This is a genomic window from Polyangium sp. y55x31 (genome assembly GCF_029946505.1).
Lineage (GTDB): Bacteria > Myxococcota_A > Polyangia > Polyangiales > Polyangiaceae > Polyangium.
The window spans coordinates 115343-230685 of the sequence record NZ_JARZHG010000003.1 but is presented as its reverse complement, the minus strand read 5'-3'; the positions used below and the strand labels follow the sequence as shown (position 1 = coordinate 230685).

At 67.4% G+C, this 115343-nt stretch carries 88 protein-coding genes and 1 pseudogene (2 of these 89 running past the window's edge); 33 read left to right on the top strand and 56 right to left on the bottom strand.

Annotated elements, in window-relative coordinates; translation table 11 throughout:
* Both QHF84_RS07275 and tssI (QHF84_RS07270) read right to left on the bottom strand, forming a co-directional pair.
* Nucleotides 1-266: the 5' portion of a PAAR domain-containing protein gene (locus QHF84_RS07275; protein WP_281312456.1), read on the bottom strand. It extends 97 nt beyond the left edge of the window; 266 of the gene's 363 nt are visible here — the first part of the coding sequence; it begins with the start codon at nt 264-266; the stop codon falls past the left edge of the window.
* A gap of 11 nt (nt 267-277) precedes the next feature.
* Nucleotides 278-2362: a type VI secretion system tip protein TssI/VgrG gene (gene tssI / locus QHF84_RS07270; protein ID WP_281312455.1), complete on the bottom strand. Its 2085-nt coding sequence runs from the start codon at nt 2360-2362 to the stop codon at nt 278-280.
* Nucleotides 2363-2654: 292 nt separating this feature from the next.
* Here tssI (QHF84_RS07270) and QHF84_RS07265 point away from each other — a divergent pair, with 292 nt between their 5' ends.
* Entirely contained in the window at nt 2655-4721 is a 2067-nt protein-coding gene (locus QHF84_RS07265; RefSeq protein ID WP_281312454.1) for a serine/threonine protein kinase, read from the top strand.
* 36 nt (nt 4722-4757) lie between these two features.
* On the opposite strand, the gene QHF84_RS07260 is transcribed toward QHF84_RS07265, so the two are convergent.
* From QHF84_RS07260 to QHF84_RS07235, 6 genes are all read right to left on the bottom strand, one after another.
* Nucleotides 4758-5225, bottom strand: coding sequence for a M50 family metallopeptidase (locus tag QHF84_RS07260; protein ID WP_281312453.1), 468 nt, complete (start codon nt 5223-5225; stop codon nt 4758-4760).
* 294 nt (nt 5226-5519) lie between these two features.
* On the bottom strand, nt 5520-5936 hold the full coding sequence (locus tag QHF84_RS07255; RefSeq protein ID WP_281312452.1) for a hypothetical protein: 417 nt from the start codon (nt 5934-5936) through the stop codon (nt 5520-5522).
* A 246-nt stretch (nt 5937-6182) separates the two neighbouring features.
* Nucleotides 6183-12803: an FG-GAP-like repeat-containing protein gene (locus QHF84_RS07250; RefSeq protein ID WP_281312451.1), complete on the bottom strand. Its 6621-nt coding sequence runs from the start codon at nt 12801-12803 to the stop codon at nt 6183-6185.
* A gap of 119 nt (nt 12804-12922) precedes the next feature.
* Nucleotides 12923-14545, bottom strand: a complete 1623-nt coding sequence (locus tag QHF84_RS07245) for a sigma 54-interacting transcriptional regulator (RefSeq protein ID WP_281312450.1) — start codon at nt 14543-14545, stop codon at nt 12923-12925.
* Nucleotides 14536-17283, bottom strand: coding sequence for a protein kinase (locus QHF84_RS07240; protein WP_281312449.1), 2748 nt, complete (start codon nt 17281-17283; stop codon nt 14536-14538). Before QHF84_RS07240 ends, QHF84_RS07245 begins: the two co-directional genes overlap by 10 nt.
* A gap of 261 nt (nt 17284-17544) precedes the next feature.
* Nucleotides 17545-17925 (bottom strand): helix-turn-helix domain-containing protein, encoded by a 381-nt coding sequence (locus tag QHF84_RS07235; protein ID WP_348652844.1) that lies wholly within the window; start codon nt 17923-17925, stop codon nt 17545-17547.
* 50 nt (nt 17926-17975) lie between these two features.
* On the opposite strand from QHF84_RS07235, the gene QHF84_RS07230 reads away from it, so the two are divergent.
* The 3 genes from QHF84_RS07230 to QHF84_RS07220 all read left to right on the top strand — a co-directional run bounded on the left by QHF84_RS07230 (nt 17976) and on the right by QHF84_RS07220 (nt 19452).
* A complete protein-coding gene (locus tag QHF84_RS07230; protein ID WP_281312447.1) occupies nt 17976-18320 on the top strand; it encodes a nuclear transport factor 2 family protein in 345 nt (114 codons plus the stop codon).
* Entirely contained in the window at nt 18317-19096 is a 780-nt protein-coding gene (locus tag QHF84_RS07225) for an SDR family oxidoreductase (RefSeq protein WP_281312446.1), read from the top strand. The genes QHF84_RS07230 and QHF84_RS07225 overlap by 4 nt, the downstream gene beginning before the upstream one ends.
* Before the next feature lie 143 nt (nt 19097-19239).
* A complete protein-coding gene (locus QHF84_RS07220) occupies nt 19240-19452 on the top strand; it encodes a transporter associated domain-containing protein (protein WP_281312788.1) in 213 nt (70 codons plus the stop codon).
* An 18-nt stretch (nt 19453-19470) separates the two neighbouring features.
* Here the strand turns inward: QHF84_RS07220 and QHF84_RS07215 are convergent, their stop codons facing one another.
* A complete protein-coding gene (locus QHF84_RS07215) occupies nt 19471-21636 on the bottom strand; it encodes a hypothetical protein (RefSeq protein WP_281312445.1) in 2166 nt (721 codons plus the stop codon).
* A gap of 314 nt (nt 21637-21950) precedes the next feature.
* Between QHF84_RS07215 and QHF84_RS07210 the strand changes: the two genes are divergently transcribed.
* The 9 genes from QHF84_RS07210 to QHF84_RS07170 all read left to right on the top strand — a co-directional run bounded on the left by QHF84_RS07210 (nt 21951) and on the right by QHF84_RS07170 (nt 34400).
* Nucleotides 21951-23471 carry an SBBP repeat-containing protein gene (locus tag QHF84_RS07210; protein WP_281312444.1) on the top strand — a complete coding sequence of 507 codons (1521 nt, stop codon included), beginning with the start codon at nt 21951-21953 and terminating at the stop codon, nt 23469-23471.
* Between the two features lie 118 nt (nt 23472-23589).
* Nucleotides 23590-24225, top strand: coding sequence for a glutathione S-transferase family protein (locus QHF84_RS07205; protein WP_281312443.1), 636 nt, complete (start codon nt 23590-23592; stop codon nt 24223-24225).
* Nucleotides 24226-24568: 343 nt separating this feature from the next.
* Nucleotides 24569-26521, top strand: coding sequence for a DUF2169 domain-containing protein (locus QHF84_RS07200; protein WP_281312442.1), 1953 nt, complete (start codon nt 24569-24571; stop codon nt 26519-26521).
* A gap of 182 nt (nt 26522-26703) precedes the next feature.
* The gene (gene tssI, locus QHF84_RS07195; protein ID WP_281312441.1) at nt 26704-29112 is read left to right on the top strand and encodes a type VI secretion system tip protein TssI/VgrG; all 2409 of its coding nucleotides are present in this window, start codon (nt 26704-26706) and stop codon (nt 29110-29112) included.
* 22 nt (nt 29113-29134) lie between these two features.
* Complete coding sequence (locus QHF84_RS07190; RefSeq protein ID WP_281312440.1) at nt 29135-31822, top strand: DUF2169 domain-containing protein; 2688 nt, start codon at nt 29135-29137, stop codon at nt 31820-31822.
* Nucleotides 31819-32862 (top strand): pentapeptide repeat-containing protein, encoded by a 1044-nt coding sequence (locus QHF84_RS07185; protein ID WP_281312439.1) that lies wholly within the window; start codon nt 31819-31821, stop codon nt 32860-32862. The genes QHF84_RS07190 and QHF84_RS07185 overlap by 4 nt, the downstream gene beginning before the upstream one ends.
* Before the next feature lie 30 nt (nt 32863-32892).
* Entirely contained in the window at nt 32893-33543 is a 651-nt protein-coding gene (locus tag QHF84_RS07180; protein WP_281312438.1) for a DUF3540 domain-containing protein, read from the top strand.
* 10 nt (nt 33544-33553) lie between these two features.
* Nucleotides 33554-33943, top strand: coding sequence for a DUF4150 domain-containing protein (locus QHF84_RS07175; protein ID WP_271916038.1), 390 nt, complete (start codon nt 33554-33556; stop codon nt 33941-33943).
* Between the two features lie 10 nt (nt 33944-33953).
* Nucleotides 33954-34400 (top strand): hypothetical protein, encoded by a 447-nt coding sequence (locus QHF84_RS07170; protein WP_281312437.1) that lies wholly within the window; start codon nt 33954-33956, stop codon nt 34398-34400.
* A 3-nt stretch (nt 34401-34403) separates the two neighbouring features.
* On the opposite strand, the gene QHF84_RS07165 is transcribed toward QHF84_RS07170, so the two are convergent.
* The 3 genes from QHF84_RS07165 to QHF84_RS07155 are packed head-to-tail and all read right to left on the bottom strand — an operon-like array spanning nt 34404 to nt 37694.
* The gene (locus tag QHF84_RS07165) at nt 34404-35357 is read right to left on the bottom strand and encodes an SUMF1/EgtB/PvdO family nonheme iron enzyme (protein ID WP_281312436.1); all 954 of its coding nucleotides are present in this window, start codon (nt 35355-35357) and stop codon (nt 34404-34406) included.
* Nucleotides 35357-36358, bottom strand: coding sequence for a PEGA domain-containing protein (locus tag QHF84_RS07160; protein WP_281312435.1), 1002 nt, complete (start codon nt 36356-36358; stop codon nt 35357-35359). The genes QHF84_RS07165 and QHF84_RS07160 overlap by 1 nt, the downstream gene beginning before the upstream one ends.
* Nucleotides 36336-37694: a serine/threonine-protein kinase gene (locus tag QHF84_RS07155; protein ID WP_281312434.1), complete on the bottom strand. Its 1359-nt coding sequence runs from the start codon at nt 37692-37694 to the stop codon at nt 36336-36338. Before QHF84_RS07155 ends, QHF84_RS07160 begins: the two co-directional genes overlap by 23 nt.
* Nucleotides 37695-38216: 522 nt before the next feature.
* Here QHF84_RS07155 and QHF84_RS07150 point away from each other — a divergent pair.
* The gene (locus QHF84_RS07150) at nt 38217-39059 is read left to right on the top strand and encodes a hypothetical protein (RefSeq protein ID WP_281312433.1); all 843 of its coding nucleotides are present in this window, start codon (nt 38217-38219) and stop codon (nt 39057-39059) included.
* A 71-nt stretch (nt 39060-39130) separates the two neighbouring features.
* Nucleotides 39131-39748: a hypothetical protein gene (locus QHF84_RS07145; protein ID WP_281312432.1), complete on the top strand. Its 618-nt coding sequence runs from the start codon at nt 39131-39133 to the stop codon at nt 39746-39748.
* A gap of 109 nt (nt 39749-39857) precedes the next feature.
* Here the strand turns inward: QHF84_RS07145 and QHF84_RS07140 are convergent, their stop codons facing one another.
* The 3 genes from QHF84_RS07140 to QHF84_RS07130 form a co-directional block, all read right to left on the bottom strand.
* Complete coding sequence (locus QHF84_RS07140) at nt 39858-41168, bottom strand: cytochrome P450 (protein ID WP_281312431.1); 1311 nt, start codon at nt 41166-41168, stop codon at nt 39858-39860.
* 174 nt (nt 41169-41342) lie between these two features.
* A complete protein-coding gene (locus tag QHF84_RS07135; RefSeq protein WP_281312430.1) occupies nt 41343-43280 on the bottom strand; it encodes a CocE/NonD family hydrolase in 1938 nt (645 codons plus the stop codon).
* Nucleotides 43281-43419: 139 nt separating this feature from the next.
* Complete coding sequence (locus QHF84_RS07130) at nt 43420-44916, bottom strand: monooxygenase (RefSeq protein WP_281312429.1); 1497 nt, start codon at nt 44914-44916, stop codon at nt 43420-43422.
* Between the two features lie 89 nt (nt 44917-45005).
* On the opposite strand from QHF84_RS07130, the gene QHF84_RS07125 reads away from it, so the two are divergent.
* On the top strand, nt 45006-45638 hold the full coding sequence (locus QHF84_RS07125; RefSeq protein ID WP_281312428.1) for a TetR/AcrR family transcriptional regulator C-terminal domain-containing protein: 633 nt from the start codon (nt 45006-45008) through the stop codon (nt 45636-45638).
* Nucleotides 45639-45696: 58 nt separating this feature from the next.
* Here QHF84_RS07125 and QHF84_RS07120 read toward each other — a convergent pair whose 3' ends face one another.
* Both QHF84_RS07120 and QHF84_RS07115 read right to left on the bottom strand, forming a co-directional pair.
* Entirely contained in the window at nt 45697-46971 is a 1275-nt protein-coding gene (locus QHF84_RS07120; RefSeq protein ID WP_281312427.1) for a sigma 54-interacting transcriptional regulator, read from the bottom strand.
* Between the two features lie 6 nt (nt 46972-46977).
* Nucleotides 46978-48708, bottom strand: a complete 1731-nt coding sequence (locus QHF84_RS07115; protein ID WP_281312426.1) for a serine/threonine-protein kinase — start codon at nt 48706-48708, stop codon at nt 46978-46980.
* Nucleotides 48709-48949: 241 nt separating this feature from the next.
* Here QHF84_RS07115 and QHF84_RS07110 point away from each other — a divergent pair, with 241 nt between their 5' ends.
* The 3 genes from QHF84_RS07110 (at nt 48950) to QHF84_RS07100 (ending at nt 52040) form a co-directional block, all read left to right on the top strand.
* On the top strand, nt 48950-49891 hold the full coding sequence (locus QHF84_RS07110) for a serine/threonine-protein kinase (protein ID WP_281312425.1): 942 nt from the start codon (nt 48950-48952) through the stop codon (nt 49889-49891).
* A gap of 167 nt (nt 49892-50058) precedes the next feature.
* Nucleotides 50059-50226: a hypothetical protein gene (locus QHF84_RS07105; RefSeq protein ID WP_170319984.1), complete on the top strand. Its 168-nt coding sequence runs from the start codon at nt 50059-50061 to the stop codon at nt 50224-50226.
* Nucleotides 50227-50309: 83 nt separating this feature from the next.
* Nucleotides 50310-52040 carry a serine/threonine protein kinase gene (locus QHF84_RS07100; protein ID WP_281312424.1) on the top strand — a complete coding sequence of 577 codons (1731 nt, stop codon included), beginning with the start codon at nt 50310-50312 and terminating at the stop codon, nt 52038-52040.
* Nucleotides 52041-52059: 19 nt separating this feature from the next.
* Here the strand turns inward: QHF84_RS07100 and QHF84_RS07095 are convergent, their stop codons facing one another.
* The 8 genes from QHF84_RS07095 to QHF84_RS07060 all read right to left on the bottom strand — a co-directional run bounded on the left by QHF84_RS07095 (nt 52060) and on the right by QHF84_RS07060 (nt 63298).
* Nucleotides 52060-52911 (bottom strand): viperin family antiviral radical SAM protein, encoded by an 852-nt coding sequence (locus QHF84_RS07095; RefSeq protein ID WP_281312423.1) that lies wholly within the window; start codon nt 52909-52911, stop codon nt 52060-52062.
* 1131 nt (nt 52912-54042) lie between these two features.
* Nucleotides 54043-55692, bottom strand: a complete 1650-nt coding sequence (locus QHF84_RS07090; RefSeq protein WP_281312422.1) for a hypothetical protein — start codon at nt 55690-55692, stop codon at nt 54043-54045.
* Nucleotides 55693-55735: 43 nt separating this feature from the next.
* Entirely contained in the window at nt 55736-57190 is a 1455-nt protein-coding gene (locus QHF84_RS07085) for an ATP-binding protein (RefSeq protein ID WP_281312421.1), read from the bottom strand.
* A gap of 379 nt (nt 57191-57569) precedes the next feature.
* Nucleotides 57570-57956: a hypothetical protein gene (locus QHF84_RS07080; RefSeq protein ID WP_281312420.1), complete on the bottom strand. Its 387-nt coding sequence runs from the start codon at nt 57954-57956 to the stop codon at nt 57570-57572.
* A gap of 494 nt (nt 57957-58450) precedes the next feature.
* Nucleotides 58451-59200, bottom strand: coding sequence for a hypothetical protein (locus QHF84_RS07075; RefSeq protein ID WP_281312419.1), 750 nt, complete (start codon nt 59198-59200; stop codon nt 58451-58453).
* 3 nt (nt 59201-59203) lie between these two features.
* The gene (locus tag QHF84_RS07070; protein ID WP_281312418.1) at nt 59204-59671 is read right to left on the bottom strand and encodes a MarR family winged helix-turn-helix transcriptional regulator; all 468 of its coding nucleotides are present in this window, start codon (nt 59669-59671) and stop codon (nt 59204-59206) included.
* A 91-nt stretch (nt 59672-59762) separates the two neighbouring features.
* Nucleotides 59763-62189: a DUF4215 domain-containing protein gene (locus tag QHF84_RS07065; protein ID WP_281312417.1), complete on the bottom strand. Its 2427-nt coding sequence runs from the start codon at nt 62187-62189 to the stop codon at nt 59763-59765.
* 65 nt (nt 62190-62254) lie between these two features.
* Nucleotides 62255-63298: a hypothetical protein gene (locus QHF84_RS07060; RefSeq protein ID WP_281312416.1), complete on the bottom strand. Its 1044-nt coding sequence runs from the start codon at nt 63296-63298 to the stop codon at nt 62255-62257.
* Nucleotides 63299-63359: 61 nt separating this feature from the next.
* On the opposite strand from QHF84_RS07060, the gene QHF84_RS07055 reads away from it, so the two are divergent.
* On the top strand, nt 63360-64952 hold the full coding sequence (locus QHF84_RS07055) for a serine/threonine-protein kinase (protein ID WP_281312415.1): 1593 nt from the start codon (nt 63360-63362) through the stop codon (nt 64950-64952).
* Between the two features lie 25 nt (nt 64953-64977).
* Here QHF84_RS07055 and QHF84_RS07050 read toward each other — a convergent pair whose 3' ends face one another.
* Entirely contained in the window at nt 64978-66405 is a 1428-nt protein-coding gene (locus QHF84_RS07050; RefSeq protein ID WP_281312414.1) for a sigma 54-interacting transcriptional regulator, read from the bottom strand.
* A gap of 242 nt (nt 66406-66647) precedes the next feature.
* On the opposite strand from QHF84_RS07050, the gene QHF84_RS07045 reads away from it, so the two are divergent.
* Nucleotides 66648-67427, top strand: coding sequence for a GDSL-type esterase/lipase family protein (locus tag QHF84_RS07045; protein ID WP_281312413.1), 780 nt, complete (start codon nt 66648-66650; stop codon nt 67425-67427).
* Nucleotides 67428-67621: 194 nt separating this feature from the next.
* Nucleotides 67622-68677, top strand: coding sequence for a hypothetical protein (locus tag QHF84_RS07040; protein ID WP_281312412.1), 1056 nt, complete (start codon nt 67622-67624; stop codon nt 68675-68677).
* A 176-nt stretch (nt 68678-68853) separates the two neighbouring features.
* On the opposite strand, the gene QHF84_RS07035 is transcribed toward QHF84_RS07040, so the two are convergent.
* The 3 genes from QHF84_RS07035 to QHF84_RS07025 all read right to left on the bottom strand — a co-directional run bounded on the left by QHF84_RS07035 (nt 68854) and on the right by QHF84_RS07025 (nt 70859).
* Complete coding sequence (locus tag QHF84_RS07035) at nt 68854-69297, bottom strand: hypothetical protein (protein WP_281312411.1); 444 nt, start codon at nt 69295-69297, stop codon at nt 68854-68856.
* 306 nt (nt 69298-69603) lie between these two features.
* On the bottom strand, nt 69604-70404 hold the full coding sequence (locus QHF84_RS07030; protein WP_281312410.1) for an isocitrate lyase/phosphoenolpyruvate mutase family protein: 801 nt from the start codon (nt 70402-70404) through the stop codon (nt 69604-69606).
* Nucleotides 70401-70859, bottom strand: a complete 459-nt coding sequence (locus QHF84_RS07025) for a carboxymuconolactone decarboxylase family protein (RefSeq protein ID WP_281312409.1) — start codon at nt 70857-70859, stop codon at nt 70401-70403. Before QHF84_RS07025 ends, QHF84_RS07030 begins: the two co-directional genes overlap by 4 nt.
* A 150-nt stretch (nt 70860-71009) precedes the next feature.
* On the opposite strand from QHF84_RS07025, the gene QHF84_RS07020 reads away from it, so the two are divergent.
* Nucleotides 71010-72479: a PLP-dependent aminotransferase family protein gene (locus tag QHF84_RS07020; protein WP_281312408.1), complete on the top strand. Its 1470-nt coding sequence runs from the start codon at nt 71010-71012 to the stop codon at nt 72477-72479.
* A gap of 30 nt (nt 72480-72509) precedes the next feature.
* Here QHF84_RS07020 and QHF84_RS07015 read toward each other — a convergent pair whose 3' ends face one another.
* Genes QHF84_RS07015 through QHF84_RS07005 form a run of 3 tightly spaced genes read right to left on the bottom strand, consistent with a single transcriptional unit; the run spans nt 72510 to nt 75695 of the window.
* Nucleotides 72510-73898: a hypothetical protein gene (locus tag QHF84_RS07015; protein ID WP_281312407.1), complete on the bottom strand. Its 1389-nt coding sequence runs from the start codon at nt 73896-73898 to the stop codon at nt 72510-72512.
* Nucleotides 73895-74668 carry a helix-turn-helix transcriptional regulator gene (locus tag QHF84_RS07010; RefSeq protein WP_281312406.1) on the bottom strand — a complete coding sequence of 258 codons (774 nt, stop codon included), beginning with the start codon at nt 74666-74668 and terminating at the stop codon, nt 73895-73897. Before QHF84_RS07010 ends, QHF84_RS07015 begins: the two co-directional genes overlap by 4 nt.
* Nucleotides 74669-74678: 10 nt before the next feature.
* Nucleotides 74679-75695, bottom strand: a complete 1017-nt coding sequence (locus QHF84_RS07005) for an aldo/keto reductase (RefSeq protein ID WP_281312405.1) — start codon at nt 75693-75695, stop codon at nt 74679-74681.
* Between the two features lie 203 nt (nt 75696-75898).
* On the opposite strand from QHF84_RS07005, the gene QHF84_RS07000 reads away from it, so the two are divergent.
* Entirely contained in the window at nt 75899-76657 is a 759-nt protein-coding gene (locus QHF84_RS07000) for an SDR family NAD(P)-dependent oxidoreductase (protein WP_348652850.1), read from the top strand.
* A 99-nt stretch (nt 76658-76756) separates the two neighbouring features.
* Here the strand turns inward: QHF84_RS07000 and QHF84_RS06995 are convergent, their stop codons facing one another.
* Nucleotides 76757-77323 carry a GNAT family protein gene (locus QHF84_RS06995; protein WP_281312403.1) on the bottom strand — a complete coding sequence of 189 codons (567 nt, stop codon included), beginning with the start codon at nt 77321-77323 and terminating at the stop codon, nt 76757-76759.
* A 334-nt stretch (nt 77324-77657) separates the two neighbouring features.
* On the opposite strand from QHF84_RS06995, the gene QHF84_RS06990 reads away from it, so the two are divergent.
* Nucleotides 77658-78299, top strand: coding sequence for a hypothetical protein (locus QHF84_RS06990; protein ID WP_281312402.1), 642 nt, complete (start codon nt 77658-77660; stop codon nt 78297-78299).
* 248 nt (nt 78300-78547) lie between these two features.
* Here QHF84_RS06990 and QHF84_RS06985 read toward each other — a convergent pair whose 3' ends face one another.
* Genes QHF84_RS06985 through QHF84_RS06930 form a run of 12 tightly spaced genes read right to left on the bottom strand, consistent with a single transcriptional unit; the run spans nt 78548 to nt 89972 of the window.
* The gene (locus QHF84_RS06985) at nt 78548-80398 is read right to left on the bottom strand and encodes a bifunctional acetyl-CoA hydrolase/transferase family protein/GNAT family N-acetyltransferase (protein ID WP_281312401.1); all 1851 of its coding nucleotides are present in this window, start codon (nt 80396-80398) and stop codon (nt 78548-78550) included.
* Between the two features lie 18 nt (nt 80399-80416).
* Nucleotides 80417-81478 carry a hydrogenase expression/formation protein HypE gene (gene hypE / locus QHF84_RS06980; protein ID WP_281312400.1) on the bottom strand — a complete coding sequence of 354 codons (1062 nt, stop codon included), beginning with the start codon at nt 81476-81478 and terminating at the stop codon, nt 80417-80419.
* Nucleotides 81475-82566 (bottom strand): hydrogenase formation protein HypD, encoded by a 1092-nt coding sequence (gene hypD, locus QHF84_RS06975; RefSeq protein ID WP_281312399.1) that lies wholly within the window; start codon nt 82564-82566, stop codon nt 81475-81477. The genes hypE and hypD overlap by 4 nt, the downstream gene beginning before the upstream one ends.
* Nucleotides 82563-82823: a HypC/HybG/HupF family hydrogenase formation chaperone gene (locus QHF84_RS06970; RefSeq protein WP_281312787.1), complete on the bottom strand. Its 261-nt coding sequence runs from the start codon at nt 82821-82823 to the stop codon at nt 82563-82565. Before QHF84_RS06970 ends, hypD begins: the two co-directional genes overlap by 4 nt.
* Nucleotides 82823-85108 carry a carbamoyltransferase HypF gene (hypF, locus tag QHF84_RS06965; RefSeq protein ID WP_281312398.1) on the bottom strand — a complete coding sequence of 762 codons (2286 nt, stop codon included), beginning with the start codon at nt 85106-85108 and terminating at the stop codon, nt 82823-82825. The genes QHF84_RS06970 and hypF overlap by 1 nt, the downstream gene beginning before the upstream one ends.
* Before the next feature lie 9 nt (nt 85109-85117).
* Entirely contained in the window at nt 85118-85459 is a 342-nt protein-coding gene (locus QHF84_RS06960; protein ID WP_281312397.1) for a hydrogenase/urease maturation nickel metallochaperone HypA, read from the bottom strand.
* Between the two features lie 23 nt (nt 85460-85482).
* Nucleotides 85483-85923 carry a hydrogenase maturation protease gene (locus tag QHF84_RS06955; RefSeq protein ID WP_281312396.1) on the bottom strand — a complete coding sequence of 147 codons (441 nt, stop codon included), beginning with the start codon at nt 85921-85923 and terminating at the stop codon, nt 85483-85485.
* A gap of 22 nt (nt 85924-85945) precedes the next feature.
* A complete protein-coding gene (locus tag QHF84_RS06950; protein WP_281312395.1) occupies nt 85946-87235 on the bottom strand; it encodes a Ni/Fe hydrogenase subunit alpha in 1290 nt (429 codons plus the stop codon).
* Nucleotides 87228-88043, bottom strand: a complete 816-nt coding sequence (locus tag QHF84_RS06945) for an oxidoreductase (RefSeq protein WP_281312394.1) — start codon at nt 88041-88043, stop codon at nt 87228-87230. Before QHF84_RS06945 ends, QHF84_RS06950 begins: the two co-directional genes overlap by 8 nt.
* Nucleotide 88044: 1 nt before the next feature.
* Nucleotides 88045-88884 (bottom strand): FAD/NAD(P)-binding protein, encoded by an 840-nt coding sequence (locus QHF84_RS06940; RefSeq protein ID WP_281312393.1) that lies wholly within the window; start codon nt 88882-88884, stop codon nt 88045-88047.
* The gene (locus QHF84_RS06935) at nt 88881-89348 is read right to left on the bottom strand and encodes a cyclic nucleotide-binding domain-containing protein (protein ID WP_281312392.1); all 468 of its coding nucleotides are present in this window, start codon (nt 89346-89348) and stop codon (nt 88881-88883) included. Before QHF84_RS06935 ends, QHF84_RS06940 begins: the two co-directional genes overlap by 4 nt.
* 9 nt (nt 89349-89357) lie before the next feature.
* Nucleotides 89358-89972, bottom strand: a complete 615-nt coding sequence (locus QHF84_RS06930) for a 4Fe-4S dicluster domain-containing protein (protein ID WP_281312391.1) — start codon at nt 89970-89972, stop codon at nt 89358-89360.
* Nucleotides 89973-90062: 90 nt separating this feature from the next.
* On the opposite strand from QHF84_RS06930, the gene QHF84_RS06925 reads away from it, so the two are divergent.
* Nucleotides 90063-90599: a hypothetical protein gene (locus QHF84_RS06925; protein WP_281312390.1), complete on the top strand. Its 537-nt coding sequence runs from the start codon at nt 90063-90065 to the stop codon at nt 90597-90599.
* A 59-nt stretch (nt 90600-90658) separates the two neighbouring features.
* A complete protein-coding gene (gene ppsA, locus QHF84_RS06920) occupies nt 90659-92935 on the top strand; it encodes a phosphoenolpyruvate synthase (protein ID WP_281312389.1) in 2277 nt (758 codons plus the stop codon).
* 25 nt (nt 92936-92960) lie between these two features.
* Here ppsA and QHF84_RS06915 read toward each other — a convergent pair whose 3' ends face one another.
* The 5 genes from QHF84_RS06915 to QHF84_RS06895 all read right to left on the bottom strand — a co-directional run bounded on the left by QHF84_RS06915 (nt 92961) and on the right by QHF84_RS06895 (nt 96872).
* Nucleotides 92961-93620, bottom strand: a complete 660-nt coding sequence (locus QHF84_RS06915) for a hypothetical protein (protein WP_281312388.1) — start codon at nt 93618-93620, stop codon at nt 92961-92963.
* 107 nt (nt 93621-93727) lie between these two features.
* Complete coding sequence (locus tag QHF84_RS06910) at nt 93728-94087, bottom strand: hypothetical protein (protein WP_281312387.1); 360 nt, start codon at nt 94085-94087, stop codon at nt 93728-93730.
* A gap of 47 nt (nt 94088-94134) precedes the next feature.
* Nucleotides 94135-94917, bottom strand: a complete 783-nt coding sequence (locus QHF84_RS06905; RefSeq protein ID WP_281312386.1) for an amino acid ABC transporter ATP-binding protein — start codon at nt 94915-94917, stop codon at nt 94135-94137.
* Nucleotides 94914-95912, bottom strand: a complete 999-nt coding sequence (locus QHF84_RS06900; RefSeq protein ID WP_281312385.1) for an amino acid ABC transporter permease — start codon at nt 95910-95912, stop codon at nt 94914-94916. The genes QHF84_RS06905 and QHF84_RS06900 overlap by 4 nt, the downstream gene beginning before the upstream one ends.
* Nucleotides 95913-95993: 81 nt before the next feature.
* Nucleotides 95994-96872 (bottom strand): transporter substrate-binding domain-containing protein, encoded by an 879-nt coding sequence (locus tag QHF84_RS06895; protein ID WP_281312384.1) that lies wholly within the window; start codon nt 96870-96872, stop codon nt 95994-95996.
* A gap of 228 nt (nt 96873-97100) precedes the next feature.
* On the opposite strand from QHF84_RS06895, the gene gcvPA reads away from it, so the two are divergent.
* The 5 genes and pseudogenes from gcvPA (at nt 97101) to prdB (ending at nt 104107) form a co-directional block, all read left to right on the top strand.
* Entirely contained in the window at nt 97101-98468 is a 1368-nt protein-coding gene (gene gcvPA / locus QHF84_RS06890; RefSeq protein WP_281312383.1) for an aminomethyl-transferring glycine dehydrogenase subunit GcvPA, read from the top strand.
* Nucleotides 98465-99979 carry an aminomethyl-transferring glycine dehydrogenase subunit GcvPB gene (gene gcvPB / locus QHF84_RS06885; protein WP_281312382.1) on the top strand — a complete coding sequence of 505 codons (1515 nt, stop codon included), beginning with the start codon at nt 98465-98467 and terminating at the stop codon, nt 99977-99979. Before gcvPA ends, gcvPB begins: the two co-directional genes overlap by 4 nt.
* A gap of 282 nt (nt 99980-100261) precedes the next feature.
* Nucleotides 100262-101617: an APC family permease gene (locus tag QHF84_RS06880; RefSeq protein ID WP_281312786.1), complete on the top strand. Its 1356-nt coding sequence runs from the start codon at nt 100262-100264 to the stop codon at nt 101615-101617.
* 177 nt (nt 101618-101794) lie between these two features.
* Nucleotides 101795-103369 (top strand): annotated as a pseudogene (gene prdA / locus QHF84_RS06875) (D-proline reductase (dithiol) proprotein PrdA); the annotation flags it as partial.
* A gap of 12 nt (nt 103370-103381) precedes the next feature.
* The gene (gene prdB / locus QHF84_RS06870; RefSeq protein WP_281312785.1) at nt 103382-104107 is read left to right on the top strand and encodes a D-proline reductase (dithiol) protein PrdB; all 726 of its coding nucleotides are present in this window, start codon (nt 103382-103384) and stop codon (nt 104105-104107) included.
* Between the two features lie 41 nt (nt 104108-104148).
* On the opposite strand, the gene QHF84_RS06865 is transcribed toward prdB, so the two are convergent.
* From QHF84_RS06865 to QHF84_RS06855, 3 genes are all read right to left on the bottom strand, one after another.
* Nucleotides 104149-105162: a proline racemase family protein gene (locus QHF84_RS06865; protein ID WP_281312381.1), complete on the bottom strand. Its 1014-nt coding sequence runs from the start codon at nt 105160-105162 to the stop codon at nt 104149-104151.
* 113 nt (nt 105163-105275) lie between these two features.
* Nucleotides 105276-106406: a YbdK family carboxylate-amine ligase gene (locus QHF84_RS06860; protein ID WP_281312380.1), complete on the bottom strand. Its 1131-nt coding sequence runs from the start codon at nt 106404-106406 to the stop codon at nt 105276-105278.
* Nucleotides 106403-107611, bottom strand: coding sequence for a M20 family metallopeptidase (locus QHF84_RS06855; RefSeq protein WP_281312379.1), 1209 nt, complete (start codon nt 107609-107611; stop codon nt 106403-106405). Before QHF84_RS06855 ends, QHF84_RS06860 begins: the two co-directional genes overlap by 4 nt.
* 194 nt (nt 107612-107805) lie before the next feature.
* Here QHF84_RS06855 and QHF84_RS06850 point away from each other — a divergent pair, with 194 nt between their 5' ends.
* Entirely contained in the window at nt 107806-109530 is a 1725-nt protein-coding gene (locus QHF84_RS06850) for a pyridoxal-dependent decarboxylase (RefSeq protein WP_281312378.1), read from the top strand.
* Nucleotides 109531-109560: 30 nt separating this feature from the next.
* On the opposite strand, the gene QHF84_RS06845 is transcribed toward QHF84_RS06850, so the two are convergent.
* The 3 genes from QHF84_RS06845 to QHF84_RS06835 all read right to left on the bottom strand — a co-directional run.
* Nucleotides 109561-110316, bottom strand: coding sequence for a hypothetical protein (locus QHF84_RS06845; protein WP_281312377.1), 756 nt, complete (start codon nt 110314-110316; stop codon nt 109561-109563).
* 163 nt (nt 110317-110479) lie between these two features.
* Nucleotides 110480-113557 (bottom strand): kelch repeat-containing protein, encoded by a 3078-nt coding sequence (locus tag QHF84_RS06840; protein ID WP_281312376.1) that lies wholly within the window; start codon nt 113555-113557, stop codon nt 110480-110482.
* Between the two features lie 2 nt (nt 113558-113559).
* On the bottom strand, nt 113560-115343 hold the 3' portion of the coding sequence (locus QHF84_RS06835; RefSeq protein ID WP_281312375.1) for a hypothetical protein. Its footprint extends 2512 nt past the window's final position; the window shows 1784 of its 4296 coding nt (coding positions 2513-4296); the start codon falls outside the window, past its right edge; its stop codon occupies nt 113560-113562.

Genomic DNA, 115343 nt, shown 5'->3' with positions numbered 1-115343 from the left:
TGCGGATTCGACCCGATCAGCACCGTCGGACAACCCGAAACGATCCGTCCGCCGTGACTCGTCGGATCCCCCCGCCGCGCCGCGTCCTTGTACCCGATGATCACCGTCGGTTCGCCCATCACGATGAACGCGCCGCAAGCCTCCAGGTCCCCGACGCGCGCCTGCCACTGGTACCCGACGACAACCGTCTCCTCTCCCGTCACGATCACGTTCGGTGGGTGCAGCGGGCACGTATGTCGATCTAGAATCCTCGCAGCCGGCGGCATCGCTCCTCCTCCTACTGCCCGATCAGCGTCACGCTGACGTCATCCACCTCGGCCTCGATCGCCTCTTCCGGCTCATCCGGGCTCGACCCCTTCCCACTCCCCGGCGACCCACCGCTGTTGATTCGCACCTGCCTTCCGCGAATCGTCACCCCGCTCTGATCAATCCGCACGAACCCGCCCGGCCCCTTGATCGTCAGGTCCTTCCCCGCCTCGATGACAATGGCCGTTCCCGCCGCGACGTGGATCTCCTCGTTGACCCCGATCGCATAGTTCTTCCCGACGAGCTCGTGCCGGTCGCCCTTCACCGTCAGCGATTGTTTCCCCTCGATCCGCTGATTGCGCTTCCCGTACACCCGCAGATGCGAATCCCCCTCGATTCGCTCTCGCTTGTTCTGCTTGACGACGATGTCCTGATCCTTGCCGACGTACACCTTCAGGAACCCGAGCGTCTTTTCATACTCGTCGTTCTTCACGAGCTTCTGCCGGTCGCGCCCGATCGTGATCGTCTCGTCGTTCTTCACCAGCCTGCGCCGATTCTTCTGCGCCTGCTCGTACACGAGTTCCTGGCCCTTGAGATCCTCGAACATGATCTCGTTGAATCCGTCCGAGCCGAGCGACGAATCGCTCTTCCACGTGCTGCGCGTCTTGTGCTCCGGCAGCTTGTACGGCACCGCCTGCTTCGCATTGTAGACGCGGCCCACGATGATCGGTTGGTCCGGGTCACCCTCCAGGAAACCCACCATCACCTCCTGCCCAATCCGCGGGATCACGATCATTCCATAACCCGTCCCGGCCCATCCCTGGCTCACGCGAATCCAGCAGGAGCTGTTGTCGTCATTCTTCCCCTCGCGATCCCAGGGGAATTGCACGCGTACCCGGCCAAACTCGTCCGTGTGGATCTCCTGGCCCTTCGGCCCCACGACCCGCGCGCTCTGCACGCCCTCGACGCGCGGCTTCGGCGTCCGCTGCGGCGGCCTGTAGGGCGCGTCCGTGAAGACCGCTTGTCCGGACATGCTCCACTCGCCCTCCGGCGTCCCCTCCACCGAAAACTCCGTCACGAGGAGCTTCGTCGACTCCGTGATGTCCGCGTGCGGATGCCGGTCGATCGAGAAGACCTGCCCCGGCCAGAGATCGATCGTATTCGTATCAAACGACACGACGCGCCTATCCACCCGGGTCCCGCCGAGCATCCGCGTTGCGCGCCCCTTGCCGAACCCTTGATCGTACCGCGCGACCCCCTTGTCGTCCGCGGCCGGCGTCCCGCCGCCCTTGCCACCTTCGACCAGGAATGCCCCGGGCTCGTAATGGTACTGCTCGTACTTCGCCTCCTGCCCCTTGGCCTTCGGCGCCTCGCCGAAAAGCTCGAACGACGGGTTGCGAAAGTCGTAGTCGCGAATCGTGTGCGCCCCGGGGCGTACCCCGTAGGACAAACGGATCCCCGACACGAACTCCTTCTCGGCCTCCTGGTTCGGGTTGTCCACGTACGGCAGAGCCCCGCCGGGCCGCGGCGTGTTCGATTCGAGCTTGTCGGAGAGCGTCAGCTTCGAGCCTTTCGCGTCGTCGTCCGGGAACGTGAAGCCGATTCCTGCTTCTTCGAGCAAACGGCTGAAGAACGCGAAATCACTCTCGCCGTACTGCGCCTTGTACTCGAGCTTCGGGTACTTGCCGCGATCGATCTCCCAGACCTTTTCGATACCCCAGTCATCGAGGAGTTCGTCGACGATGTCCGGGATCGAGAGGTGCTGAAAGATGCGGTAGTTCCGCCGCTGCGTGAGCATCCAGAGGTCGGGCACGATGCGCAGCGAATAGGTCGACAGCTCCTTCGCGCCCGACGCAGGCTGCACCGCCTGCACCTGCTCGATAGAGCTCACGATGCCCGTCCAGAGTCGCGCGCCGCCGAGCCGCGCGAAGAGCCATCCGCTCACGACCCGCAAGGACGCCGGCTGCCCGATGATCGCCTCGAGGTCGATGCTCGGGCTCTCGGACCGCGCCCATACGGAGACCGTGAACAGCCCCGACACCGACTCGTGCACCGAGAAGCGCCGCACCGACAGCGAGCTCTCTCCGCAGGCAAACGTCAACTCCAAGACCGGCATGCGCGCGACACCTCGTGTTCACCCTACCAACCTCAGGGTTTGCCCGTAAACACTCTCGTGTGCCCCGGAACAAACCTTAGTAACTTCCGCTGGTTAGTACGCTCCCACCCAACGCCAACCCTGAATCCACCATCCCCACCAACCAACCACGCCAAATGTCAACATGTAACCACACTCCCCACACATCCCTCATGACCAAGCCACCCCTCAATCCCGCTCCCATGTCAATCCCACCTACGTAGTACGCGTACCTGTTTCCCCCACCAAACCACCCGCTGTACACTCCCGCCTCATGGCATCCACGGGAGCCCCCGCAGCCCCTGGCGACGTCGTCGCAGGCCGGTACCGCGTCGAGTCGTGGCTCGGGCAGGGCAACATGGCCGCGGTGTATCGCGCGACGCACCTCGGCACCGGCCAAACGTGCGCGCTCAAGCTCGTGCTCCCGCAGCTCATCGACCGCGACGAGATTCGCGACCTGTTCGTCCAGGAGGCGCGCGTCGGCGCCCGGGTCGGGAAAAACCCCCACATCGTCGACGTGTTCGATGCCGGGATCGATCCGCAGCGCGGCGTGCCGTTCCTCGCCATGGAACTGCTCGAAGGCGACACGCTCGACAGGTACGTCAAGCAGCGCGGGCCCGTTCCGCCGGGCCTCATGCGGATCCTCTTCGTCCAGCTCGCAGATGCGCTCGGACAAGCCCACGCGGCGGGCGTCGTTCACCGGGATCTCAAGCCCGGAAATCTGTTTCTCACGTACGACCGCAGAAGGAGCCCGCTGCTCAAGGTCGTCGATTTCGGCATCGCCAAGGTCCTCGAGGAGGGCATTCAAGGAACCGCCACGCAGGTCGGATCACCCGCGTACGCCGCCCCCGAGCAGCTCGGCGCCGGGATGAGGCCCATGGCCGCGAAGATGGGGATCACGATCGCGCACGGCATCACACCACAGACCGATGTCTGGGCCCTCGGCGTCATCGCGTACGAGCTCCTGCTCGGCGCGCCGCCCGGGCATCTGTGGACGGGCGGGGAGCGCGGCAGCCTCGCGGACATCATGATGGGCGTGGCCCTGCAGCCGACGCCGTCCGCGGTCGCTCGTGCGGGCGCCAAGGCGCATCTCTTCCCGCGTGGCTTCGACGAATGGCTGGGACGGTGCCTCCGGAAAAACGCCGTCGAGCGCTGGCCGAGCGTGGAAGACGCCGTGCGGGAGCTCGCCGAGCTGCTCGATAGCGGTTACGACGACGGAGAGACGCAGCAGATTCGTCCGCAAGCGTTGCTCGGTATCACGAAGAAACAAGCGGTGCGCACGATGCCCCTCCTGCCGAAACCGCCGTCCGTGCCGCCGCCGCCCGTGCAGACGGCCGTACTTGCTCCGGGGCTCTACAGCGTGCCCGAGCAGACGGCGCCCCTCCCGCCTCCCCAGAATCCTCGCGCCGCTGTTTTGCAGACCTTGCCTTTGCAGGCTGCACCCTCCGAGCTCCGCGTGCCGCCGCCTTCGCCCAGCGAGGCTCCGCTGCAGCTTGCCGCCCCCCGTGCGCCGCTGCCCTCGACCCCCGCGCGCGTCGGCCCCGAGCACCTCGCGCCCTCGACCCCGGCGCCGGACGCATCTGCATCGCAACCCTCCCTGACGTCAATCCCTCAATCAGCCGCCACGACCCACGGACTTTCGGCGACGAACCCGCCGACCACGCGGAGCGCTTCGAAAAAGGTGGGCGTCGTGCTCGGCGCCCTGGCGCTCTTCGGGGCCCTTGGCCTCGGGGCATTTATGCTCCTCCCCAAGACAGGAGGGCTCCGGATCGAGGTTACCGGCAGCGACCTCAGCAAGGCCGCCATTTACGTGGATGGCGTGGAGCGGTGCGGGACGACGCCCTGTGTCGTCGGCGACCTCGCGCCGGGAGACCGTATCGTCAAAGTATCCGCTCCCGGGAAAGCTGAAAAGGTCGTCTCCGCTAGCGTGTTGCGAGGGGAAGAAAAGCCCGTTCTCATTTCATTGGAGGCGGTCGCGCCGGAGCCCCCGACCCCTACGCCGCCCGTCGAGCGGCCGGTGCCGGAGGTCGTCGGTACGATCCCGGCGTCGGAGCCTGCAGAGCCCGCGCGAGCTCCGGGCCCCATGCCCACCGCGGCGCCTACGACCGGCGTGGCCAACGCCCAGGCAACGCAGGGGACCGGGACGCTCAACATCAACTCGATTCCGGTATCCAAGGCGGTGCTGGACGGGCGGCCGCTGGGCAGCACGCCAAAGGTTGGCTTGTCCGTGCCGGCAGGGACACACACGGTGACGTTCATCCATCCTGAAAAGGGGAAGCAGACCGTGAGCGTCACTGTGAAGGCGGGGGAGACGAAGACGGCCGCGGTGAAGTTCAAGTGAGGGTCGCGGATCGCCTCCTTGTCACGCAGGCACCGATCACCGAAACAGCCGCCAAGCTTCGGCCCCATCGAACGGCCGCACGGGGATCAGGTTCAGCGCGATCAACACCATGTTCGTCGTCGTGAGCGCCGTCGTGAGCTGCCCGGCGAAGCCCCACGAGGGCAGGAAGCTCGACCAGAGGGGCGCCGTGAGCAGCACGGCCAGTTGCGCGAGCACGCCGCCCCACGCGACGAGCGCGCGTTGCTTCATGGTCACGTCGCCGTGCCAATCGCAGACCCCGCCGAGCGCGTGGACGTCGACGGAGACGACATAGCCCCCGACTGCACGGGCGAGTAGCGCATGACCGAGTTCGTGTACGAGGACGAGGATCAGGAATCCGAGCCATGCGCCCGGCGCGAACTTGAACCCGCAGAGCACGAAGGCGCCGAGCGGCATGCTCCAGTGGATGCGGATGGGCGCCCGGCCGAAGTGGCCGATCACGAGGTAGCCGTCACGAATGCGCATTGTCGTCTCGGGGACGAGTGTCTTTCATGCAGCGAGACCGGTCAACCGGCCGCTGAAACGCATGAACTTGGCTCACAGCGGGTCGCATTGCCGGGGGAGATCCGGGGGCAGCCGGTGGAGCTCAGGACGACGAGGGCGAGCTTTGCGACGTGGTTGGAGGAGGCGGGGGTGGCGGAGGGCGTGAGGAAGCGGCTGATGGGGCATGCCGTGCGGGATGAGACGGAGAGGCATTCTACGGCGCGGGAGGTAGGGCCGTTTGCGAGGGCGGTGGCTGCGATTCCAATCGAGGCCTCGTCATGGCTCCGGTAGGAGACTCGGCGGCACCCGTGCGTCGCATCTGAATTGGTGCCCGCCGTGGCCATCCGGTACGATGCTCCACTCGCCGACGGCACGGGGATCCTCGCTGAACTTCTCGCGACGTCGCACACTGAGCGCCGCGAATGCATCCTTCATGCCCTGCGGCGCGATGGGATCACGGAGGAGATCCTGCACATGCGCGAGGTGCTCCGGGATGCCCCAGACCGACATGGCCATGACGTGCGCGTTCCAAACCGTGATCACGATTCGCAAGGCGTTCTCTGCTACTTCGATTGGCGGAGCGGGGCCGAGCTGCGAGAGCAGCGGTTCGCCGAAGTCGAGGATGGTCTCGGAAATCTTTCGGTCAGGAATGACAACGCCGTGGGTAGACGCCTTGCGCTTCCTTTGGGTCATGTCTCTCGACAACCGTCTTACCTCACCCGAAGCCCGAACACCAGGGCTTCGAGGACCTGAGCGTTTGTCCACGAGCGTGGCGGACCGCACACCGTTTGCCCCGGGATCGTGACGAGCCGGTTTTCTCTTGACAAGCCGTACTGGAGGGTAAAACCTTCGTGGACCCGCCAATGCGTGTTCGTCACGAATGATCTTTCCGAGGAAGGGCGCCGGGCGGCGACAGGAAGCCGCCCGGCGCTTCGGGGATTACCGCGCCTTCGGGAGCTGGAGCATCACGCTGCTCCCGGGCTCGACGAGGAATGACGTCGCGCTCGATCTCCAGGACTCCGCAATGCCGCCTGCGCCGCGCAGGCCGGTGTAGAGGAAGCCGGACCTCATCGTGTCACGAAGCTGGGCGACGGGATCGTAGGGCGCGGCCCCGATGCCGCTTCCTCGGCTCCACGAAAGCTCGAACGTCGCCGCTCCGGCTGCCGAATGCTGCGGGGCCTGCCCCGCTTTCGGGTCTGACCCGCCGCCGTCGGAGCCGCCGTTCAAGTGGCTCCAGGCGGCACGCGCGAACCCGGGGCCTGGGCTGGGGATGCCCCCTCCACCCGCATTCTCGCCGGTCATACCGAAGGCGACGTCGAGCCCCACGCCGAGGCCCACGTTGATGCCGAATTCCTCTCCGCTGCTCCCCTCGTCCGAGAGGAACTTCAGCCCCTCGTTCGTCGAGTTTTTGATGATGGATCCCGCCAACATGCCGCCGAAATTCTTCGGCATCGCCGCGCCCAGGAGCCCGCTCGCCGCTCCCGCGACGATGCCGACCCACGTCTTCCAGCTCTTCCAGTTCCACTTCGTGATGTCCCACGTCCCATTCACGGCCATCCCGCCCGTGATCGCGCCGACGATGGCGTCGCCGATGTCCTCGAGGAAATCGAGGAAGCTGTGCCCCGAAGGATCGACGTAAATGACCGGGTTGTTGCCGGCGTACGCGTACGGGTTCAGCGAGGCCGCGTGGGTCTCGGGCCCGCCGAAGAGGTACGTGTCGGCCGTGAGGAAGCGGCCCAGCGTCGGGTCGTAATAACGCGCGTTGGAGTAGTAGAGGCCGCTGTCCTTGTCCCACTCCTTGCCGGTGAATTTGGCGCGGAACATGTCCGTGCCCGGGCTCGCCGCGTCGATGAGCTCGCCGTAGGGCTTGTAATGGGCGCGGGCGACCTCCTGGCCGGCGGCGTTCGTGACCAGGCTCGACGAGCCGAGGTGATTGTGGTGGAAGTAATACGTGCCGCTCACCGGATTGCCGGCGCCGTTCGAGCCCGCGGTGAGGGCATCCTCGGTGGAATCGGTGGACTCGGTCGGCTCCGCCGGCTGGCCTCCGCAGGCGCCGAGCATGGACGCGAGCACCACCGGCACGGCGAGGGCGAAGATCGGGTGCCGACGCGCCCACGGGGTCGCCTCCGGGAGGAGGATCCTGCGGAGCCGCGCGAGCGGGCGTCCGAGGTGCTTTTGCGCGAGGGGCCGACGCGCGAGGCGCGCCAGCGCAAAAACGAGGGCGAGCGTGAGGGTCAGCGCGGCGGCGGTGCGCGCGTTTGGATCCATCGCCCAAAGGGAGACACGGTTCTGGGCATACCCGAGGAGCCCGGCCGCCGAGCCCTTGTCGTAGAGCGAGCCCATGCTGCCCTGCCCGCGCATCTCGAAGAGCGCCGTTTGCCCGGGGGGCACGGAGTTCGTGATGGATGCCACCCGGCCGGCAGGCGCGGTGATGTATTTGGTCTCGTGGCGCGAGCCGTCGGGGCGGAACATCACCTCGAAGTCTGGGGTCACGTAATGGGTCTTCGTCCCGTCGGCGTCGATCTTGACGACGCGCAGGCCCTCGAAGTCGTACTCGAATCGATTCACGACCACGCCGTTCGTGGTCACCGAGGTGAGGTGGTGCTCGCCGTCGTAGCCATACGACGTGGTGCCGCCGTTCTTCACCTGGCTCGTGCGGTCCCCCGTGCTGCTGTATCCGATCGGTTGACCGTCGTGGGAAACGACGCGGTGGCCCATGTAGCTCAGGAAGGAGCCCTCCTTGTAGACGAGGTTGCTGGCCGCATCGTATTGGTATTCGGCGACTCCATAGAGCCCCGCCGACTCGGCCCTCACGAGGTACCCGGCCGCGGAATAGGAGAACGTCTGGCTATGGGCCGGCGCGCGGACGTCGTTGATCCGCTGGATGCGGTTATCGTCGTCCCACGTGTATCCGTAGGAGAACAAGTACACGGAGTCCATGGCCAGCAGCCGCTGGCGCTCGTCGTACCAGTAGCGGGTCGTCCTTTGATTGCCGTAGACCTGGGTCCTGGGCTGGCCGGTCGCGAGGTAGTCGGCTTGCAAGAGGTGCCGGACTCCATCCATCGTGAGCGTGCTCAGGCGTCCGAGGCCGTCGTAGACCTCGTTCAGCACCTTGCCATCCGGATAGGTTTGGCTCGTGACGCGCCCGGCCGGATCATAGGTGCGGCTGACCGTGTACGTCGCGCCGTCGAGGGTGATGGCTCGGCTCGCCATGCGGCCGTCGGCCGTGTAGGAGAAAGCGTACCGCTGCGAGGGTGCGGTCTGCCCCGAGGGCGTGATGGTGACGCTCGTGAGCCGCCCGGGGCCGTAGGCGTACGCCGTCTGGTCGTAGGTGTAATCGACGGTCTGCTTCGAATGGACCCTCTTCTGCATCACGCGGCCGAGGCCGTCGTAGGTATACGAAATGATGCTCCCGTCCGAATCCACGGTCTGGGCGAGCTGGCCCGTCCCCGGGGTGTACGTCGCGGTAAGGTTGCCGCGGTCGGGTGAGGTCGTCGAGACGGTCCTTCCCACGCCGTCGTACGTGATTGTCTGGGTCGCCAAGAGGTCCGCGACGTGCGTCCGCCGGCCGAGGGCGTCATAGTGGAACCAGGTCTCCCGCCCGTCGGCGTCGCGCTGCTTCTTGACGCGGCCGCGTGCGTCGAGCCACTGGAAAGACGTCGCGCCGAGCCCGTCGGTGGTGGAGATGAGAATGGCACCGAAGTCCACGGACCGCGCGTAGGTGCGCTTGCCGCCGGGGCCGTCGACGCTCTTCGCGTGCCCAAAATCGTCGTAGGTCGTGACGGTGCCGGCCTTGGTGTAGCTGGGGTAGCCGGGCAGCGACTCGTACGTGACGCGGCCCTCCATGTCGAAGGTTCGATCGACGACGGGGGTCGGGCTCCCCTGGGTGTCGCTCGTGACCTCCTTGTAAACGCGGCCGAGGCCGTCGATGTATTCGTCGGTCACCTGGTACGAGGTGCCCTGCCAGTCATTGTATTTCCGTTTTCGTTGATAGGCCTTGCCGGCCGCGTCCTTGGCCCATGTGACGTCGAGCAGGAGCGCGAGCGCGCCGGTCGGCGAGGTGCTGCGGACGGCGACCTCGCGGCCGAGGCCATCGACCGTCACGGTGCGCGTGCCGCCGGCGGGATCGGTGGCGCCGACGCGTGTGCCGAAGCGCGGATCGAAGGCGAAGGAGCTGCCGAGCGAGAGGCCGCCGCCGCTGCGTGTCTCCGTGACGGGATACGTTTGATAGGCGCTGTCGTACCCGAGCGTGAGCACGGTCCCGTTGGGCTCGGTCCGGGTGACGGGATTGCCGAGCGCGTCGTACGTGAAGCTCGTCGTCTGCCAGGAATTGCCGCTCTCCCAGCGGGATACGGACAGGAGGCTCATGCGGGCCCCGTTGCCGTATTGGAACTTGGTGTGTTCGACCTTGCCGTCGCAGATGCAGTCGTAACCCGTCCACTGGCACCACGATCCAACCGTACGCTCGGCCGGATAGTCCAGGCGCCAATTCGTGATGCTGGACGTATCCTGGACGAACTGGATGCAAACGTCGAATTCGTCGTACTGGCTGCTCACGTGGCCGAGGTCGCGGACGAGGATGGCATTGCCGTAGGCGTCGTACTGGAGGTAGTCCTTCCCGGTGGTGACGACCCCGCCGGGAGCGGCGATTTCGCTCCTCTCGCTCGTCTTCCTGACGTTGTACACGGGGAGCTCCCAGGAATACGTGGTCCCGTGCGCGTAGGTGTAGGTCTGCTTTTCGTAGGCCCCGCCCGAGGCGCTCGCGACCTTCTGCGAGGTGAGGAGGCCGGTGTAGGGGAAGGCGGGGTTGTAGGTCCTCGTCGTCTTCGCCTGCGTCGAGAGCAACGTCTCCGTGATCGTGTCGAAGCCCAAAAACCCGCGCCCGTTCACATCCATGCTCGGGACGCCGTAGGTCACGTTGCGCACGGCAGAGCCGCCGCGGCCGTCGCCCTGGGTGTACTGGTCGACGACGAAAATGCCGGAGAGCTCGGCGCGTTTGCCCGGGCCGCTCGTCGGCGCGCCGGAGAGGATGGGCGCGTAATGGATGGCGACCGTGGCGCCGAGGCCGGTGGTGACGAGCGTCATCTGGTCGACGGGCCGAGGCTCGGCGGGCGCCGCGCTGCCGCGGCCGAAATACACGTCGAACGAGTTGCTGTTGTTCCCCCAGTCCTCGTCCCAGTCGCCGTGCTCCTGGCGGAGGAAGTCCGACTTGCCGTCCCCGTCGAAGTCGCCCGGGATGATGAATGCGCCGGGATCGTTCTTGAGCGCGATTTTATAATCGACGTCGAGCGGCGTGAGCGGCGTGATGATCCGGAACGTGCCGTCGCCGAGCGAGATGTAGACGTTGAAGGTGTTGTTGTCGTCGTCGTCCCAGCCGCCGTGCTCCTGGCGGAGGAAGTCCATCTTGCCATCCCCGTTGTAATCGAGCGGGATGAGGAAGGCGCCGGCGTTGTGCTTCAGGTCGTTCTGGTAGGCCCAACCCTGGGGCGTGACGATGTCGAAATTGCCGTCGCCCCGCGAGAAGTACACGTTGAAGGTGTTGTTCCCGTCGTTCTCCCAGGCGCCGTGCTCCTGGCGGAGGAAGTCGGTCTTGCCGTCGCCGTTGTAGTCGCCGGGGATGATGTGGGCGCCGTCGCCGGACCGGAGCTCGAACTGGTATCCCCAGCCCGTGGGCGTGGTGACGTTGAACGTGCCGTCGCCGTTCGAGAGGTAGACGTTGAAGTTGTTGGCGGCGTCGTTGCTCCAGCCGTTGATCTCCTGGCGAATGAAATCGGTCTTGCCGTCGCCATTGTAGTCGCCGGGGATGATGTTGGCGCCGAAGGTGCCGCTCAGCCACGCCTGGTAGATCTCGGCGTTCGGGTCCGGCGTCACCCCCTGGAACGGCACCCATTGCTGCGGGACGCCGTCGGGGCGGAGGATCTCGTAGCCGTTCCTGAACGGCCGCACGACCTCGAAGGTGCCGTCACCGTTCGAGAAGTAGACCTCGAAGTTGTTGGCGGTGTCGTTGGCCCAGCCGTTGATCTCCTGGCGGATGAAATCGGTCTTGCCGTCGCCGTCGTAATCCCCGGGGATGATGCGCGCGCCGTAGTTGGCGCTCAGCCACGTCTGGTAGACGACCCCCGGCGGGGTGATGAACTGGAAGGTGCCGTCGCCGTTGGAGAGATACACATTGAAGTTGTTGCTCTCGTCGTTGGCCCAGCCGTTTTGCTCCTGGCGAATGAAATCGGTCTTCCCGTCGCCATTGTAGTCGCCCGGGATGATGCGCGCGCCGTAGTTGGCGGTCAGCCACGTCTGGTAGATGTGCCCCGGCGGGGTGACGACCTGGAACGTGCCGTCTCCCCGGGAGAAATAGACATTGAAGTTGTTGCTCTCGTCGTTGCCCCAGCCGTTGTGCTCCTGGCGAATGAAATCCATCCTCCCGTCGCCGTTGTAATCGCCGGGGATGAGCACCGCGCCCGGGTCGTGGCGGAGCTCGGCTTGATACCACGGGTCGTTCGTCGGCATGACGACGGCGAAGTCCCCCGCCGCCTCGGCCTGCCACTGGAACGTGGTGGCCGGGAGGCAAACCCCGGCGGCGTCGCACTCGCTCAGACCCTGAAGCAGGCTGCGGCTCGTGGCAGGCGAGACCGCGTAGGAAAGTCGATATTGCCGCGCCGTCGAGGCGCTGTACGGGACGCCGACGGAGGTGGTGATGGTCGAGAGCCGGAGCTTCGTGTCGATACGCGTGCCGGCGAGGTAACGCGTGTTCCAGTCGCTGCGGGCCTCATACGTGAAGTGGACCCGGCGCTGGTGGAGCGAAGGGAGCGCGTCGTGGAGCGTATAAAGGATCTGCTGCGGATAGATCTGGCCGCTGTCCGCGAGGTAGCTGACCGTGTAGTAGGCGCCGTTCGGGCTCGTCATCCGCGAGAGGCCCCAGGAGCCGACCGTGCCGCCGGCGAGCATGAGCCGAGCGTCCGCCGTGCCGCCGAAGATTCGCTGGTTGCCGTGATTGTCGGTGACCTCGAATCGACACGGCCCCGTCCCGCACACGCCGAAGGAGCGGACGCGTTGGTAGCTGTCGACTTCGGTCTTGTACGTGGTCCCGTCGCCGCCGTCGTCGCCGCTCACGGCGATGAGGCGCTGGCCGTCGAGGCAGAAGCGATCGTCAGAGTTCCCGTTCACGCCCCCCGTACGCCCGTCCTGCGCGAGGGTCTGGGCGCAGCGGGTGACGGAGCCGAGGCCGGAGAGCGCGAAGTGCATGCCGAGAGGGCCGCTATCGCCCCAGCTACTGTAATCGATCGAGAGCTTGGGCTCGACGCCGGCCGCGCCGGGCGGCACCACGATGGGGATGGTGTACGAGGCGCCGCCGCGGGAATCGACGGAGAAGGTGCCGGGCGTCGAGCCAATGGGGACCGTGGTCGCCGTCGTGGTGACCGACGCCGTGGCCGTGACCGCATCGGCAGCCTCGTCGACGACGTCGCCCTCGTCGATCTCGACGTCGGCGTCGTAGCCGCCGCAGCCCGGCGCGAGGAGCGCAGGCAGCAGCGCGGAGAGGAGGAAAAGGGTGCGCGCGTGACTCATGCGCGCCGCCCTCAGCAGCGACCGTGCCGGAGCGCGCGCCGCGGTCGAAACCGCGTGCCGCCCTCGAGCCCCGAGGTTTTGACATGTCAAAGCGGCGCCGTTGACATGCCCGTCGCATGTCAAAGCCTCGGGTCGAGCCCGAGCTCCCGTAGCCTCCGCCGGAGCGCCTTCTCGGACACCTCCAGCCGCTCGACCATCCGCGCGACGTCGCCGCCGCAAGCGCGGTGGCAGCTCGTGATCTCCTCCACCGTCAGATCACCCGCCGTCCGGAAGCGCTTGCTGCGATCGATGAGCACGTAGATCGACGCGCGGGTGATCTGGAGCTGGTTCGCCGCGGCCACCAGATCCCAGCGACTCGCGCGGAGCGCAGCCTCGAGCTCGGCCTCGGTGATCTCCGACGGCTTGCGCCGCGACGAGAGCGGCTCGCTCGCAGCCGCAAGCACGCTCCCAGGCGCGGACGCCGCGCGCTCGGACACGTGCGCGGATGCGGGCTCGTTGAGGAGGCGCTCGACGGCGGGCCCGACCGTCATGCGATCCTGCCCGCGGGAGCCGAGCACGATCTGGTGCACCACATTACGTAACTGGCGCACATTGCCGGGCCAGTCGCCATCGACGAGGCGGGCCACGAGCGATGCGGAGAGCCAGGGCCGACCGTCGGGGGCGCGGGAGGTGAGGCGGTGCCCTTCGCCGATCGCTTCGAGCTCCTCGCGGAGGAAGCCGAGGAGCAGGCGGCCGATGTCGTCGCGGCGCTCGCGGAGCGGGGGCATCCGGATCTCGAGCGTCGCGAGGCGGTGGAGCAGCGGGGCGCGGAAGCTGCCGTCCCGGACCTTCGCCTCCAGGTCCGCGTCGGTGGCGGCGAGGATCCGCACGTCGACCTTGTGCACGCGCCCGGCGCCGACCACCTGCGCCTCGCCGCTCTCGATGGCGCGCAGGAGCATCACCTGCACGTCGGGCGGCGTTTCGCCGATCTCGTCGAGGAAGAGCGTGCCGCCGCGGGCCGCATTGAAGTACCCCTGCCGCTCCCGCACGGCGCCCGTGAAGGCGCCGCGCTCGACGCCGAAGAGCTCCGCGCTCGCGAGCGTGGGCGGGACGGCGGCGAGGTTCACCACCACGAAGGGCCCATCGCGCCGCGGGCCGGCCTGATGGATCGCGCGGGCCGCGAGATCCTTGCCCGTGCCCGTCTCGCCGCGGAGGAGCACCGGCCGATCCTGATCGGCCACGGCCCGGATCTCCCGCCGCACGAGGTGGATGCCGGGGCTGTCCCCGATGAGCCCGAGCGTCTCCTTTTCGGGCGTATCGCATACCTCGACGCGGTGGATCAGGAGCACGATCCGGCCGCCGAGCAAAAGGACGGCGCCCCGCCGCAGATCCTCGGCAGAGAGGTCGAGCGCGCCCTCCACGGTGCTCCCCCGATGGACCACGCTGGTGCGGCTCTCGACGACGCTCACGCGCACGCCGCCGCCCGGGAGCGGCGCGAGCCGGATCGGAGTGCGGCTCACGCACGCGTCCGCGAGCGGGCGCGCGGTGGGGCGGGTCGGGGGCGTGAACGGCGGCTCCTCGCGCGAAAGGACGACCTCCCGCCCGACGTTCAGCTTGGCCAGCACGGCGCGCTCGCCGATGCGCTCGACGTCGGGGTGACAGAGGATGCTGAGCATCACGGCCGTGACCGGGCCGGAGGCGACGTCGCGCGTGGTCGAGCCGTCGTAGGTCTGCCTGGTCGGATCGTCGGAGCCTATGGGCACGTCAGCGTTCCTTCGAGCTTGCGCGACCGCGCGCGGAACGTCATCCCCGATGGGATCGGGCGCGGCTTTTCCCCTCGGCCTCCGGGCGTGAAGCACATGACCGCGAAGTCCGCGGTGGCATCCCCCGTCTCGAGGTCGAAATCGAGGGAGGTCTGGGCGCCGTCGAGGTCCACGTTGCGGCCGCTCCCAAGGGCGTAGAGCGCCGTGTAGATCCCGCCCGGCCCGACGTCGAGGTGCTCCCCCGGCGGGAGGAGGCGCGGGATCACACGCGCCAGGGCCGGGCCGGTGACCTTCGCGTCGCCGAGCGCCGCGGTCGCGTACGCGAGCAGGTAGAAAGCGTCGTAGGGGGCGCTCGTCCAGCTCTCCGAAGAGAAGACCTCTCTGTAGTGCACGAGGTATTTCGTGGCCGCGGCGTTGTCGTCGGCGGTATCGACGAACAGCATCCGCCTGCGCAGCTCGGGGTGCGCCTGCAGGAAGTCGGGCAGGTCCGCGGGCCCCATCGCGCTCCCCCAGACGTAGCGCGGGCGGTGGCGCGCGCCGGCGGGCCAGGCCCGCTCGATGGCCGGGATCAATTCGGTCTTCGCGCCCCCCGAGACGACCACGTGCGGCTGGTAGGCGGCGATCTCGGCCGCGGCGCGCCCGAGGACGGCCGCGTCCCCGGAGTCGCCGACGTCGGGGAACGCGAACATTCGAAAGTCGCCGCCATTCTCGGTCACGCTCCGCCCGTTCCAGCGGAGCGTCGCGACGAGTCGATCGACCAAGCTCTGCCCCGAGGGATTGCCGAACCTGGGGAGGGCCACGCGGATCGGCGCGCCGGGCCCGAGCAGGCCAGGCGCGCGGCGTAGCTCGGGCTCCACCACCTCGGCGAGCACGTCGCGTATCGGCGGGGCTACCATGTCGCTGCTGATGGTCACCCGCCACACGAGGCGCGGCTCGCCGGGCGCGTGCGGGATGTCGCGCAACGTCGCGGCCGTGTTCGCGGCGAGCGCCAGCACGCCCTTCGGGAGGAAAAGCTCGCTCGCGAGGTCGAGCACCTCCTTGCTGCGCGCGAAGCCCAGGATGGCCGGGACGCGCACCTCGTTCACGAGATGCTCGGCGGCGCGGGTCGCGTTCGTCGCGTCGTCGCAGAGCACCACCGCGAGCGGACGCCGCGGCCCGCCGGGGCGCGCCGGGGGCAGGCCGCCGGTGGTCTCGGCGAAATCGCGGCGGGCGAGGTCCACGGCGTTCGCCGCGAGAGGACCAAACTCCGTCGGATCGGGCAAGCGGTAGGGGTACATCGCGCCAAACCAGATCGTCGACTCGTTCTCCACGTCGCCCGGCGAGGCGAGCACGCGGCAGTCCTCCGTCTCGAGCGCGACGCACACGCCGTCGTCCTTGCGGCACAGCGCGGGCTTGCCGCCGTTCGCTACGACGCACGCGCGGTGGTCGGCGCAGCCTGGCCGTGGGGCCGCGGCCACGGACGCGCTGGGAGCGCTCGGCTGCACGACGGGTGCCGGCCTCGAGATCCACGCGCCGACGAGCGTCGCGAGCGTCGCCATCGCCAGGAGGCCCACGGCGAGCCGTCGGCGCGTGTGGTCCGGACGTGCAGGCGGAAGCTCGTCCGGTGCAGGCGCATCCCCTGCGGTCGGGTGGATGGTGGGTGTGGCCGGCTCGATGGACATCGCCGGGGAATCGGGCGGTATCGTGTCCAGCGGCGTGGGCGCGAGGCTCGGCTGATCCAGGGTGGCCGCGCTCGGCTGATCCAGGGTGGCCACGCTCGAAGCCCCCTCCCCGTCCCGAGCTGGTCTGTCCGAGGCGGGCGGTTCCACCTCCGCAGGCGGCGCGAGCGCGGGCTCGATCGCGGCCGAGGAGATGGGCTCGCCGTACACGGCGGCGTGGGCCTGCTCGATCGCCTCCTGCATCCCACGCGCGTTTGGCCAGCGATCCTCGCGCGAGAAGCGGAGCGCGCGATCGACCACCGCCACGATCTCCGCGGGCACGTCCTTCGCGACGTCGGCGAGGGAGCGGGCGGGCTGCGTGGCCACGCGGACGATGCTCTCCTCCGCGGTCTCGGCTTCGTGCACGACGCGCCCGGTGAGGAGCGTGAACATCGTCGCGCCCGAGGCCCATACATCGGCGCGCCCGTCGACCTGCTCCCAGCGGCCGAGCGCCTGCTCCGGCGGCATGAACGCGGGCGTCCCCAGGCGCACGCCGGCCTGCGTGGCCATGCTCCCCGGCTCGTGGCGGAAACGCGCGATGCCGAAGTCGAGGACCTTGAGCGCGCCCGCCGTCGTGAGGAAGAGGTTCTCCGGCTTGATGTCGCGGTGGACGATGCCCTGGTCGTGGGCCGCCGCGAGCACGTCGAGGAGCTTGTGGCCCATCACGAGCACCTCGCGGCACGGCCGCGGGCCGAGGCGTCGCAGCCGCGCGCCGAGCGACTCGCCTTCGAGCATCTCCATCACGAGGAAGGCGGCCCCATCCTCCGCGACGTCGTCGTCGAGCACCTGCACCGCGCCCGGGTGCCCGACCGCGTTGGCGACGTAGCCCTCGCGCACGAAGCGGGCGCGCACGTCCTCGTGCACGGAGAGCTCGGGGTGCAGCACCTTGATGGCGACCCGGTGGCCGTTGCGGTGCACGCCGAGGTACACCGCGGCCATCCCGCCCACGCCGAGGACGCGCGCGATCCGGTACTTGCCGTCGAGGGTCGTGCCGACCCGGGCCGCGGCGCGCGCTTCGATCGGCGGGACGGGACGGGACATCGTGACCGCGACAATACCAGACGAGGCGTGGGACGCGCGACATGCGCCTCGTGCTCCGACACCTCCATCACGCGCCGCCCCGGGGGCCGCTGCTGTTCAGGCCCGAATGCTCGCCGGTTCACCACGGGTCACGGACGGCACGCACGATCCCGGCGGCGTGGCCGGGGGAGCGTTGGCCCCCACGTCACGGGCATGAGCGCTGCGTCGCCGGTCGCGGCATGGATCAATAGCTCGAAACTCGTAATCGCTCGCGTGCCACGGTTACTGGTTCCTCGGCGAGCGGCGCTGGCGCTTCGGCGTCGGGCGATTCTCGGCCCACGTGAGCAGCTCGTCGAGCGCGGGGCACAGCGACTGGCCCCAGTCGGTCAGGTGGTACTCGACCTTGGGCGGCACCTGCGCGTGGACGATGCGCGCGACGATGCCGTCCTGCTCGAGCTGCCGGAGCTGCTGGGTCAGCATTTTCTGCGAGATGCCCGGGATGGCACGCTCCAGGTCGGAGAACCGCTGCTTCTTTCCGCCAAACAGGTGGAAGAGAATGACCAGCTTCCAACGGCCCTCGAGCATCTGAATGGCGTCCTCGATGCCGCTGGCCGCTGACGCAGGCGTGTGATGGTCATGCTTACCCAAAGGTATGTACCCCACTATTTTGTGCGTTCTTGCGCAACGGAAGCCTACTCCTTAAAGAATGGGCCATGCAAACGAACTCCACGAGCTCTCTCGATCTGCCTGCGCCGATAGCGAGCTACTTCGCCAACGAGACGACCGACTCACAGGCCGTAGCCCGGTGTTTCACCGAGGACGCCCTCGTCGTGGACGAGCGACAAGAGCATCGCGGTCGTGCTGCCATCGCGGACTGGAACGCCGACGCCACAGCAAAGTTCTCGTTCACCACCGAGTTGCTCGCGGCCGAGACAGACGGCACGCGCGCCACGGTCCGCGCGAAGGTGACCGGCAACTTTCCGGGGAGCCCCATCGAGCTTCGCTTCCACTTCACCCTCGCGGGCGACCTGATCGCCCGGCTGGAGATCACGCCATGAGCTTCGACCTCGAACTTCAGAATCGCCGCGCGCTCGTCACGGGCGGCACCAAGGGCGTCGGCGCGGCGGTCGTGACCGCGCTTCGCGATGCAGGGGCCCGCGTCGTCGCTATCGCTCGCTCGGTGCCGAGCGACGCGGACGGTGTGCACTACGTCGCGGCTGACGCCACCACCGCAGAAGGCTGCGCGCTCGTCGCGCGTGAGGCGCTCGCGTACCTCGGCGGCGTCGACATCCTGGTGCACGTCCTCGGAGGCTCGAGCGCGCCTGCGGGCGGCTTCGCTGCGCTGGGGGAGGACGAGTGGAAAAAGGAGATCGACCTCAACCTGATGCCTGCCGTGCGACTCGACCGCGCGCTCTTGCCGTCAATGCTGGCGCAAGGGTCGGGCGTCATCGTGCACGTCACGTCGATTCAGCACGAACTGCCATTGCCCGAGTCGACCACCGCCTACGCGGCCGCGAAAGCAGCGCTCTCGACCTACAGCAAGGCGCTTTCGAAGGAAGTGAGTCCGAAGGGCATTCGCGTCGTGCGCGTGTCACCGGGCTGGGTGGAGACGGAGGCGTCCGTGCACCTCGCCGAGCGCCTCGCTGCCCAGGCAGGCACGGATTACGAGGGGGGCAAGAAGATCATCATGGACTCGCTCGGCGGCATCCCGCTGGGGCGACCTGCGAAGCCGCGCGAGGTGGCGGACCTCATCGCCTTCGTCGCGTCACCACGCGCGGGATCCATCACCGGCACGGAATACGTCATCGACGGCGGCACGGTGCCCACGGCGTGAGCGGCGAGCACGGATAGGGAATCGAGCAGCGACGTCGGACCTGAGGGGGCCGGCAGCATCCCGCAACAATCGCAGTGGAGGCGCTCCGCCCCTCGACGATCTGCTGTCGTCCGAAGGACAAGTGACGATTAGAACGTGTCGTTATTTGGAATCGCGAGCTCGGGCTCGATTTGCCGGTCGGCGACGCTTATTCGACGCTCGCGGGTCTCGTCCTGGATCTCGCGCGCAGCATCCCGGCGGTGGGGACGCAGCTCACGGCGCCGGATGGGACGACGATCGAGGTCGTCGAGGCCACGCCGAGGCACGTGAAGAGGGTGCGGATCAAGCTGCCCGTTTCCCCGAACGACGAGCGCTGACGAACGCCGTCTCTGCGCTCACCGGAGCACCTCCGCTCGAATGGGCCGATACGACATCGCCAGACGTCCGGCGCCGAGCTGCCCGCCTTCGTCACGCCCCCAGCACCACAGATGCTCGTCGTCCGTGAGCGCGCACGCGTGCTCGTATCCGACGCCGATTCGTGTCGCCGCCCGCGGCAAAGGTACCGTCTTCGCGGGTCCCGGGTCGTCCATGTCCCAGCAATGGACCTTTCCCGCGTGGATCGCGCAAAACATCTCGTCGGCGCCTGCAATCGCGTCCGCCTGGGGGAGCCCGTCGACCGCGACGGTCGAGGTCGGTCGGATCGTCGGCGTGCCCCGCTCGATGTTCGGCATGAAGCAGCGCGGCGCGCCGCCGGCCAGCGCGCAGAAGGTCGAACCGCCGCCGGCCAGGGCGGTCACGCCCGTGAGGCCCGCGATCTTCGTGACCTTCGGCGCCGGCGCTTGCTGGGCGAAATCCTCGTCGGCGTCGAAGCGATGATCGTGGAAACAGGCGACGTGGCGGTCGGCACCCTGGATCACGCACATCGAATCGGCCGAGGCCTCGATGGATATCGCACCCGAAATGCCCTGCACCTTTCGCCAGGTGTCGCCCTCGTAGCCGCCGGCCTCGCCGAGGTGAAACAGGCACCACGCGGCGCCGCCGACGAGCGCGCACACGTTGCCGATGCGATCGGTGGCGAAGTCCGTCGCTTTGCCACGCAACCTCGGGACCGCGTCGCTGTCCCACTTCGACACGATGGTGCAATGGCGAAAGTTTTCCCGGTCCTTGCAACGGTCGACCTTGTTGAAAAACCCGCAATGTACGTCGCCGTCCACGAGGAGCCCGCATACGGTGATTTGTCCGAGGTCCATGCCCAAGACCCGGTCCGGAAAGGTCGCGTTTTGCGGCCACGGTCCTGGGTCGTGGTCGCCGCCCCAGCAGGAAATGTCGCCGTCGGCGAGAATACACGTCTCGCCCGATCCACCCTGGATGTCCGTCGCGCCCTTGAAGAGCCCCGCGTCCACGGGCGTGTCCCGACCGAGAGGTTTGCCGTCGCCGAGCTCGCCCTCTCGATTGTGGCCCCAGCAAAACACGTCGCCGTCCGATTCGAGCGCGCAGGTATGATACTCGGAGACCGCGAGATCGACGGCGTCGCTCACGCCCACGACGGGCACGGCGCCGCCCACGAGCGGCGCGTCCGGATCGATGCCGGTCTCCCCGTAATAAGCATGTCCCCAGCAGGCCACGCGCCCGCTCGCGTCGATGGCGCAGACGCGCCCGCTCCCCGCCTGGACCCGCCGCGCGCCGCGCGCGAACGCAGGCATGTCGAGCTCGGAGAGGCGCCTTCCATGGAAATCGGTGCCCAGGCAGAGCGGCGCGCCGTTCGTCTCGAAGCAGGCGGTGCCCCGCGCGGCCGACACCCGCCGAAATGGCGCAGCGTCCGAGCCCTTTTTCGCGGTGACGGGCACCCACGTCGCCGCCGCGTCCTCCTGCCACGGGAGGTTTCCTTTGCATTGCGCCGCGCCGCCCTTCCGCGTGATGCATACGTAATCCTCTTCCGGAGCGATCGACGTGATGTCGTGGAGCCCGAGGCGAATCGCGGTGGTCTCGGAGGTCTTTCCTTCCTCGCCGAGCCATTTCGGCCTGCCCCAGCAGGCCGCGTCCCCGTCACGCAAGAGGGCGCAGCCCACGTCTCCCTGGACGACGATCGCCGTCGCGTCCGTGACGCCGGCGATGGGCCGCTCGCGGTTCGTGGTGGGATCGGTGTACACCCAGCCCCAGCAGGAGACGGCGCCCGCCTCGGTGAGCGCGCACGTGAATGAGGATCCAGCCGCGAGGTCGACGATACGCGCTCCGAGCGCGACGTCGGCGACGCGGGTGTTCCGGACCGACCCCGGGGCGAGCTGCTGCTGGTCGTTATGGCCGGCGCAACGGGCGACGCCCCCCGAGCCGAGCACGCAGGTGAAGCTGCCTCCCGTGACCACGCGGCGGACCAGATCGAGCTTGCCGGGTACGAAGGAGCCGGCCGGGGAGGGGGCGGCCGATGGGGCAGCGGCCATGGCGGTCGGCGCGAAACGTTTTGCGGTAAGCGCGGTCGACGGGGTTTTTCCGGATGCAGCAGGGCGGCTGCACGCGGCGAGCGCGAGGAGGAGCAGGGTCAGGCGGGGGCGGGAGAAACGCACGCGGCGACGGTAATCGGAAGGAGGAGGGTTGTCACGCCTTCGCGGGGGCGGAAGCGGGAGCGGAAGCCTCGGACCGCGCGGCTCTATCTTCTAAACCGCCCCCCGGGCGCACCGCGAGCCCATCCCTCCAGGCGTGACCGAGCTCCCTCAGGCCGCCACCACGTCAGAGCTGACACGTCAGCGGTCCCCCGCGCTCGATTGACGCGTCACCCACCCTCCGCGGCCGGACCCGCTCGGGCTTTTACCCGCCATCTCCACTTTCCGAGCGTTGGCCCGGGTCCTGCTAATGCGGCCTCCGACACCGGAGGCACACGATGAATACCGCGCATACCTTGGGCAAAGCGATGATGACGACGGGCCGATGGACGGCTGCGGGGCTCTGTTTGGCCTGCCTCGCGCCGGCGATGCTGGGTTGCGCGCCCGTGGACGAGATGGTCGTCGAGGCGTCGGAGGAGGTCGAGGTGAGCGGCGGCTCCGACGTGGTGAACGAAGAGGAGAACGTCGCCGAGGCGACGGAGGCGCTCACCTCGCTGGGTTTCTCGACGTTCGTCGGAGAAACGGAAGGCGTCGGGTACGGCAGGCCGGCGGTGGACCCGGCGGGGAACGTGTACATGGCGGGCGAATCGAACGGGGATATCTTCGTCGCCAAATACAGCGCCAGCGGCGCGCTCTTGTGGACGGCGGCATTCGGCGGCCCCGGCACGGAGTTTGTTCAGGATATGGTGGTGGACAACGCGGGATGCGTGTACGTGCTCTCGAAGACCTTTTCGTACGGCCCGACGCAGCGGATCCTCGTCGCGAAGCTCAATGCCGCGGGCAATGCGCTCGCCTACTACAGCCGGTTTGGCGGTAGCGGTGATGATGAGCCGTACGGAATCGCCGTGGATCCCGCTGGAAATGCTTACGTGACGGGCGAGACGCCTTCGAGCGATTTTCCTGTGACGCCCGGGGCCATGCAGAAAACCCGCCGCGGGGACACGGATGCATTCGTCACGAAGCTGAATGCGTCGGGCTCGAGCCTCGTGTACTCGACGTACCTCGGAGGGAGTGGCTCCGACGGCGCCACGGACATCGCCGTCGATGCGGCCGGTTATGCATACGTCGTCGGGAGAGCGGAGCCTCCGCCGAACGGCGTCGGGGTCCCCTTCCCGACGACGCCGGGCGCATATCAGACGACCTACGGTCACCCCGCGTATGGTTCGGATGTTTTCGTCACCGAGCTGATCCCGAGCGGGTCGGCGCCTTATTATTCCACCCTGATCGGAGGGAACTCGAGCGACGCCGGGTACGGAATCGCGGTGGACAGCGCTTACAATGCCTACGTGGTTGGGTTCTCGCAATCCACCAACTTCCCCACGACGCCGGGCGCGTTCCGCAGCGCCAAGAGCGGACCTGCCGATGAATGGGACGTATTCGTGACGAAGGTCAACGAGCCGGGCAGCGCCCTTTCGTACTCCACCTGGGTGGGGAGCGGCATGAATCCGGGGGGCCACGCGCCCTACATCGCCGTGAGCAAAAGCGGAAAGGCGTACGTCACGGGGATGACGGTCTCGACCAGCCTCCCGGTGACGGCGAATGCGCTCCAGAAGTCTTACCGCGGCGGCTGGATCGACGGATTCTTGATGGAGCTGAACGTTTCGGGCTCGGCGGCGCCGTACGTGACGTATCTGGGCGGAAGCGCCACCGATTATGTGTACGGCATCGCCAGCGATGGTTATGGAAGCGTCGTCGTGACGGGTTGGACGGACTCCGCGAACTTCCCCATCCACAACGCCGCGCAGCCGACCCTCTACTTCCCCGGGAACGGCTTCGTCACGAAGATCCTGGGCCCCTGACGCAGCTTTCGTGAACGCTTCGAGGTTGCATCGAAGCGGCGGTCGTGCGCAAGCTAGCGAAACGCCGAGAAATACCCCCGGCTGCGAAGGCCGCGCCGCTCAAAAGGGAGCCGACTTCATGACAGACATGCTCACGCTCTACGGGGCCCCCGGGTCCGGCGCGGTCGCGGTCGAGGCTGCGCTCACTTTGCTCGGTCTTCCGTACCGTCTGGTCGAAGGCGCCACCTGGGTGGAACCGCAGGCGCGCGAGCGCGTCGCGCCGGTCAACGCAATGCGCCAGCTGCCCACGCTGGTGTTCCCGAACGGCGAGGTGATGACCGAAAGCGCAGCGATCTTGATCGACCTGGCGGACCGGCATCCGGGGTGGCGCCTCGCGCCGACGATCGACGACCCGTCGCGCCGACAGTTTCTGCGCTGGATGGTCTTCGTGTCGTCAGCCATCTACTCGCTGCACTGGATCAAGCCGGACGTCACGCGCATCGGCGCCGAGCCAACACAGCGCGACGCGGTGGTGCATGCGGTGCACGAGCGCATCGCGTTCTGCTGGCAGCATATGGATTCGCAGTTGACACCCGGCCGCTACCTGCTCGGCGACACGCTGACGGTGCTGGACTTGTACGTGAACGTCGTGTCGCGCTTCGGCCCCTGGCGGCCTCGGTTCGAGCAGGAGGCGCCAAAGATGGCGCACGTGATGGCGCAGGTCGACAGCGACCCGCGGCTGCAGCCGCTGTGGGAGCGCCGCTTCGCAGAATGAGGCGCCGCCTCACTTGTGCGAAAACCGCGTCAGCTGGTCGATAGCTGCGTTGAAACGCTGGTGCCAGTATTCCTCATCGATAGGACGGCTGCGCGCAAATACGCTCTGAGAGCAGTGATAGGAGCTGATTCCGCATGAGGAGCGCGCTCGACGGGGCCTGACTCGGCGAACGGCTACCACGGGTCCGTCGCTGATGGCTCCGCATCCCGTGTTCCCTTCGGGGCACCCGCGTTGAAAATGCACGCCGTCGGTGTCACGACGAGGGTGGGCGAAAACTCACTTCATGCTGTCGTCCGAAAAGATCCGTTGTAGGGTCGAGGCCGCCGTGATAGGGCTTCGGGCCGTGCGTGAGAACGCGCCTGTCGCCGATGTGATCGCCCTGCCGGCGTCGGCCGCCGCTGCCATTGCGTGGCGCGTCGCAGGGCAGCTTCATCTCACCGTCATCGCCAAGGCCACGTTCGCCTTCGTGCCCGACGCTGATATGCAGCGGGCCGAGCCGCAGCCGATCCTGCGAACCGAAGTCCATCACGGCAACAACCCGAGCCGCAGCGTCCGTTTCACCACGGACGTGGCGCCGTATCTGGGCCGCGCCGATGTACTCTTCACGGGCCACGCCCATGCGCCCCCGGAGCGCGCCGCGCAGCCTTTGCCATTACGCCTCGCGGTCTTCGACGGCACGAGGCCCGTGCTCGACAAGCGGCTCGTGGCCCATGAAAAGGCGGGCTTTCAGCGCATGCCCGTCGTCTATGAGCGTGCGTGGAGCGGCGCGCTGGGGGAGGAAAATCCGCTCGGGATCGCGCAGGGCGCCGGCGAGGCAAGCATCACCTATCCGGGCGCACCGCTTCACCCTGCCGGCTTCGGCCCGATCGCGCGTGCCTGGCCTGCGCGCAAGCGGCTCCTCGGAGCCACGCCGCGCAAGGCGCTGGAGGGCGCGATCGCGGAGATCCCCGATGGCTTCGACTGGTCGTATTTCCAGGCGGCGCCCCCGGATCAGCGCACGATGTTCCTGCGCGGCGATGAGTGGATCGTGCTCGAAGGGCTCTCGCCCGCGCGGCCGCACATCGCCACGCGCTTGCCGGGGGCGCGCGGCGTCTCGAGGATTTTTGGGCTCTCCCCGTTCGGCGTGCCCGAGGGACATCCGCTCGATCTCGTGGCCGACACGCTCCGCATCGACGGTGACGAGCAGCGATGCACGCTCGTGTGCCGGCGCAGCTTCCCCGTCGCGGGCGAGGCGGCGCTCGCGGCCGCGCGTATCGTCTCCGGCATCGAGGTCGCGGGCGAGGCGCTCGTGTGGCCCGATCCGCGATGGATGGAGCAGGCCGCGGCTCCCGCATCACGCGTGACATCACCCGGCGAAGGTGGCGACGACGCCGTGACGGTGGTCCTCGGCAAGGGCGCGGAGACCGTGGTGCTCGCGGGCGACGAAGGAGCGTCGGCGACGCGGCCGATCCTGCCATTTTCGCGTGCTTCGGGTCGCGACGCGCCCCCCGCGCAGACCGGCACGGTGGCCTCGACGTTCGTGCTGCCGCCCGAGGACGGCGTCGTCACGGCGTCGCCGCTCCCCTTCGCGGATCCGGGCACGCAGGGCGCGCCGAGCAGAGGGCCCGCTGCGCCGATCGCGGGCGCTCCCTGGTCCGGTCAGAGCGCGCCGCGCATCGTGGCGCCCGCCTTCGACGCAGGGACGATGATGCTCGCCCCGGAGCCCGAAGAGGTCGCGCCGAGGGTCCCGCCCGCGCCGGCGCCAGTCGCCGCTCCCGCACCTCCGGCCACGCCGACGCCTCCGGCTGTGATGGCACCCCTCGTTTCGCCTGCGGCGGAGCCCCCTGCCCCACCGGCGCCTCCCGCGGCCACGGCACGAGCGACCACGCCTTCATCACACGATCGGATCGACCTCGAGCGTTGTGCCGCGATTGCGGCGGAGCTCGCCGAGCGTGCTGCGTCGCGCACCGAGGTCCTCGCCGGGCACGGGCTCACGGAAGAGAGCTGGCGCGCCGCGGAGCAACGCTGGAACGACGCAGTGGATCAGGAAGTCAAGCGTGGGGTGAAGGCGCTGCGCGATCGCTTCGACGCGGCGTACGTCGCTGCGTGGGAGGCCATCCGTGGCCCGCTCGACGTAAAAACCTACGCGACACTCGTCGTCGCCGACGAGCGCGGCGGCCTTTCCACGGCGCTCGATGCGCTCCGGATCCGGCGCACCGTGTGGACACGCGTGAAACGACGGTGGGAAAAGCGGATGGTCGATCCGGAGCTCGCCGCGCAGGTCAAAGAAGAGATCGCCCGGGTCCGGTCCGAGTGAAACGGCGCCTCGACGGTCTCGCTTCGGCGGCTCGGCGCGCACCGCTCGGCAGAGCCTCCTTCTTCGAGCAGGATTAGGGCGGCGAGACGCTGGTCATCACGTCTTTTATCTCGGGAGCCGGATCGCTATACTCCGCGCCCGAAGCGCCGGGGCCTCGGCGCCGCGATGAGAAAGATACACCCATGCGCGACCTCATCACCTTTTCGTCGAGCGGACTTCCTCGCCCTTCGCGTGTCGTCGGCTTCCGTGGCACCGAAGCCGTGTCGCGTCCCTATCGATTCGAGGTCTACCTGCAATTTCACAGCGACGACGGCGACATCGATTTCGCCGAAGCCGTGGGTGACCCGGCCAGCCTGGTGATTGATCGCGAGAGCGACGACATCCCGCCCTACGTGCTCGCCGGCGTGCTCGGCGACGTCGATCTCGTGCACGAGCATGGGGGCCGGGCCTTGGTGCGCGTCGTGCTCGTGCCCCGCTTCGCACGCCTCGCGCTCTCGCGGCACAGCCGGATCTTCACCAAGAAGAGCGCGCCCGACGCCATCCGGGCGGTCCTCGACGACAACGGCCTCGCCGGCAGCTACGAATTCCGCCTCACCCAGGGCTACGAGGTGGAGGAGCACATCGGTCAATATCGCGAGAGCGATTTCGATTTCGTCTCCCGCTGGCTGGAGCGCGAGGGTATTTATTATTTCTTCGAGCACAACGAGGGGGGCGAGAAGATCGTCTTCTGTGACGACAAGTCCTACCCCGCCGAGGGCATCGGCAAGCCGGTCCGTTATTTCCCCCAGACCGGCGAAGATCGCAGCGCCGGCGCCTCGTTCCGCTCTTTCTCCCTGAATCACGGATCCATGCCCGCCGAGGTCAAGCTCCGCGACTACGATTATGCGCGGCCGAAGCTCGACATCTCGGGGTCTGCGGCGGTCTCGGCCAAGGGGGCCGGGAAGGTCAGCCTCTATGGCGAGCGCTTCTTCTCTCCCGACACCGGGGCCCGCTTGGCCAAGATTCGATCCGAGGAGTTCCTCACCCGGAAATCGATCGCCCGGGCCACGGGTACGCGGATGCACCTCCGCGCCGGCTACACCTTCGATCTCGAGGAGCACCCCCGTCCCCGCTTCAACACCAAGTATCTGGCCATCGAGGTCCACCACCAGGGCAACCAGGCCGCCGGGGATGTGCACCTCAAGGAGATCATCGGCCTCGAGCACGACGACACCTATTACGTCGAAGTGGCGGCCATCCCGGCCAGCACCCAGTTCCGGCCCGAATCCCGGACGTCCTGGCCGCGGATCTACGGTTTCGAGAACGGCGTCGTCGACGGCGGCGGGGAGAGCGAATACGCCCAGATCGACGAGTACGGGCGTTACCTCGTGAAGTTCAACTTCGACGAGAACGACTCCCCGAGCGGCTCCGGATCCACCTACGTGCGGATGATGCAGCCCCACGGCGGGAGCATCGAGGGATTTCATTTTCCCCTCCGCAAGGGCACCGAGGTCGTCCTGAGCTTCCTCGGCGGAGATCCCGATCGACCGGTGATCTCCGGCGTGGTCCCCAACGTGCTCAACCCGAGCCCCGTGAGCAGCGGCAACCACACCAAAAACATCATCCAGACCGGCGGTAGAAACCGCCTGGAGCTCGAGGATCTGGCAGGATCGCAGCGGGTCACGCTCTCCACGCCTTATTCCAACAGCTACATCCGCATGGGCTCACCCAATGACGGCCACGAGTTCATCGCCAAGACCGACGACAACGGCCTCCTCGGCATCGGCAAGAACTTCGACACCAACGTGGGCCAGAACTGGAACATCACGGTCGCCGAGAACATGGAGGCCAAGGTCGAGGGCGACATCGAGATGACGGCCGTGGGCGACGCCAAGTGCGAGTCGGAGAACAAGGTCGAAATCGAGCACAGCAACAAGCTTTCGATCACCGGCGGCGCCACCATGGACATCAAGGGCGGGATCACGTCCGAGTTCTTTGGCGGCTGGAAGCAGGAGCTGCTCCTCGGGGCCAAGACCGAGCAGCTCATCGGCGTCAAGCAGGCCACGCACTTCGCCCTGGTGCACGAGGTCTTCCTGGGGGCGAAGATCGAATTCATCAAAGGCAAGAAGATCGAGACGCTCAAAGGCCCCAAGACCGAGACCCACATCGGCGACACCAAGTCGACGCATACCGGCAAGGAAACCTCGCTTCACACCGGCAACGCCAACTCGCGGCACATCGGCAACCTCGACGAGTTCCAGCAGGGCAACGCCAAGTCGGTCCTCCACGGCAATTTGCAGGAGACGCACCGCGGGAACGCCACCACCTCGCACTACGGCAACGCCAAGGATACCCACATCGGCAACCTCACCGAGACCCACCGCGGCAACCTCACGGCGACCAGCACCGGCTTCGTGCGCGAGACCCACAACGGCGCGGTGGTCTCGAAGATCAATGGGCAGGTCCTGGAGATCTTCAACGGCCCCTTTGCCGAGGTGAAGATCAAGGCCCTGGAGCGCCACGAGGCCAACGTGCGCCTCTCCAAGATGAGGACCGATATCCAGAACGAGGCCAATACCCTGCTCCGGACCGGGCGCTTCGTCGTCCTTTGATGTCCTTCGAGGTTCTCGAGCCATGCGTGTCGTCAAGCCCAGCCGCCTCTCGGTCCTGCAGCGCGTGTTCACCCTTCGTGGGAAGCACTATTTGAGCGTCGGCCTGCTCGCGTATTTCCCCCTGGAGGCCCCGGAGCTGCCCCTGCCGGAGGTGGCCCTGTGGCAAAAGGCGACGGAGGAGATGGGCAAGGGCGCGAGCGCCCCGCCCATCCTCGACGAGGGGATGCCCAAGCCCCGCGGCGAGGTTCTTCTTTATGGAAGCGCCTTTGCTCCCGGGGGGAAGCCAGGCCCGGCCGTCGCCGCGCGCCTCGTGCTGGGCCCCGCGGAAAAACCCCTGGTGGACAAGACCATTTACGTGGTCGGGGCCCGGCAGTGGCGGAATGGCGTGCCCACCGATCCCGAGCCGTTCGTGGAGATGGCCCTCTCCTGGGAGAATGCCTTTGGCGGAGCCGCATATCCGCAGAATCCTCGCGGGATGGGCCTCTCCCCGGTGGAGGAGAATGGCCGCTCGATGCACCGGCTTCCTCACCTCGAGGATCCCCGGCACTTGATGACCTCGCCCCGGGATCGGCCTCCGCCGGCCTGCTTCGGGGCCCTCGATCCGGCGCTCGAAGCCCGCATCGAAAAGCTCGGCACCTACGGTACGGCCTGGCTGGAGAAAGAGTTCCCCGGCTTTGCCAGCGACATCGATGTCGAGGCCTTTCAGGTGGCGCCCGCGGATCAGCGCCTCCGCGAGTACTTCCAGGGAGGCGAGGCCATTGCGCTCGAAAACCTCCACGGAAGGAAGACCCGCATGGAGAGCCGGGTCCCCTTGCTTCGCGCTCGTTGCTTCGTCTCCAGCGCCGAGACGGCCGAGACGGTGATCGCCGAAGGGGCCCTGCGCGAGGTGGCGACGCGCCTCGAAACCCTGATCCTCCTGCCCAACCTGGAGCGCGGAATCGCCGTCTTTCGTGGGGTCATCGAGGTCGGCGAGAACAACGCCGGCGACGTGGCGGTGCTCCTCGGCGCTTTGGAGAAAGCGGATACGCCGAAGCCCATCGAGCATTACCGCGAGGCCCTGGCCGCGCGCCTCGACGAGGAGAAGGGCGCGGTCAACGCGCTCCGCGATCGCGAGCTCTTGCCCCCGCCGGATCCGAGCGCGCCGCTCTTCGAGGAAGAGCTCGGCACCGACATGGACGATCTCCTCGATGACGAGGAGATCCTCGAAAAACGCGCCGAGCTGCGGGCGGAGCGTGATCTCGAACGAGCCCGCGACGAGCTGCGCGCCGCCGGGATCGACCCCGAGGTGGCGCTTCCCAAACGGCCCGTCGCGGCCGCTCGGCCGCCCACCTCGCTCGATGATCTGCCGGACTACATCGACCGCGCCGACGCCGAGGCCCGAGCCATGGAGAGCGAGGGCGAAGCCCGCGCCAAGGAGGCCGAGGCCAAGGCGCGCCGCGATTGCGCCGCGCAGGGCATCGACTTCGACGCCCTGGTCAAGCGATCGGAAAAGGAGGGCGGAGGCCCGCCCAAGTTCCGCGCCGAGGCCGAGCTCGCCCAGATGCGCGAGGTCGCCGGGGCGGCGCGCAAAGGCGGGGCGCCGATGCCGGATCTCGAAGCCAAGATCGCCGATCCCGCCTTCGCCGACGAGCTGCGGCAGATGGAGGCCTCGTCGCTCGAAGCCTACCGCGCCCACGCCCACCAGTGTCCGCCCGCCGCACAGCTCTCGGAGGCCGAGAAGATCGCGCTGCGGGCCGAGGTCGAGGCGGCGCTCGCCGCGGGCGAGTCGCTCGCCCGGCGTGATCTCACCGGCGCCGATCTCAAAGGCCTCAGCTTCGCCGAGGCGGATCTCCGCGAAGCCCTGCTCGAAGGCGCGGATCTCTCGGACTGCGACTTCACCGGCGCGGATCTCTCGGGCGCGGTCCTCACCCGCGCCAACGTGAAGGGCGCGCGCTTCGAGGACACCAAGCTGGTGGGTGCGAACCTCGGCCTCACCGAGGCCTCGGGCGTGCGCTTCGCCGGCGCCAATCTCCGCGATGCGGTCCTCTACAAGGCGCGCCTCGATGGAGCCCAGCTCGCCGGGGCCGATCTCACCGGCGCCGAGTTCTTCGAGACGCAGGTGTTCGGCGCCGACTTCACCGACGCCGACGCCCGCGAGGTGCAGTTTTTCGAGCTCGATCTCACCGAGGCCCGTTTCATCGGCGCCCAGCTCGGCGGGGCGACCTTCCTGCAATGCAAGGGAGCCCTCGCGAACTTCGACGGCGCCCACCTCGAAGGGACGAGCTTCCTCGATTTCGCCGGAGAAAAAGCCTCGTTCCGCGAAGCGCGGGCCCGCGGCGTGTGCATCATCGCCACCTCGGCGCTGCCGGGCGCGGATTTCTCGGAGGCCGATCTCGAAGAGGCCAACCTCAGCGGCGTGAACCTCGACGGCGCCAACTTCGAGAGAGCCCGGGCCGAGGGAGCGGACTTCAGCGAGGCCATGCTCCGCGGCGCGCGCCTCACGCAGGTCGCTGCCCGTGAGGCGCGCTTCGCCGAGGCCGATCTCAGCGACGCCGATCTCCGCGAGGCCAACCTCATGGAGGCCATCCTCGACAAGGCCAAGGTGCCGGGCGCGATCTTCGAGAAGGCCAACCTCTTCGGCGCGAGCCTCCTTCACACGATCGGCGATGACCGCACGAGCTTCGCCGGAGCCCTGGTGAATCAGGTCGTGTTCACGAGGAAAGAAGGATGATCCGCGACGAGCTCATCGCGGCCATCGCCGAGGGCGAGATGATCGCCGGAGCCGATCTCGCCGGCCTCGATCTCGCCGGCCTCGATCTCTCGGGTGTGGTCTTCGAGGGCGTGAACTTCCGGGGGGCGAAGCTTTCGGGCGCGAAGATCAGCGAGTCGATCTTCAACGCCTGCGATCTCGGCGGCGCCGATCTCACCGGGGTCAAGGCCCGCCACACCTCGTTCTACAAGTGCGCCATGCAGGCCGCGGCGCTCCCGGGCAGCGATCTCGTGGACGCCAAGTTCGTCGACTGCGATCTCACCCGGGCCTCCTTCGAGGGCGCGGATCTGAGCATCGCCACCGTGGTCAAGAGCCGCGCCGCCGAGTCGAGCTTCCGCAAGGCCAAGCTCGATCGCTTCGCGGTGGTCGACACCACGCTCGAAAAGGTCGCCCTCGACGAGGCCGAGCTCGAGCGCTGCTGCCTGATGGAGGCCGACCTCTCCAGCGCCAGCTTGCGCGGGGCCAGGATGCATCTCTCGGTGCTCAGCGGAGCCAAGCTCCGGGGGCAGGATCTCTCCGGGATGCACCTGTCCTTCACCATGCTCGACGAGGCCGACCTCAGCGGCTGCGATCTGCGTGGAGCCGAGCTCGTGCAGACCAACTTCAAGGGCGCAAAGCTCGCCTGCGCGAAGCTCGACGGCGCCAACGCCGAGCGGGCGATGTTCGCCGAGGCGCGGCTCGACGGCGCCTCGGCCAAGGGCCTCTTCGCCCGGCAGGCGGTCTTTCAGAAGGCGAGCCTCGAGGCCGCGAATTTCGCCGACGCCTGCCTCTACCAGGCCAATTTCCAGCGCGCCGCGTGCAAGCTCGCGAGCCTCCGCGGCGCCGATCTCAGCTACGCCGATTTCTCCCACGCCGGCGTGGAAGAAGCGGATCTGTCGCAGGCCAAGCTCTTCCGCGCCCGCTTTCACCAGACGCGCGACAAAGGAGCGGTGTTCACGAGCCGGGCCGGGATCCTCGGCGACGACGAGGAGCTCTTGGAAGCAGAGCGTTGGTCTCCTTGAGAGGCCTCTTGCGAGATACGGAGACGAGCGATGCGAGACAACTTGGCGAGACAGCGGACCGAGACCCTGGCCACCCAGGAGGTGGGCACGGTGACCGCGATCCTGGGCAAACGCCTCATGGTGCGCGTGGGCTCGGGCGAGTACGAGGCCCGGAGGGCGGTGAGCTGCCTGGTCGAGCCCGTGCTCGGGGACCTCGTGCTCCTCGCCCTCCACGACGAGGGCTGCCACGTGCTCGCGGTGCTGGAGCGCGAGGGCGGAGGGGCGACGCGGCTCGTGGCCGAGGGGGACCTGGAAATGAGCGCGCCCGCGGGCAAGGTGACGATCCACGCCCAGAGCGGCGTGTGCATGGCCACGCCCGGCGAGACCACGCTGGCCTCGGGCAAGGTGCGGGTCCACGCCCGGGAAGGGGCCCTGGCCGTGGAGGCCATGAGCTACCTCGGCGATCGGTTGGTCGCGAAGATCGATCACGTCAAGACCGTGGCCCGATCGGTGGAGTCGGTGGCCGATCGGTGGGTGTCGCGCGTGGCGCGGGCCTATCGCTTCATCGCCGAGTCGGAGCAGGTCCGGGCCCGGTATTACGAGGTCTCGGCCAAGGCTGCGGTGAACATCAAGTCGCAAACCACCCTGGTGACGAGCGGAGAGTTGACCAAGATCGACGGCGGTCAGGTCCACATCGGTTGAGGAGGAGCCCATGTTTGCCAACACCCAGCGCGGGGGCATGGCCTTCGCGATTCCCGACGTATGCCTCACGCCCCCGGGGCCCACGCCGATCCCCTATCCCAACTTCGCCGCCAACCCCATGGCGGTCTCGGCGGTCTACAAGGTCCTGTTCGTGTGCGCGCCGGCGCACAACATGCGCACCAAGGTGCCCATGACCAACGGGGACAACCCGGGCATCAACGGGGGCGTGCTCTCGCGCTCGGTGATGAGCACCTCGCGGCACGTGATGGGAGCCCGCAAGGTGCTCATCAAGGGCGCGCCGGTGACGCGATTGACGAGCCCCACCATGCAAAACCGCACCAACGCCCGGGGCATGACCATCGCTCCGAGCCAGACCAAGGTGCTGATCCTCGCGCCCTGACGACGCCCGCATGAAAGAGCACAACCGCCTCCGCCTCGAACGCCTCACCGCGCGCTACGCGCGGCGCATCGCCGAGGGGCGGACGCCGGACGAGGCCGATTTCCTCCGCAGCTTCGCGACCCTCCGCGACGATCTGCTCCGACCGATGATGGAGGAGTTCGCGGCCGAGCTCCGGCAGGCCGGGCACGACGCCCGGATCCTCCTCGATCAAGGACACGACACCCCGAGCATCGAGCTCGCCCTGGGCCTGCGCGGGGCCACGGGGAGCCGCAACGTGGTCGGCTTCTGCGTGATCCGCTGGAAAGGGTATCCGCTCCAGATCCTCGCCTATCTGGAGGTCAACCCGCCGCCCTTCGATCTCGAACGCTTCACCGACGCCGCGGCCATCGGGGCACCACGGGTGGAGCAGATCCTCATCGACGCCGTCGAGCACATCATCATGTGCAACGCGCCCTGATCCTCAGCGCGGCCGGCGAGCGCAGCGAAACCCGACCCAGCTCTTCGGACCCGCAGGGTCGTAGGCGATGCGAAGAAACGAGCTCAGGCTCGCCGCGTCGTTGTTCCAGTCGCCGCCGCGCGCCTCGCGGCCCCCGATCGTATTCGTCAGGTTCGCGCAATCGTCGCACTGGTCCGGGTACACGTCGTGGTAGTCCAGGGTCCACTCGCGCATGCTGCCGGCCAGGTCGGATTGTCCCCATTTCCCATCACCCGCGGGAGACCTGGAGCCGACATCCGAGATGTCGGCGAGCGTCGCGGTCGGACAGCCCTGATCCATCTCCGAGTAATTCGGGCAATACACCGCGTGGTCATCGTCGGGCGCGGCGCTCCCCCACGGGTAATTCGTCTCTTCGCTGCCGCGGGCCGCCGCGTAGTTCCACTCGGCCTCGGTCGGCAATCGACCGCCGTCCCACGCGCAAAAGGCGAACGCGACATACCAGTTGACGCAATTGATGGGCCTGTGTTCGCCGGCGCCGGGCTCGTCCGTCCAGGTCTGGTAGTATTCGTTGCACTTCAAAGAAGCGATGAGCTCGGCCTGGTTCGGCGGTAACGGCCATGAAGCGTCCCACCCGCTTCCCTCGATGATCGGATGAGCCCCCGCGCCCGCGGCAGGAAGATTCTCGGGATACTCGCTCACGAACCTTCGAAACCGCCCGACCGTCACCTCGAAGCGATCCAGCCGAAAGTCGCTCACGGAGGCCTGATACGACTTGTTCTGCTCCGGGTCGAGGCGCTCGTACGCGCCGCCCGTGACGAGCGAGTTCGCGCAGCATATCTCGTCGCCCTTGGGCCCGCACGTGGCCGCCAGATCCGCGCAGCTCGCGAGCGAGGAGCTCGGCACGACGTCGGCGATGCAACCGGCCGGCCCCATGGCCAGGGCGAGGGCGCACAGGAGAGACCCATTCGAAGCAGCCATCAGAATCTCCCGGAAATCGACGCTCCGGCGGAGCCGGGAGCGACCCAGGGCATCACCGCGACGCCCTGCCGCTCGGCCGGTCCTGAGCGAGGCGCTGTCGCGATCCCATAAACGGCGGCGCCAACCGCCAGGAGGCCTGCGCCGCCGAGCCCCACGGCGAGGCCAAAATCGAGGTTCTTGCGCCTGTTGTCGGCCTGGTAATCGTAACCCGAGGCGCAATACGTGCCATTGTAGCTCACGTCGCAGTTTTCATGCAGGGCGTCGATCGCGGCCAGGTCGTCGTAGACGAAATAGGCGCTGACGCCCACGAGCGCGAGCCCGGCGCCGCCGGCGATCCACGCCCAGATGGGGACACCGCTTTTGGGCGGCGGCGTCGTGTCGACCTCGAGCGTGATCTCGACAGTACTCGTCTTGCCTTCTTCGAGTGTCACAGAGGCCGTCCGAGGCTTGTGGCCCGGGGCCCGCGCGCGGACCTCGTGTTTGCCCGGATCGACGGGGAGCGCCTCCCCCCACGCGGCGCTCGGCAATTCCTTGCCGTCCCGCGAGACTTCGATTCCGGCGGGAGGCGCGGCGACGACGACCCGCAGCCTGGGCAGGCGCGGCTCCAGGTCCTTGATTCCCTGGTTTGCGATGTCGTCGAGCTCCCGCTTGCGCGCGTTGCCCACCGTCTCGCGATTTAATGTCCGCGCGCGGTGGTAGTCCTCCCACGCAGTGGCGAGCTTGCCGTCGTGCTCGTGGCATTTGGCGATGTTGAGCATCGTCCCGGCGGATGGGTTCAGCTCGAGCGCGGCCTCGAACTTGGGGCAGCCCGCTGCATAGTCCCCCTTCTTGACGAGGTCGCGGCCCGCGCGGAACAGCGCCTCTGCGGCCGCTGGATCCGATTTCACGGGCTCGGCGCGCGCTGGGGCCGCACCCGTGAGGATCGCCCAGGTCACCCATGCCACGGCTGGCCGGAAGCGTGCCCCGCGGCGCACGGCTTCACTGATGGTCGAGCGGATCATGGCCTGTCTTGGTCCCTTTTTTCGGCTGGACCGCGCCCTTGAGGGGCCTTCCGGGCGGCGCCGTTTCGCCCCCCGCCGTGGCGCTCGCGGACGCCGTTGCGCTCGCGGACGCCGTGCCGCTCGCGGACGCCGTGCCGCTCGCGGACGCCGTGCCGCTCGTGGTTCCGGCGGGGCTGGGCTCGGAAGACGCCGGACGTTTTCCTTCACTTTCCGAACTGGAAACAGGTGCGCTCGGGGCCGAGGAGCGCGACCACGCGAGCGCGCCGAGGCCGACGGCGAGGCTGGCAGCGAGAGCGATGCCGACCGCCACCGCGATCGTGCGCGGCTTGCTCGCCGGCGATTGCGCGACGCTGAGCCCCGAGGGCGAGAGCGTTCCGCCCGCCCCCGAAGCAGACGCCGGCGGGCTGACGACGGCTGCGATGGGCTCCGGCGGCGGGCCGGGCGCGTGATTCGGCGACGAGGTGCTCATCGGTGCGGGCACGTCGCCCCTCACCACCGCCGCGAACGCTTCGGCGAACTCGCCCGCGCTCTGGAATCGCTTGCCGACGTCGCGTGTCAGCGCGCGCTCGAAGAACCGGTCCACCTCGGGGCCGAGAGCGCCGTCGATGCTCGACGGGGCAGGGATCGGGTCCGTGCAGATCTCGACGAGCAGATCGCCGATCTCTTCGCCGGTGAACGGCAACCGGCCCGTCACGCAGCGGTAGGCGATCACGCCGAGCGACCACAGATCGCTGCGGGGATCGACCTCTTTCCCGCGCCGCACCTGCTCCGGGCTCATGTATTGCGGCGACCCGATCAGCGTGCCCGTCCTGGTTGCGTTTCCAGCGAGCACCGGACCGTTCGCCTTCGCGATGCCGAAGTCGAGGATCTTCACGAGCTCCTCCTCGTCGCCGTGGCGCGACAAGAAGAGGTTCGCGGGCTTCAGATCGCGGTGCACGAGCCCGAGCTCGTGCGCGCGGCGAAGGGCCTTGCAGACCTGCTCCACGATGTCCAGCGTGGCCGCGAGCGAGGGACGCCCGACGCGGACGAGCCGGTGCTCGAGGTCCTCGCCGTCGAGCAGCTCCATCACGATGTACGGGCAGTCGCCCTCCACGCCGTAGTCGTACACCTGCACGACGTTCGGGCTCTTGATGACCGCGGACGCCTGCGCCTCACGCTCGAAGCGCGCGCGCGCGTCGGCGGAGGCGGCGAGCGCGGGCGCCATGAGCTTGATGGCCACGCCGGTGCGGAGCTGGAGATGCTCCGCGAAGAAGACAGAGCCCATGCCGCCCTTCGCGAGCGGGCGACCGAGCCGGTATCGGCCGGCGATGATGCTGCCTTCTGTGAGAGCGCTCATGCACGTTCCGCCACGGCTCGCCGCCTGGGGGATACCCTAACAATAGCCGGAACCGTCTGCTCGTTCTAGCAACCGTTGATTTCCTGCTGCGTGCCCTGCTGCCGGTCCAACGCTGGATGCGTGGAGCGGTATCGAGGACCAGGAAACGCAAGGGATTTCGCGAATGTCAAGTACTTTTGTGCGCCCGCCCTGGCCCAGGCGGATCAGGTCGCCCGCTGCGCGAGCCCCCGAGTGCCCACAGGAGGCAGGCGGTCGACACGATGTTTCACTTGCCACCCGTGGTCGATGGTGTCGAAGAAAAACACGGATGTCAGCGTCGCCTGAGTGCTCGGAGATGGAAACATGAGCTCCGAGAGACCAGCGAGTGCCGCAGCGATGATGAACCAATGCCTCCACGCCCAGTGCATCACCGTGCGCGCGCAGCTCGGTGAAATGGTAGAGGCGCACGAAGCGAGCGTCATCGAGCGCGAGCAAGATGCCGCTTGCCCCCGATAGCATCAATTCGGTACACTCCGCGGCCTGATGGACACGGCAGCGAGTATCGCCGCAGAATATGCTCACCAGCTCGACGCGGCCGCCCTCCGCCGCGCGCGCATCTTGGTGAGAGGCACCGCGGAGCGCTTCAAGACGCTGGACGGCAGCACCAACTACATCCTCGCGTGCGCGAGCGAGGCCGCGCCGGACGTCGTGGCGGCGTCGGCCACGAACACGTTTCGCGCCTACTGCCGGGCGCTCTGGACCGAAGACTTTGCGCTTGAAAAGCGGTGGGCCGACCGCACCACCAACGACGCCATCGACGAGGCATTCACGAGGCTCGATCGCAGCGGTATCGTGGCGATGCAGAACGCCGGCGGAACCCAGGCGATGGGATGGGCCGAGGTCAACGCGCGCATCGCCTCGCTCGGGTCGAAGAAGAAAAAGGTGCTCGGCGCGGTCTTTTACCACGCCCAGGATGTCGAGCGCGGCGTCGAAGGCGAGGGCCTCCTTCTGACGTTCGGCGCGCTGGACGGGACGGACGAGAGCGCCTCCGCCGTCGCGAACGCCGTCCTCGACGCCCTGCGCGCCGAGGGGGTGGCCTGCGAGTGGAGCGGTGAAATCGACGCGCGCATTCGCATCGCGCCGTTCGCGTGGAAAAAGCGGAGATGGACGAAGGCTCCGGCGAGGCAGACTCCCGTGCCGTGGCGGACATTCGTGCATCCCGACGGGCGCGTGTGGTCGGTCGCGGGATTGAACAACCACGTCTGCGTCCGGATGAGAGACGTAGACGGCGACATCCTCGAGCGTCAGACGGCGTCGAAGGACATCGCGACCGACGTGGCTGCGCTGACCAACGAGCAGCTTGCGGAGGGCTTCACGCCAAACTGAATCCCTGCGCGACCCAGCACTTCCCTGGCACGGGCATTGCCAGCCCCTCCGCCATGAGGCGACGCTTTCCGATGCCTGCCGCGTTCGTCACGGCCGCCCTGGTCGCAGGTTCTGCGCACGCGAGTGCAGGAGATGCGCCATCCGCCACGAAGCCCCCGCCCAGTGCATTGCCAGCGGCCCCGAAAGAGGGCAAGTGGTACGGATGGCAAACGCTGATCGTCGGCGGCGCTTCGACGGCCTTTTTCTGGGGCGGGCTGGCCCTGGACGGCACCCCCGGCGTTTTGATGGCCCCCATCGGTCTGGCGGGTATGGCGCTCGGCGCCCCGATCATTCATTGGGCCCACGGATACGTGGGCAAAGGCTTCCGCTCGATGGGCCTCGACGTCGGAATGTTCATCGGAGGTGCCATCTTTGGAATTTTCGCCGTGAATCCGCTCCTGGTGCAGCTCGGAGTAGGCGAAAACCAGGTCGCAACCATGTTTCCCCCAACCTTCGCCTACAGCCTCGCCATCGGCACAGGGCTCGGATACCTCGGCGCCACCGCCATCGATGCAGCGGTGTTCTCCAGGGTGGAGGTCGAGGCCAAGCCGAGCGTGACGAAATCGAGCCTTCCGTTGCCCACGTCGCTAGCGATCATACCCGCAGTGGACCAGAATCGATTCGGGCTCTCGCTGGTCGGGCAATTTTGAGGACGTCACGCTCGGATCGGAATCGCCGCGCCCAGCGGGAATGGGGCGCTGCGGTGCGGGGGCTGACGACGTATACCGAGATGATACGTAGAATTCGCTGCGGCAGGAATCAACGGACGATCACGCGCACCGGAGAGCCGGGCAGACCCTGCAGCCCCATCCGCACCGGCTTCTTGGACACGAGTTCGAAGCTGTAGCGCCCGAGCAGCGTGCCCAGGACGAGCTTCATCTCGTACAGCGCAAAGGCGGCCCCGATGCAGCGCCGATTCCCGCCGCCAAACGGCAGGAATTCGAAGGGGGAATAGGTTCGCTCCAGGAATCGCTCGGGACGAAACACCTCCGACTCCGGAAATACCGCGGGATTGTGGTGGGCCCAGATGATTTGCGCGAACACACCTGAGCCGGCTGGCAAATCGTAGCCCGCGATCTGCATCGGCGTATTCAGCTTGCGTCCCACCCCCGGGCTGGGCGGGCGCAGGCGCAGCGTCTCGTTGCACACCGCTTCCAGATACGGCGCCTTGGCCAGCGCCTCGGGCTCCGGATCCGCGCCCAGCGCCGTCAGTTCGTCCTGCAGCCGGCGCAACACGGCTGGCGCGTGTCCGAGAAAATAGAGCACCCAGGTGAGCGCGGCCGCGGTCGTGGTGTGCCCCGCGAAGAGCAGGGTGTGTAGCTGCTCGAAGATCTGCTGGTCGTTGAGCGCCGTCCCGTCTTCCTGACGGGCTTCCAGGAGCAGACTCAGGATATCGGTGCGCTCGGCGGGCTCGGCGCGGCGGCGGGCGAGCTCCGGATCGAGGAAGTTGCGCAGGTCCTGGGCCGCGCGTTGCCTGCGCGCCCACGGGCCGAAGCCCCCGAATTCGCGGCGCAGCCAGGGAATTATGAGGGTGATGTTGAAGCCGAGTGAGAAGCTCTTGCGCAGCTCCTCGAGCAGCTTCTCCAGGCGCGCCACCTCCGCCGGTGCAGTGACTCCGAAGACGAGGTGGATGATCGTCTGCAGCGAGATCGCGTGCATGAGGTCCTGCGCCACCAGCTCTTGGCCCGGCTTCAAGTCGCGGGAGTGCTGCAAGGCCAGGTCGCAGATCTGCTTCCCATACAGGCGCATGCGCTGCCCGTGAAATGGTGGCATGAGCAGCTTGCGCATGGCCGTGTGCCGCGCGCCCGAGAGCACGAACAGCGACGACTCTCCCATCGCCGCGGTGAAGCTCTCGGCCAGCATCTGGTCGAGGGCCTCCGGCGGCACTGCGAATACGGAGCGCAGACCCTCCACGCTGCCGGTGGCCAGCACCGGTTTGCCGTTCATCTTCGGGCACGACATCGGATCGCCGTAGCGCTCCCGCAAGCGCAGCGTGTAGCCGATCGGGTCCATGATCCCCTGTATGTTCACCAGGATGTTGTTGGTGGGGCCTTTGGGCAAAGTGGTCATGGGGCGCGTCCCTTCCAAAGTCGCCAGCGAAACGGTAGGGTAGAATCGGGGGATAGGACACCCGAACGGTTCCGCAGCTGTCAAGCCTTTTGTGACCCGGTCCCCTTCGAGTTGACGTAATCGGCTTCAGCGCGTTTCCTACGTAAGAGCCGCAGCGCGCCGGCACGGAAAGCGTCACGGCGACAGGACCGGCAGGACGATCGCCGAGGGCGCCTCGCGCGAGCGCGCGATCGTCTGGGTGGCGGCCACGTAATCGGACTCCTTCGCCGCGAAGATGCTTTCCACGTAACGCTGCGGATTGCGATCGATGACCGGGAACCAGGTGCTCTGCACCTGCACCATGATCCGGTGCCCTTTGCGGAACGTGTGGGCGCGGGTCTCGAGGTCGATGGCATAACGCAGCACCTTGCCGGACGGGATGGGCGCGGGCTTGGCGAAGCTGTCGCGGAAGCGCCCGCGCAAAACCCTGCTCGCGACCATGAGCTGATAGCCGCGCATGTCGGCGGCCGGCTCGGCGGGTTTTTCACCGTCCCCCTGCGCCTCGGGCGGGGGCGGATCGCCCTCCGGGTAGACGTCGATGAGCTTCACGATCCAATCGCTGTCCGTGCCCGACGTCGACGCGAAGAGCTCGGCGACGATATCGCCGGCCACCGTGAGATCTGCGTCGAGCGGGCCCGTCGAGAAGCTCAGCACATCGGGCCGGTGATCGACGAAGCGCTGGTCCTGCACCATCCACGTCCCCCACTGGCTGCCCGTGTGAAGCGGCTGGATCGGGCGAGGGACAAAGGGCACCGGGTTCTGCGGATCGGAGACGTAGCTGTCGGCGGCGCCCCGGCCCGTCTCCGTGGGCGGCTCGAACGACAAGGCCCGGTCCGCGCGCAGGTAGAGCTTTTTCTTGGTGACGCCGGCCTCGGGCGGCCAGCGATCGAAGGTGCGCCAGCGGTTCGTGCCGGTCTCGAAGATCGTCGCCTCGGGCTGGTCCTCGGTGGGTTTGTCGTGGAGCCAGTGGGCGAGCCAGGGGACCACGATTTTGTCCCGGTAATGCACGCCGGTGTCGCTGCCGAAATCCACGGCTCCGAGCTTGCGCCCGGGGCTGCCCCATCCGCCGTGGTTCCAGGGGCCCACGACGAGGTGGTTCTTGCGCGCGGCGTCGCTCTTCTCCAGCGTCGCGTAGATGCCGAAGGGCCCGTAAAAATCCTCCTGATCCCACCAGCCCGCGACGTTGAGGATGGGGATCGTCGCCTTGCGCAGGTGCGACACGATCGCGCGCCGCTCGAGGAACGCGTCCAGGTTCGGGTGCGCGACGAAATCGTTCCAGGTCGGCATCTTGCCGTGAAAATGGCGCGTGTCGACGTTGGCGAGCGGCCCGAGGTCGAGAAAAAAATCGTAGAGATCGGAGCGGCCGTACGAGAAGACCGTGTTCGCGTCCTTGCTCGTCTCCATCCTGGCGACGTACTCGAAGCCGTAGGCCAGCCGGAATGCGCCGTTGTGGCGGAAGTCGTCGCCGGTGAACTCGTCTGCGGGAGAGGCCTCCTCGACGATCACCCGCAATGCGGGGTGCGGCTCGAGCAGGGCCATGGTGGCCGTCCAGGCGCCGTACGAGGTGCCCATCATCCCCACGCGGCCATTGTTGCCCGGCACGTTCTTCACGAACCATTCGATGGAGTCGTGCGCGTCGGTGGCGTCGTCCACGCCGCGCGGGTCGGCCGGGTCGTGCGGCGGCGGGTCGATGACGAACGTCCCCTCGGAGCCGAAGCGCCCGCGGCAGTTCTGGACCGCATAGATGTAGCCGTCCGCGCGGAGCGCGTCTGTCCCGGGGTTTTCCAGGACAGAGGTGTCCTCGGGGATGCCATAAGGCGAGCGCAGGAAGAGCACGGGCAATGGCTTCTTCGCGTCGACGGGCGAGAAGATCACCGTCTCGAGCTTCACCCCGTCACGCATGGGGACCATCGCCTTCGTCATCGTGAAAGCGGGGGGCCTGGGCGCGGGCGCGGGTTTGTCGGCCCGGGCGGGCGTGGGGGGGTTTTTCGTAGACTTCGCGCTGGAGGGCGGATGGGCGCTCGCGCACGCGAGCGCGAGGAGCGGAGCGAGGAGGGGGGCCGCTTGGCGCACGGGCGGAGTGTAGCATGCCACAGGCATCCACCACACCCTCGTCGCGGATCTCGAGCCTGCGTGGCGCGGCGCTGGCGGCGGCGGTGTTGACGGAGGGGACAGCGGGGGTACCGAGTTCCTCCAAGATCAACCAGATCGCTCATCGAGCGGGCCCGCACCAGTGCGCGAGCGCAGCCCGGAGATCGTCGAGGCGCGTCGCGCGCCTTTCGCCGTCGCTCGCCCAGGCGACGTGCCCGTCCGGCCTCACCAGGAGCGCATCGATAACAGATAAATCGGTCTGCGTTGCCGCGACCTTCGCCTGGATGACGTCGACGCGATCCCTCCACGCCTCGCTCACGGCGTGGAGCTCTGCGTCGCCGACGAGGTCGAGCAGCACGTACCGACCCGCGTGCAAAAGCTCGTGGAGGCGCGCCACGCCGCGCTTTGTCTCGAGCGCGCGGTTCGGCGCCCTCTTGCCGACCCATGCGTGCGCCGCCGCGCCCTCGGCAGGAGGATAAGCGATGTCGAGCGCGCTGATCTGCCCGGCGAGGCGCCGGTTCACGGCTTCGATGCCGAGCAGGTCGCTCATCATCTCGCGGAGGGCCAGGCCGGGATCCGAGACGTCCATCAGCCTGATCTGGGCCTCCGTATTGCGCACCAGCGCGCGGCCGACGGGGTGTCGCTCTTCGTGGTAGCTGTCGAGCAGGTGGGGCGGCGCCCAGCCTTTCACGGCGGCAGCGAGCTTCCAGCCGAGATTCATCGCGTCCTGCAGACCGACGTTGAGCCCCTGGCCGCCGGCCGGGAAATGGATGTGCGCGGCGTCGCCCGCGAGAAAGACGCGCCCCTCGCGATATCGCTCCGAAAGCCGCGTCGCATTGCCGAAGCGCGACAGCCAGCGAGGGTTACGCATTCCGAAGTCCGTGCCGAGGATCCGCTGCACGGAGCTCCGCAGCTCGTCCAGCGTGACCGGCTCGGACCTGTCCGCGTGCATCCTCCGCGGATCGAAGACGACGAAGCGGTAGCCTCCGTCGCCGAGAGGAACCACCATCACGCCGCCGTGCGGGCCCACGCGGGAGCCCGGCCGGGCAGGAGGCTCCGTGACCTCGACGTCGCCGAGGAAAGCCGTCAGCGTCGTCTCGCTCCCCGGGAAGGCGATGCCGATCGAGCGGCGCACCACGCTCGCCGCCCCGTCGCAGCCCACGGCATAACTCGCGCGTTCGTCGCGCAGGCCCTCGGGGCCCTGGACCCGCAGCGCGACGCTCCCTTCCCGCTCCGTGATCTCGACGACCGCGTGGCCGCGCAGAATCTCGGCGCCGAGCTCCCGCGCCCGCGCCTCCAGGAACTCCTCGCTGCGGGCCTGGGGCAGGAACAGCGTGTAGGGGTGCCCCGTGTCGAGGCGCGAGAAGTCGAGCCGGGTGTCGAGCATCGCGAAATGCCCCGTGGGGATCGGGATCCCGCGTTCCAGGAAACGGCCCACGATCCCGCGCTGGTCGAGAATCTCGAGGCTGCGCGGGTGCAACGTGAGCGCGCGCGACTGCTCCATCCGCGCCGCCCGCTGCTCCAGCACGCGTACCCGGACCCTCGCGAGCGCGAGCTCGCACGCCAGCATCAACCCGACCGGACCTGCGCCCACGATCACCACGTCCGTATCCACCATGGTACCCTCCAGGTCACCAAACTCTAACACCGTTAGAGTAACCCGAACAGTGTTAGAGTCAAGGCGGCACGAAGGAACGAGGAGCTGTGATGCGACTACGACGCGAGCAGGTGATTTCGACGGCGCTGCGCCTCCTCGGCGAGGTCGGGCTCGACGCGCTGACGATGCGCCGGCTCGGGCAGGAGCTGAACGTGCAGGCGCCCACGCTCTACTGGCACGTGAAGAACAAGCAGGAGCTGCTCGACGCCATGGCGGAAGCGATGCTGGCGGACTGCGTGGCCCGCGCCCCGGAAGGGCTCACGTGGATGGACCGGGCGGCCAACATGGCCGAGCGGCTGCGCCGGGCGTTGCTCGCGCACCGCGACGGAGCGCGGGTCTTCGCGGGGACCTACGTGACGCAGGAGAACACGCTCCGCTTCGCGGACACGTGGGTCGGCGCGCTGCGTGAGGCAGGGCTCTCGCCGCGCGCCGCCGCGTGGGGGACCTGGACGATGGTCTACTACACGATCGGCTTCACCCTCGAGGAGCAAGCCCTGGCGCCGCTCCCCGGTACGGAGGGCGGCAAAGTCGATCCGGAGCACCTCCGGGCGGCGCTCGCCCGCGGCGTGTACCCGCACCTCGGGGAGGCCTCGACGCACTTGCTCGATGCCGACCTCGATGCGCGGTTCCGCTACGGGATCCAGCTCATTGTCGCGGGCCTCGAAGCGGCGCCCCATCCATAGAACGTGACCCGCCTGGCACGGGTGGAGGGTCCCAACGCGCTTGGTGCAGGGAAGGCGGTCACTTCCCTTTTTTCTCGTCGAGCCGCCGCTGCAAGTATCCCCGCGAAATTCCGAGCCGCCTGGCAGCCTCCGACTTGTTGCCAGCATCAGCAATCGCTTTCTCGATTGCCTCGACCGTGGGCGGCGGCGCTGCCGAAGACGCGCGCACCCCGAGCACTTGCTCGACCGCCGATAGTTTGATGCCGCCCCCTGGATCCATCGACGCGACCACGCGGTCCAGATCCCGAACGTTCCCCGGCCACCCCTGGAGCATCAAGAGCTCGACGGCCTCGACGTCGACGCGCACCCGCCCGAGATCGAGTTGCCCATACCTACGTTCCCAGAGCACCCTCATCACGGCAAACAGGTCCTCGGGGCGTTTTGCGAGCGGCGGCAAGCGAATACGACTGGTGAAACGCGCCAGCAAATCCCGCCGGAACGTGCCTCGCTCGACACATTCGGCGAGGTCCCGGTTCGTCGCCGCGACGATGGCGACGTCGACCGGCAGCTCACGTGCACCGCCCAGGGACATCACGCCGTGCCCATCGAGTACGCGCAAGAGCTTCGGCTGCGAAGAGGTCGGCAACTCTCCGAGCTCGTCCAGAAAAACGGCACCGCCGTTGTGTGATCGCAGCACTCCCGGCCTGGCCTCCACGCTGCCGGAGAACGCTCCTCGTTCCCAGCCGAAGAGCTGCCCCTCGAAGAGCGTCTCCGGGATACCGGCGACGTTGACGGCCGTGTATTTGTGCAATCGACCGAGCGCCCGTGCCACCTCCTGCGCCAGCGCCTCCTTTCCGGTTCCCGTCGGACCTTCGATCAGCACCGGATGCATTCGACGCGCGCCGATGGCCGCCACGGCCGCGCGAACGTCCGTGAGCCCGAAGGGCCCGACGAGGCTTCCCAGCGGCTCCACGGCTCGAAGCGGGCCTCGATACGCCTCCCGGAAGACGAGCAGCGTGCCGCCGATACGGAGGACCATTCCATCCTCGATCGGCACCTTCGTCCCGACCTCGAGGCGGTGCCCATTCCTGTACGTGAAGTTACGCGAACCGAGGTCCTCGACCTTCCAGCGCCCTCCCTCGAATGTGAAGGCAAGATGCTGGCCCGAGACCTTCGCGTCGACGATGCCGGCGTCTGCGAGCCAAACACGCCCGACCGGCTTGCCTGACAGGGGCATCGGGAGGACGGCGGATTCAGGGAATGCCGCGAGCAAAACGGGGCGCCCCCGATCTGCTTGCTCGGTGGTGGGCGGTCGATGCTCTTCGGTGGTCGGTGGCAAAACGGGTCGGGTCATGGCTTCTCAGTCCAGATAAACGAATACGTGGACGGGGGCGGTCTCGCGGGGCCCGACGCGGAGCCTGAGCCCCCGGCAGAGAACCGAGCTCTTGAAACCTTCTCGATTATCGGCGATCCGCTGTTCGGGATAGAGGTCCCTGGTCCCCTCGACGATACGAACGAAGATGCGGCCGTACGCCAGATCCTTCGTGCTCGCAGGCAGGACGTTGACGCGGTCTCCGCCGTCGCGCGCGATGTTCGACATCGGGGCGCATGCGCGGTCTCCGGTCCTCTCGTTGCGCATGCATACCATCGCGCGCGGATGGGCACCCGTCAGATCCCTGTCACCATCAATCGCCACGGCCCCTGTCACGCGGAGGCTCCAGGTTCGCTCGACGAGGGACTTGTCCTCGCAACGATCTGGATTGCACGCACGCCCCGACTGACATCCTCCTCGACTGTCACAGCAAGGCAAGGAAGGATCCGCGGGGGGCGGCTCGACGACGGTCGGCCGCACCGTCGCCGTGGGTACGTTCTTCGGGTTGAAGGCGATGGGGACGCCTTCGCTCGAATCGGCCTCGGACCTCCCGCCCATGAACAACCAAAGCATGAACGCGCCGAACACGGCGGCCCCTGCAAGTGCGAGCAAGAGGAGCGGCAAGTTCGGTCCGCTCTTCGAGCCAGAACGGGTCGGAGGAGGCGGAATGGACTGCGGTGCCGGAGGATAATGCCCGCTTGGTGAACTCGCGGTCGGAGCCCTGGGAGGAGGCATGACGGGCGGCGTAGACATCCCCTCGGTGATGAATACGGGCGTCTGCGCCGATGTTGGCGGGACGTGCGCGGCCGTCGGCGCCGCATGCGTTTGCGTGGCCCCGGAAAGCGAAGCGCTCCCCGTGCGCAGGATGTCGCGCAATGCGGCGCCATTGGCAGGGCGGCGGCGAGGATCGAGCGCAAGACATGCGCGTAGGGTCGCTACCCAGGGGCTTTCGGGCGCAGGCGGCGGCCATGGAAGACGCTGCTCCCAGGCCGCGCGGTATGCGTCGTGATAGGCCGGCTGCAGAGCATCCGGGGGCAAACCCGTGGGATGTGCGCCGAAAAGAAGCTCCCAGCCGAGCACGCCGAAGGCGAATACATCACGGGCAAAGCCCTCCCGATCCGGCGCCGATGGTCCGGAGGAAATGAGCTCGGGCGGGAGGTAGGGGGTGGTACCGACGACGGCCCCGAACGTCGTGATCGGCGAGGGATTGCCCGCGGGCGCCGATATGCCGAAATCCACGAGCTTCACGCCGCCCGACGTGAACGGGGCAGACCAAAACGCATCGGTCACGAGGATGTTGTCGGGCTTGAGATCCCGATGAACGATACCGAGCGCATGCACGTGCGCGAGCACCGCTGCGAGCTGGTCGAGCACGGCGATCCGATACTCGGACCTCATACGAGGATCCCGAGCCGCCGCAGCCAGGGATTGTCCCTGCACGAGGTCGAAGACGAGCCCGATGAGATCCTCGACCGAGTCCCTGAACAGCTCGCGACACGGGACGAGCCCGGGGTGTGTCACGCCCTGGAGGGCCTGCGCCTCGCGCCATGCCCGTTCTGCCGCGCCCTTCTCGAGCTCGCGGAGGGCGATCAGCTTGAGCGCGCGAGAAGCGCCGCCATCGAGGACATCGGATGCTTCCCAGACAGACCCCTGCCCGCCTTTTCCAAGACGTCTCTTCAGTTCGTAGCGGTTGACGCGGGCCCCGGGTTTGATCTCCACGAGTGTACGTCATACAACAGGAAGGGGCCGAATGGAAGAAAGATGCAAGGGAGGCTGATCGCGATCAGGTGCGTCGGAGGACGACCCTGATCGCTGGCAGCGACGTGCGTCGGACGCAGGAGGGCAACCGCAGTCATTTCAAAGACTTGCGCAGGCCCCCCTGGAAACGAAGACGGGCACGAAGGATGCGATCCGCAGCGTGTTCGTCGCACCTGGACGCGACGAGCTGAGGAGGAACGTCGTGAAGAATCGATACGAACTACAGGAAACCCTTGGCGAGGGTGGCTTCGGTATCGTCCATCGGGCCGTCGACAAGGAGACCGGGCGGGTCGTGGCCATCAAGATCCTGAAGGATCGAAGCCCCGACGGGAAGGCCCGTTTCCAGCGCGAGGCGCTGATGCTCTACAAGGAGCTCGATAACCCATTCATCGTGGATCTGCTCGACCATGACCTCGAGGCCAAAGAGCCGTACATCGTCCTCGAGTTCTGCGATCAGGGCTCGCTTCGCGCCCTCATCGGCAAATTGCCCTGGCGGTCGGTGGCCGGGATCCTGGTCCAGGTGATCGAGGGGTTGCGCGCCATCCACGACAAGAAGGGGTTTCATCGTGACCTCAAGCCCGACAATTTGCTCGTGAAGACCGAGGAGCCCCGCACCTTCGTCGTGAAAATTGCCGATTTCGGCCTGGCGCGGGTTCCGGGCGTCGGCACCACGATGACACGAGGCCCCGGAGGTACACGAGGGTACATCGCCCGAGAGATTCTCGAGGGCGATACATTCAGCGCCGCAGCGGACATTTATTCGCTCGGCGTCGTGGTCACGGAGCTCTTGACCGGCGCAAGGGATCCGTCGGCGCTCCAGAATGCGGATGTGCCCCCGGCGTTCCGGGACCTCGTCCTCGATATGACGAGCGACAAACCCGAGAACCGCCCGGATGCTCGTCGGATCGCGGCGGTGCTCCTGTCCCTGCTCCATCCGCCGCCCGTGCAGGTTCCCCGGCAGCAACGGGCGCCCGTGGCAAACCCGTCCGCTTCGGGGCTGTCGGCGCCCGTCATGATCGGCGGCGGCTTGCTCCTGACGATCGCGGCGTTCACGGCCCTCGCCGCGCTCGCCGAGGGGCGTCCGGAGTGGGACGCGAGCGTTCGACGATACCGGGGGAAGGATGGTCGATTCACGACGCCGTAACGGGACCGCTCGCGATCACGGCCGCTGCCCAGAAAGGTGATCGCGAGCGGCAAAAGCTCCGCAGAACGAGCCGTAGGAGGCCAAAAGACGAATGGAACGACCCATGCAATGACCGATATACACGCACCGAGCACGGTGCGTGCACGACGAACGAAGGAGATTCGACGATGTCGAAGCATCAACCGAAGCCCAACGATCAGCGGTCCGACGTGAAAAACCCCAACAACCCCGCGTACCGGGACGACCGCAACAACCGCATCGAACAGGGGCACCCCAACGTGCCCCCGCCGCCGCAGGGCCAGCCGCCGGCCCCCAAGCAGGAGCCGAAGAAGTAGCGTGAATCGCGCGGGGCGTCCCTCACGTCGGGGGCGCCCCGCGCCCCTTCCCTCCCGCGCTGGAATCGTGTAACCACTACAACGTGGAGCTTCGCCCGGGTGACCGCATCGACCGGTACACGCTCATCCGGCCCCTCGGAGAGGGCGGCCAGGGCGCGGTTTGGCAGGTCGTCGATCCGCTGGATCGCGGCGCCACGCGTGCGCTGAAGCTCGTGCGCCTCGCGGAGGCGGGGCAGGCTGCATTCGCGCGGGCGCGGCGCGAGGCGAAGATCCTGGCGGCGCTCGCGCACCCAGGGCTCTGCGCATGCCACGCGCTGTTCGAGGACCTCGACAAGGGGCTCGTGGGCGTGGTGCTCGACCTCGTGCAGGGCGCGCCGCTCGACGAGGCGATGCAAGACAGACGCATGTCGAAAGGGCACAAGTTCGCCGCGCTCGTACAGGTGGCCGAGGTGCTCGCCCATGTGCATGCCGGCGGGCTCGCGCATCGGGATCTGAAGCCGGCGAACGTGCTCGTGACGGATGCGTTCTGGGAACGACCCGATCAGCCTGGGGCTGTGAAGCTGATCGATTTTGGAATCGCGGTGCCGATTGGCAATCCGCAACGATTGACGTCCGTGGGTGGGGTCATCGGGACGGTGCGGTATCTCGCGCCGGAGCTGTTCGAGCCCAAGCACGGCGCGGCGGCAGAAGAGAGCTGCGCGCGGGACATGTTCGCGTTCGGGGTAATCGCCTGGGAGTTGCTCTTCGGCTCACACCCCGCGGGACTCGGACATTCGGCGTCGTTCGAGGCGATGGCGCAAAGGTATGCGGAGATCAAGGCAGGCAGGAGGGCCTGGCCGAGCCCGCGTTTGTCAGGGGCGTGGGCTGCGGCGATCACGACCTGCCTCTCGCTGCGGCAGGAGGATCGCCCCGAAAACGGGGCCGCGCTCGTGACGGTCCTGCGTACGGGCAGATTGCCGCCGCCGAGCCGGCGAGCCGCGGCGGTGTCGCTGCCCTCACGCACGGAGACGCACACATCAGCCATGGGTGCGCCGCTCGGGCCGACGGAGCCAATGGTGCCGGTCGCGCGGACAGCTCCCACGGAAGCGCCCAGGATCCCGCAGGTCGTTCGGCACGACAAACCTGCGAGCCGATCGGCGCGGGGACCGCTGTACGCGCTGGCGGGAGCCATTGCATTGCTAGCGGGGGCGATTTACGTGAAACCACCGAAATCGATTTCCGAGGGGGAGGTATCGCCATCTCCGATTCTGCTCCCGAGCGCCCCGACCACCGCCACGGCGCTTCTGCCAGCTCCCACGCATCAACCCGTGCGGTCGGACGTTTGCTGTGGTGGCCCCGAGTGCGATCCGTCGAAAAGAGTCGTGCAGGGCTCGTGGTGCGAAAAGAAGGATGACCGTTGCGCGCAATGCGCCTCGGGTCGGACGTATGTCGCCGGACGATGCGCGGAAAAGCTCGCGAGGGACCGACGCGTGAAGCTCCGGCTCGCGCGGGTGGATCGCGTTGCTGCGGATGCAACGGTTTGCTTCGGGGAGCCAACCAATCATGTTTGCTTGCTGAATGGGGAAGGGGTCGACAGATCCGCGTCGCGATGGGACTGTACATCTCCAGGGGCCAAATGCCTCGAAACGACGGTCTCCGCGCTGATGGACAGCCCAGGTATCCCGTTGACGATCACGCATCCCCTCGGAGGCCAGATCGCCCAGGGACGCCTCATCGAGCCGAAGGGACTGCTCACCTCGACGCTCTGCGTCGGCGTCGATTTCAAGGTAGGCGAGGACCGGATCCCGGTATTCGTCTACCTCGACGACCCATGAGCCCGGCGGAGGCTGTCCTTCAGAAGGCGTAGTCTCCCCCGCGCCCGTGAAACCGGGCGAGCGAAAAACGAACACTCTCCCATGCGGCCTCCACGCCGACCTCCAGGATAGGTCGGCCGTAATGATGAACGCTGTCCACGTCATCGAAGAAGCGGCCAGCCGGATCGACCATCGCGTAGCTGCCGAGGATGTCCTCGTGGTCCTCGGGTACGATGGTGATACCGTGCGCCTCGAGTCGACGATGCTTGTCGATGAAGGCACGAAAGGCGTCCGAGGCGCAGAGGAGCGGCTCGACGCGGCCTGAGTTCTGCCCCTCGATCGGCAGGACACGCAGGATCTTCCATCGCTCGGGGCGGAGGGCGAGGATCATCTCGAACATGTCCTCACCGGCGTTGATCGAGGTGACCACGGTGTTCACCTTGATCCGCATTCCCATGGCACGAGCGCGGTCGGCCGCGTCGATGTACCGGGCAGCAGGAATGGCCTTGCCGCGCACCGCGCGCCCGAGCGCGACATGTGTGCTCTCGGCGGCGCTGTCGATGCTGAGCGTGATCCAATCGAGCTGACCCTCGAAACGCGCGAGGTCGTCGGCGCCGAGGCGGGTACCATTCGTGACGAGCATGGTGACGGCTCCGCGCGCCTTCGCGGCGCAGATCAGTTCCGGCAGCCAGGGGCAGAGGGTCGGCTCGCCTCCAGCGAAGGTGATCTTGCGGAAACATTGCGCGAGGAGCTCCACGACGCGAATGCACTCGACGCGCGGCAGATGGCCCCTGGGGAGCACGGTCTCCGCCACGTCATCGAAGGTCGCAAAACAATGGTGGCAGCGCATGTTGCATGGCTTCCACAGATGGAAGTTGACGGAAGGGGGCATGGGGCGGGGCATGCGCGTCCGGAAAGCGAGAGGCGTGCCGACGCGGCTCGTGCAAGAATCGCGAGATTTTCGCTGGCCGTGCATCGCCGGTGGCTGTCGCGATCAAGGCGGCGGTGCCTGTTGGCTGATCGCGATCACCTTTCGCCTGTCCGCCCAGCACGCCCTCCGTGTGGCTGCTTGCCGGACCAGCGGAGGAGCATGTCGCGGCGGCGAAGCGCGCGGACTTCGTTGGGGCGAAGGCCGGCGTAGGCCATGAGGGCGAAGCGCGAGCGGTGGCTGTCGCGCGCGGCGGCGGGGATTGCGTGGACCTCGTCGTCGGTGGGGATCTCCAGGATACCCTGGCCGATTTGCTCGAGGCGCGGCAGGCCGTTGGGCGGATCGGCGAGGTAACCGCGCTCGACGGCGAAGCGAAGAACGGAGCGGAGAGCGACATGGATGTTGTTGCGGGTCGTTTGCGCGAACTTGCTTCGACAGCTCGAGGTCGAGCTCCGCGGCCGCGTTGCCGTCGACCTTGTCGAGGGATCGATTGGCGAAGCGCGGGAGCAGCGTGTCTCGAGGACCGACGTGTACCCGCGGCGGGTCGTGACTTTCAGGTCCGTCAGCATGTACGTGCTGCGGAATTCGGTGACGACTTCGGCAAAGGTTTTCGTCGGGGGTCCGGGTGGGGATGCGGGATCGGTGGGGGATCCGGGTGGGGAGGTGCCGGCGGCGGCGGCGGATGCTGCCGACGGCGGGTCGTCCGTCGGCGCGTACGGGGTGCCGAAGCGGGCGATGTTCAGGAGGTAGCGCTTCTCCTCGGCGCGACAGCCGGGGACTGTCGGGGATAGCGCGTCTTTCCGGAATCGATGGCGGGTGCCATCGGGGAGGCGGTAGCGGATGTTAATGAACAGAACGGGGATGCCCCGTCGGGTCGTTCGTCGGACTGCCATGACTTGGGAGCCTTTCCCAGGTCATCTCAGGCCAGAGGTGCGATGGCCGGGCCTGTAGCACGAGACCACCATGTTTGCAGGCAGTCATGCTCGGGTGCTGCCCTCCATGTTCACGCTTGACCTCGGTTAGTGTCAACTGTACACCATCGCATGCCGGCCCGCCGAACGGCTTGGGTTTGCCCCGTCGTGCCCCAGACCCTTGTTAGACGCCGCTCTCGGTCGCGGCACCGATGTCACCGCCGACACCAACAGCCTGCGCCGCTTCAAACAGTCTTCTGCGGGCATCACTCACGATTGCCGGCTCAGATCGTCGAATCCACGGGTGCGTCTCAAGCAACCAGCTTGCAAAGCTGCTCTTCATCTGGCTAGGAAACGTCACGATATCAGGCTCCGTGTCGCGATAGTTCAGGTAGTCACGAAACATTCTTACTGGAAGCCCTTGAGCACCCGGAGGGGTCGGTGCAAGGCGACAGGCTCCCGCGAGCGCTTCAAGTGCCCGAACAGACACAACGATGGTCTGCGCCCACATTTCGCGCTGCGTAGCTGGCTCCAGGTGGTTCGCAAGATACCAGTGGCGGAACATGAGCCAGTTCGTGAAGACGGGCGGATCTTCATAGGTAACAACCACGTAGATGCTCTGCGCGACGGACGTCCCAAGCCGGGCCGTGATATTGGCATCTCCCTGCTTCCACTTTTCGTAGAAGTCTTGTCCTTGCACCAGCGGCTTCCTACCAGAGTCGTCGGAGCCGAGGATTTTTGAGAACCACAAGGAAAAGCTATCAAGGCTTACGTCTTCATACGCCCGCCCGGGAACCCGATAGCTTTTAGCCTCAAAAGCGAGAACATCGGGGCCGTACACCAGGAACCCGTCCGGCGATTCCGCGTCGTCCGACACCGGGAAGGGGTCGACAGCCAGCCCACCCGATGCGGCTGCAATCTCATGCAAGAGATCTCGCACGTATTGTTCGTAAACGACGCCGAGGCTCCCATAGTATCGCTGGGCCGCTCGCTGAGGAACATTCACCAGCGTGCACTCAAGAGTTTCGAAGAGCCGCTGCAAGTCCCAGCACTGGAGGAGCAGGTCGGGGAGCGGCGCAAAGACCCCCCACTCCGTCGACCGAATAACGGAATGTCTGCGGAAGAAGTTCTGGAGCGAAATCGGGTACTTCGGAGCCTGCGCGAGTTGCATCCTGGCTTCGCGGAGTGGGCACGTGAAGACTTCCAGGATTGCAGAAACATGGCTGGCGGAAAGGCCGAGCCGGCCCAATGCCTCCCTTACGTCAGGCAGGCAACCACGTGCGTGCCACAGTGCTACCGCGAGAAGCAGCATATGTGCGGAGTTGAGAAATGGTGCCGTAGCGTAGCTCGGGGTAGTCACACGACCGCTCTCGACCAGTTGAGGCCAGATCTCGGCAAACATTCGCCAACCGCGCCCAAGTTCGATCTTCGGGCTCCAAGCGAGACCGTTTTGCTCGAGATGGTGAAGCCACAGAAGCCGCAATGCGTCGGCCTCCGTTTCTTGGGGAGCGGTGAGCGCGGTGCTCCGAAGACCGTTCACCTCGCGGGCGAGGTCAACCACGACGGGCAGGACGACGCGTTCTGCGGACGGGTCCAGATCGGGAAGCGCCTCGTCGGGCAAGAGGCCCACCAACTCCCTCGCGATCACGTGGACGTTGGTGGGACCAAGCGGGGCAGCGCCCTGGCCATCGAATACCCCGTCCTGACGCGTCGCCAAAGTATGAACAATCAGCTCGATTGCGCCAAGGGCGCGCCTTGGGTCGAGGGCAGCGAGAGCTTCCGCAACAGCCGGCCAGCCACGAAAGGGAGAAGTCGTCTGAATCGTAACGTCCATGCAATTCTCCGCCAGCTATTCGTTCAGAGCGCGCAACTTATCGCTAGGTCCTTCGTTTTCTCTTCGATTTTGTTGCTGCGACCTGTCTCCTGCTTTCCTCAGGAGTGGAGTGTCGCCAATAAGAAGACCCGCCGGCGGGCACCAGCGTGATGAGCCCACGATCGCGTAGGCGATAGAACACGTCTTTCATTTGATTCTCGCTCTTGATACCAGTCAATTCGCGCCCGATCCGATTGTCGATATGCGGATTTGTCTTCATGTACTCGATGACAGCATCCTCTGGCGCGGCGAGCGCTTCGTGGGGCAGCGTTACTGTCACAGAGCTTTCGTCCACCCGAATGATGGGAGGCTTGAGCCTCACGTCCTGCATCTTTTGAAAAGCGGTCCTCAGCCCCTCGCCGATGTCCTTATTTGGCGGATTCGGGTATCGGTTAAGAAGGCGCACGATTTTCGGATTGCGGGCGAAGCGCTCCTTGGTCATTGACTCCACGGTGATGTGCCCCGGGAGCCGACCGGGGCTCTTTATCTCGATGCGATTGTCGAAAATGAAAACGTGTGTGTCATCGGAGATGTTGTAGTCCCGATGGATGACGGCATTCACCAGAACTTCCTTGATCGCTTCGTCAGGATATTTGGCCTTCGTCATACCGTCGGGCGTGAGCACCGACACGGACTCGACAAGCCGTTTGATCTCTTCGACGGCTGTGTTGATTAGGATGAACAGCGGGCCTTCGATTGTTTTCTGTGATCCAAGGTGCTCGCGCGTCGGCTCGGATGCTCTGGTTGCGTAGCGAGTAATCTTAATCGAGCATTTCTTGGGGAGGATGGTTGCCGGCACTTCACTGAAGAGTAGGACGGCAGCGTACGTCGGCAGGGCTTGTCCATCGAGGCTACGGACGAGGCGTTCGCGGCGTAGGAAGTCCATTGGGCCAGTTTGCGGCGAGTAGTGTTGAAGGAACGTCACCAATTCCTTCTCTTGTTCTAGTTCAGCAACCGAATAGCCGCCAACGGACTGATCCTCAAACGAGATGAGGCCCTTCGAAAGGCGCAGGTTCTGAATGTCTGTTTCGTTCTTTAAGGGTAGGTTCTGGGCGCTGCGTCGGACGTAGCACTCGGCTGCGCTCGTCTTATGGACGTTCTCGCTCTTGTGTACCTTGACGAGTAGTACAAATCCGCCAACTTCACTCTTCGCGAGTTCGAGAAACGTAAACTCAAGCGGAGGCGTGGGCTGGATATCCTGTAACAATGACTGAATGTGCGAGTTCGCGAGTTCTTGCGTCGCGAAACCACGCCATCGATCCTTGAGGCTTGTACCAACCTTTGGGTCCTCGATGCCAATCGCGACTTCACCGCCGTCAGCATTCAGGAATGCCACAACGGTCTTCTGCACCTTCGCCGGTGCAACCTGATGGGACTTGAAGTCCCAGAAGTGCTGCTCGGGGCGGCCAATAATCTCCCGCGCCTCATCCGAGGTGATCTTCTTTGTCGTGATGGCCAATCGAATTCTCCTCAAGCATGGGACATGTGGCAGGACCGACTGTCAAGAGGGTTGGAGACCACAACATCTACCTCTGTTGCGGGGGATGTAGTCTAAAGTGCTACACGCACGGGCTTTGGGAGCCGGAGCCACGCATCGCGAGCCTCCTCCCCGCCTCTTCGAGATCCTCCTTCAGATGATGCACATACCGCTGCGTCGTCACGAGATGCTTATGCCCCGCCATCCTCTGCACGACGTGCACCGGCCCCCCACCCTCAACCACATCGTGATCGCATAGTGCCGCATACAATACACCGACCACCCCCCAACCCCCACCTTCCGCCGCACCCTCTCAAACGCCTGCACAATCCCGTACTGCCCCCACGCTCTCCCCGCTCATTCAGCGCCACAAACCCTCCCGCCCGGCCCCACCCACCCCCTCGATCCCCGCCAACAACCTCCCCAGCTCCGGCGCCACCGGCACCTCCCGCTGCCCCGTCTTCGGCGTATGCGTCTCCCCCTGCGACCGCCTCTCCCGCACGCTCACGAACCCGCCCACAACCTCCCCCTCCCGCCGCAGCCGCACATCCCGCCACCGCAGCGCCCGCACCTCGTTCGGCCTTAGCCCCGCGTACGCCATCAACACGAAGCTCACCCGATGCCGCTCGCTCGCGGCCGCAAGGATCCGCTCGACCTCCTCGTCCGACGGAATCTCCAGAATGCTCTCCCCCACCGCCTCGAGCCGCTGCATCCCCTCGGGTATCGCGCGCAGGTACTTCCGCGCCACGCGAATCGCAGCACCGACCGAATCACCACCTGCACATTGTTCCGCGTCGCCCGCGCGAGCCCCCGCTCCGACAGCTCCAGGTCGAGCAGCGCCGCATACCCCCACCGCGACGACACCTTGCGCTCCGTCACCATGAACGTCGCCCGATACGCCTCCACGACGTCCCGAAACGTCTTCCCCGACCGCGCCACCGCGCCCGCCTCCGCCTCACCCCGGCGCACACGGCTCGCCATGCTGCGCAATGTTCAGGAGGTATCGCTTCTCCTCCGCGCGCGCCGCCGCCATCGTCTGGACCTTCGCGTCCCGGCGGAATCGGCCCTTGCTGCCATCGCAGCGCCCCCGGACTCAGTCCGGAACGCGCCCCTTGTTTCGCCGCGTCGTCGGTCCACTCCCGCCCAGTGATCAATCCACTTTTCGATCGGGGACGCACGAACCTTCCGGCGCTTCGGGACTCCTCCGGTCGGGTTCCAGACTCATTGGTACACCGCTCTCATTCACGCCGAGGCATCCGTGGCCGGGCCGTGCGGATCCGGTTCGCTCGATCGTAATGACCGTTCCAGCTCCTCCGCCGCGCGGAGCTCCGGCACTTGCGCGCTCTCCTCGGCGCTGAGCGCAAGGGTGGCGAGCGCCTCGCGCAGCGTGCTGGCACGCGCCTCGTCATCCATGGCGATCGCCAGCTCGAGACGGGCGGCGAGGACGCGGGCCCGCTCGATCCGGTCGGACGGCCCTTCCTGTGCGAGTGCCAGGTCGAGGACCTTGGCCGCTGCAGCGTCGTCGTTGCGGAAGTCGCGCAGGCGCGCCGCCGTACGCAATGCCTTGCCAAGACGCGAATTGCTCTGCGGCGCGGCCCTCTCGTCATCATCGTCGGCCGCCCCCTGTTTGATGAAAATGATGGAGTTACCCGCGACATCGACGACGGTGAAGCGGCTCTGCCCCTTCCGCAGACGCGTGATCCGTGGCTGGCCTGCGGTCGGGAGCTTGCCGTAAAGCCGGCGCAGGGCGTCGGCAAAGCTCTGGTAGAGCCCATCGATCTCGGGAACGAGCACCAGGCACGCGCTGTAGGCCTCGGCGGGGTTCAGGCCCTTCACGCCCATGAAGTGCAGATGGATGTCGCCGCGCGACGTGGCCGCATAGAGGTTCGGTTTTGTCTGCTCGTGCGTCACCTCGAATCCGAGCGTCCGGTAAAACGTCAAGGTCTCGGGCAAGGAAATGCACGGAAGGACCGGGATCGTGAGTGCAACCATGGATCACGCCTTTCTGGACGCTCGTGATGCGTCCCGTTCGAGCACATCGCGGACCAGGCGGAGGCCTTCCAGCGCCCCTCGCAAACGCTCGCGATCGATGCCCCTCGCCAGCCGATTCGCCCACGCTGCGTGGCTCGCCTCCACCTGACGCAGCGCCCTCCGGCCGGCCTCCGTGATCACGAGGAGCTTGGCCGTGCGGTGATGCGGGTTTTCCTCGTAGACGACGAACCCCTCGCGCTCCAGGGCCGCGGCGATGATCCGTACAGTCTGCCGCGTGAGCCCCATGGTGCGCGCCACGGTGGCGACCGATTCGGGGCCGTGGTCGATGACACCGAGCACCTGCCAGCGCGAGCTGGTGAGCCCGGCCGGGCCGCTGAGGTGATCGCCCGCGGCGAGCGCGAGGCCGTTCACGCGGAACACCTCGATGATGAGCTCGCTGAGTGTTGTTGCGCCCGGAGTCAACGCCGTCATTGACAGCATGCTGTCATTTTGACAGCATGCTGTCAACTTGGACGCGGTGGGAGGGAGGCCCGGCTCAGCCGGCGGGCGGCCTCCTCCAGGCTCAACGGAGCTTCACGGCCGGAAGGGCGTCCCCCATCTCGCCGGGGTCGTCGCCGCGATCGAGCGTATCCTCGAGGCCGAGCTGACCAAAATCATTCTGTCCCCAGCATTTGACCGTCGCGTCGTCGAGGATCACGCAGGCGAACCTGCCGCCCACCGCGATCTTCCTGGCTTTCCGCCCGGCGCCGAGATCGATCGCGGGGAGCGCGTCGCCCATCTCGCCCGGCGCCTTGCCGCGGTTCAGTTTGTCGCCCTGGCCGAGCTGACCCCGATCGTTTTCCCCCCAGCATTTGACCGATCCGTCATTCAAGATCGCGCACGAACAAGGGCCGCCCGTCGCAATTCGCGTGGCCGTCTTGCCGCTGCCGAGATCGACGAACGGCAGGTTGTCCCCCATCTCCCCCGGCCCGTCCCCCCGGAATGCCATGTCGCCCAGCCCGAGCGCACCGACGACGTTCAGCCCCCAGCATTTCACCTTTCCGCCGGTCAGGAGCACGCAGGAATGACCAAACGCCGTCGAAATCGAAAGGATTGCGCCCGCGTTGCCGAAGGTCGCCGGGGGCAAAGCGTCCCCCATTTCACCCATCTCGTCTCCCCGCTGCGTCGTATCGCCTTGGCCGAGCTGTCCCCAGATGTTCTTCCCCCAGCACTTCACGGTATCATCGTCCAGGACTGCGCACTGGAAGCTGTGTCCACCCGCGATTTGCCGGGCGAATCGGCCCGTCCCGAGCGCGACCGCGGGGAGGGCGTCGCCCATTTCGCCGGGCTGGTCGCCCCGGATCATCGTATCCCCCAGGCCGAGCTCACCGCTCGCGTTGTACCCCCAGCACTTGAGGGTGTCGTCGTCCAGGATCGCGCAGGTTTGGGCAAAGCCGCTGCCGATCGCCTTCGCCGTCCGACCCGCGCCGAGGTCCAGGGGGGGTAGAATGTCCCCCATCTCGCCCGGCTCGTCCCCACGGGCCAACATATCGCCTAGACCCACCTGACCCGCCCCGCCCCCGCCCCAGCATTTGACGGTCTGGTCGTCGAGCAGCGCGCAGGTGTGCGCGGTGCCGGGGGCCATCGAGAGGATGGTGCGACCGTCGCCGAGCCCGAGAAACGGGAGGTTGTTCCCCATCTCGTTCGGATTGTCGCCTCGCCTCTGGTTGTCCCCCAGGCCGAGTTGACCATTCTCGTTCGCGCCCCAGCACTTCGCTCGGCCATTCGCGAAGAGCACGCACATGGAGACGCCGCCCGCGAAGAGCTCGACCGGCGCCGCGAGGCAATCGGGCTGGCACGTCTCCGTCGCCGTAGGGCTGCCGTCGTCGCACTCCTCGACCCCTTGTCGGACGAACCCATCCCCGCACACGGCATGCTGGCAGGACGACGTGCACGTATCGGTGTCGATCGTGTTTCCGTCGTCGCACGCCTCCACGCCGACCTGAAGCAGCCCGTCACCGCAGGTCGCCACCTGGCATTGGGCGGTGCACGCGTCGCTGTCGAGCAGATTCCCGTCGTCGCACGCCTCGCCGCCCTGCACGATGCCGTCGCCGCAGCCCGGCACCACGCATGTCGTCGTGCACGTGTCGCTTTCGTCCGTGTTCCCGTCGTCGCAGACCTCCGCGTTCGACATGACGCCGTCGCCGCAGACGCAGTCGAGGCCCTCCTCGTCGACGCGACCGTCGCAATCGTCGTCCACACCGCTCGAGCTGCAAACCTCGGGTGCAGGCAAGGTTTGCCCCAGGCATTCTCCGTACCCCGTCCCTTCCGGGATGCAGAGCTGCTTTCCGCGCTTGCAGGGCGTGTTCCCCAGCGCCGCCTCCGGCCCGCCGAAGCACTCGCCGATCGTGCCGGGGACACACACGCAGCCAAGCCCGGATTCATTCACGGCCCCGTCACAATCTTCGTCGAAGATCGACAGGCACGTCTCCTCCTTCGGCAAGACCTCCCCCAGGCAAGGCCCGGTCGGCTTCGCGTCCTCGTCACAGGCCTGCTTCCCGTCGACGCATACCCCGACGCCGCGCGCCGTGTCTGGTCCCGTGAAACAGGGCGCGAACGAGAGCCGCGCGTGCGTGGGCGTGCTCCCGACGCAATGGTCGAACGTGCATCGATTGCCGTCGTCCGGGGCGTCCGCTGCGACGGGCACGAGCCGCTTCCGGCCCTCCCCGTCGCACTGCGCCTCCAGGCAGTCGCCCGCGACCTGCGCCGCGAGCGGCGTGCCCGCGGGTTTGTCGTCATAGACGCAACGCTCGTCGATGCACGCCGCCGCCCGACATTCGGGCTCCGGCACGGAGCAGTCGTCCACGGTGACGCACGCGTCCGGATACGGTTTTCCTTCACGGATCCCGGCGACCTGATTGCAGGCAACCCACCCGCCCAGGAGGAGCGCGAGGGTGACGATAGAGGCGCCGCCGCGGAGCTTCCGTGCCTCGAAACGACGTAGCTTCACCCGTGCGAGTGACACATGAGAACACGCGCCCTGTCAAGGGGTCGCGCGGCCACGCGCTTGCTGGGTCAGAATGCGCCTCGCACCCGCAGCCCGGTCGGAAGGAGCTCGAGCGTCGCGTCCAGCCCGGCCCGTGGGCTCTTCTCCGCGCTCCCCTTCCATTTCGACGCCGGCGCCGTCGCGAAGAGCACGACCCCGCCGAGGAGCACGGCCCCGCCGACCGCGAGCGCAGCCGTCGAGCCATTGCCCAGCCCCACCGCCTCGCTTCGAAGCGCGAGCCCGGCGCGTTTGCAATAATCGCCCGCATCGCAGAGGCCCGCGTTGCTCTCGTCGTTCTTCTGGATCGCGAGCCCGCCCAGCACCCCGCCCACGACCATCCCCGCGGCCCCCACGCCCATCGCGGCAATGCCGAGCGGACGTTGCCATGGCCTCTCGGCTGCGAAGTTCTGGATCACCACCGTCGACGCCGCGCGCCTCCGCTCCTCGGCCGCGCTCGCACGCAGATCGATCGCAGGAGCCTCGACGCGCACCGAGATGGCCTCACCGTCCTTCGCGACCTCGATCGCCCGCGTCCACCTCTCGTACCCGGGCGCCGTGACCACGATTTCGTGCCGACCCACGTCCACGGGCAACGCCGTCCCCCATTGCGCTTCCCCCAGCCCGACGCCGCCGCGCGTGATCGTGACTTGCGGGATCTTGCGGACCGCGTCCGGCACTTCGATCGTCAGCCTCGCGAGCCGCCCCTTGAGCGCATCCGCCTTCGCCGCCGCTCGCGTGGCGCGGTCCTTTTGCCCCGCGCGCTCCGCGAGGGATCGCGCCACCGCATAGTGCGACCAGGCGCTCGCCAGCTTGCCGCTCTCCTCGTAACACTCGGCGAGCGTGAGTTTGGCGCCGATACCCTCGGGTACGAGCCTCACGGCCTCCGCGAGCTTGGGGCACGCCGTCGCGTAATCCTTGGCGTCCATCGCGGCGACGGCCTCGTCGTAAAGCGCCTGCGCGGCGGCGATCTTCTCGGCGTCGCTCGGCTCCGCGCGCGCGGCCGGCGCGACGAGCAGCGCCCCGCAGAGGACCGCGAGAAACCGTGCGTCGGGGGCGTGCCGACGTATCTTCACGGGCGAGAGGACACACGACAACATGCTTCCTGTCAAGGGATCCAGCGGCTATGGTACGCCCATGCATCCCATCGTCACGCCGGGCGACACCTTGCTGGGCAAGTACCGCGTCGAACGGATCCTCGGCCAGGGGGGGATGGGTATGGTCGTGGCGGCGCGACACGAGGGCCTCGGGGAGCTCCTCGCCATCAAGCTCATGCTCGGGCCCGAAGGCGAAAACCGCGCGCAGCAGGCCAGGGACAGATTCCTCCGCGAGGCACGTAATGCGGCGCGCCTCAAGAGCGAGCACGTCGCGAAGGTCTACGACGTCGGTCAGCTCGACGATGGCAGGCCGTACATGGTCATGGAGTACCTCGAAGGTCGAGACCTCGCCGAGGTGATCGAGCGGCGCGGCCCGCTCTCCGTCACGGAGGCGGCCGGCCTCGTGCTCCAGGCCTGCGATGCCCTCATGGAGGCGCACGGGCTCGGCATCGTCCACCGCGATCTCAAGCCCTCGAACATGTTCCTGATCCGGAGGCCGAACGGAAAACCTTGCCTCAAGCTCCTCGATTTCGGCATCTCCAAGCGTATGACCGCGGAGTCGCAATCGCTCACGGCGAGCGGCGCCCTGCTCGGCTCGCCGCTCTACATGTCCCCCGAGCAGGTCTCGGATGCGAAAGCCGTTGGACCTCGAAGCGATATCTGGGCCATGGGCGTCGTCCTCTACCAGCTCACGACCGGGCGGGTCCCATTCGAGGGCGAATGGATCGGGCAGGTCGTGCATGCGATCATGCTGCAGGAGCCCACGCTCCCGAGCCAGATCCGGCCCGAGCTGCCCGCCGAGCTCGACGTGATCGTCGGCCGTTGCCTGTGCAAGAACCCCGAGGAGCGATATGCGACCATGGGCGAGTTCGCCGCCGCCTTGCGCTCACTCCTTCGCGTGAACAGCATGCTCTCGCCGCTCGCCGATCTGCTCGGCGAGCGGGACGTGTCGGCGGAGCTCGCCGCGGCCCCCACCGCCCCGGCGTTCGAGGAATCCACCCAGCAAGCCCCTCCTGACGGGGCGCCACCCGCGACCTCGGTCGAGACGCTCTCCGAGTTGCCGGAGAAGCTCGTGGAGCTCGTGCCGGCGATCGGGACCACGAGCGTCGCGCCTCGCTCGAAGGTGCGCGTGGCGCCCGCGGAGGTCGCACCCGCGCGGACGCCCGAGGGATCCGCTTCCACGCAATCGCCCCTGAGCAGGACCATGCCGGAGGTCGCACCTGCGCCTCCACGGCGCGCGTCTCCCCCGTGGGTCGCAGTCGCGGTCGGCTGCGCAGCCCTCATCGGAGTCGGGCTTTACGTGTTTCAAGACAAACCCCACATCCCGGCCCCGAGCGGCGCCGGCGTCGAACCCGAGTCGGGCACGACGAGCCTCCCCCTCGCCGCATCGAGCATGCCCCCGCCCGCGCCGCCAGCGGACCCCTCGCCCAGCGCGAGAGCGGTGCCAACCGCGTCCGTGGCGACGCCGCCGGCCGCCCCGCCGCCCGAGCCCACGAGCGCTCCCCGCGCGACGACGACCTCGACATCCAGCACCAGGCCGAAGGCGACGAGCGCGCCATCGGCGACCGTGTCGCCGCCGCCCTCCGCGCCCACGACGAAGCCGACCGGCAAATCACACGAGGGCCTCTTCTGAGGCTCGAACGTCCCGCGCGTAGCCGTCACGCCTCCGAAGAGCTCTTTTTGGCGCGGGGGATCCCGTATGCATCCATCCACCGGGCGAGCTGGCGCTCGTGGACACCGAGCAGCCGCGCCGCCTCGCCCTGCACGCGGTTGGTTTTCACCAGCGCAGCCTCGATGGCCTCCCGCGTCGGGCGCTTCGAAGAGCTCCGCTGCGGCTCGTCCGACGGCGGATCCGCGGGCGGCGCGTCCGCGACGAAGCCCTCGGCCCGCGCAGAGGCCCGGCTCGCCGCGCGCGCGGCCACGACGCTCAGGTGCTGCACGTCGATCGGACCGTCGCCCATCAGCACGGCCGCGCTCGACAGGGCTCGCTCGAGCTCGCGGATGTTCCCGGGCAATTCGCCGAAGAAGAGCGCGCGCGCCGCCCGCTTCGTGATCGATACGCTCGGCAGCCCCGTCTTGCCGAGGATGTCGGCGACCAGAAACCCGAGATCCTCACGCCGTCTTCGCAGCGGCGGCAGGAGCGCGACGTACCCCGCGAGCCGCGACCGGAGATCCGCCCGGAACCGGCTGTCCTCGGAGAAGAGGGCCTCGTTTGTCGCGGCGATCCAGCGTACGTCCACCTTCTGCGCGCGCTCGCCGCCCACCGGCGTCACCTCGCGCTCCTGGATCACGCGTAGCAGGCTCGCCTGGGCGCTCTCCGGGAGATTGCCGAGTTCGTCCAGAAAAACCGTGCCCCCTTCGGCGCTGCGGATGCGGCCTCTTCGCTCCTCGACCGCGCCGCTGAATGCCCCGCGGCGGTGGCCGAAGAGCTCTCCCTCGACGAGGTGATCCGGGATCGCGCCGCAGTCGACCGCCACGAACGGCCCTGCACGACCGCTCTTTTCGTGCACGAATCGCGCGGCGATCTCCTTGCCCGCGCCCGTCTCCGCGAGCAAAAGGACCGGCTGGTCGGTCCGCGCGATGCGCTCGAGATCCGTCGACATGCTCGCGAGCTCGGGGCACAAGGTGCGCGTCGGGCCGTGCTGGATCCCATGGGGGAGCGAGGCCATGCGCACCGCCACGCGTGGCTCGACCAGGCGATACACGAGGAGCGTGTGGCCGATCTCGAGGAGGTCCCCATCGACGAGGGCCCGCGGCCCCTCGATGCGCTCGCCGTTCACGAACGTCCCGAGCTTGCTGCCGAGGTCCTCGATCACGTCGACGCCGCGGCGGCGGACGAGGCGCGCGTGGGCGCGTGACACGAAGGGATCGGGCAGGAGCAGCGTGCTCCCCGCGAGCGCCGCGGGCTGGACCTCCGGGGCACGCCCCACCTCGTATTTCGCGCCCTCGCGGGTGATCGGGGGCAACAACATCGAATCGGCCGCGAGGAGATCGTCGTAACGCAGCACGAAGACGAGCAGGCCGACGGTCTTCTGCTGGACCGAATGTTCCTGTTCCGTTTGGGTCGTGAGCAGGGGCCGAGCCATGCGCAAGGCAGGATCCTAGGCGAGGCTCCCGGCGCGCTGCAAGTGTGGCCTCGCCGCGTGTCCGGACACCTCGCCGCGATGTCCGGACACGCGGGGCCAAGCGCCACGCCCGCGTCGCCGATTTCCAAGCAATATCGGGGGTTCGCGTCGTGGCATGAGCGTTGCGATAGCGTCCTCCCGAGGCGCGCGACGGAGAGTCCGGCGCGCCGCACCCAGAACTCCAAACCCAAGCGGAGGCTCCCATGACGCTCTCGAATTCTTTCTTCGGCCTGACCCTCGCTTTCCTCTCCTGTGCTTCGATGGGCTGCGCCGTCGATTCGATGGATCCCGAGATGACCGACGATGACGCCGCATTCGCGACCGACGACGAGGACGTCGCCGAGGCCGAATCCGAGCTCGGCGTCGAGTGCAAGATCCAGCCCTTCGGCGACTCGCTCACGGCAGGCATCGGCGGGATCGACGGATACCGCGGCCAGCTCGTGTTGTTTCCTCCGGCCGTGGGGGCCCCGATCCGGATGGCGGGCCTCTCGGGCGATTATTCGTCGTACAACCTCTGGGCGGCCGGCCAGCACCTGCACTCCGGGTACCCGGGCTTCCGCGTCGATCAGCTCACGCCGTGGATCCAGACCAATTACGTCGGCGCGAACGCCATCCTCGTGCACGCCGGAACGAACGACCTCCTGCAGGGGCAAGGTCACCTCAATGCGGCGTACGATCTCGACATCATGGTCCGCTGGCTCATCGCGTTCAATCCGACGGCGCGGATCCTCGTGGCGAAGATCATCCCGCTCGCGGGGGTGTACGCCCCGCTCAACGCCGAGGCGAATGCGTACAATGTCTACGTCGACGGGATCGTCGCGACGCTGAAGTCGCAAGGTTATGTGAAGGTCGACGTGGTCGACATGAACACCGGCTTCCCGACGGCGACGCTCGCCGCCGACGGCATCCACCCGGACGCCAATGGTTATGCCTGGATGGCGGGCAAATGGCGGCAGAAGCTCAACGCGCTCGGGTGCTTCTGACCGATCGCCAGGCGCCGGGCGTCCGCCTCCGGGCGCTGGTTTGAGCGGGAGAGGCCGGGCATGCCACGCCGGGGGGGGGATGCCAATGGTTCCGCGGGGTTAGCGCTTCCTACCGCGCTACCCCGCGTCGGCAGGCGCCCGGCGAGCGTACCGAAGGCAACCCAGGCTATACTGGCCGCTCGAAGGAGGTGTCGATGCAGAACGAACGCGTGGGCAAGGTGCAGACGGTTCTGGGGTTGATCGAGCCGGAGCAGATGGGGACGACCCTGATGCACGAGCACTTGCTCATCGACATGCGCTGCCGTTACTTGCCGCCCGAGGGCGATCCCTCGCTCGGCGAGCTGCCTTATGCAATCGAGCGGCGCATGGATATCCTCTCGGATCCCGCGGGCAACCGCGACAACGTCATGCTGCTCGACGAGCAGGAGGCCATCGCGGAGATCCTCGAGTTCAAAAAGGCTGGCGGAGGAACGGTCGTCGACACAACCACCCTCGGGATCGGCCGCGATCCGCGGGCGCTCGCGCGCATCGCCGAGACCACGGGGCTACATGTCACGATGGGCGCAGGTTATTACGCCGCGGTCTCCCACCCGGCCGACATGGATGCGTTGAGCGAGGACGAGATCTACGAGCAAATCGTGCGCGAGGTAAACGAGGGGGTCGACGGCACGGGCATCAAGTGTGGTCACATCGGCGAAATCGGCGTCGACGCGATGACCCCCAACGAAATGAAGGTGGTGCGCGCCGCCGCCCGCGCCCAGCGCGCCACGGGCGCCATGCTGAACATCCACCAGATCTACATGGTCCTCAAGCGCCAGGGGCACGCCATCGCGGATGCCATCGAGGCCGCGGGAGGCGACCTGAGCCGCACGGTCTTCAGTCACATGGACGGGAGCGAGGAGGATCTCGAATACCAGACCAGCCTGATCCGGCGCGGCGTCACCATTGAATACGACGTGTTCGGCATGGAGTCCTACTGGGCGCGCATCGACATGCAAATGCCGCAGGACGACACGCGGATCCGGGCGGTCAAGCACCTCTTCGACGCGGGCCACGGCGACCACGTGCTGGTCGCCCAGGACATCTGCATGAAGATGATGCTCGTGGGCCGCGGCGGCTGGGGTTATGGTCACATCCTCAAGCGGGTCGTGCCGCGCTTCCGCAAGGTGGGCTTGAACGACGCCGAGCTGCGCAAGCTGCTCATCGACAACCCCCGCCGCTTGCTGCCCTTCACGAAGCCAAATCCGTGAAGACGGCCGCGATAGGCCCTTCTGTTGATGATGGGTTTTCGCGGTCCCGTTTCCAGCGCAGAGCTCGTGCAGCCGGGCGCAGTCCTCGACGAGTCCGGCGGCGGAGCTCGCGCGCGTGGCAGGCGTTGGGGAAGGCTAGTTGAGAGGCGGGAGCGGCTCGGCGGTGTTTGCCCTGCTCACTGACCCGCTTTCCATTCCCCGGCGGGCACCCCTTCTTTGCACGCCTTGGCCGCCGCATCCGCCGCCATGGGGAGCGGGCCGTCGTTGTAGTAGATCTTCGTTCCCTCCGGGGTCGCACAAGATCCGACGCGCTTGTCTGCCGGGCACGCCTCCATTTTGAATTCGCCGGTACACATGTTCTTGAGGAAGTCCTCGCCTGCCGCCGAGATGTTCTCGTCGCCGAACTGCCGGCAAATGCTTTCGGCCTTGATGACGTTGCAGGAGGCGACCTTGGCGCTCGCGGGCGCTGCCTTCTTTTCGGCCTTCTGCTCGGCCTTGCTCTCCGGCTTGGCCTCTCCGGGCTTGGCGCCCTCCGCCGCGGGCTTGTTATCGCAACCCGCACCAAACAGTCCGGAAAACACAATGGCGACAAGGGTAAGGGACGTTCGAATGCTGACCATGAGATCCTCTTTCCTGTGTTCGGGGGTGCGAGTACTCCCAATGTCAGGCTTGGTCAAGGGGAATGATTGCATGGCGGTTATCCTCGGCAAACTCGAGGACGAAGCGACGAACCCCTTGACGTTGTGGAACACAGTGCCGCGCCATCCAACCCAAAACGGTGGGTCGTGGAACGCACGAACGGTTGGCTCTGCAAGTCGCGCCTGCTCGACAAGGAATACGAGCGTACCATCGAATCGAGTCGTGCAGACGTCGTGCCCGCGTGATTGGTGTTCAACGCATCATGAGATCCTGTCCTCTGAGGAGCGTCACCTCGCGAACAGCTCGTTCAACGCCCGGTAGGAGAGGTCGGTATCGAAGAGCCTTTCGTACGAGCCGTGCTCGAGAAGATCGACACAGGCCCGGCGTGCCGCGCTGAGCGCCGCGAGGGCGAGCCCGGGCCCGGCGCTGAGACGCCGGACCCCGTGAGCCTTGAGCTCGGGGACGCTCGGCAATCCAGGCACGGCCATGACGTTGAGCGGCAGCGGCGTGGAGCGCACCAGGGCCTCGATCGCCGCCGGCGCCGTGACCTTCGGGACGAACAGACCGTCCGCCCCCGCGTCCGCATAGGCACGACCACGCGCGAGCGCCTCGCCAAGCGCGCTCTCCGGCGCCGCGCCGTGGATGAACACGTCGATGCGCGCGTTGATGAACACGTCCGCGAGCCTCGCCTCGCGCTTGCAGGCGCGGATCTTGTGCGCGAGGACGTCGGGCGGCCCGGACCGATCTTCGAGGTTCACGCCGACAGCCCCCGCATCCGCCACCCGCGCGACCGCCTCGACGACGGCGGAGGGTTCGTCCGCGTAGCCACGCTCGAAATCGACGGTGATCGGAATCGACACGACCGCGGCGATCTCACGCACGGCCGTGACGAGCACGTCGAGCGGCAGGTGCTCGCCGTCCGCATAACCGTGCGCCCAGGCCAGCGCGGCGCTGCTCGTCGCGATCGCCTCGGCGCCGGCGGCCTCCACGACGCGCGCCGAGGCCGCATCCCAGACGTTCGTCAGGACGAGGAGATGGCCCTCGGCGTGGAGCGCACGAAATCGCTCGGCGCGGCCTGCGGCCGTCATTTGGCCCCCGGCGTGTAGGTGCCCGCGGGCATCCGGAAGGCGACGTTCATGCGATTCCACGCGTTGATGTGGATCACGGCCAGCGTCAGCTCGACGAGCTCCGCCTCCCCGAAATGCCGGCGCGCCTCCTCGTAGACCACGTCCGGCACGCCGTCCTTGCCGAGCTCGGTCACGGCCTCGGCCCACGCAAGCGCGGCGCGCTCGCGATCGGAATAGAAGGGCGCTTCCCGGTATGCCGACAGGAGATAAAGCCGCTGCTCCGTCTCCCCGGCGGCGCGGAGATCCTTCGAATGCATGTCGATGCAAAATGCGCATCCGTTGATCTGCGAGACGCGCAGATTGACGAGCTCGATCAGCGTGGGCTCGAGGCCAGCGCTGCGCACGTGCTGCGCGAGGCCGAGGAGCGCGCGAAAGGCCTTCGGGGCGACTTCATTGTAGGCGATGCGTGCAGTCATGACGTTTCTCCTTGGACGAGGGTGTAGCGCCGGAGCGGTCCACGTGTAAGCTCCACTTTGCCCTCCACGGACTGGACCACTTCGCCCGCCATGAGCCGCCACACACGCGTACCCGAGCTACCGATGCCCCCTCGCGAGCACGGTGTCCCCATGCACCGCGCAGCCTACGACGCGCTTCGCGCCGCGATTCTCGAAGGACGTCTCAAGCCGGGCGGCCGCCTGCCCTCGACGCGTGACCTCGCGCAGCAGCTCGGGGTCGCGCGCGGCACGGTCGTCGCGGCGTTCGAGCAGCTCGCCGCCGAGGGCTACATCGTGGGCCGGCGGGGCTCCGGCACCTTCGTCAGCCGCGATTTGCCGGACGCATGGCTCAAGGTGAAACCCCCGGGCGCCGAGAGACGCGCTCGGCCACGCGCGCCGCACCTGTCGCGCTGGGCGGCAGGGCTCGACGGATCGAGCAACCCGTTCGGCCGGTCCGGCGCGCTTCGGCCGTTCGCCGCGCACCTACCGGCCCTCGACGTCTTCCCCCACGAGGTGTGGAGCCGGATGGTGTCGCGCGCCGCTCGGCGCGCCGTGGGCACGCGTCTCGCCGACATCGACATCCGTGGCGTGCGCGCGCTGCGCGAGGCCATCGCGGAGCACCTGCGCGTCGCGCGGGGCGTCTCGTGCTCGGCCGAGCAGGTGATCGTCATGCCCAGCGTGCAGCAGGCGCTCGACATCACCGCGCGGCTCGTCCTCGATCCAGGCGATCGCGCCTGGATGGAAGATCCCGGCTACGTGGGCGTGCGCCCTCTGCTCGAATGCCTGGGCGCGGAGCTCGTCCCGCTGCCCATCGACGGGGGTGGGCTCGACGTCGCCGCTGGCATCGAGCGTGCGCCGGACGCGCGTTTCGCTTACGTCACGCCGGCGCACCAGGCGCCGCTCGGCGTCACGCTTTCCATCGAGCGCCGCCTCGCGCTGCTCGATTGGGCTGCGGCGCACGGCGCGTGGATCTTCGAGGACGACTACGACAGCGAATTCCGTTACGAGGGCCGTCCGCTCGCGGCGCTCCAGGGGCTCGATGGCGCGGGGGTCGTCATTCACGCGGGGAGCTTCAGCAAAACGATGTCCCCCGCGCTGCGCCTCGCTTATGTCGTCGTGCCGGACGCGCTGCTCGACCGCTTCGTCACGGCGAAGAGCGTGCTCGATCGCTTCACACCGCCGCTCGCGCAGGCGGCGCTCGCCGAGTTCATGGGCGAGGGACACTTCGTATCGCACCTTCGGCGAATGCGAGAGCTGTATGCCGAACGGCGCGCTGCGCTGCTCGAGGCGATCGCGTCCGAGCTCGGGGGGGCCGTCGAGGTGATTGGCTCGAATGCCGGCCTCGATCTCTGCGTGTGGCTACCTCCCGGCGTGGACGACCGCGCCGCGGCCTCCGCGCTCGCCGCCCATTCGGTGGTCGCCACGCCGCTCTCGTTGCTCGCGATACGCCCGCTCCAGCGCGGCGGGCTCCTCCTCGGTTTCGCCGCGTTCAAGTCTGCGAGGCTTCGAGCGTCCGTCGAGGCCATGGGCGCTGCGCTCGCGCCGCACTTGCGTGCAGGAGGGTCTGCCCCCCACAGGGTTTGCCCGCGCATCTCTTGCTGAAGAAGCGTCGCCTCTCGGGCAACGGGAAGATCACTTCTCAGCCGGCGCAGGCCCTCCAGGTGGGGCATCCAGGAGCGCTTTCAGCTCGGGTGAATCGAGCCCATGCAGGAAAAACGCCCGCCGCACATTCGCGTGGTAGGTGGGATCTTCGTGGAGACGATGGCCCCCTCGGACGGCCAGAAATCGCGCGTTGCGGTAGGCCTGAGCGATGGTTTTGCCCGTGTCGGGCGAAAAGACCACATCGTCGAGGCCGGACACCACCAGGACCTCGCCCGCGAAGCTCTGACGATCGAGCTCCAGGTCGGGCGGCGCCATGCCCGAGCTCAGGTAATCGGCCAGCACCTCGGACGCCCATTCATAAAGCAGGTGAGGCCGGGCCCGCGGCGCCTCACCATATCGACGAAGATCATGGCCGGCCAGCTCGAACATGCGCACCTTGACCGCATCGGCCGCTGTGCCGCCGAGCGCGGTGCGGGCCAGCGTCCAGTTCAAGCTCGGCTCGAGCCAAAGCCGCCGATACAAGCCCTTCTCCCCGTGCTGGAGCGATTGAATGACCTCGCGCTGCGTCGCGCGCCCGCTCGAGCCCTCGCGGCCGAGCTGATAGAGTAGATACGCGAGCTCCGCGCGCTCGACGTCCCCCGAGGCGACGACGGCTTCGAGCGCCTGCGCGGCCTCCGGGTCGAGCTCGCCGAAGTCGCGGGCGTAGTCGACGCCCCTCTGTCTCGCGAGGTCGGGCGCCCCGGTCGAAGACAAGAGCACCCTCGAGACGTGCCGACCGTAGCGATGGAGATACTGCTGCGCGAGCACGCCAGCACCCGACCCGCCGTAAATCATGATCCGCCCGTCTTCGGGGAGCAGGCCACGTTCGGCCATGTGCTGCCGGACGCGCTCCAGATCCTCGACGCGCTGCCAGGACCCATAAAAATTCATCGCGCGGCGCAGGTCGACATGCCCGTCCGGATAGACCTCGGGAAAAAGCGTGGGCGCGTGGCCCCGGTGCCCCACGAGGACATACGACAAGCCCGGGAGCTGCCCTTCAAAAAAGGACATGTCGGGGTTGATGCCCACGAGCTCCATCTGGCCGTCGGTGAAAAAGAACACGACGGGACCGCCCCGCTCGAACCCGGGGCTCAATAGGTAAAAGTCTCGAAAGGACCCGAGGCCCGGATTCGCATGGTCGAGCGGGAGGTCGATGTACGAGTGACGATCGTCCGGGGGCATCTCGTCGTAGTGCGCGCCCAGCGCAAGCCGGGACGTCGGGGGCCTTCGGCTCGCGCGAAACTCGGCATAGGCCCAGGAGCCAAGAGCGATGCCGCACGCGATGAGGACGAGCAGCAGCGTCCGCACGAGCCGCCGGCGTCGCCCCTTCGGTCGAAGCTCGGCCGCGGCCGGCTTGCCCGTCGTGGCTCGGTTCTTCATAACGGCAAAGCTTCGCAGGTTGGGCCGCCCGCGCGTTTGAAGAACGCGCCGGGTGTGAGCCCGACGAGCTGACGGAAATCGGCGATGAGGTGGGCTTGGTCATAATAGCCCGCCTCTGCGGCGATGCGTGCCCAATCGCACGAGGTCGCTGCCATTCGCACGGCGCGTTGCAGGCGAACGGCCCGCGCGAACTCCTTCGGGCCAATGCCGATGTTTTCGGTGAAAGCGCGGCGAAGGTGCCGCGCCGTGACGCCGAGCCGGTCGGCGACACTCTCCACCCGGACCTCGCCCCCTTCGAGCAAGCAAACCGCGCGACGAGCGAGCGGCCCCGATGCCGTCTCGAATGGTTGGCCGGCACGAACGGCGAGCGCCCGGGCGACGCGGTCCATCACGTCCGCGCGGCTCCTCGCGGCGAGTAGCTCCTCGCAGAACTCGCGCCCCGCGTGGCCCCACACGTCCTCCAGCGGAACGATACGGTCCGTGAACTCGCTGGCGGCCACGCCGAGCAGCGGAACCGACCAGCCTGGCTTGAACCGAAGAGTGACGGTCCGCGCGAGGCCGGTCTTGCTCTTGAATATCGCGCGCGTTCGGGGACCCGCGACCCACACGTCCCCCTCGCGCCCGCCCTCGAACGCTCGAAAAACGAAGCTCGTTCTGCCGTCGGGAAGCCATTCGACGTCGACGGCCTGACCGGGAGGAGGCGCGACCGCACGGATGTCCTCGACGAAGCGCGGGAGCGCGAGATTGGGGAGGTCCATCGCTGCGGCCATGATCGTTTCTCTACCGCTCGCTGTCGAGAGCTTTCATGTGCTGGGCGGGGTAGCGTGTGCCGCTGATCGCGTCCGCTGGCACGATACTCTCGAGCGCCGCGACGTCGCTCGCCGACAGCGGCTTGTCGAGGGCCACGAGGGCATCGTCGAGCTGGGCTCGCGTGCGGGCCCCGACGATCGGCACCAGCGTGGGCTGCTTCGCCAGCACCCACGCGAGCGCGACCTGCGCCGGCGTCATCCCTCGCTCGCCGGCAAAGGCGTGAAGCTGCTCGACGACGCTCGCGTTTTTTGCCCCTTGCTCGCCTGCGAAGCGTGGCATGTACTGTCGGAAGTCCCCCTTTCCCGAAGGCTTGCTTCCGGTGAGCAGCCCCCGCGAAAAGACCCCGTAAAGCGTCGCGCTGATCCCGAGCTCTGCGAGGGCAGGAAAGATGGACGCCTCGGGCCCGCGCGTCGCGATCGCATACTCGATTTGCAGGTCCACGATCGGGTGCACTTTGCTCGCACGTCGAATCGTCTCGACCCCCATTTCGGACAGACCGATATGCCGGACGAAGCCGGCCTTGATGAGGTCGGCGATGGCCCCGACGGTGTCCTCGATGGGCACCTGCGGATCGAGACGCGCGGGGCGGTATACATCGATGACCTCCACGCCCAGCCGTTGCAGGCTGTAAGCCGCGAAGTTCTTCACGGCCGCAGGGCGGGTGTCGATGCCCAGCGCGGCGCCGTCCGGTCCGCGCATCGCGCCGAACTTCACCGAGAGCTGGACCTTGTCGCGCACCCCCTCGATCGCGCGTCGGAGGAGGAGCTCGTTGTGCCCGTTGCCGTAGAAGTCTCCGGTGTCGATCAGGGTGATTCCTCGCTCGATGGCGTGGCGGATCGTCGCCACGCTCTCGGCGTCTTCGGCCGGGCCGTAGGCGCCGGACATCGCCATGCAGCCGAGGCCGACGGGAAAGACGCTGGGCCCGGTCTTGCCCAGCGGAGTCGATCGGAGCGGGGAGCGGCTCATCGTGGCGTCGAGGTGGGTCATGTGGAGTTCATGCCACGCGCCCCACTGCTCCGATTGGAAAAACCGGACATTTCAATGCACCGCGGACGTCGACTGGGTGGGGGGGTGCGGCGCGGGGCGACCCGATCAAGATGTCCGGTCCTTCCAATCGGAGAGCGGCGGAAAGAGGCACGAAGGCGGTGGACGTACGCTGTATCCAGCCAACCACCTTCAGGAGCGAAAACATGCAAGACAAGCGCGTCGCCTTGGTCACGGGGGCCAATCAGGGGATCGGCCTTCAGATCGCAAAGGAGCTCGCTGCGAAAAATTTTATTGTCCTCGTCGGTTCACGCGACTTCGCGCGTGGAGAGGCGGCGGCCAAGACGATCGACGGCGACGCCCGCGCGCTCCAGCTCGACGTGACGGATCGGGCATCGATCGCCGCTGCGGCGAAGCGCATCCGCGAGGAGCTTGGCCGCCTCGACGTGCTCGTCAACAACGCGGCCATCTCGCATGCGGGACGGCGACCGGGCGTGACCGTCGAGGAGTACGCCAAGTCGACCCTCGCGAGCAACGTGTCCTTCGATGAACTACGCGCGGTGTGGGAGACCAACGTATTCGGTGTCCTCGCCGTTTACCAGGCGATGCTGCCGCTCCTGCGCGAGGCGCCGGCGGCCCGCATCGTCAACGTATCGAGCGGCGCTGGCTCGCTGACGATGAACGCGGACCCGACTTTCCCCTGGCGCTCGATCTTCGGCCCCGTCTACCCTGCGTCCAAAACGGCTCTCAACGCTATGACGCTCGCCATGGCGATCGAGCTGGAGTCGACCGGGATCAAGGTCAACGCCGCCTCCCCGGGCTTCACCAAGACGAACCTCAACAACTATGCGGGCACGGAGACTGTCGAGGAGGGCGCCCGCGAGGCGGTGCGCCTTGCGCTGCTCGGCCCGGACGGCCCGACGGGTACGTTCTCGCACGCAACACTCGGACGGCTCCCGTGGTGATCGCGTCTCTTGGGCACGCACAGCGCACGCGCGACAGCCTCCTCGTATGCCCATCGCCCGCGTAATCGCGGCCGCACCGCCCCCTGCTGGGGACTGCCTTCAACCCTGTTGGGCGGCCGCCCAATCCGAGCGCAGCAAACCGTAAATGTTGAAGTCGTGCGGTTGTCCACGACAAATACGATAACTCCTCAGGCAGCCCTCACGCACAAACCCACGGCGCTCGAGCAAGCGCTCCGACCGCCTGTTGTCGACCCTGACGAAGGCGTGTACGCGATCGACCTGGTCCTGCCGATAAGCCCACTGAAGTACGGCATCCACAGCTTGGCGCATCAGCCCCTTGCCCCAGTGAGCATGCGCCAGGTCGTACGCCAGCTCGGCCCAACGGTGTACCTTGGACCACTCGTTGAAACCGCAGGTGCCGACAAGCTGATCATCGTGCTGGAGGGCGATCCCCCATTTGGACAGCTCGCCCTCCGCCCAACGGCGCAGAGACCGCTCGATGATTGCTTCGACCAACGGCACCGATACAACAGGATAGCTGGTCAATTCTGTAACGGCGGGATCTCGCAGGTAGGCGTAGAACGCGGCAGCGTCGGATACCCGAAGCGGGCGCAGGCGCACTCCATCGAGGTCAATCGTCGGCGGATGTTGTGTCTTGTCTGCCATGGGGAAGTCCTACGTGGCTGTGGTTCGCTGTCCAGAATCCGTGAACAGCACCCCGACGCACAAGGGTATAAATCTCATGACCTTCGCCGGCCTACAAGAGGGAATCTGCAGCTCGCGCACCGTGCAGCCGGCCCGAGTGTAGCGGATGCTATCCGCCGAACGGCCAGGTGCTCACCGGCGGCACACAAGAAGTTTCCGCCGAGCTCCCGAACATCCGTGCGAGATGCCGTCCGGTGCAGCACCGTGGTTGGCACGACTGTCCGCGACTTCGATGCTACCGCAACACAGGTGACGACCAGGCGCTCGTGAGGTAGGCTCGCAGGGAGGAGCCGTGTTGGACCCTGAGATCATGCGCTGGCGGCTATCGACGCGTCGGGCGAGCCCGCTGGCATTCCGAGCGGCGCTGACGGGCGTTCCTGTGGGCGAACGCGATGGGTGGCTCGATCGGGTCTTTGGGCTCGGCGAGCTACCGCACGACGACCCTGAACTGCCACGCGGCTGCGTTCCATATCTGCCGTGCTCGGTCGATACGCTGCTGCGCATGATCGAGCTTGCCGAGGTCCAAGCCGACGATGTGTTCGTGGACGTCGGCTCCGGCCTCGGGCGGGCCACGGCGCTGACGCACTTTTTGACGGGAGCGAGCGCGATTGGGGTCGAGATCCAGTCGGCGCTCGTTCGCAAGGCACGTGGCCTCGCCGCACGATTGAATGCACAGCGGGTGTCGGTGATCGAAGGCGATGCGGCGAAGATCATTCGTTACATCACGATCGGCTCGGTCTTCTTTCTGTATTGCCCCTTCAGCGGTGATCGGCTCAACCAAGTCATGAACGACCTCGAGTCGATCGCTCAGACGCGTGAGATCCGGGTATGCAGCGTCGATTTACCCTTGCCCTCGCGCTCATGGCTCGCGCCCGTGTCGATCTCCGGTGATCTTGCGGTCTATCGAAGCTGCTTTCCTCGTCAGAAGTACGGTTGATGCAGGTGCCAACCACAGGGTTCGTTCGCGCCCGCAATCATCTGCGGTCCGCTTCCAACGGCAGGACCACTGCGCGCCGCATAGGAGCGGCCAGCCGTCGTTCCCTCGAAACAAGTGCGAGCGCCCAGCATGGTCAGCGTCCGATTCCCAGCCGTTCCCGCCCGCGACGTCAAACAAACCCCTGCCATGGCCTGAGCGAAGATGGGCATGCGCTCGCCATTTTCGACGCAGAGCGATCGAAAGCACGATCATGGAAAGTCGATCTCGACATGGTAAGCGCCATCTCGAAGCGTGGCTTTCACGGGGAGCTCGCTTTTGTAAAAAATAGCCATCATCGACTTGTTGCTCACCAGCACGTTCGCAGAGAAGCCCGTGACCCCGCGTGCACGCGCCACCTCGGCCATGCGCCGCATGAGCAGCGTGCCAACCCCGCGCCCCTGCCATTCGTCGCGCACCACGAAAGCGATGTCCGCCCTCCGCGTCGCCGGGACCACGTCGTAGCGGGCGAGGCCGATGATCTCCTCGCAACCGTTGTCGCTGTGAATCACCACGAGGCCCATGTTTTGCTCGTAATCGAGGCGCACGAGTTGCAGCAGCTCCTCGTGCGGGTGAGAGCGTTTGAACGTCATGAACCGCTGGTAGGTGCTCTCGTCGGAAAGGCGGTACAAAAGGTCCTTCAGCGCGTCCTCGTCCGATATGCGCAAGGGGCGCACGAGCACCTCCTGCCCGCCTGGTAGCGTCTCGCGCCGCGCCTCCTCCCACGGGTACGCCGAGCGCGCGCAGGTCTGGTCGCCGAAGACGTAGCGACGCTGCTTGGCCGCCGCGAGCAGGTCAGCGCGGTGATCGGGGTGAGCGATATCGATGAGCGCGAGCGCGCGCTGGCGGATGTTCTTGCCCCAGAGATCGGCGGTGCCGTGCTCGGTGACCACGTAGTGCACATCGCCCCGGCTCGTGACGACGCCCGCGCCTTGCTCGAGCCCCGGCACGATGCGGCTCACTTGGCCCTCCTTGGCCGTCGAACGCAATGCGATGATGGGCTTGCCGCCACGGCTGCGCGCCGAACCTCGGATGAAGTCGACCTGGCCCCCGATGCCCGAGAAGAAGCGCCCCATCAGCGTGTCCGCTGCGACCTGGCCGGTCAGATCGACGGCGAGGGCCGCGTTGATCGCAATCATCATGTCGTTCTGGGCGATGATGAACGGGTCATTCGTGAAGCCCGAGGGGCGCATCTCCACGGCGGGATTGTCGTGCACCCAGTCGTAGAGCGCCTGGCTGCCCATCACGAACGACGTGACGAGCTTGCCTGGCAGGAGCGTTTTTCTGCGACCGTTGATCACGCCGCGAAGCACAAGGCGCATCACGCCGTCGGAAAACATCTCGGTATGCACGCCGAGGTCGTGGTGCTCTTCGAGCGCGGCGAGGGCAGCATCGGGGATCCTGCCAATGCCGGTCTGCAATGTGGCACCGTTCGGGACGAGGCTGGCGATATGGCGGCCAATGGTGCGATCGACCTCGTCGAGCGGCTCGGCAACACGCGTCGGCAAGGGCGTGTCGACGGGCACGAGGTGCTGGATGCGATCGACGTTCAAGAACGAATCGCCATGCGTGCGGGGCATGCGTGGATTGACCTCGGCTAGAATGAGATCGGCGGCGTCGATCGCGGCCCGCACGATGTCCACGGAAACGCCGAGGCTCACATAGCCGTGCGTGTCGGGCGGCGACACCTGGATGAGCGCGACGTCGATGCGCACGCGTCGCGAGCGGATGAGCTCGGGAATGTCCGAAAGGAAGACCGGCATGAAGTCGGCACGCCCCTCGGCCACCGCGTCGCGCACGTTCGGCCCGATGAAGAACGCCGTATGACGGAAGCGGCATTCGAGCCCGGCTTTGACGTAGGGGGCGGGTCCCAGGGTGAGCAGGTGGACGATATCATTGCCTTCGAGGTGATGGCCATGCTCGACCATGGCCTCGACGAGCCGCGCAGGCTCGGCCGCACCCGAGCCAATGAGGATGCGGCGACCGCGCGGGATGGAGCGCGCTGCGCCTTCAGGAGTCGTGATCTTGTGGGAGAAGCGCTGTTGCCAGGATGTGGGATCCACGAGAAACCTCCGTCAGGCTCAGCAAATCCTCGGGAGCTGCTCGCCCGCAGGGATGTCGAGCAACCGGCTCGTGCCAAGACGACTTCGGAGCGTGACCCGGCCGGCCCGACCAGGCGCCGCGTTGTCGAGGACTTTCCCGATCCGCGCTGGCTCCGGAGCCGCCGGATGGGCGCGCATCACCTCGATGGCCGCCGCCGCGTGCTCCTCCGGCACGAACGCGACAAACCGGCCCTCGCACGCGACATAAAGCGGATCGAGTCCGAAGAGCTCGCACGCGCCGGCCACCGTCTCGTTCACGGGAACTGCGCGCTCGTCGATCTCGATGTCGACGCCCGCATCCACGGCGATCTCATTGAGCGCCGAGGCGAGCCCGCCGCGCGTCGGATCGCGAAGGCAATGCGGCACGACACCTGCCGAGAGCAGCGCGGCGACGAGCCCGTCGAGCGGCGCGCAATCGCTCTCGAGCGCCCCCGTGATCGTCAGCCCCTCGCGCATCGAGAGCACCGCGATTCCATGCCGCCCGAGGTCGCCGCTCACGAGCACCTCGTCGCCCGGCCGAACCTCGCGAGGCTCGATCGTGATCCCCTCCGGCACGATGCCCACACCGGTCGTCGTGACAAACATGCCGTCTCCCTTGCCGCGATCCACGACTTTCGTGTCACCCGTGACGATCTCCATCCCCGACGCGCGGGCGACGTCGCGCATCGAGGCGACCACACGGATGAGGTCGGCCATGGGAAGGCCCTCCTCCAGCACGAAGGCAACCGCGAGCCAGCGGGGCGCAGCACCGGTCATGGCGAGGTCGTTGATCGTGCCGCAAACGGCGAGCTTGCCAATGTCTCCGCCCGGGAAGAACAGCGGCCGCACCACGTAGCCATCGGTGGTCATCGCGATGCGGCCCTTGGGAGCCTCCACGACCGCGCTATCGTGCCGCGCGGATAGCGCGGCGCCTCCGAACGCGGGCATGAAAATCTGCTCGACGAGCTCGCGTGACAGACGACCTCCGCCGCCGTGCGCGAGCTGCACGGTCCAGTGCCGGAGCGGCGCCGGGCATGCGAGATCGAAATCGCGCGCGGTCACGACCCAGCCCTCCGGTAACGATAGTAGGCCGCGCAGGCGCCCTCGGAGGACACCATCGTCGCTCCGAGCGGTGTCTCGGGCGTGCAGCGCGTGCCAAATGCCAGGCAGGCCGAGGGTTTTTCGAGCCCTTGCAGCACCAGGCCGCTGATGCAGACCGACGGCTCCTCGGTCGAGATGGTCCCCACATTGAAACGCGCCTCCGCGTCGTGCTGCGCGTACTCGGGGCGGAGCCCGAGCCCACTCTCCGGGATATCGCCGATTCCACGCCACTTCCGCGGTACGACCCTGAACACCTCCGCGACGACGCGCATCGCCTCGCGGTTGCCCTCCGGGCGCGCCGATCGCGCGTACTGGTTCTCGACCTCCGCGCGCCCCTCCTCGAGCTGCACGACGCACATGTGAATGCCCTGCAGAAGGTCCGCCGGCTCGAAGCCCGTGACAACGATGGGCGTGCGATGGCGCGCGGCGATGGGCCGGTACTCGTCCGTGCCCATCACCGTGCACACATGGCCCGCTGCGAGGAAGGCGTCGACCCGGCAATCCGGCGAAAAGAGGATCGCGGAGAGCGCCGGGGGCACGAGCACGTGTGAGACGAGCATCGAGAAGTTGCATATGCCGCGCCGCCGCGCCTCGCGTATGGCCATGGCATTCGCTGGCGCCGTGGTCTCGAAGCCGACCCCGAAAAACACGACCTCTCTGCCCGGGTTCTGGCGGGCAATCTCCAGCGCGTCGAGCGGCGAATAGACGATGCGCACGTCGGCACCCTCGCTCTTCGCACAGAGGAGGTCCGAGCGCGTTCCCGGCACGCGCAGCATGTCGCCGAACGAGCAAAAGATCACCCCGGGCTTGGCCGCAATGGCGACGGCACGGTCGATCATCTCCAGGGGCGTCACGCATACGGGACAGCCGGGGCCGTGCAAGAGCTCGAGCCCAGGCGGGAGCAACGCGTCGATGCCGAAGCGTACGATGGAGTGCGTCTGGCCGCCGCAGACCTCCATGATGCGCCACGCGCGCGTGACCCTCGCGGTGATGGCCGCGGCGTAGCGGCGGCAGACATCGGCGTCCCGGTACTCATCCACGTACCTCATTCGATCCTCCCGTGCGGCCGGCGCCCGAGCTCGCCAAGGTCGCCGATCTCCTCCAGGTAGGAGAAGACGCGGGCGGCCTCGGCCTCGTCGATGCGGGTGATCGCGAATCCCACGTGTACGATCACCCAGTCTCCCTCGCACGCCTCGGGCACGTATTCGAGGCACACGTCCCGCACGACGCCGCCGAATGCGACGTGCCCATACCGGAGATCGCCCTCCCGCACATCCAGGATCTGGTCCGGCACTCCGAGACACATCACCGTCCTCCCGTTCGATACGCGGCAATCGCCGCCTGGCCCACGGAGATCCCACCGTCGTTCGTCGGGACGCGTACCGGCAGGCGCACGTCGAATCCGTCGGCGCGCAGCCGCGAGGCGAGCGCGCGCGTGAGCAGATCATTCTGGAAGCAGCCGCCCGCGAGCACCACGCGGGGCAGATTCACTCGCTCCGCAACACGGGCGCCGAGCTCGACCAGGCTCGCGTGGAATCGAGCCGCAATCTCGGCGAGCGGCCGACCGGCGGCCCGATCCGTCAATACGGCCCGCACGAGTGGCCCCGTGTCGGCGACCGCGGGGGCCCCGTCCAGAAGTGGCAATGCATAAGGCTCCGGGCGCGGATCGGGGTGCGTCGCGGCGAACCATTCCAGTTCCATGGCCGCCTGCCCTTCGAACGAGCATGTATTCCGCAGGCCGAGAAGCGCCGCGACCGCGTCGAAGAGACGCCCCACGCTGGTCGAGAGCGATACCGCAAACCCGCGGTCCATCGCCGCGAGCAGACTGGACGCGGCGGATTCATCCCATAGCCCGCGCGCCGCCGTGAGAGTGTCCGGGCCGAGGGTCGCGTGAAGCAGGCCGAGCGCGCTCCGACGCGGCTCGCGGGCGGCCCGATCGCCGCCCGGTAGGTGGAATGGCCGAAGGTGCGCGACGCGGCAGAAGCCGGAGGCGCTCGCGACGAGCGCCTCGCCACCCCACGCGCTGCCGTCTGCCCCGAGCCCCACACCATCCCACGCGAGCCCGAGCACTTCACCTTCGTCCAGGCCGTGCTCGGCCACCACGGACATCACGTGGGCGTGGTGGTGCTGCACGCGCACGAGCTCTGCTCCCCATTCGCGTGCAAGTCGCTCGGCAAGGCGGCTCGACGCGTAATCCGGGTGCAGATCGCATGCAATGACCGATGGGCGCAGGTCGAAGAAGCGGGTCATGTCCCTTGCCGTGCGCTCGAGCAGATCCACGGCGGCGGGGCCATCCAGATCGCCGAGATGCTGGCTCATCAAAAGCTCGCCAGCCGCGGCGAGTGTGATCGTGCTTTTCAGGTGCGCGCCCACGGCGAGAACGGGTACATCGGCGGCCCATCGCGCGACGGAGAGGGGCGCGAACCCTCGGGCGCGCCGGATCACGGAAATGCCGTCCGGGCCCGCACGCACCACGGCGTCGTCCACGGCCCGCACAATGGGCCGGTCATGAACGAGAAACAGATCGGCGATGCCCGCGAGGCGCGTGAGGGCCTCGGGCACCTCCACGGCGAGCGGCTCCCCCGAGAGATTGCCGCTCGTGCAAACGAGCGGGCGGCCGGCGGCCTCGGCAATCAATCGGTGCAGCGGTGAGGCGGGCAGCATGGCGCCCACGAGCGGGCTTCGCGGCGCCACCTCGGGGGCGAGGACGGAGGGCACTCGGCAGCGCGCGAGCACGATGGGCGCCTCCGGGCCCGCGAGCGCGCGCATCTCCTCGGCAGAGAGCACGGCCGCCGAACCTGCGGCGCGCGCGTCGGCGAAGAGCACTGCAAAAGGCTTCTCATCGCGCCGCTTCCGGCGGCGGAGCACCCTCACCGCATCGCCATCCGTCGCGTCCACGAGGAGCTGGAATCCCCCCACGCCCCGCAGCGCGACGACGCGGCCCGCACGCAGCGCCGATGCGGCGGCTCGGAGCGCGCGATCCGCCTCGGCGATCTCCTCCCCCGCAGGCGACAGCAGGGAAAGACGGGGGCCGCAGCGCGGGCAGGCGATCGTCTCGGCGTGGAAGCGACGGTTGCTCGGGTCCTCGTATTCGTGCCTGCATTCGTCGCAGAGCGCGAAGGTCCGCATCGAAGTGCGGTCGCGATCGTAGGGCAGCGATGCGATGATGGAATAGCGCGGTCCGCAGCGGGCGCACGTGGTGAAGGGATAACCGCGGCGCCGGCCCTCCTGGGCGAGGGTCTCTGCCATGCAATCGGCACAGGTTGCGAGATCGGCGGGTAGCAGCGGCGCCGGCCGCGTGCCCTCCTCGCTCGGCAGGATCGAGAAACCGGAAGGTTGCGCCGCGCCCGTGCGCGCGGGTAGCTCGCGGCGCTCGATTCGCGTGACGGCGCCTGGCTTGGGCAAGTCGAACGCGAGCGCGCGGACGAACTCCTCGATCTCCTCGGGAGAACCCTCGGCCTCGATTTCCACGGCGCAACAGCCGTTCCTGACCCAGCCCGACAAACCGAGCGCCGTGGCCTTGCAATAGACGAACGGCCGGAAGCCCACGCCCTGAACGACCCCCTCCACTTGCAAGGACACGCGCGCCATACCGCCCCCTCAATCAACTTCCATGCAATCGATGCCGAGACCCGTCGGCCCCAGCAGCGTGGCCTCGGTCGAGCCACATCGAGGGCAAAGGAGCAGGTGCCGCTCGGGCCGGTACGTCTTCCGGCAGGCGTGGCACTCGGCCTCGACCCGGAGGAGCACGAGATCGAGCCGCGCCCCCTCGGCCTTGGTTCCGCGGGCGTGCGCGGCGAAATGAAACGCAATCGCCTCCGGATCGAGTTGCTCCGTTTCGGCAACCCAGCCTTGCACCGCGCGTACGCGTGCCGCGCCCTCGTCGTCGGCTCGCGCGAGCGCCAAACGAAGAACCTCTTTGCCCAGCGAGGACTCGTGCATATCTCGTCGGCTCCTCTTCAGCTTCAGCTCGCTCCCGCGACGAGGTTTCGCACGGCCTCGACCGCGCGCGGGACGGCGGCGAGCGCCTCGGGCGACAGGCCATACGCGAGGCAGGCCGGGCGCTCGACGGAGATCGCCACGATCGAGATGTCGCGACAGACCTTTTCGGGGCCGATCGCGCGGGCGAGCCCGAGGACCTGCCCCACGGTCAGCCCGTGCGTCGAAAGGGGTGCGATATCGCGTGCGTCGAGCGCCTCCTCCGCGAGCACGTGCACCGTGCCCGTGCCGCCGCCCCCCAGAACCGCGTCCACGAGGATGACGCGACGCGCGCCTTCTAGAAGGGGCAGAAGCGCCGAGGGCTCGTCCACCTCGCAGAGATCGACGCCTTCGCCTGCGCCCTGGGCGCGCAATGCGTCGAGCACGGCCGGACCCACTCCATCATCGCCTGCCGCACGCTGACCCATACCAATCACGCGAACGATCACATCAATCCTCCCGCTCGATTGCGAGGCGCAAAAAGTGGGTCGAGCAGGAGATGCAGGGATCGAAATTACGCACGGCCTGCTCGGCCCGCCGCGTGGCCGCCGCGTGGGGCATCGCGGCGAGCGTCGGGGCAAGCTGCCAGAGATCCTGCTCGATGCATTTCTGGTTCTGGGAGGTGGGCGGAACGATGCGGGCGTCCTCGACGAGCCCGGCCTCGTCCAGCGTGTATTTGTGCCAGAGCATGCCGCGCGGCGCCTCCGTGCAGCCATGTCCCGTGGCCCTGCGCGGGGCCACCGCGATCGCGGGCGCGTCGGGCGGCGCGTACCCGTGGATGATGCGGATCGCCTCGTCGAGCGCCTGGATGATCTCGACCATACGCGCGAGCAGGCTCTTGTATACATTGTGGCAAGGCGGGACGAACTCCACGCGCTGTGCGGCGTCACGGGCCCGTCCGCCGAGCCGATCGAAGTTCAGGTTGAATCGAGCGAGCGGCCCGCACTGATAGTCGCCTCGGCCGCGAACGACCGAGTGCAGCGCGGTCGAGTGCGGCACTTGCTGCTCGGCAAAGTGCTCCTCGTACGCGTGCAGGTCGATGTCGAGGCCCTTGTTCGAGACGATGCGACCCTCGCAGAACGGGTACTCCTCCGCGTGGCGCAGCGCGACGAACTCGTAATCGCGCTCGAACGCCGGGAAATCGAACCGCGCCGCCCAGTCGAGGCACAGCTCCGCATCTCCGAGCGCGGTTTCCAGCACGGGCAAGAGCGCCGATAGCTCAGCGCGGGTCGGCACGCGGTAGAACCCGCCGACCTTGACGTTGATCGGATGGATCTCCCGTCCGCCGAGGGCGGCCACGATCGCATTCCCAGCCTTCTTGATGCCGAGGCCGCGCGTGACCCATTCGCGGTGGTCCTTCGCCATCGCGATCGCGTCCTCGTAGCCCAGGAAATCGGGCGCGTGCAGCATGAACACGTGCAGCCCGTGGCTCTCGATCCACTCGCCGCAGTAGAGCAGACGCCGAAGCGCGCGGAGCATGCCGTCCGCCCGTATGCCGAGCGCATCCTCGATGGCGTGGCAGGCGCTCATCTGATAAGCGACGGGACAGATGCCGCAGATACGTGCGACGATATCGGGGACTTCGAGGTACGCCCTGCCGCGCAGGAACGCCTCGAAGAAACGAGGCGGCTCGAAGATACGCAGCTCGACCGCCGTGGGTTTGTCCCCCTTGAACCGGATGATGAGCGCCCCCTCGCCCTCGACGCGAGCGAGGGAATCGACCTTGATCGTCCTAGCCACGGCCCCCCTCCTTCGGCCGGATCTGCACGAGCTGCTCTTCCTGCGCCCTCCGGAACGGCGGCGCGGCCGCGTTGAACGTGGCGTACGTGCGCGCGATGTCCTCGTGGCTCGCGCCCGCGGCGACGAGCGCCCACTCGAGCCCGCCCGTATGGGTCGTCTCGGCCGGGCCGAAGCAGCCATAACAACCGCGGTGGTACGTCGGGCAGAGGGCCCCACAGCCCGCGTGCGTGACCGGGCCGAGGCAAGGCGTCCCGTGCGCGACCATGACACAGACGTTCCCGCGCAGCTTGCATTGCACGCACACCGAGTGGCTCGCGATCGACGGCTTTCGATCGGAGAGGAGCGCCGAGAGCACCGCGAGGAGCTGGCGCTTGTCGATGGGGCAACCGCGGAGCTCGTAATCGACCTTCACGTGGTCCGCGATGGGCGTCGAGGTCGCGAGCGTGTCGATGTACTCCGGTCGCGCATAGACGATGCGCGCGAATTCCTTCACGTCACGGAAGTTGCGGAGCGCCTGGACGCCGCCAGCCGTGGCGCACGCGCCGATGGTGACGAGGACACGCGACTGGGCGCGGACCTCGCGGATGCGCTCGACGTCGTGCAGTGTGGTGATCGACCCCTCGACCAGGCTGATGTCGTACGGGCCCCGGAGGACCCCGCTCGACGCCTCGGCGAAGCTCGCGATCCGAACGGCGTCGGCCAGGAGGAGCAGCTCGTCCTCGCAATCGAGGAGGCTGAGCTGGCACCCATCGCAGGAGGCGAATTTGAAGACGGCCAGCTTGGGCTTTTTCTTCTTCCGTGTAGGCACGCTACACCTCCCTCACCAGGAGCAGGTCCAGCACCCGGTCGTAGCGGTACACGGGGCCGTCTTTGCACACGAAGGAGGGGCCAAACTGGCAATGACCGCAGAGGCCGGTGCCGCAGCGCATGTTGCGCTCCATGGTGATCCATATCCTGTCCAGCGAGACGCCGAGCCGCTCGAGCTCGCGGGCGCAGAAGCGCATCATGATCTCGGGGCCGCAAATCATGGCGAACGCTCTTCCGGGATCGAATGCCGCCCGGCTGATGAGCTTGGTGACGACGCCCGTATTTCCTCTCCAATCGCTCCCGGCCGTATCGACCGTGACCTCGACCTCGACGTCGAGCCTGCTTCGCCAGCGCTCGATCTCCTTGCGGTAAAGGATGTCGTCGGGGGTGCGGGTGCCGTAGAGCAAAGCGACCCTGCCAAACGCTTCGCGATGGCGGAGCGCGTGGTAGACGACGGGGCGCAGTGGGGCGAGGCCGATGCCACCGGCGATCACCACGAAATCGCTTCCCTCCGCCTCACGGACCGGCCAGGCGCTACCGAACGGTCCGCGCACGCCCACGACGTCACCACGACCGAGGCGCTCGAGGGCGCGCGTCACTGTGCCCACGGCGCGGATCGTGTGTTCGAGCCGATCGGGCCGGTGGGGATCGCCGCTGATCGAAATGGCCGATTCACCGGCGCCGAACGGGTACAGCATGTTGAATTGGCCCGGCAGGAACGGAAAACCGCCGCGGGCAGAGACGTCGAGCTCGAACGTGAAAACACCGTGCGTCTCCCGCTTCGCTCGCGCGATGCGGAGCGGCTCGGGGAGCATCGGGTCGGGGGCGGGTGAGACGCTCATGGCCGGGCCCGATAGACGTCGAGCGCCTGCAGCCGCGCCCGCTGCAGGCGGCTATGGACCTCGTTCAAAAGCCGTCGGGTGAAGGCGTACCCGAAGCTGTGGTCGGCCTCGAGCTTGGCGTGCAGGCAGGTGCCATCGATTGCGAAGAGGTGCGCCAGATGGATTCCGCGCGCATCGAGCCCCCACCGATAGGGCGGAAAGAGCGTCGACCAGCCGAGCGCGTCACCCCCGCCAACGGTCTCGATCACGATGGTTCCACGGGCGCCATCCTGGATCTCGAGGGCGATTTTTCCGGAGCGAATGAGGTAAAGCTCATCGGCGCGCTGGCCCTCGCGGAAAAGGAACTGGCCTTCTTCGAGGCGGACGTTCCTGACGCAGCCGCTCAGGAAGTCGACGTGCTCATCCGACATGCCGGCGACGAGGGGATGCTGCGCGATCGATCGGGCGAGGGATTCCGTCTCCATGCTCCTCGTTCAGCCGTCCTTTTTCGGCAGCCCGACGGCGGCAGCCTCTTCCGTAATGTCGATCCCCACGGGACACCACGTGATACAGCGCCCGCAGCCTACGCAGCCGGAGGTTCCGAACTGGTCGTGCCAACCGGCGAGCTTGTGGGTCAGCCATTGACGATATCGCGCTTTGATCGAGCTGCGCACGGATCCGCCGTGCACATGGGAGAACCCGAGCGTGAAGCACGACTCCCAGCGCTTCGTGCGCTCGGCGGTCTCGCCCGCGAGATCGGTCGTGTCCTCGAATTCGGTACAGAAGCATGTGGGGCAGACCATCGTGCAATTGCCGCAGGCCAGGCAGCGCGTCGCGACGTCGTCCCAGCGCGGGTGCTCCAGGTTTTTCTGGAGACGCTCCTTGAGCCCGCTCGTGTCGAGACGGCGACCCATGGCCGCGGCAGTACGCTCGGAGACGGAGGCCGCTGCACCGATCTCTTCTGGATTGGCCGGACGAACGGGCAACTCCGCGGCGACGGCGGCCCCGTCGTCGCTTCCAATCTCGACGAGAAACCGGTGTTCGCCCGGCTCGATGAGCTCGGTGAGAGCGAGATCAAACCCCCGCTCGGCGCGCGGGCCGGTCCCCATGGAGGCGCAGAAGCATGTGTTTCCCGCGCGCCTGCAGTTCACAGCGACGACAAAAACGTCGCTTCTGCGTGCGGCATAACGGGGATCGGGGTGCTCGCCGTGGATGAGGATCCGATCCTGGATTGCGATCGCATGGATCTCGCACGCGCGGGCGCCGAGCAGGGCGACGCGCTGGCGCGGCGCGGCGTCCGGGATGACGGAAAAACCGTCCTGTTGACGCCGAATCTGGAACAAGCGCTCGACCGGTACATGGAAGGTCTGCTTCCAGGAATGCGGACCGACGGTGAACGCGAAAAAAGCGTCATGCTCGCGGCGCTCGAGGCGATAGCGGCCTGGTCCCTGGACGTCTTCGAGGCCGATCGGCAGGTCCGCGGCGCGCCGCACATCGTCGATCACGATTGCGCCGTCACGCGCTACGGGCCCGAGCACGCGGTAGCCGCGCCCAGCAAGCGCCTGGACCAGGGCGTCCAGATCGGCTGCTGCGAGGACGACGGGCAAGCGTGCAGCCGATCTTGCGGGGTCAGGCGCAAGGGGTGCAGGGGCGGCATGGGGCGTTGGCATACGGCAGTCGTTTCAAAAGGCGCAAGACCGACAGCGGCAAGGGGGATGCCTCGCGTCGCTGGATAGGCGAGGCGTGAATTTTGCCGGTACGCTGGCAAGCGCCGCGAGCCGAGGGGGAGGTGACCATGGTCGCGCACGTGATCTGGTTCGAAAAACTGTCGCGCGCGGATATCGCGTCGGCGGGTGGAAAAGGGGCAAACCTGGGTGAGCTCACGCGCGCGGGTCTGCCTGTGCCCCCCGGGTTCGTCATTACCGCGGACGCGTTCCTCTCCTCGATGGAGGCCGCTGGTGTACGGCACGAGCTCGCCGAGCATATGGCAGCGCTCGACCCGGACGACGTGGTCGACCTGCGCGCGAAGAGCGCCGAGATGAGGCGCCTCGTCCGCGCAGCACCGATCCCGACCGATATCGAGGCGGAGATCGTCGAGGCCTACCAAAAGCTCGGTCCCTCCCCCGCTGTTGCGGTGCGCTCGTCCGCCACCGCGGAGGACACAGCCACGACCTCGTTTGCCGGAATGCACGAGACGTACACGCACGTCGTCGGGCCGCAGGCGCTGCTCGAACGCGTGCGCGATTGCTGGGCATCCGCGTACGGCGAGCGCGTGGTCGCATATCGGAAGAGCGAGCAACTCCGCGACGAGCCCGCCTTGGCGGTCGTCGTGCAGCGAATGGTGAGCTCCGATCGCTCGGGCGTGATCTTCACCGCGGACCCGGCGACGGCGGATACCTCGCGCATCGTCATCGAGGCGGCATTTGGGCTCGGAGAAGTCGTGGTCGGTGGTCAGGTCGAGCCGGACACGTACACCGTCTCGAAGCGCGGTCCCCGGCTGCTCGAGACCCGCGTGGGACACAAGGCGTTCAAGGTGATCCGTGGCCCCGACGGTGCGGAGCGACGCGTGGAGCTGTCGGAGGAGGAGGGCGGGCGCAGAGTGCTCCGCGACGAGGAAATCCTCGCGCTCGTGCGCCTGGCCGTCCACGTCGAGGAGCATTACGGCTCCCCGCAGGACATCGAATGGGCCGAGGAAGGCGGCGCTTTCTATCTGGTCCAGAGCCGGCCCATCACGACGCTCGGTGCACCGCCGGAGCGAGGAGCGGTCCTCGTCTCCGGCCTCGGCGCCTCGCCGGGCATTGCGTCGGGTCGGGTGCGCGTACTGCGCTCGCCGGGCGAGGGGCAGAGGCTCGAGGCGGGCGAGGTGCTCGTGGCGCCGATGACGTCGCCCGATTGGGTGCCTACGATTCGACGCGCGGCGGCGCTCGTGACGGACAGCGGCGGAATGACCTGCCATGCCGCAATCGTCAGCCGCGAGCTGCGTATCCCATGCGTGGTCGGCGCACGCTCGGCGACCCGCCTGCTCCGGGACGGCGAGCTCGTCACCGTCGACGGGGCGCGCGGCCAGGTGCTCGCGGGCGCCGCCCCCGCGGTCGAAAAGCCCAGGACGGCCCCCCCAGGGCCCGGGACGGCCCCTTCCGCGGGGCAATCGGGCACGCCTTCGCCCGCTGTTCTCGGCACGCGCCTTTACGTCAACCTGGCGATTGCGGACCGCGCCGAAGAGGTCGCCGCGCTGCCGGTGGACGGCGTGGGGCTGCTCCGGGCCGAATTCATGCTGCTCGATGCGCTCGCCGGGGTGCACCCGAAGGAGCTCGTCGCGTCCGGCGGCCGCGACGACTTCATCCAGCGCATGTCGGCGTCCCTGCTCCGCATCACCCGCGCCTTTCACCCCCGACCGGTCGTTTATCGGACGTACGATTTCAGGACCAACGAGTTCCGCGGGCTGAAAGGGGGCGAGCGGTTCGAGCCCATCGAGGAGAATCCGATGATCGGATATCGCGGCTGCTATCGCTATGTGCGAGAGCCCGAGCTGTTCACCCTCGAGCTCGAGGTGCTCGCCCGGGTTCGTGAGGAGACGCCGAATTTGCACCTGATGATCCCGTTCGTGCGGACGCGCTGGGAGCTCGAAGCGTGCCTCGAGATGGTCGATCGAAGCGCACTCGGCCGCCAGCGCGGTCTTTGGCGATGGGTCATGGCCGAGGTCCCCTCGGCGGCATACTGGATCCCTACGTATGCGCGCATGGGCATCGACGGTGTCTCCATCGGTTCGAATGACCTGACCCAGCTCATGCTGGGCGTGGATCGCGATTCGGGGTTGTGCGCCGAGCTCTTCGACGAATCGGACGCGGCCGTGCTCGACGCGATAAAGCGGATCGTCCGCGCGTGCCAGAAGGCCGGCATCACCTCCTCGCTTTGCGGCCAGGCGCCGTCGAATCGGCCCGAGTTCGCCGAGCACCTGGTGCGGCTCGGCATCACATCGATCTCGGTCAACCCCGATGCAGAGCCGGCTGCACGCCGGGCGATTGCCGCGGCCGAGCGGCGCCTGCTGCTCGAGGCGGCGCGACGACCGTGAAGGACGCCGGCCCGGCGCGGCGGGATCAGGGCGCCGGGACCGGGTGGTTTTTCCGGACCTCCACGTGCCCGCGCTCCAGGAACGCGGTCACGACGTCCGCGTGCGCCTGGATCAACGCGACGACCTGCGGGTCCGTCGACGTCTCCACCACACGCACGCCCTTCGGCGTGGGCTCGATCGTCAGCTTCACCTTTTCGGCATTCGCAAATGTTGCCGCGAAGAGCGGATCGCGCACGTGGAGCGGCCGCTTCTCCTGCAGGCGCAGGTGCATCGCTTCCACGTGCTCGCGAATCCCCTGTGCCACGGCAGGATCGTCGGACTCCGTGACCGTGGCGACGCCGTCGGGCAGCCGGGTCACTTGCCGCTGAATGACTTCACGGTTCGCGAGCAGGAAGTGGAATACAGCTCGGTCGTCCGAAAGGGCCGCCCCCGCGGGCGAGCCGTGCCCCTCGTGACCCGCCAGGCCGCCGCGCCCGCGGCCGTCGTGTTCGCCGCCGCATTGCATGCAGCCACCCTGCATACTGCCACCCTGCATACCGCTTTCGCCGTGTTTGCCGCCGCATTGCATGCAAGCGCAGCCTCCCCCTTCGTGCGAGGCCGCCTGCGTGCTCGGAGAGGCTGCGCTCGCGCCGCACCCGAGCTGGGCCAGAACGAATGCTGCCCCGAGGACATGCCACCACATCATCGCTCCGCTCCCTTTGTCGCTTCGCCGGTTCGCCCGCCGAGTGATGTCCGCATTCAGCAAACCCCGTACCAACGCATGGGATCAGGTGTTCATCGCTTTCGCTCGTTTCACGGGCGCTCGACCTTGGCCTGCGCGGCGTCGAGCTTCCTGTCGAGATAACGGCCCAGTGCTTCGGTCAAGACCACGGCGGTGATCGCATTGGAAAAAACGCCAACACCCGGGACGAAGCCAAGGAGCAGATTCGCCACGAGGCGTGCGCCCGCACCGCCCCAGATGAGCCCCGAGAGCCGTCCCCACGGCGCCTTCCAAAGGCGAAGCCCACGTTTCCGCGTAAAGGAGGCCGCGTACCAGTAGTGAACGGGGACCACGAGGAGCTCGTCCGCCGCAGGGATTGGCTGCGTCACATGGCTGAGGACGCCGCAGACGACATCGACGTTGGTCGTGAGGCGGCGCGTCTCGGGAGTCACGGGGCTCGAATGGGGCTGCCTTCCGCCGATCGACAGCCGTCACGGCGTCAGAGCACCGAAGAGAGAAACCGCCGCGTCCGCTCGTCCTGGGGATTGTCGAAGACGGCTTTCGGCTCACCCTGCTCCACGATGACGCCCTCGTCCATGAACACGAGGTGGGTCCCGACCTCCCGCGCGAACCCCATTTCGTGGGTCACCACGACCATGGTCGTCCCCTCCGATGCGAGCCGCTGCATCACGGCGAGCACCTCGGCCACCAGCTTGGGATCGAGCGCCGAGGTGACCTCGTCGAACAGAATCAGGTCCGGGCGCATGGCCAGGGCTCGTGCGATCGCCACCCGCTGCTGCTGGCCCCCGGAGAGCTGCCCTGGATGGCTATGGGCCTTCTGGCCGAGCCCCACGTGCTCGAGCTCCGCCATGGCCCGCTCCCTCGCCTGGTCCCTGGGCATGTGCAGCACCTTTTCCAGGGCAAGGGTGATGTTCCCCAACGCGGTCTTGTGAGGAAAGAGGTTGAATGCCTGGAATACGATTCCCATGTGCGTTCGCACATCATTTAGGTTCACGCGAACGTCGGTGATGTCACGGCCCTTGAACCAGACGTGCCCGGACGTCGGCTCTTCGAGCATGTCGATGCAGCGCAGCAGCGTGGATTTGCCCGAGCCAGAGGTGCCAATCACCACCAAGACATGGCCGGGCGAAAGGTCGAGGTCGATTCCCTTGAGCACGTGCAGATTGCCAAACCATTTGTGGATCGCCGTGAGCCGGATGAGCGGCACGCCCGCCGGGACCGGCCCCGCCGGCCAGACAAGGGCATTCGCCGCGCGGCTCATACCCCGGCCCCCACGAGATCGCTCCGCAGCCGCTTCTCGACCCAGGTCACCAGCCTGATCAGGGGCAGCGTGACAACGAGATAGCCGAGCCCGGAGGCCACATAAAATGTCGCGTTGAAGAACTGCGAGTAGCCTTGCGAGCCGACGGTGAACAGGTCGCGCTGCGCGTACGAGAGTCCCAGAAAAGCAATGAGCGAGGTGTCTTTGATCAAGATGACGAACTCGTTCATGAGGGGCGGGATGACCCGCCGCACGGCCTGGGGCACGATGACGTACCGCATCGACTGCATGTAGCCGAGTCCCAGCCCTCGGGCCGCCTCCATCTGGCTGCGCTCGATCGACTGGATACCAGCCCGGAACACCTCCGCGGAGTATGCGCCGGTGTTGAGGGAGAAGGCCAGAATGGCGGCGGTGTAAGCCGACATGTTCACGCCGAGCCCGAGGGCCAGGCCGAAATAGATCAGAGAAAGCTGGAGCAGGAGCGGCGTTCCTCGAAAGAGGTTGATGTACACGCGCACCGGGGCCCGTACGGCCGCTCGTTTTGAAATCGTGAACACCGAGAGGACAAGGCCGAGGATCACCCCGAAGAACTCGCCCGCGCCGGCCAGGACGAGCGTGTTTCTGGCTCCGTTCAGGAAGGCCCCGTATTGCGGTACGATCTGCTCGAAGCTCAGGAAGTTCCTGGCAAACCTCTCCATGTCGCCCTGGATGAACCAGAGCAGGGCAAGGCCGCAAATGGCGGCCTGAAGGCCCAGCACCGCCCCGGCGATCGCCTCCTCGCGTGATACCCTGGTCGGCATGCGCCGGTAGGTCCCGAAGCCGAGCGCCGCAGCGCCCGCGCCGAGCAGGCCCCCGGACACGAGAATCGTGAAGAGCTCGCGCGATTGCAGCGCCGCCGCGATCCGGTCCTCGCGGCGGATCCCGTATTTGGCGAACACGAACGTGATGCCCCCGAGCACAACCGCGAGCGCGAGCCCCCCGACGGCGGCGCTCACCACCCCGAGGGGCCGGCTCTTCTCGCGGAGCGCGGCGATCTCTCGAATCGGATGCGGCGCAGGTATCCGGTTCATGCGCACTCAACCGCCCGCCTTCACCGTCAACGACTGCAGGGCCGAATAATAGGGCTTCGTGAACGATACGATCTTCTGCCGGGCCTTCACCGTGGCGTACGAGGGAGAGCCCTCCGGGGCGTACGCGGTCACGGCCGCAGCGACCGCGTCGAACCTGCCCGCCGAGAGGCTCGTGAAAATGGTGTCGAAGTTCGAGTTGATCCACTTCGGGGTAAGACAGAGCTCCTTTGCGATGGCTTCCATGATTTCGACATCGAATCCCGTCGTTTCGCCGCTCTCGGTGAGGAACTCGAAGGGTGGATAGGGGATGTCCGATCCGATCGTCAGCGTCCTCGGCTCTACCGTCGACAGCGCGGGGCAGGCGGAGAAGGGCACGGCCGTCGCCTCCTCCACATGAGGCGGGAGCGGCTGGCTGGGGAAATACTTGGTGAAGATCGCCTTGTAGGTGCCGTCGGCAAAGAGGTTGTCGAGCGCCTGGTCGATGCCCTGGAGGAGCGCGGTGTTTTCCTTGTTGACGGCGAATGCGTACTTATCGCCATTGTCGATCCGCTGGACGATCTTCAGATCGGGCTTCCTCTCGACCACGTCTTCGGAGATTGGAAGGTCGTTGACGATGGCCTGGATTTGCCCCGCTTCGAGCGCGTTGTACATGTCGGGGGCCTTGATGAAGGTCACGATCTGGACGCCCCTCGGCGCGAGCGTGTTCTCCGCATAAAAAGCGCCGGTCGTGCCCCGCTGCACGCCAACCCTCGCCCCAGGCATGAGGTCGCTCACGCTCGTGATCGGATGGGTGGGGGGCGAGGGCGGAGCCCGCTTGTCGCACGCTGCAGCGGCCAACACCGTCGCGGCGAGTAATGCCGGCGTCCAGGCGAATCGCTTCTGCATCCTTGTCCTCTCTCCACACGAACCGGGCACGAACCGGACCAGACGCCGGACCCATCCGTTTCCCCCTCGGGGCGTTCGACCGGAGTGAGCTTCAAGGGCCCTCGACCCCTGAGCGGTCGAGCCGCGGCGCGCCGCATCGCCGAGGCCCAGGTCGTGATCTTGCGGTCCGCGGAGGCTCGCCCCAGCTTCCTTCGAGCCTCAAGGCGTCATTCTCTGGAGTTCGTCACGATGGAGAATCACCCCGAGCCGCTCATCTGTGGCTACAACGTCCACCGGCAGGCCGACCGAAAGGCCATGCTGGAGGCCCTCGGGCTCACGAGCATCGCGGAGCTCTTCTCCCCCATTCCCCAGGACGTGCGACTCGGCAGGGAGCTTCGCCTGCCTGCTCCCCACAGTGAATGGGCACTCGGCAGGCATTTGCGGGAGCTTGCGGGAAGGAACGCATCGACCCGGAGCCACCTGAGCTTCCTTGGCGGCGGGGTGTACGAGCACCATATCCCCGCGGTCGTCGACAGCCTCACCTCCAGCGAGGAGCTGCTCACGGCCTATACCCCGTACCAGCCGGAGCTGAGCCAGGGCCTGCTCCAGATCCTCTTCGAATACCAGCGCATGCTCTCGCTGCTCACGGGTCTGCGGGTCGTCAATTCCTCGCTCTACGATGGCGCCACGGCAATGGCCGAGGCAGCCTGGATGGCCTGCGCAGCCACGGGCCGGCGGCGGGTGCTCGCCTCCTCGCGTATCTGGTCCGAATGGAAGGCGGTCCTCGAGCTCTACATGCGCGGGCGCGGAGTCGAGGCAGCCTACGTCGCCGCGGATCCCGTCTCGGGCCGGCTCGATCTGCGCTCGCTCCAGGAGTCGTTCGCCCGTCCCGCAGCCACCTTCATCCTGCAGACCCCCAATTCCCTCGGCATTCTGGAGGACATCCCGGCCGCGGCGGCCCTCTGCCGGCAGCACGAGGCCCTCCTCAATGTCTCGTGTTACCCGATGATGCTGGCGCTCCTGAAGCCACCGGGCGAGCTCGGAGCGGATATCGTGACGTGCGAGGGCCAGCCTCTCGGCCTGCCGCTGTCGGCCGGAGGTCCCTCGCTCGGGGTGCTCGCCTGCACGAAGCGCCTGCGCGAATTCATGCCGGGGCGCCTCGTCGGGGAGGTGCGGGACATTCATGGCAAGCCAGCCCTCGCGCTCATCATGCAGCAGCGCGAGCAGCAGGTGAGCCGTGAGAAGGCGACGAGCAACATCTGCTCGAACCAGGCGCACCAGGCGATGCGCGCCGCCATCTACCTGGCGGCCCTCGGCGAGCGGGGCTTCCGGGAGCTCGCCGCGCAATGCGCCGCCAAGGCCCGTTACTTTCGCGAGAAGCTGCTCACCATTGCCGGCGTCGAGCCTGCGGCGACCGGCCCGTTCTTCAACGAATTCGCGCTCCGGCTCCCCTGCCCCGTGCCGGTGTTCCTGGAGCGGATGCTGGAGCGGCGCGTTTTCGCCGGATTGGAGGTGGATGGTAACCTCCTCGTCGCGGTCACCGAGGTGAGAGCACGCGCCGAGCTGGACGAGGCCGCTGACCTGTTCGCGGAAACGATCGGAGTGCTGAAGCAATGAAGCAGACGATCTTCGACATCTCGCGCCCTGGAGTGAGCGGGGCGGGCCTGCGGGATCCCGACTTCGGGGAGCTCGATCCCTCACAGTGGTTCGACGCGGCGTCGCTCCGGACCGAGCCCATCGGGCTGCCCGAGGTGAGCGAGATCGAGCTCGTCCGCCATTACACCGCGCTCGGCCACCGCGCCTATGGCGTAGACGATGGCAGCTATCCGCTCGGGAGCTGCACGATGAAGTACAATCCCAAGCGCCACGAGCCCCTGGCGAAACTGGATGGTTTCGCCCATGCTCACCCGAGGCAACCCGAGAGCACGCTGTCCGGCCTGTGGGAGCTGCTCTTCCACCTCGCCGAATACTTTGCAGAGCTTTCGGGGATGGACTGCTTCACTCTGCAGCCCGCGGCCGGAGCCCACGGCGAGCTCACGGGGCTCATGATCGTCCGCGCCTGGTTCGAATCCCGGGGCATGAAGCGGGACGTGGTCCTCATTCAGGACTCGGCCCATGGCACCAATCCCGCGTCCGCATCCATGGCGGGTTATCGCTGCAAGATGATCCGGACCACCCCGGAGGGATGGACCGACCTCGACGCGCTCGAGGCCGCGCTCGACGACTCGGTCGCAGCGGTGATGCTGACCAACCCCTCGACCTTCGGCCTCTTCGAGAAGAACACTCGGGAGATCGCGGAGCGCGTCCACGAAAATGGCTCGCTCCTCTTCTACGATGGCGCCAACATGAACTCGCTGATGGGGATCGTCCGGCCCGGCGACATGGGATTCGACGTCCTCCAGCTCAACACCCACAAGACGTTTTCGACCCCGCACCTGTCTGGAGGAGCGGGCTCGGGGCCGTGCGGCGTCAAGGCGTTTCTGGAACCCTTCCTGCCGATTCCAGTGATCCGCCGGGATGCGCGCGGATACTTTCCGGATGAAGACCGGCCGCAATCGATCGGCCGGATGAAGTCGTTCCACGGCCACGTCAGCGTCTTGATCCGGGCCTATTGTTACATCCTGACCTGTGGTCCCCAGGGACTGCGCACGGCGTCGGAGAACGCCGTACTCAATGCGAACTACGTCCAGGCCCGCTTGTCACCCTACCTGCCCCCGGTCTTCGGCAGCCGGTGCATGCACGAATGCCTGCTGAGCACTGCGCAACTTCGAGTGAGCGCGTTCGACTTCGCCAAGCGGCTCATCGACCACGGGATGCATCCCCCGACGCTGGTGGGAGCCGGCTGCGTGTACTTTCCCGGCCATCTGCGCGACGCGATGCTGATCGAGCCGACGGAGACGGAGACGCGGGAGTCTTTGGATCGGATGATCGAGAAATTTCTTTGTGTCGCGCGCGAGGCCCTGGAGGATCCGGAGCTCGTCCGGACGGCGCCCCATACCCGCGAGGTCGGGAAGATTCTTCCGCCGGGCTCCCACGGCCCACCGCGGGCGCACGAGCAGAAGCGTCGAGCGCCGGAGACTTGGCCAGGAGAAGGCCAACATGATCATCCAGAGCTTCCTCAGCGATGACATACCGGCCGAGGTGCCCCATGTGCGATGGGGGCTCCATCAGGGCCATGGATGCGCAACCTGCGAGGCGAACTTCCCGAGCTCTGCCGCATTCTGGCCCTGAAAGTGCTGCGCCCAGGACGCATGGGCTCCCCATTGCGGTGTGCAGATGCGCGCCACGTCTCGTTCGACATGCTATCCCTGCATCTGGACCGGGCTGCGTTCTGTTCGTGCCACTGCGTGGACGTACGGAGGGGAAAACCCGCGTGACGCTCACCGGCCCGGACATCCGAAGGAGCTGCTCTGACCACGTCACCCGACCAAGAACCGCAGGGGCTCAGGCGCGCGCTCGGGCTCACCTCCATCACCATCTTCGGTATCGGTGACATCCTGGGCACCGGCGTTTACGGGCTCGTCGGCCGCATCGCCGGTATGACCGGCACCGCAGCCTGGGTGTCGTGCGTCATTGCTGGAATCACCGCGGGCCTCACCGGTCTCACCTACGCCGAGCTCACCTCGCGTTATCCCAAGGCCGGCGGCGCCGCCCATTTTTGTCACATGATACACCGCAACACGTTCGTGACATTTCTCGTGATCTTCTTCGTGGGGCTCTCGGGAGTCTTTTCGGCGGCGACCGGCGCTCGTATCATCGGTAATTATGCGCTGGCATTGCTCCCCGGCGCCCCGCCCATGGCGCGAGATTATCTTGTTCCGTTCGTATTCGTGTTCCTGCTCGGCGCCATCGCCATGCGCGGGATCGTGCTGTCATCCGCCGCCAATACCATCTGCACCATCATCGAATTCTCTGGGCTTCTCTTCATCATCATCGTCGGCGCGCGGTTCCTCGGGTCCGTGAGCTACCTCGATTTCGCCGCGGCCGCAGCGCCATACCAGGACAAGCCCGCCGAATTGCTCGCCGTGTCGGGGGCATCCTTGGCGTTCTACGCCTTCATCGGATTCGAGGATCTCGCCAACCTCAGCGAGGAAGTCATCCATCCCGAGCGCAACGTCCCCCTCGGCATCGGTCTGGCCGTCGTCGGCACGACCCTGATTTACTGTCTCGTCGCGCTGGTGGCCGTGTCCGTGATGGCACCGGCAGCCCTCGCCGAATCCCAGTCACCCCTGATCGACGTCGTGCGCAAAGCCGCCCCCGGATTCCCGCTGTGGATTTACACCGTGGTTCCGGTGTTCGCCGCATTCAACACTGCGCTGCTCAATCTGCTGATGACGTCGCGCCTCCTCTATGGCATGTCACGGAAAGGGGCGAGATTCCTGCCGGCGCTCTTTTCGTACGTACATCCCACATGGCGCACGCCCATCGTCGGCGTGGGGGTCGCGGTCACGGTCGTCATCGTCTTGCTACTGTGTTTCCGCGACATCAAGACCCTGGCTTCCGGCACGTCGACGTTTCTGCTCGTGGTGTTCATTCTGTTGCACCTCGCGTTGATTCGCATCAAACGCAATCCTGCCGCTGCGCCCGCTGCCTTTCCCGTGCCGCTGGCCATTCCCGTACTCGGATTCTTGTCTTGCGCAGGCCTGCTCATGAGACAGGAAGCGACCGCACTGCACGCCGCGGCCACGCTCGGGTTCGTCGCGCTCATCGTCTACGCCGTACAGCGCATCATCCGCGGCAAGGTCGATATCCATCCGGTGGACTGAAGATTGGAGGCGCCAAAGAAGAAGGGCGGGCGGCCTCCGCCGCGGCATGAGTGGTGACGAGCCACGGTGCGGCCTTACACACATGGCCTGGGCGTTCGACACGCACACGGCGGGGAGCCCAGCATGGCTGTCGGCGCGTGTTCGGCCAATGATACCCGAAAAAGAAGAGAATGGCGGATGTCCATTTCCATGAAAACCGCGAACCTCCACAGGAACGCCCCTGCCGTCCTCTGCTGCCGGACGCCGAAGGGAGCGGTCATCGGCGCCGTGCACCTGGAGGATCCCGCCATGTTCCCCGAGCTCGCAGGCTCGGGCCTCCTTTCGATTCCCGCGGGCGCGCTGACGATCGGCCAGGTCCTCGGCGCGACCCTCAAGGAGACCACGGACGCCCTCACGCCGCTGACCCCGGCCCTCCTCGAAGACGCCCCCGCCTCCGCCGTGTGTCACGCGGAGCCCCTCGAGCCCGCCGCGCAGCCGGAGCAGGTCCTGCGCACGCTCAGGCACAGGATATACGACGTCCGCCAGGTAGAGATTGCGGACAAGACCTCCTTCGAGGACGGCAAGCTGACGATCCGCGAATCGCTCCGCGAGGAGTCGTCGATGGCCGATCCCCTCGTCAAGAAGGTGGAGATCGATGTCATCCTGCCCGACAGGCGTCACATCTTCACCAATACCATCATGGATGTCATTCCGGTCGCCACGAAGGTGGAGGGCAAGCTTGGCGAGGGCGTGACGAACGTGATGGAAGGCCTGGTGTTCATTCTCACGGGCGTGGACGAAAATGGCATGCAGCTACACGAGTTCGGCTCCTGCGAAGGGTATCTGGACGAAAGGGTTTGCTTTGGCCGCCCGGGGTGCCCGGACATCGGCGATCTCATGGTGCGCGTCAACGTCGTCCTCCAGGCCGGCACCGGTATGGAGCGCCGCGGCCCTCGGGCAGCGCACGAGGCGTGCGACGTCATCATGCAAGAGATCCGCGAATCACTCAAAAAGGCCTCCGCGAGCGGCTGCATGGGCGTGAAGACGCATCACGACCGGAAGAAGTCCGGCAGGCCGCGCGTCGTCCTCGTCAAGGAAATCATGGGCCAGGGCGCAATGCACGAGAAATTGCTGTTGCCCGCCGAGCCCGCGGGCGCCCGGGGGGGCCGCCGGGATGTCGATCTCGGCAACGTGCCGGTCGTGCTCTCCCCCAACGAGGTGCGCGACGGCGGCATCCACGCGCTGACCTGCGTCGGCCCCGCGACCAAAGAAACCACGCGCCACTATTTTCGCGAGCCGCTGCTGCGCCTGATGGCGGAGGATGACGGCATCGACCTCGTGGGTGTCATTTTCATTGGCAGCCCGCAGGTCGACGATGAAAAGACGTTCGTTTCGGCGCGGCTCGGCGCCCTCGTGGAGGCGCTCGACGTGGACGGCGCGATCATCACGACCGAGGGCTTCGGCAACAACCATATCGATTTCGCCGAAAGCATCGGGCAAATCGGCACGCGCGGAATCAGCGTGGTCGGTGCATCGTTCTCTGCCCATCAGGGCCAGCTCGTCGTCGGCAATCGATACATGGACGCGATGATCGAGCTCAACAAGAACCCGGAGGGCCGCGAGAGCGAAATCCTCGGCGAATGCACCTTGTGCCCCGAGGACGCGCAGCGGGCCCTGCTCATGCTCGAGACGAAGATGGCGGGTATCCCGATCGAGCCTGCCAACCCCAGGTGGACCCAGGCGGTCATCGACGCAAACCAGAGGCTCGTCGACCGACGAGAAGCCATGAAGCCCACGATAGCGACAGGACTGAGGAGCGAAATTTACGTTCCCATCACGCCGCCTGCGGTCTGGACTCCTCTGGCGAAGCCGCTTTCCGCGTGCGTCGTGGCGCTCTGCACGGCGGGCGGCGTCCATCTGAAATCCCAGAAGCCGTTCGTCCTGTCCGGCGATCCCACGTTTCGTGAAATCCCGAGAACGACACCGTCATCCGAGCTGATGGTCAGCCATGGCGGATTCGACAACAGCGACGTCAACCGGGACATCAACGCAATGTTCCCGATCGACCGCCTGCGCGAGCTCGAGGCCGAGGGCTTCATCGGCAAGGTCGCCCCGATGCTGATCGGGTTCATGGGGGGCGGCGGTGACGTGGACCGATTCCGTGACGAGGGCGGACCCGCCATCGCAAAGATCCTGAAGGACGAGGGCGTGGACGTCGCGGTCTTCACCGGCGGCTGCGGCACCTGCCACCGCTCGGCGGTCATCGTACAGCGCGCCGTGGAGGCCGCTGGCATGTCCACGATTCTCATCGCCGCGCTGCCTCCGATTGCCAGGCAGCAGGGCGCACCCCGCATCACCGCGCCTCATGTCCCCATCGGCTCGAACGCCGGCGAGCCTCGCAACGTGGAGATGCAAACGGCCATTCTCAAAGATACACTGCGCGCCCTCGAGGAGATGACCCAATTCGGGCAAATGAAGGTGCTGCCGTACGAGTACCGGCACGACGTGTGAGCCCGTGCGCTCGCTTAGGCCATTCGCCACCATTGTGACGTTCATCGCACGACGACGAACCCGTATTTGAGAGGATCCTCCGGATCGACCACGAACTGCTGGATGCCAGTCACGTAAGCCTTTCCGACGAGGATCGGCCGGACCGCGCGGAAGCCGCCCACCTGGACCTCTCCGGAAAGCCTTCCCTTGAAGCGAGTGCCGATGATGCCTTCGTCGACGAGCTCGACCCCCAGCGGCAACTCCCCGCGATCATGGAGGGTGGCCATGAGCGCCGAGAGCCCGGTGCCGCACGGACAACGATCCAGTTGACCTCGTCCGAAGACGACCATACTCCTGGAGAATGGAGTGGTCGGCCCGGGTCGTTCGTAGATTTCGGTCAGCTCGACGCGGTCGATGTCCGGCTTCGCTGGGTGCTGGACCTTCAATTTCTGGTTGATCGCGTCCTTCACCATCACCCCGAGCTCGATGAGCCGAGGTATGTCGTCGCGGAGGATCGACATGCCGAGCTTGCTCGCGTCGACCATGGCAAAAAAGTTCCCCCCGAAGGAGACGTCGACATCGATGACGCCCACGCCGGGCAAGGTGAGCTCCACCTGCCTTTCGTAGACGAACGATGCGACATTGGCGACGGCGACCTCGACCACGCGCCCCGCCTCGACCCTGGCGTGACCTGCGACCACGCCAGCAGGCGTGTCGAAAATCACCACGGTCTCCGGCTCCGTGGCCGCGATCATGCCCAGCTCGATGAGGACCGTAGCAACGCCGATCACGCCGTGGCCACACATGTCGAGGTAGCCCGCGTGGTCCATGAACAAGAGGCCGTAATGGCTGTGCTCGCCAATCGGCGGCGTGAGGATGGCCCCGAACATGTCGCGATGCCCCCTGGGTTCACGCATGAGCAGCGTGCGGAAGTGGTCCAGGTGCTCGTTCATGTGCCGCTTCCTCGCGGCCATCGTGCCCCCGGGGAGATGCGGCAGGCCACTCAGGACGATCCGGGTGGGCTCTCCTCCCGTGTGCGAATCGATCGCCGATATCACGTGTGAAAATCTCGCCATTCGTCGGCACCTCGATGCCTCCACTTCTTGCAAGAGCCGGGCGACCCTTCCAGAGATCGCTTCTCGGGCTCGCTCGGAACTTCCACGAATGCGGGCGGTGCGGAGCCGAGGATTTACCCCCCCGCGTGACACGCGAGGTCCACGATGAGCTCGTCCGCGAGCGCTCGCGTGACGGCCTTCATCGATCCGGTCCGCCGAAGTAGTTCGAGCTGCCGCGCGCTCGAATTGCCCCGGGAGAGGAAGCCCTCGGCGTGCGCGAGATGCGCCGCCTCGCCCAGGGCACGCGCCTGGTGCGAGACGATCGCGAACAGATCCTCGGCGACCCCGCGGAGGGGTCGCGAATGGCCCTCCACGTCCACGATGAGCTCGGCCTCGAGCCCGTCCCGGCAGGCGCGATGGCAATTCTCCTTTTCGATCCACCAGGGGACGGCCCGCGGCAGCCGCGGATCCGGCGGGCCGTCGGCCATCAGGGCCACGACCAACGAATGCACGAGCGCGCCGAGCGAGAGCGCGTCCGCGACGGTGGGCTGCGCATCCATGATACGCACCTCGAGCGTGCCGAGATCGGGCCGCAGGCGCAGGTCCCAGTGCATGTCCCGGTACGATTCGAACATCGCGGCCCGCTCGGCGACGTCCACGAAATGCAAGAACGTCGCCCAGTCGTCGAATGCGGGGGCAATCCCGGCGCTCCGCGTGGGCGCGAGCAGGCAGCGCCGGAACGCGGCGAACGAGGTCTCCCTGCCGCGATACGCGGGCGACGAGGCCGAGAGCGCGAGCAGGACGGGCAAGACGGGGCGGATCCGAGCCATCACGCGTATCGCGACCTCCCCCGAGGGCATGCCCACGTGGACATGCAGCGCATAGACGATCTGCGTATTCGCCAGATACCCGTTCGTGCGCTGCATGGCGAGATACCGCGGCAGCGGCGTGAGGGGGGCGAGCCGCTCGCAGAAGGGGTGCGTCCCCGCGCCGACGAGGGCCATGCCGAGCTGCGACGCGGCATTCGAAACACGGGAAACTCTATCGACCAAGGCGCCGCGAAGGAGCGCCGTGGACGCCATCGGGTCCGTGACGACCTCCACGCAGGGCTCGATGGCTTCGGGTTTGACGAGGGGATCGGGAGGGAGGAGCCCGAGCAGCGGGAGGATACCATCGTGCAGATCGAGCGTCTCTCGATGGACGAGCTGCCATTCGAGCTCGATGCCGACGGTGGGAGGGCTCGGGTGGAAATCGCGGGTCATCATGAGCGCCTTGGCAAGGCGCGTTGCGCCTCCCGCACGACCTCGGCGAAGTAGGACGCGCCGAGCGGCAAGACGTCTTCGTCCACGGTGAAGGCGGGGCTGTGCAAGGGGACATAGTCCCAGCCCTCCCTGCGAGCGCCCAGGCGGACGAAACAGCCGGGCGTCTCGTGCAGGTAATAGGCAAAATCCTCCGAGCCCATGCTGGGGTGCTCCTGGGGCAACACGTCGCGCACGCCGAAGACGCGCTCGGCGGCACGGCGGCAGATCGAAGCCTCGCGCGCCGTGTTCACCACGGGAGGGTATCCCTCGACGAGCTCGACGACGACGGCGGCGCCGTGCAATGCGCCGGCGGCGTCGGCCATGCGGCGAATGCCGCGGAGAACGCGATCTCGAGCCGCCTCGACGGTCGTGCGGATGCTCCCTTCGAGCACCGCCTCCTCGGCAATGACGTTCGCCGCTGTCCCCGCCTGCACGCGGCCGATGGTGACCACCGTGGGGTGAATCGGATCGGATTCGCGCGAGACCAGGGTTTGCAGCGCCGAGATCAAGAATCCCGCGACGATGATCGCATCCACGGCCTCGTGCGGGCGCGCGCCGTGCCCGCCCTTGCCGCGCACCCGTAGGACGAACCGGTCCGACTGCGCCGTGACGACGCCCTCGGTGACCATGATCTGCCCGGTGAGGTAATGGTGGGTGACGTGGCCGCCGAAAATGGCGGAGACCCCGGCGAGCACGCCAGCCTGCATCATGACGCGCGCCCCGCCGCCGTGCTCCTCGGCGGGTTGAAAGACGAGCACCACGTCTCCCGCGGGCCTCTCGCCTCGCGAGAGCAACCGCGCCGCCCCGAGCACCATGGCCATGTGCGCGTCGTGGCCGCAAGCGTGCACGCGCCCCGGGTGCTGCGAGGCGAAAGGCAGCCCCGTGGATTCCTCGCCCGGCAATCCATCCATCTCCGCGCGGAGCGCAATGACGGGGGCCGCCGGGTCTCGTCCCTCGATCCGGCCGACCACGCCCATGCCGCGCCCCCCGTAGCTCGCGGCGATTCCGTGGCGGACGAGCTCCCGCCGGATGAAATCAGCCGTCTTCTCCTCCAAGAAGGCAAGCTCGGGAATGCGGTGCAGGCCGCGCCGGAGGGCGACGAGATCGTCGAGGAAAACCTGTGTGTCCGGGATGCCCATCAGGCCCGCCCCCGCTGGCTCGGTATGCACCCTGCGCGCCCAAGAGGCCACGTAGAGCCGGACTTCGTGAAGGGAAGCGGTGGCCCCCGATGTCCCGAGGTCACGCCCGCGGACGTCCTCTCGGGTGCTCGATCCGTCGCTCGACCTCGAATACAGCGGCGCTTGACCTGGGGGCAGAGGACCCAAGAGGTAGCTCACACGCCGCGGTGGAGGAGGGACAGGACGTGAATACCAAAGAACAAGGGGCGACACGAACGCGTGCAGGCGACGGGAAGCCGTGCACCGAATACACGCCCGTGGCCGGCCTCGATTGCGAGCTCTTTCGCTTGCGCACGGAGGCCCTCTCACCCGAGCAGCGCGCGGCGGCGATGGACGCGCTATGGCATTACGAGTCCCAGCAGACGGACTTCTTGCTCGGATACCAGTGCAACCAGCGACTCGAATACTCGGAGAACCTGGCCCGATATCTCGATCGGCACGTCAACAACGTCGGCGATCCGTTCCAGAGCGGATCCGCCACCTTCAACACCAAATGGGTCGAGCGCGCCGTGCTCGACTACTTCGCCTCGCTCTGGCACGCAAAACTCCCGCACGATCCCGACGATTGCGAATCGTACTGGGGCTACGTGCTCACCATGGGCTCGACCGAAGGGAACCTCTACGGGTTATGGAATGCAAGGGACTACCTGGCCGGGAGGTTCCTCCTCATCGATCCCGAGTCGGCGGAGGAGGCGAGGGAAGCGGCCTCGAGCAGGGGCAAGCGCGTCGTGCCGCCGCGCCTCGTCTATCAGCAGGCGCCTGCACCCGAGAGCCAGCCGAACGCCCGTGTCCCCGTCGCGTTCTATTCGCAAGACACGCATTACTCCATCATCAAGGCGATGCGGGTGCTCGACATCCGCACGTTCTACGAGATCGGCACCGAGCGCTATCCACGCGACAACCCGCTTTCGCCTGGCAATGCATGGCCGCACGAGGTGCCCTCGATCGGCGGGACAAACGGAATCGGGGTGATCGACATCGATGCGCTGGCCACGCTCGTGGAGTTCTTCGCCTCGAAGGGCCACCCGATCCTCGTCAATTTCAACTACGGCACGACATTCAAGGGGGCCTACGACGACGTGGAGGCGGCCGGGGCCGCGCTCCTGCCCATCCTGCGCCGCTACGGCCTCGACGAGCGGAAGGTCCATTATGATCCGGGAGACCCGCGGAAGCACGACGTCCGTATGGGTTACTGGTTCCACGTCGATGGCGCGCTGGGCGCCGCGTACATGCCCTTCCTGGAGATGGCCCACGCAGCGGGGCGGCTCGCGAGGCGTGGGCCAAACTTCGATTTCCGCCTCCCGTTCGTGAGCTCCCTGGTGATGAGCGGACACAAATGGATCGGCGCTCCTTTTCCTTGTGGTGTGTACATGACGCGGACGAAGCTCTTGCTCCGGCCGCCCACCCGGCCCGAGTACATCGGCTCCCCCGACACCACGTTCGCCGGATCTCGCAATGGGCTGTCCGCCCTCGTCCTCTGGGAACACCTTGCCATGCGCTCCTACCAGGATCAGATCGAGAAGGCGCTCTACACGGAGGAGCTTTCGGCGTACGCCGAGCGAAGGTTGCGTGAGCTCGGCCATCGGCTCGGGCGCGACCTGTGGGTAGAGCGAGCCCCGCTCTCGCTCACCATCCGCTTCCGGGCCGTGAACCCCGCGCTGGCCTTCAAGTACACGCTGGCGGGCGAGACGCTCTACGTGGAGGGGGAAAAACGACAATATCATCACGTGTACATGATGGAGCACGTCACGCGCGAGCGAATCGACGCATTCATCGACGACCTCGCGGCGCCCGGCGCGTTCCCGGCGCAGGAGGTCACGCCCACCGCGCCGCCCCATGAGATGCACATTGCTGGGCGCGAGGGCCGGCTCGTGCACGTGCCGCATACGGGGCGCGGCTTCCGCGGGTGATAGACCCCCGGGACCCAGGTGTGCCGCTGTTCAGGTCGGAATGCTCGCCGGTTCACCACCGAAGCGAGCGCGCAGTCGTGCATGGCGGTGGGCAAATACCCGCCCGACGAGCAGCCGAGATGGCAGCCCGAGATGGCTCCAGCGGGGTGTGAAGCGCAGGCGGTCGATCAGTCGGGTTCGGGCGGCTCCGGGGCCTACGGGGTCGAGGGTGCGCTCGTGCACCCAGGCGAGCTGCGTCCACATGGAGGACGTCTCGAGAAAGCAGCGGCCGGATTCGAGGCGCGACAGGCATAAATCGTCATACTCGACGGGCAGGACGCCGCCGAGGAGGAGCCAGCTCCGGAAGAGTGGTTTTCCAAGCGGTACACCTTCGTCGAGCCGGTTCGAGGCACCGGGAGTGGTACTCATCTTCAACCACGGGCCGAGTTCGTCATTGACGCCCTCGAAGGTGGCGACCCGCTCCCAGAGCGGCGTAGGCGACACGTCGAGATCGGAGGCCACGGCGACCTCGAAGGTGGGGCAAAAGCCAGGGACGGGCAGGAGGTACTCCGGCTCGATACGCAGATCATTGCCGGTGCCGCCAAAGCGGGAATCGACCTCGGAGCTGACATCCAGCACCCATTGGCCATCGCGGGTCTTCTCGACGAGCGGAAAGGTGCGGGCGAGGCAAAATCGCAGGATGTCCTGAGACGCGGCAGGGAGGCGGTCGGCCCACGGGGGCAGGACGGCGAGGAGGGCCCAGCCGGAGGGATGGAGGGTCGGGGGGGTGTGCTGGAGGAGGGGCATGGAGCTCGATGCGTTAGGCTACAGTGCCCGACGAAGGATAGCAGGTTTCGTGGCCGGGGTGCGGTTGTCCGATGCTCGGTTCGTCGAGGCGCGGATCGAATGCGATCCAGAAGCCGTGGCTCGAGTGGCACGAGCAATGGGATGAGCCCGCATAGGGGGCGCGTCAGGGCAGAGGAGAAAACAACTCGGCAGACCACTGGACCTGGCCGAATCCGCCGACGACGAGCAGCCGGTCGTCTTCGAGCAAGGTGGTCGTGTGCCAGTAGCGCGCCACGACCATGGAGGGCAGGACGCTCCACGTATTGTGGGCCGGGTCGTAGACTTCGGCGCCGCGCTGGATGCCCGTGTAATTATCGTAGCCGCCGGACACCAGCACCTTGCCCGAGGGCAAGAGCGTCGCCGTGTGGCGACCGCGGGGCTGATTCATGGCCGCGACCGGAGACCAGAGCCCTGTCGCAGGATCGTAAAGCTCGGCCTTCGTCGCGGGAACGCCGTCGACACCCCCGCCGGTCACCAGCACCTTGCCCGAACGGAGCTGCGTGGCCGTATGGGCCGTGCGAGCCGTGGACATGGCGTTCACGGTCGTCCACGCGCCCGTGGCCGGATCGTAAAGCTCGGCCGAGGCAAGCCGGGTCGAATTCGCCTCCCCGCCGGTGACCAGCACCTTGCCAGAAGCAAGGAGAGTGGCCGTGTGGCGCTGGCGCGCCGTGCCCAAGGAGCTGGCGGCTGTCCACGTGCCCGTGATCGGATTGTAGATCTCGGCCGAGGTCAGCGACGTACCTCCGTACTCTTGGGTTGTTCCACCCGTCACCAGCACGCGGCCGTCCTGCAGCAGGGTGGCCGTGTGATGAAAACGTGGCGTGGCCAGAGGGCCCGTCACCGACCAGGTGCCGGTGTCCGGATCATAAAGCACAGCCGATTTGCCAGTGCCGCCTGCGCCGGCGAGAAGCACCTTGCCCGAAGGGAGGAGCACCATCGTGGCCCCGCGATAGCTGCTCGGAGCATCCGCGGTTTTGCTCCAGGTATTCGTGGCCGGATTGTACAGCTCGGCCGGGGGATTGTAGCCCCCGACGACCAGGACCTGGCCATTGCGCAGCCGAATCGCCGCGTGCTGGAGCCGGTCGAACAAGAGGCGCGCGGTCTGGACCCAGCCCATGACGTGACCGCGGAGCCTGAGGCCCGGACCGGTGACACGGCCACGGCCCTCCACGATGAGGTCGTAGCTCTCCTCGAACGGCCCCGGCTCGGCGGGGACGCGGATCTCGAACTGGAGCGTGCCGACCTGCCCGGGGCCAACGGTCGATTCGGCAGGGCCGCACGGACGCGAGGTGCTGAGCCAGCTCGGCGCGGCGAGGCGGCCCGGGTGATCCGGAGGATCGGCCGTGGCGAGGCGGAGCGCGCCGGGCTCCGCTTGCTGGAAGCCCTCGAGGCCGATGTTGTGGATGCGCCAGCGCACGACCGCTGTCTGGCCGGGGAGCAGGAGGCCGAGGTTCACCGGCTCGGCGCTGCTCGCGCCGCTCGTCACGCGAAGGTCGACGACATTGTAAGCGAGCGGGTGCGACGGCGCCTGCCAGGGCTCGGCAGAATCGAACACGAGGCCGCTCGAGGCCATGCCCCGGCCGGCGCGCTTGCGCACGGCGGACCACAGGTGCGTCGACCCGTCGATCCAGCGCGCGTACTGCCAGGTTCGGGTCAGGCGCACGCCCTCGGCGGGGACTTCCTCCTCGGGCACGAGGAGCTCACGTCCCGGATCGAGCAAACGGCCACGCGGCAGGAGCGGCACGGGCGGCCCCGCCTCGGTGGTGCGCTCGAGCGCCGCGACACGCAGGACGGTCGTGCCCGGCGCGGCCTCCTCGGGGACGAGCGGGATCCAGTGCTCCGGCACCTCGGAGGCCAGCCGATAGACGAGCGGCGCGATCTGCACGGGCGAGCCCGCATGAGACGCCGCGTCCCCCTGCAGCCGGCGCTGCTCGTGCCATGCCTCGACGCGGTTGACGCGCGTGCCCGCGGCGCCCTCGACGGTGCGCTCGATGGCCCACGCCACGTTGGCGTCCTCGTCCCGCAGGAGCACGACCTCCTCCAGCGGTTCGCTCTCCAGGCTCGTCGTCAGGGCCGGCGGAAGGAACAGGCGGTTCAAGCGGTCGCCCGCCGCGGCCGCGCCCAGGCCGACGGCCGTGAGCTCGTACATCGCCCAGTCGGGCGTGGTCGCTCGTCCGATGAGCCACGTGTCGCCGAACGTGTCACCGACCACCAGCGAGCGGACATGGGTCAGCGTCCCGACGTCTAGTTCGAGCGGGATGACATACCAGTCGTTGCCGTAGATCGTGGCGAAATCCAGCACGAGCATGCGCGCGAGGTCCGAGGGGGCCGCGTCGATGCTGCCCAGGTCCACGCGGCTGTCCTCCAGCTCCCAGAACCGAGCCGCCGGCATGCCCGGGTAACTCGCGCGGACAGGCAGGGTCGTGGCGACGACGCTGGACGGGGTCCCGGTGACAGGCAGCGCCGCTTCGGTGTCGTGGATGAAGGAATGCCAGTCGAGTGCGCCGCCCTGGTGGTTCGCCGCCTTGAGCACGACCGTCGCGCCCGCGGACTGGGCCGCGACCTCGAAGTGGTACTCGAACTGCTCGCGATGCAACGCCGTCTCGCCGGCGGGCGCGACCCGCACCAGGTCGTCGAACCAGGCCAGATAGCGGTTGGCAGCGGCCTGGACACGCGCCACGTCCGCCGGCGCGATCTCGACCCCCGCCGGAAGGCCGGTCCGCAGCGCGGCCGCGAGCGCCAAACCATCCGGGGCGCGGCGGCCCATGACGGCGAGGTAGCGCCGGCTCGCGGCGTCGATCTCCCCGGCGGGCATCGCGAGGGGAAACGCTTGCCGGAACGCATCCCGGTAGGCGCCGGCTCCCTCGATGTCGAGCTGGCGCAGGAAGTGGAGCCCGGCCTCGGCGGCGGTCCGGCGGTCCACGGCGCCCACCGCGTCGTGCTCGACCTCCACCTCGAGCGGCATCGCGGCGTTGTACGCGCGAGCTTTCCCGCGCGGCGCTCGCACCGCGCCGAGCGGCGCCGCCTCCGCGCGCAGGCGCGCCCAGACGGGCGATCCGGCGTCCTCTCCCTGAAACTCGCCCACCTGCCACTGCCGACCGAGCAGCCACAGGGGGTCGTAGACGCGGGCCTCCAGGCCAGGGCGCATGTCGCCGCTGCGAGCGCGCGGCTCGAGACGGGTCCAGGTGGTGATCGAAGGCATGGTCAGGTGCTCCCACGGGTGAAGTCCGTGGCGATCGCGTCGCCAGGCTGGACGTTGGTGCCGAAGTGCGCGGCAGGCAGGAGTTGCCCGATGTCGGTCATGGCGTCGGGGTCGGTGGGGTGCAGCGCCTCGAGGTCGACGGTGCGCAGGCGGGCCAGGGAGAGCGCTTCGGCGAGCGTGTTCTCCAGGAGCTCCGTGCTCCAGTGCGGCCGATCATCCGGGCTGACCGCGAGCAGGATGGCCTGCGGGGCACAAGCGCCCGGCGCGTCGAAGTGGAAGGCGACCCCGGTCGTCTCGGTCCTCGACGGGATGACCTCGACCCATTCGTCGATCACGAGGCCGGCCACGGTGGGCCCAATCGGCTCCGGCGCGTGCAGCAGGAGCGACAAGCGGCTGCCCGGGGCGCTGCCAGTCTGCGGCAGGCCGAGCCAGCGCTCGTGCGGGGTGTACGGGAGCTGCACGACCTGCGCGGTGAGCGTGTCGCCGGTCTCCAGCGCCTCGGCATACGCGAGCGCCGCGACGAAGCGGTCGACGCCGCGACGCACGCGAGCCACCCGCTGTAGCCAGCCGGCCGCGGCCTGCGGGTCGCCGCCCTGCGTCTCGGTGGAAGCCGCGAGGGCCGCCGAGAGCGTGCCCGGATCCGGGGCGGCGCTGCCGGGCAGCACGCGGAAGCCCGCGCCGAACACCACCTCCAGCCGGCCGCGATCGTAGGCGACCTGCGTGAGCTCGCCCCGGGCCCTGCGCGCCGCGAGCGCGGCCAGGGCCTCCTGCCGGCGGCCAAGCTCGGTCGCGATGACCTCGGCGTGCACGCGCAGCGGTACGCCGCCCGGAAGCGCGCCGGCCACGCCGAGGTGCGCCGCGCGGAGCAGGCCGCGCCGCAGCATCTCGTCGTCCACGCCCGTCACCAGGTCCGCCGCGGCCCGGCCGAGCGAAAGCACGGCGTCCGACGCGCGCTGCGCGAGGTCGGCATCCTCCGCCGGGGCCGAAACCCCGGCCTCGGGCAGCGCCAGGTCGCCGGGCCCGAGCGGCCGCGCCGTGTCGAGCAGCCCCCGCAGCGCCCGCAGCACCTCGAGCAGCTCGGCGACGCTGACCACGTCGGGCCCCCAATCGTCGGCGCGCGTGAAATCGAGCCGCACCGTCGCCGAAGGTCCCACCTCGGGCCTCGCGCGCACGACGGCCTCGATCCGCAGGTCGAGCTCCCCGGCTTCGGCCGCGTCGCCGCGCTCCGGCAGGTACAAGAGGTCGAGGGGCGACAGGTACAGCGCTTCGAGGTTCATCTCGATCGCCAAGGGGACCGTCGCCCCGGCAAAGGCCACCTCCGCGCGGAAACGCACGCGGCCCGGCGCCGGCAACAAGCGCGAGAGCCACTGATTCAGCCGCGGCTCGGCCATCGCCCGCGCCTGCACGTCCGGTCGGATCGGCCAACCCGAAGGCTCCGCGTCCCCGTCGCCGAGGAGGACCATCAGGCGGTGCGTGACCGCGATGCCCGTCCGGGGGGTGCGTGCGACCTCGAGCTCGGGCGGCGGCGCTTCCCCGCGGTCGGCGGCGTCGAGCGTGGCGCCTGCCCGCAGCGGGTTGCCCTGCACGACATGATGAACCGCCTCGGCCAGGAGCGCGTCGCTCACCGTATCGACCGCCTCGGCCAGGCCGGAAAGGACGTCGGCGAGGGCGGCGCGCTCGCCGGCGTCGGTCACGCCGAGGTGCTGCTCGAGGTCGAGCTCCCCCGCCGACCAGGCCCGGTGCAGCGCAAGGCCGTCGACGACGCCGAACGATCGCACGGTCTCCT

Excerpts from the sequence above, each read along its gene's own strand:
- tssI (WP_281312455.1), bottom strand. The coding sequence starts at position 2,362 with ATGCCGGTCTTGGAGTTGACGTTTGCCTGCGGAGAGAGCTCGCTGTCG.
- QHF84_RS07265 (WP_281312454.1), top strand. The coding sequence starts at position 2,655 with ATGGCATCCACGGGAGCCCCCGCAGCCCCTGGCGACGTCGTCGCAGGC.
- QHF84_RS07260 (WP_281312453.1), bottom strand. The coding sequence starts at position 5,225 with ATGCGCATTCGTGACGGCTACCTCGTGATCGGCCACTTCGGCCGGGCG.
- QHF84_RS07255 (WP_281312452.1), bottom strand. The coding sequence starts at position 5,936 with ATGACCCAAAGGAAGCGCAAGGCGTCTACCCACGGCGTTGTCATTCCT.
- QHF84_RS07250 (WP_281312451.1), bottom strand. The coding sequence starts at position 12,803 with ATGAGTCACGCGCGCACCCTTTTCCTCCTCTCCGCGCTGCTGCCTGCG.
- QHF84_RS07240 (WP_281312449.1), bottom strand. The coding sequence starts at position 17,283 with ATGTCCCGTCCCGTCCCGCCGATCGAAGCGCGCGCCGCGGCCCGGGTC.
- QHF84_RS07230 (WP_281312447.1), top strand. The coding sequence starts at position 17,976 with ATGCAAACGAACTCCACGAGCTCTCTCGATCTGCCTGCGCCGATAGCG.
- QHF84_RS07225 (WP_281312446.1), top strand. The coding sequence starts at position 18,317 with ATGAGCTTCGACCTCGAACTTCAGAATCGCCGCGCGCTCGTCACGGGC.
- QHF84_RS07210 (WP_281312444.1), top strand. The coding sequence starts at position 21,951 with ATGAATACCGCGCATACCTTGGGCAAAGCGATGATGACGACGGGCCGA.
- QHF84_RS07205 (WP_281312443.1), top strand. The coding sequence starts at position 23,590 with ATGACAGACATGCTCACGCTCTACGGGGCCCCCGGGTCCGGCGCGGTC.
- tssI (WP_281312441.1), top strand. The coding sequence starts at position 26,704 with ATGCGCGACCTCATCACCTTTTCGTCGAGCGGACTTCCTCGCCCTTCG.
- QHF84_RS07190 (WP_281312440.1), top strand. The coding sequence starts at position 29,135 with ATGCGTGTCGTCAAGCCCAGCCGCCTCTCGGTCCTGCAGCGCGTGTTC.
- QHF84_RS07185 (WP_281312439.1), top strand. The coding sequence starts at position 31,819 with ATGATCCGCGACGAGCTCATCGCGGCCATCGCCGAGGGCGAGATGATC.
- QHF84_RS07180 (WP_281312438.1), top strand. The coding sequence starts at position 32,893 with ATGCGAGACAACTTGGCGAGACAGCGGACCGAGACCCTGGCCACCCAG.
- QHF84_RS07175 (WP_271916038.1), top strand. The coding sequence starts at position 33,554 with ATGTTTGCCAACACCCAGCGCGGGGGCATGGCCTTCGCGATTCCCGAC.
- QHF84_RS07170 (WP_281312437.1), top strand. The coding sequence starts at position 33,954 with ATGAAAGAGCACAACCGCCTCCGCCTCGAACGCCTCACCGCGCGCTAC.
- QHF84_RS07165 (WP_281312436.1), bottom strand. The coding sequence starts at position 35,357 with ATGGCTGCTTCGAATGGGTCTCTCCTGTGCGCCCTCGCCCTGGCCATG.
- QHF84_RS07160 (WP_281312435.1), bottom strand. The coding sequence starts at position 36,358 with ATGATCCGCTCGACCATCAGTGAAGCCGTGCGCCGCGGGGCACGCTTC.
- QHF84_RS07155 (WP_281312434.1), bottom strand. The coding sequence starts at position 37,694 with ATGAGCGCTCTCACAGAAGGCAGCATCATCGCCGGCCGATACCGGCTC.
- QHF84_RS07150 (WP_281312433.1), top strand. The coding sequence starts at position 38,217 with ATGGACACGGCAGCGAGTATCGCCGCAGAATATGCTCACCAGCTCGAC.
- QHF84_RS07145 (WP_281312432.1), top strand. The coding sequence starts at position 39,131 with ATGCCTGCCGCGTTCGTCACGGCCGCCCTGGTCGCAGGTTCTGCGCAC.
- QHF84_RS07140 (WP_281312431.1), bottom strand. The coding sequence starts at position 41,168 with ATGACCACTTTGCCCAAAGGCCCCACCAACAACATCCTGGTGAACATA.
- QHF84_RS07130 (WP_281312429.1), bottom strand. The coding sequence starts at position 44,916 with ATGGTGGATACGGACGTGGTGATCGTGGGCGCAGGTCCGGTCGGGTTG.
- QHF84_RS07125 (WP_281312428.1), top strand. The coding sequence starts at position 45,006 with ATGCGACTACGACGCGAGCAGGTGATTTCGACGGCGCTGCGCCTCCTC.
- QHF84_RS07120 (WP_281312427.1), bottom strand. The coding sequence starts at position 46,971 with ATGACCCGACCCGTTTTGCCACCGACCACCGAAGAGCATCGACCGCCC.
- QHF84_RS07105 (WP_170319984.1), top strand. The coding sequence starts at position 50,059 with ATGTCGAAGCATCAACCGAAGCCCAACGATCAGCGGTCCGACGTGAAA.
- QHF84_RS07095 (WP_281312423.1), bottom strand. The coding sequence starts at position 52,911 with ATGCCCCCTTCCGTCAACTTCCATCTGTGGAAGCCATGCAACATGCGC.
- QHF84_RS07090 (WP_281312422.1), bottom strand. The coding sequence starts at position 55,692 with ATGGACGTTACGATTCAGACGACTTCTCCCTTTCGTGGCTGGCCGGCT.
- QHF84_RS07075 (WP_281312419.1), bottom strand. The coding sequence starts at position 59,200 with ATGGTTGCACTCACGATCCCGGTCCTTCCGTGCATTTCCTTGCCCGAG.
- QHF84_RS07070 (WP_281312418.1), bottom strand. The coding sequence starts at position 59,671 with ATGACGGCGTTGACTCCGGGCGCAACAACACTCAGCGAGCTCATCATC.
- QHF84_RS07055 (WP_281312415.1), top strand. The coding sequence starts at position 63,360 with ATGCATCCCATCGTCACGCCGGGCGACACCTTGCTGGGCAAGTACCGC.
- QHF84_RS07050 (WP_281312414.1), bottom strand. The coding sequence starts at position 66,405 with ATGGCTCGGCCCCTGCTCACGACCCAAACGGAACAGGAACATTCGGTC.
- QHF84_RS07045 (WP_281312413.1), top strand. The coding sequence starts at position 66,648 with ATGACGCTCTCGAATTCTTTCTTCGGCCTGACCCTCGCTTTCCTCTCC.
- QHF84_RS07040 (WP_281312412.1), top strand. The coding sequence starts at position 67,622 with ATGCAGAACGAACGCGTGGGCAAGGTGCAGACGGTTCTGGGGTTGATC.
- QHF84_RS07035 (WP_281312411.1), bottom strand. The coding sequence starts at position 69,297 with ATGGTCAGCATTCGAACGTCCCTTACCCTTGTCGCCATTGTGTTTTCC.
- QHF84_RS07030 (WP_281312410.1), bottom strand. The coding sequence starts at position 70,404 with ATGACGGCCGCAGGCCGCGCCGAGCGATTTCGTGCGCTCCACGCCGAG.
- QHF84_RS07025 (WP_281312409.1), bottom strand. The coding sequence starts at position 70,859 with ATGACTGCACGCATCGCCTACAATGAAGTCGCCCCGAAGGCCTTTCGC.
- QHF84_RS07020 (WP_281312408.1), top strand. The coding sequence starts at position 71,010 with ATGCACCGCGCAGCCTACGACGCGCTTCGCGCCGCGATTCTCGAAGGA.
- QHF84_RS07015 (WP_281312407.1), bottom strand. The coding sequence starts at position 73,898 with ATGAAGAACCGAGCCACGACGGGCAAGCCGGCCGCGGCCGAGCTTCGA.
- QHF84_RS07010 (WP_281312406.1), bottom strand. The coding sequence starts at position 74,668 with ATGGCCGCAGCGATGGACCTCCCCAATCTCGCGCTCCCGCGCTTCGTC.
- QHF84_RS07005 (WP_281312405.1), bottom strand. The coding sequence starts at position 75,695 with ATGACCCACCTCGACGCCACGATGAGCCGCTCCCCGCTCCGATCGACT.
- QHF84_RS07000 (WP_348652850.1), top strand. The coding sequence starts at position 75,899 with ATGCAAGACAAGCGCGTCGCCTTGGTCACGGGGGCCAATCAGGGGATC.
- QHF84_RS06995 (WP_281312403.1), bottom strand. The coding sequence starts at position 77,323 with ATGGCAGACAAGACACAACATCCGCCGACGATTGACCTCGATGGAGTG.
- hypD (WP_281312399.1), bottom strand. The coding sequence starts at position 82,566 with ATGAGGTACGTGGATGAGTACCGGGACGCCGATGTCTGCCGCCGCTAC.
- QHF84_RS06970 (WP_281312787.1), bottom strand. The coding sequence starts at position 82,823 with ATGTGTCTCGGAGTGCCGGACCAGATCCTGGATGTGCGGGAGGGCGAT.
- hypF (WP_281312398.1), bottom strand. The coding sequence starts at position 85,108 with ATGGCGCGCGTGTCCTTGCAAGTGGAGGGGGTCGTTCAGGGCGTGGGC.
- QHF84_RS06960 (WP_281312397.1), bottom strand. The coding sequence starts at position 85,459 with ATGCACGAGTCCTCGCTGGGCAAAGAGGTTCTTCGTTTGGCGCTCGCG.
- QHF84_RS06955 (WP_281312396.1), bottom strand. The coding sequence starts at position 85,923 with ATGGGTCAGCGTGCGGCAGGCGATGATGGAGTGGGTCCGGCCGTGCTC.
- QHF84_RS06940 (WP_281312393.1), bottom strand. The coding sequence starts at position 88,884 with ATGAGCGTCTCACCCGCCCCCGACCCGATGCTCCCCGAGCCGCTCCGC.
- QHF84_RS06935 (WP_281312392.1), bottom strand. The coding sequence starts at position 89,348 with ATGGAGACGGAATCCCTCGCCCGATCGATCGCGCAGCATCCCCTCGTC.
- QHF84_RS06930 (WP_281312391.1), bottom strand. The coding sequence starts at position 89,972 with ATGGGGACCGGCCCGCGCGCCGAGCGGGGGTTTGATCTCGCTCTCACC.
- ppsA (WP_281312389.1), top strand. The coding sequence starts at position 90,659 with ATGGTCGCGCACGTGATCTGGTTCGAAAAACTGTCGCGCGCGGATATC.
- QHF84_RS06915 (WP_281312388.1), bottom strand. The coding sequence starts at position 93,620 with ATGATGTGGTGGCATGTCCTCGGGGCAGCATTCGTTCTGGCCCAGCTC.
- QHF84_RS06905 (WP_281312386.1), bottom strand. The coding sequence starts at position 94,917 with ATGAGCCGCGCGGCGAATGCCCTTGTCTGGCCGGCGGGGCCGGTCCCG.
- QHF84_RS06895 (WP_281312384.1), bottom strand. The coding sequence starts at position 96,872 with ATGCAGAAGCGATTCGCCTGGACGCCGGCATTACTCGCCGCGACGGTG.
- gcvPA (WP_281312383.1), top strand. The coding sequence starts at position 97,101 with ATGGAGAATCACCCCGAGCCGCTCATCTGTGGCTACAACGTCCACCGG.
- gcvPB (WP_281312382.1), top strand. The coding sequence starts at position 98,465 with ATGAAGCAGACGATCTTCGACATCTCGCGCCCTGGAGTGAGCGGGGCG.
- prdB (WP_281312785.1), top strand. The coding sequence starts at position 103,382 with ATGAAGCCCACGATAGCGACAGGACTGAGGAGCGAAATTTACGTTCCC.
- QHF84_RS06865 (WP_281312381.1), bottom strand. The coding sequence starts at position 105,162 with ATGGCGAGATTTTCACACGTGATATCGGCGATCGATTCGCACACGGGA.
- QHF84_RS06860 (WP_281312380.1), bottom strand. The coding sequence starts at position 106,406 with ATGATGACCCGCGATTTCCACCCGAGCCCTCCCACCGTCGGCATCGAG.
- QHF84_RS06845 (WP_281312377.1), bottom strand. The coding sequence starts at position 110,316 with ATGCCCCTCCTCCAGCACACCCCCCCGACCCTCCATCCCTCCGGCTGG.
- QHF84_RS06840 (WP_281312376.1), bottom strand. The coding sequence starts at position 113,557 with ATGCCTTCGATCACCACCTGGACCCGTCTCGAGCCGCGCGCTCGCAGC.